The 115,343-nt window shown below is 65.2% G+C and carries 97 protein-coding genes and 1 other RNA gene (1 of these 98 running past the window's edge); 58 read left to right on the top strand and 40 right to left on the bottom strand.

Going from position 1 to position 115,343, the window contains the following annotated elements:
* A protein-coding gene (locus E2F48_RS16380) for a WhiB family transcriptional regulator (RefSeq protein ID WP_086994524.1) crosses the window boundary here: on the bottom strand, nt 1-64 show its start. 185 nt of this gene lie to the left of the window's left edge; 64 of the gene's 249 nt are visible here — the first part of the coding sequence; it begins with the start codon at nt 62-64; its stop codon lies off the left edge, out of view.
* A 237-nt stretch (nt 65-301) separates the two neighbouring features.
* Here E2F48_RS16380 and E2F48_RS16375 point away from each other — a divergent pair, with 237 nt between their 5' ends.
* On the top strand, nt 302-724 hold the full coding sequence (locus E2F48_RS16375; protein ID WP_133405025.1) for a hypothetical protein: 423 nt from the start codon (nt 302-304) through the stop codon (nt 722-724).
* Nucleotides 725-728: 4 nt separating this feature from the next.
* On the opposite strand, the gene E2F48_RS16370 is transcribed toward E2F48_RS16375, so the two are convergent.
* A complete protein-coding gene (locus E2F48_RS16370) occupies nt 729-4,703 on the bottom strand; it encodes an FtsK/SpoIIIE domain-containing protein (RefSeq protein ID WP_133405024.1) in 3,975 nt (1,324 codons plus the stop codon).
* Nucleotides 4,704-4,881: 178 nt separating this feature from the next.
* On the opposite strand from E2F48_RS16370, the gene E2F48_RS16365 reads away from it, so the two are divergent.
* The 5 genes from E2F48_RS16365 (at nt 4,882) to E2F48_RS16345 (ending at nt 10,074) form a co-directional block, all read left to right on the top strand.
* Nucleotides 4,882-6,171: a nucleotide sugar dehydrogenase gene (locus E2F48_RS16365; protein ID WP_133405023.1), complete on the top strand. Its 1,290-nt coding sequence runs from the start codon at nt 4,882-4,884 to the stop codon at nt 6,169-6,171.
* Between the two features lie 79 nt (nt 6,172-6,250).
* A complete protein-coding gene (locus E2F48_RS16360) occupies nt 6,251-6,847 on the top strand; it encodes an acyltransferase (RefSeq protein ID WP_133405022.1) in 597 nt (198 codons plus the stop codon).
* Nucleotides 6,844-7,935 (top strand): DegT/DnrJ/EryC1/StrS family aminotransferase, encoded by a 1,092-nt coding sequence (locus tag E2F48_RS16355; RefSeq protein WP_133405021.1) that lies wholly within the window; start codon nt 6,844-6,846, stop codon nt 7,933-7,935. The genes E2F48_RS16360 and E2F48_RS16355 overlap by 4 nt, the downstream gene beginning before the upstream one ends.
* A gap of 1 nt (nt 7,936) precedes the next feature.
* A complete protein-coding gene (locus tag E2F48_RS16350) occupies nt 7,937-8,923 on the top strand; it encodes a Gfo/Idh/MocA family protein (protein WP_133405020.1) in 987 nt (328 codons plus the stop codon).
* Nucleotides 8,924-8,925: 2 nt separating this feature from the next.
* On the top strand, nt 8,926-10,074 hold the full coding sequence (locus tag E2F48_RS16345) for a glycosyltransferase (protein WP_281274828.1): 1,149 nt from the start codon (nt 8,926-8,928) through the stop codon (nt 10,072-10,074).
* A gap of 195 nt (nt 10,075-10,269) precedes the next feature.
* On the opposite strand, the gene wecB is transcribed toward E2F48_RS16345, so the two are convergent.
* Both wecB and E2F48_RS16335 read right to left on the bottom strand, forming a co-directional pair.
* A complete protein-coding gene (wecB, locus tag E2F48_RS16340; RefSeq protein ID WP_133405018.1) occupies nt 10,270-11,328 on the bottom strand; it encodes a non-hydrolyzing UDP-N-acetylglucosamine 2-epimerase in 1,059 nt (352 codons plus the stop codon).
* A gap of 17 nt (nt 11,329-11,345) precedes the next feature.
* Nucleotides 11,346-12,512, bottom strand: coding sequence for a glycosyltransferase (locus E2F48_RS16335; protein WP_133405017.1), 1,167 nt, complete (start codon nt 12,510-12,512; stop codon nt 11,346-11,348).
* 192 nt (nt 12,513-12,704) lie between these two features.
* Between E2F48_RS16335 and glf the strand changes: the two genes are divergently transcribed.
* Genes glf through E2F48_RS16285 form a run of 10 tightly spaced genes read left to right on the top strand, consistent with a single transcriptional unit; the run spans nt 12,705 to nt 24,707 of the window.
* Nucleotides 12,705-13,892, top strand: a complete 1,188-nt coding sequence (gene glf / locus E2F48_RS16330; RefSeq protein WP_133405016.1) for a UDP-galactopyranose mutase — start codon at nt 12,705-12,707, stop codon at nt 13,890-13,892.
* The gene (locus E2F48_RS16325) at nt 13,889-15,898 is read left to right on the top strand and encodes a glycosyltransferase (protein ID WP_133405015.1); all 2,010 of its coding nucleotides are present in this window, start codon (nt 13,889-13,891) and stop codon (nt 15,896-15,898) included. The genes glf and E2F48_RS16325 overlap by 4 nt, the downstream gene beginning before the upstream one ends.
* Complete coding sequence (locus E2F48_RS16320) at nt 15,885-16,790, top strand: ABC transporter permease (protein ID WP_133405014.1); 906 nt, start codon at nt 15,885-15,887, stop codon at nt 16,788-16,790. The genes E2F48_RS16325 and E2F48_RS16320 overlap by 14 nt, the downstream gene beginning before the upstream one ends.
* Nucleotides 16,791-16,792: 2 nt before the next feature.
* On the top strand, nt 16,793-17,524 hold the full coding sequence (locus E2F48_RS16315; RefSeq protein WP_133405013.1) for an ABC transporter ATP-binding protein: 732 nt from the start codon (nt 16,793-16,795) through the stop codon (nt 17,522-17,524).
* Nucleotides 17,525-17,534: 10 nt separating this feature from the next.
* Nucleotides 17,535-19,502: a DUF6541 family protein gene (locus E2F48_RS16310; protein WP_133405012.1), complete on the top strand. Its 1,968-nt coding sequence runs from the start codon at nt 17,535-17,537 to the stop codon at nt 19,500-19,502.
* Nucleotides 19,503-19,555: 53 nt separating this feature from the next.
* Complete coding sequence (locus E2F48_RS16305; protein WP_246019203.1) at nt 19,556-20,221, top strand: glycosyltransferase family 2 protein; 666 nt, start codon at nt 19,556-19,558, stop codon at nt 20,219-20,221.
* A gap of 5 nt (nt 20,222-20,226) precedes the next feature.
* Nucleotides 20,227-20,646 carry a DUF2304 domain-containing protein gene (locus E2F48_RS16300; protein ID WP_133405011.1) on the top strand — a complete coding sequence of 140 codons (420 nt, stop codon included), beginning with the start codon at nt 20,227-20,229 and terminating at the stop codon, nt 20,644-20,646.
* Nucleotides 20,643-22,439: an ABC transporter ATP-binding protein gene (locus tag E2F48_RS16295; RefSeq protein WP_165968801.1), complete on the top strand. Its 1,797-nt coding sequence runs from the start codon at nt 20,643-20,645 to the stop codon at nt 22,437-22,439. The genes E2F48_RS16300 and E2F48_RS16295 overlap by 4 nt, the downstream gene beginning before the upstream one ends.
* Nucleotides 22,440-22,489: 50 nt before the next feature.
* Entirely contained in the window at nt 22,490-23,698 is a 1,209-nt protein-coding gene (locus tag E2F48_RS16290; protein ID WP_133405010.1) for a glycosyltransferase family protein, read from the top strand.
* Between the two features lie 10 nt (nt 23,699-23,708).
* Nucleotides 23,709-24,707: a glycosyltransferase family protein gene (locus E2F48_RS16285; protein WP_133405009.1), complete on the top strand. Its 999-nt coding sequence runs from the start codon at nt 23,709-23,711 to the stop codon at nt 24,705-24,707.
* Nucleotides 24,708-24,779: 72 nt separating this feature from the next.
* Here E2F48_RS16285 and E2F48_RS16280 read toward each other — a convergent pair whose 3' ends face one another.
* Nucleotides 24,780-27,689 carry a GH25 family lysozyme gene (locus tag E2F48_RS16280; protein ID WP_133405008.1) on the bottom strand — a complete coding sequence of 970 codons (2,910 nt, stop codon included), beginning with the start codon at nt 27,687-27,689 and terminating at the stop codon, nt 24,780-24,782.
* 92 nt (nt 27,690-27,781) lie between these two features.
* Complete coding sequence (locus tag E2F48_RS16275; RefSeq protein WP_133405007.1) at nt 27,782-30,589, bottom strand: FG-GAP-like repeat-containing protein; 2,808 nt, start codon at nt 30,587-30,589, stop codon at nt 27,782-27,784.
* A gap of 670 nt (nt 30,590-31,259) precedes the next feature.
* Here E2F48_RS16275 and E2F48_RS16270 point away from each other — a divergent pair.
* The 8 genes from E2F48_RS16270 to E2F48_RS16235 all read left to right on the top strand — a co-directional run bounded on the left by E2F48_RS16270 (nt 31,260) and on the right by E2F48_RS16235 (nt 37,664).
* On the top strand, nt 31,260-32,486 hold the full coding sequence (locus E2F48_RS16270; RefSeq protein ID WP_133405006.1) for a TadA family conjugal transfer-associated ATPase: 1,227 nt from the start codon (nt 31,260-31,262) through the stop codon (nt 32,484-32,486).
* Entirely contained in the window at nt 32,483-33,340 is an 858-nt protein-coding gene (locus tag E2F48_RS16265; protein ID WP_133405005.1) for a type II secretion system F family protein, read from the top strand. Before E2F48_RS16270 ends, E2F48_RS16265 begins: the two co-directional genes overlap by 4 nt.
* Nucleotides 33,337-34,281: a type II secretion system F family protein gene (locus E2F48_RS16260; protein WP_246019201.1), complete on the top strand. Its 945-nt coding sequence runs from the start codon at nt 33,337-33,339 to the stop codon at nt 34,279-34,281. Before E2F48_RS16265 ends, E2F48_RS16260 begins: the two co-directional genes overlap by 4 nt.
* Nucleotides 34,282-34,325: 44 nt before the next feature.
* Nucleotides 34,326-34,538 carry a hypothetical protein gene (locus tag E2F48_RS16255; RefSeq protein WP_246019198.1) on the top strand — a complete coding sequence of 71 codons (213 nt, stop codon included), beginning with the start codon at nt 34,326-34,328 and terminating at the stop codon, nt 34,536-34,538.
* Between the two features lie 3 nt (nt 34,539-34,541).
* Nucleotides 34,542-34,937, top strand: a complete 396-nt coding sequence (locus E2F48_RS16250; RefSeq protein ID WP_185149838.1) for a TadE/TadG family type IV pilus assembly protein — start codon at nt 34,542-34,544, stop codon at nt 34,935-34,937.
* A gap of 64 nt (nt 34,938-35,001) precedes the next feature.
* Entirely contained in the window at nt 35,002-35,391 is a 390-nt protein-coding gene (locus E2F48_RS16245; RefSeq protein WP_133405002.1) for a hypothetical protein, read from the top strand.
* A 7-nt stretch (nt 35,392-35,398) separates the two neighbouring features.
* A complete protein-coding gene (locus E2F48_RS16240; protein ID WP_133405001.1) occupies nt 35,399-35,881 on the top strand; it encodes a pilus assembly protein TadG-related protein in 483 nt (160 codons plus the stop codon).
* Between the two features lie 358 nt (nt 35,882-36,239).
* Nucleotides 36,240-37,664 (top strand): FG-GAP-like repeat-containing protein, encoded by a 1,425-nt coding sequence (locus E2F48_RS16235; protein WP_246019196.1) that lies wholly within the window; start codon nt 36,240-36,242, stop codon nt 37,662-37,664.
* Between the two features lie 159 nt (nt 37,665-37,823).
* Here the strand turns inward: E2F48_RS16235 and E2F48_RS16230 are convergent, their stop codons facing one another.
* Nucleotides 37,824-38,186: a cupin domain-containing protein gene (locus E2F48_RS16230; protein ID WP_133405000.1), complete on the bottom strand. Its 363-nt coding sequence runs from the start codon at nt 38,184-38,186 to the stop codon at nt 37,824-37,826.
* A 301-nt stretch (nt 38,187-38,487) separates the two neighbouring features.
* Here E2F48_RS16230 and E2F48_RS16225 point away from each other — a divergent pair, with 301 nt between their 5' ends.
* The 3 genes from E2F48_RS16225 (at nt 38,488) to E2F48_RS16215 (ending at nt 41,459) form a co-directional block, all read left to right on the top strand.
* Nucleotides 38,488-39,012: a winged helix-turn-helix transcriptional regulator gene (locus tag E2F48_RS16225; protein WP_133404999.1), complete on the top strand. Its 525-nt coding sequence runs from the start codon at nt 38,488-38,490 to the stop codon at nt 39,010-39,012.
* Nucleotides 39,009-40,409 (top strand): MFS transporter, encoded by a 1,401-nt coding sequence (locus E2F48_RS16220; RefSeq protein ID WP_133404998.1) that lies wholly within the window; start codon nt 39,009-39,011, stop codon nt 40,407-40,409. The genes E2F48_RS16225 and E2F48_RS16220 overlap by 4 nt, the downstream gene beginning before the upstream one ends.
* A 249-nt stretch (nt 40,410-40,658) precedes the next feature.
* A complete protein-coding gene (locus E2F48_RS16215) occupies nt 40,659-41,459 on the top strand; it encodes a DNA-formamidopyrimidine glycosylase family protein (RefSeq protein ID WP_133404997.1) in 801 nt (266 codons plus the stop codon).
* 23 nt (nt 41,460-41,482) lie between these two features.
* On the opposite strand, the gene E2F48_RS16210 is transcribed toward E2F48_RS16215, so the two are convergent.
* The 3 genes from E2F48_RS16210 to E2F48_RS16200 form a co-directional block, all read right to left on the bottom strand.
* Nucleotides 41,483-42,715: a saccharopine dehydrogenase family protein gene (locus E2F48_RS16210; RefSeq protein ID WP_133404996.1), complete on the bottom strand. Its 1,233-nt coding sequence runs from the start codon at nt 42,713-42,715 to the stop codon at nt 41,483-41,485.
* Nucleotides 42,715-44,274: an APC family permease gene (locus tag E2F48_RS16205; protein ID WP_133404995.1), complete on the bottom strand. Its 1,560-nt coding sequence runs from the start codon at nt 44,272-44,274 to the stop codon at nt 42,715-42,717. The genes E2F48_RS16210 and E2F48_RS16205 overlap by 1 nt, the downstream gene beginning before the upstream one ends.
* Before the next feature lie 185 nt (nt 44,275-44,459).
* Entirely contained in the window at nt 44,460-44,663 is a 204-nt protein-coding gene (locus E2F48_RS16200; RefSeq protein WP_133404994.1) for a hypothetical protein, read from the bottom strand.
* Between the two features lie 453 nt (nt 44,664-45,116).
* Between E2F48_RS16200 and ftsW the strand changes: the two genes are divergently transcribed.
* Nucleotides 45,117-46,361 carry a putative lipid II flippase FtsW gene (gene ftsW, locus E2F48_RS16195; protein WP_133404993.1) on the top strand — a complete coding sequence of 415 codons (1,245 nt, stop codon included), beginning with the start codon at nt 45,117-45,119 and terminating at the stop codon, nt 46,359-46,361.
* On the opposite strand, the gene E2F48_RS16190 is transcribed toward ftsW, so the two are convergent.
* Together E2F48_RS16190 and E2F48_RS16185 are read right to left on the bottom strand one after the other, a co-directional pair.
* Nucleotides 46,352-47,746 carry a CoA transferase gene (locus tag E2F48_RS16190; protein WP_133404992.1) on the bottom strand — a complete coding sequence of 465 codons (1,395 nt, stop codon included), beginning with the start codon at nt 47,744-47,746 and terminating at the stop codon, nt 46,352-46,354. The genes ftsW and E2F48_RS16190 overlap by 10 nt on opposite strands.
* Nucleotides 47,743-48,747: a GlxA family transcriptional regulator gene (locus E2F48_RS16185; RefSeq protein ID WP_133404991.1), complete on the bottom strand. Its 1,005-nt coding sequence runs from the start codon at nt 48,745-48,747 to the stop codon at nt 47,743-47,745. Before E2F48_RS16185 ends, E2F48_RS16190 begins: the two co-directional genes overlap by 4 nt.
* Nucleotides 48,748-48,828: 81 nt before the next feature.
* Here E2F48_RS16185 and E2F48_RS16180 point away from each other — a divergent pair, with 81 nt between their 5' ends.
* Both E2F48_RS16180 and E2F48_RS16175 read left to right on the top strand, forming a co-directional pair.
* Nucleotides 48,829-49,014 (top strand): hypothetical protein, encoded by a 186-nt coding sequence (locus tag E2F48_RS16180; RefSeq protein WP_133404990.1) that lies wholly within the window; start codon nt 48,829-48,831, stop codon nt 49,012-49,014.
* Nucleotides 49,015-49,050: 36 nt separating this feature from the next.
* Nucleotides 49,051-49,278 carry a hypothetical protein gene (locus E2F48_RS16175; RefSeq protein WP_133404989.1) on the top strand — a complete coding sequence of 76 codons (228 nt, stop codon included), beginning with the start codon at nt 49,051-49,053 and terminating at the stop codon, nt 49,276-49,278.
* 68 nt (nt 49,279-49,346) lie between these two features.
* Here E2F48_RS16175 and E2F48_RS16170 read toward each other — a convergent pair whose 3' ends face one another.
* Complete coding sequence (locus E2F48_RS16170; protein ID WP_133404988.1) at nt 49,347-49,961, bottom strand: hypothetical protein; 615 nt, start codon at nt 49,959-49,961, stop codon at nt 49,347-49,349.
* A 327-nt stretch (nt 49,962-50,288) separates the two neighbouring features.
* On the opposite strand from E2F48_RS16170, the gene prfB reads away from it, so the two are divergent.
* The 11 genes from prfB (at nt 50,289) to E2F48_RS16115 (ending at nt 62,033) form a co-directional block, all read left to right on the top strand.
* Nucleotides 50,289-51,407, top strand: coding sequence for a peptide chain release factor 2 (gene prfB / locus E2F48_RS16165; protein ID WP_133404987.1), 1,119 nt, complete (start codon nt 50,289-50,291; stop codon nt 51,405-51,407).
* A gap of 314 nt (nt 51,408-51,721) precedes the next feature.
* A complete protein-coding gene (ftsE, locus tag E2F48_RS16160; RefSeq protein ID WP_133404986.1) occupies nt 51,722-52,426 on the top strand; it encodes a cell division ATP-binding protein FtsE in 705 nt (234 codons plus the stop codon).
* Nucleotides 52,423-53,337, top strand: a complete 915-nt coding sequence (ftsX, locus tag E2F48_RS16155) for a permease-like cell division protein FtsX (protein WP_133404985.1) — start codon at nt 52,423-52,425, stop codon at nt 53,335-53,337. Before ftsE ends, ftsX begins: the two co-directional genes overlap by 4 nt.
* 36 nt (nt 53,338-53,373) lie before the next feature.
* Entirely contained in the window at nt 53,374-54,873 is a 1,500-nt protein-coding gene (locus E2F48_RS16150; RefSeq protein ID WP_133404984.1) for a peptidoglycan DD-metalloendopeptidase family protein, read from the top strand.
* 67 nt (nt 54,874-54,940) lie between these two features.
* On the top strand, nt 54,941-55,414 hold the full coding sequence (gene smpB, locus E2F48_RS16145; protein WP_120165137.1) for an SsrA-binding protein SmpB: 474 nt from the start codon (nt 54,941-54,943) through the stop codon (nt 55,412-55,414).
* A complete protein-coding gene (locus E2F48_RS16140) occupies nt 55,414-55,785 on the top strand; it encodes a hypothetical protein (protein ID WP_133404983.1) in 372 nt (123 codons plus the stop codon). The genes smpB and E2F48_RS16140 overlap by 1 nt, the downstream gene beginning before the upstream one ends.
* Before the next feature lie 110 nt (nt 55,786-55,895).
* Nucleotides 55,896-56,263: a transfer-messenger RNA gene (gene ssrA, locus E2F48_RS16135) on the top strand.
* Between the two features lie 110 nt (nt 56,264-56,373).
* Nucleotides 56,374-57,864 carry a tyrosine-type recombinase/integrase gene (locus E2F48_RS16130; protein ID WP_221411703.1) on the top strand — a complete coding sequence of 497 codons (1,491 nt, stop codon included), beginning with the start codon at nt 56,374-56,376 and terminating at the stop codon, nt 57,862-57,864.
* Nucleotides 57,861-59,564 carry a hypothetical protein gene (locus tag E2F48_RS16125; RefSeq protein WP_133404982.1) on the top strand — a complete coding sequence of 568 codons (1,704 nt, stop codon included), beginning with the start codon at nt 57,861-57,863 and terminating at the stop codon, nt 59,562-59,564. The genes E2F48_RS16130 and E2F48_RS16125 overlap by 4 nt, the downstream gene beginning before the upstream one ends.
* Nucleotides 59,565-59,661: 97 nt before the next feature.
* Nucleotides 59,662-61,605 (top strand): hypothetical protein, encoded by a 1,944-nt coding sequence (locus tag E2F48_RS16120; RefSeq protein WP_165968800.1) that lies wholly within the window; start codon nt 59,662-59,664, stop codon nt 61,603-61,605.
* A complete protein-coding gene (locus E2F48_RS16115; protein WP_133404980.1) occupies nt 61,605-62,033 on the top strand; it encodes a hypothetical protein in 429 nt (142 codons plus the stop codon). The genes E2F48_RS16120 and E2F48_RS16115 overlap by 1 nt, the downstream gene beginning before the upstream one ends.
* A 177-nt stretch (nt 62,034-62,210) precedes the next feature.
* On the opposite strand, the gene E2F48_RS16105 is transcribed toward E2F48_RS16115, so the two are convergent.
* A complete protein-coding gene (locus E2F48_RS16105; protein ID WP_133404979.1) occupies nt 62,211-63,581 on the bottom strand; it encodes a hypothetical protein in 1,371 nt (456 codons plus the stop codon).
* A 500-nt stretch (nt 63,582-64,081) separates the two neighbouring features.
* A complete protein-coding gene (locus tag E2F48_RS17815; RefSeq protein ID WP_133404978.1) occupies nt 64,082-64,345 on the bottom strand; it encodes a helix-turn-helix domain-containing protein in 264 nt (87 codons plus the stop codon).
* A gap of 172 nt (nt 64,346-64,517) precedes the next feature.
* Between E2F48_RS17815 and E2F48_RS16095 the strand changes: the two genes are divergently transcribed.
* The 6 genes from E2F48_RS16095 (at nt 64,518) to E2F48_RS16070 (ending at nt 71,916) form a co-directional block, all read left to right on the top strand.
* Nucleotides 64,518-65,132, top strand: coding sequence for a hypothetical protein (locus E2F48_RS16095; RefSeq protein WP_133404977.1), 615 nt, complete (start codon nt 64,518-64,520; stop codon nt 65,130-65,132).
* A gap of 7 nt (nt 65,133-65,139) precedes the next feature.
* On the top strand, nt 65,140-65,385 hold the full coding sequence (locus E2F48_RS16090) for a hypothetical protein (RefSeq protein WP_133404976.1): 246 nt from the start codon (nt 65,140-65,142) through the stop codon (nt 65,383-65,385).
* Nucleotides 65,386-65,463: 78 nt separating this feature from the next.
* Nucleotides 65,464-66,108, top strand: a complete 645-nt coding sequence (locus tag E2F48_RS16085) for a GIY-YIG nuclease family protein (RefSeq protein WP_133404975.1) — start codon at nt 65,464-65,466, stop codon at nt 66,106-66,108.
* Between the two features lie 544 nt (nt 66,109-66,652).
* Complete coding sequence (gene hsdR / locus E2F48_RS16080) at nt 66,653-68,992, top strand: EcoAI/FtnUII family type I restriction enzme subunit R (protein WP_133404974.1); 2,340 nt, start codon at nt 66,653-66,655, stop codon at nt 68,990-68,992.
* Nucleotides 68,993-69,007: 15 nt separating this feature from the next.
* Complete coding sequence (locus E2F48_RS16075) at nt 69,008-70,483, top strand: type I restriction-modification system subunit M (protein WP_133404973.1); 1,476 nt, start codon at nt 69,008-69,010, stop codon at nt 70,481-70,483.
* Nucleotides 70,480-71,916 carry a restriction endonuclease subunit S gene (locus E2F48_RS16070; protein ID WP_133404972.1) on the top strand — a complete coding sequence of 479 codons (1,437 nt, stop codon included), beginning with the start codon at nt 70,480-70,482 and terminating at the stop codon, nt 71,914-71,916. The genes E2F48_RS16075 and E2F48_RS16070 overlap by 4 nt, the downstream gene beginning before the upstream one ends.
* Before the next feature lie 1,085 nt (nt 71,917-73,001).
* Here E2F48_RS16070 and E2F48_RS16065 read toward each other — a convergent pair.
* Nucleotides 73,002-74,177, bottom strand: coding sequence for a hypothetical protein (locus tag E2F48_RS16065; protein ID WP_133404971.1), 1,176 nt, complete (start codon nt 74,175-74,177; stop codon nt 73,002-73,004).
* 261 nt (nt 74,178-74,438) lie between these two features.
* Between E2F48_RS16065 and E2F48_RS16060 the strand changes: the two genes are divergently transcribed.
* From E2F48_RS16060 to E2F48_RS16045, 4 genes are all read left to right on the top strand, one after another.
* Nucleotides 74,439-78,221 (top strand): DUF4365 domain-containing protein, encoded by a 3,783-nt coding sequence (locus tag E2F48_RS16060; protein WP_133404970.1) that lies wholly within the window; start codon nt 74,439-74,441, stop codon nt 78,219-78,221.
* A 642-nt stretch (nt 78,222-78,863) separates the two neighbouring features.
* On the top strand, nt 78,864-80,093 hold the full coding sequence (locus E2F48_RS16055) for a heparan-alpha-glucosaminide N-acetyltransferase domain-containing protein (protein WP_342772607.1): 1,230 nt from the start codon (nt 78,864-78,866) through the stop codon (nt 80,091-80,093).
* 288 nt (nt 80,094-80,381) lie between these two features.
* A complete protein-coding gene (locus E2F48_RS16050; protein ID WP_133404969.1) occupies nt 80,382-80,603 on the top strand; it encodes a hypothetical protein in 222 nt (73 codons plus the stop codon).
* Nucleotides 80,604-80,654: 51 nt separating this feature from the next.
* Nucleotides 80,655-82,409, top strand: coding sequence for an alpha-glucosidase (locus E2F48_RS16045; RefSeq protein WP_133404968.1), 1,755 nt, complete (start codon nt 80,655-80,657; stop codon nt 82,407-82,409).
* 9 nt (nt 82,410-82,418) lie between these two features.
* Here the strand turns inward: E2F48_RS16045 and E2F48_RS16040 are convergent, their stop codons facing one another.
* The 7 genes from E2F48_RS16040 to hisN all read right to left on the bottom strand — a co-directional run bounded on the left by E2F48_RS16040 (nt 82,419) and on the right by hisN (nt 88,589).
* The gene (locus E2F48_RS16040) at nt 82,419-83,519 is read right to left on the bottom strand and encodes a carboxylate-amine ligase (protein WP_133404967.1); all 1,101 of its coding nucleotides are present in this window, start codon (nt 83,517-83,519) and stop codon (nt 82,419-82,421) included.
* 104 nt (nt 83,520-83,623) lie between these two features.
* A complete protein-coding gene (locus E2F48_RS16035) occupies nt 83,624-84,361 on the bottom strand; it encodes a metal-dependent transcriptional regulator (protein ID WP_133404966.1) in 738 nt (245 codons plus the stop codon).
* The gene (locus tag E2F48_RS16030; protein WP_133404965.1) at nt 84,362-85,270 is read right to left on the bottom strand and encodes a metal ABC transporter permease; all 909 of its coding nucleotides are present in this window, start codon (nt 85,268-85,270) and stop codon (nt 84,362-84,364) included.
* Between the two features lies 1 nt (nt 85,271).
* Nucleotides 85,272-86,030, bottom strand: a complete 759-nt coding sequence (locus E2F48_RS16025) for a metal ABC transporter ATP-binding protein (protein ID WP_133404964.1) — start codon at nt 86,028-86,030, stop codon at nt 85,272-85,274.
* Nucleotides 86,027-86,932: a metal ABC transporter solute-binding protein, Zn/Mn family gene (locus E2F48_RS16020; RefSeq protein ID WP_133404963.1), complete on the bottom strand. Its 906-nt coding sequence runs from the start codon at nt 86,930-86,932 to the stop codon at nt 86,027-86,029. The genes E2F48_RS16025 and E2F48_RS16020 overlap by 4 nt, the downstream gene beginning before the upstream one ends.
* Nucleotides 86,933-86,964: 32 nt before the next feature.
* Complete coding sequence (locus E2F48_RS16015; RefSeq protein ID WP_133404962.1) at nt 86,965-87,714, bottom strand: class I SAM-dependent methyltransferase; 750 nt, start codon at nt 87,712-87,714, stop codon at nt 86,965-86,967.
* Between the two features lie 65 nt (nt 87,715-87,779).
* A complete protein-coding gene (gene hisN, locus E2F48_RS16010) occupies nt 87,780-88,589 on the bottom strand; it encodes a histidinol-phosphatase (RefSeq protein WP_120165147.1) in 810 nt (269 codons plus the stop codon).
* Between the two features lie 345 nt (nt 88,590-88,934).
* Between hisN and E2F48_RS16005 the strand changes: the two genes are divergently transcribed.
* Genes E2F48_RS16005 through fmdA form a run of 3 tightly spaced genes read left to right on the top strand, consistent with a single transcriptional unit; the run spans nt 88,935 to nt 91,190 of the window.
* Nucleotides 88,935-89,570: an AmiS/UreI family transporter gene (locus E2F48_RS16005; RefSeq protein ID WP_133404961.1), complete on the top strand. Its 636-nt coding sequence runs from the start codon at nt 88,935-88,937 to the stop codon at nt 89,568-89,570.
* A gap of 31 nt (nt 89,571-89,601) precedes the next feature.
* Nucleotides 89,602-89,892, top strand: a complete 291-nt coding sequence (locus tag E2F48_RS16000) for an FmdB family zinc ribbon protein (RefSeq protein ID WP_133404960.1) — start codon at nt 89,602-89,604, stop codon at nt 89,890-89,892.
* 41 nt (nt 89,893-89,933) lie between these two features.
* The gene (fmdA, locus tag E2F48_RS15995; RefSeq protein ID WP_133404959.1) at nt 89,934-91,190 is read left to right on the top strand and encodes a formamidase; all 1,257 of its coding nucleotides are present in this window, start codon (nt 89,934-89,936) and stop codon (nt 91,188-91,190) included.
* 126 nt (nt 91,191-91,316) lie between these two features.
* Here the strand turns inward: fmdA and E2F48_RS15990 are convergent, their stop codons facing one another.
* From E2F48_RS15990 to E2F48_RS15975, 4 genes are all read right to left on the bottom strand, one after another.
* Nucleotides 91,317-91,520 carry a cold-shock protein gene (locus tag E2F48_RS15990; protein ID WP_026532371.1) on the bottom strand — a complete coding sequence of 68 codons (204 nt, stop codon included), beginning with the start codon at nt 91,518-91,520 and terminating at the stop codon, nt 91,317-91,319.
* A 156-nt stretch (nt 91,521-91,676) separates the two neighbouring features.
* Nucleotides 91,677-92,810 carry a ribosome small subunit-dependent GTPase A gene (gene rsgA, locus E2F48_RS15985; protein ID WP_133404958.1) on the bottom strand — a complete coding sequence of 378 codons (1,134 nt, stop codon included), beginning with the start codon at nt 92,808-92,810 and terminating at the stop codon, nt 91,677-91,679.
* Nucleotides 92,803-94,152 (bottom strand): 3-phosphoshikimate 1-carboxyvinyltransferase, encoded by a 1,350-nt coding sequence (aroA, locus tag E2F48_RS15980; protein WP_133404957.1) that lies wholly within the window; start codon nt 94,150-94,152, stop codon nt 92,803-92,805. Before aroA ends, rsgA begins: the two co-directional genes overlap by 8 nt.
* A gap of 5 nt (nt 94,153-94,157) precedes the next feature.
* Nucleotides 94,158-94,706 (bottom strand): DoxX family membrane protein, encoded by a 549-nt coding sequence (locus E2F48_RS15975; protein WP_133404956.1) that lies wholly within the window; start codon nt 94,704-94,706, stop codon nt 94,158-94,160.
* 298 nt (nt 94,707-95,004) lie between these two features.
* On the opposite strand from E2F48_RS15975, the gene E2F48_RS15970 reads away from it, so the two are divergent.
* Entirely contained in the window at nt 95,005-95,748 is a 744-nt protein-coding gene (locus E2F48_RS15970; protein ID WP_269823068.1) for a sigma-70 family RNA polymerase sigma factor, read from the top strand.
* Entirely contained in the window at nt 95,745-96,005 is a 261-nt protein-coding gene (gene rsrA, locus E2F48_RS15965) for a mycothiol system anti-sigma-R factor (RefSeq protein ID WP_133404955.1), read from the top strand. Before E2F48_RS15970 ends, rsrA begins: the two co-directional genes overlap by 4 nt.
* A gap of 67 nt (nt 96,006-96,072) precedes the next feature.
* Here rsrA and E2F48_RS17810 read toward each other — a convergent pair whose 3' ends face one another.
* Nucleotides 96,073-96,147: a 50S ribosomal protein bL37 gene (locus E2F48_RS17810; protein ID WP_369299106.1), complete on the bottom strand. Its 75-nt coding sequence runs from the start codon at nt 96,145-96,147 to the stop codon at nt 96,073-96,075.
* A gap of 145 nt (nt 96,148-96,292) precedes the next feature.
* Here E2F48_RS17810 and E2F48_RS15960 point away from each other — a divergent pair, with 145 nt between their 5' ends.
* Nucleotides 96,293-97,258 (top strand): zinc-binding dehydrogenase, encoded by a 966-nt coding sequence (locus E2F48_RS15960; RefSeq protein WP_133404954.1) that lies wholly within the window; start codon nt 96,293-96,295, stop codon nt 97,256-97,258.
* Between the two features lie 58 nt (nt 97,259-97,316).
* Here the strand turns inward: E2F48_RS15960 and E2F48_RS15955 are convergent, their stop codons facing one another.
* From E2F48_RS15955 to E2F48_RS15900, 12 genes are all read right to left on the bottom strand, one after another.
* Nucleotides 97,317-98,426: a Gfo/Idh/MocA family protein gene (locus E2F48_RS15955; RefSeq protein WP_133404953.1), complete on the bottom strand. Its 1,110-nt coding sequence runs from the start codon at nt 98,424-98,426 to the stop codon at nt 97,317-97,319.
* Nucleotides 98,423-99,163, bottom strand: a complete 741-nt coding sequence (locus E2F48_RS15950) for a sugar phosphate isomerase/epimerase family protein (protein ID WP_133404952.1) — start codon at nt 99,161-99,163, stop codon at nt 98,423-98,425. The genes E2F48_RS15955 and E2F48_RS15950 overlap by 4 nt, the downstream gene beginning before the upstream one ends.
* A 61-nt stretch (nt 99,164-99,224) precedes the next feature.
* Entirely contained in the window at nt 99,225-100,112 is an 888-nt protein-coding gene (locus E2F48_RS15945) for a carbohydrate ABC transporter permease (RefSeq protein WP_185149835.1), read from the bottom strand.
* Nucleotides 100,113-100,124: 12 nt separating this feature from the next.
* Nucleotides 100,125-101,054 carry a carbohydrate ABC transporter permease gene (locus E2F48_RS15940; protein ID WP_246019190.1) on the bottom strand — a complete coding sequence of 310 codons (930 nt, stop codon included), beginning with the start codon at nt 101,052-101,054 and terminating at the stop codon, nt 100,125-100,127.
* A gap of 2 nt (nt 101,055-101,056) precedes the next feature.
* The gene (locus tag E2F48_RS15935; RefSeq protein WP_342772606.1) at nt 101,057-102,334 is read right to left on the bottom strand and encodes a sugar ABC transporter substrate-binding protein; all 1,278 of its coding nucleotides are present in this window, start codon (nt 102,332-102,334) and stop codon (nt 101,057-101,059) included.
* A 273-nt stretch (nt 102,335-102,607) separates the two neighbouring features.
* The gene (locus E2F48_RS15930; protein WP_246019188.1) at nt 102,608-103,717 is read right to left on the bottom strand and encodes a LacI family DNA-binding transcriptional regulator; all 1,110 of its coding nucleotides are present in this window, start codon (nt 103,715-103,717) and stop codon (nt 102,608-102,610) included.
* A gap of 101 nt (nt 103,718-103,818) precedes the next feature.
* Nucleotides 103,819-105,603 carry a dipeptide ABC transporter ATP-binding protein gene (locus tag E2F48_RS15925; protein ID WP_133404950.1) on the bottom strand — a complete coding sequence of 595 codons (1,785 nt, stop codon included), beginning with the start codon at nt 105,601-105,603 and terminating at the stop codon, nt 103,819-103,821.
* Nucleotides 105,600-106,634 carry an ABC transporter permease gene (locus E2F48_RS15920; RefSeq protein ID WP_246019186.1) on the bottom strand — a complete coding sequence of 345 codons (1,035 nt, stop codon included), beginning with the start codon at nt 106,632-106,634 and terminating at the stop codon, nt 105,600-105,602. The genes E2F48_RS15925 and E2F48_RS15920 overlap by 4 nt, the downstream gene beginning before the upstream one ends.
* 10 nt (nt 106,635-106,644) lie before the next feature.
* The gene (locus tag E2F48_RS15915) at nt 106,645-108,177 is read right to left on the bottom strand and encodes an ABC transporter permease (RefSeq protein ID WP_133404949.1); all 1,533 of its coding nucleotides are present in this window, start codon (nt 108,175-108,177) and stop codon (nt 106,645-106,647) included.
* 103 nt (nt 108,178-108,280) lie between these two features.
* Nucleotides 108,281-110,059, bottom strand: a complete 1,779-nt coding sequence (locus E2F48_RS15910) for an ABC transporter family substrate-binding protein (RefSeq protein WP_133404948.1) — start codon at nt 110,057-110,059, stop codon at nt 108,281-108,283.
* Nucleotides 110,060-110,348: 289 nt separating this feature from the next.
* Nucleotides 110,349-110,945: a GDSL-type esterase/lipase family protein gene (locus tag E2F48_RS15905; protein ID WP_133404947.1), complete on the bottom strand. Its 597-nt coding sequence runs from the start codon at nt 110,943-110,945 to the stop codon at nt 110,349-110,351.
* Between the two features lie 124 nt (nt 110,946-111,069).
* On the bottom strand, nt 111,070-114,894 hold the full coding sequence (locus E2F48_RS15900; RefSeq protein ID WP_133404946.1) for a multifunctional oxoglutarate decarboxylase/oxoglutarate dehydrogenase thiamine pyrophosphate-binding subunit/dihydrolipoyllysine-residue succinyltransferase subunit: 3,825 nt from the start codon (nt 114,892-114,894) through the stop codon (nt 111,070-111,072).
* Nucleotides 114,895-115,087: 193 nt separating this feature from the next.
* Here E2F48_RS15900 and E2F48_RS15895 point away from each other — a divergent pair.
* On the top strand, nt 115,088-115,343 hold a 256-nt coding region (locus E2F48_RS15895; protein ID WP_185149803.1), incomplete at its 3' end, for an IMP dehydrogenase.

Genomic DNA, 115,343 nt, shown 5'->3' with positions numbered 1-115,343 from the left:
TTCCGACCGGGAAAAACAACTCCGGGTCCTTGTCCAGACACGCAGCGCGGCTACGCCAATCCATGCTGACCACTTTCTCCTTTAGCCCTCATCCTTGTGAAAACATTCACGAGGGCCCTCATAGTAAAGGGGCCGTATGCGGCCCCCGCTTTTATCTCAAATCAAGGCTGTCACGTTACGTCACGGTAAACAAGAGCTAATACACCGAGAGTTGCACAGACGGATGAGGTTTAGGTCACAAGAGGGTGCGGGAGGGGTCCGGTCTTGGCCGTACTGGAACTATCTCCGGTAGGGTGCCAGTGTGTCAAGACCCACCGAGCCAGTCCCCCACCTCCGCCCGGCGGGCGTCGCCGTGATCGGCGGAATCCTCCTGCTCGAAGCCCTGGGCTTCCTGGGGGTCGGAGGCCTCTTCCTCAGCAGCCTGGCCATGGGCGACCTGGTCTCCGTCGGGGGAACGGTCTTCCTGGCGGTGTTCCTGATCCTTCTTGCCATCTGGCTGGTGGTGCTGGCCCGTGCGCTGTGGCGGGGTTTCCGCTGGCCGCGTTCGGCCGCCCTGGTGATTCAGCTCTTCCTCGTCATTCTTTCGGTGTCGTTCTTCTCCAGCGGGTCGGTGGCGATCGGCCTCGCCATGCTGGTGCCCGGAGCGGTTGTCCTGATCGCGCTCTTCACCCGCCCCGTCCTTGACTTCACGTCCCGGGCCACCGGGGAAACCCGCACCCTGTAGGACATCAGGGACTGCACCCGGGAACCTGAGCGAGCTGCACCGGCAGCTGCCGGCCCGGGTCCAGCACCACTGCGCGTCCGGGTGGGCCGATGCCGTCCGGAGGCTCAAGCCGGACCCCGAAGACCTCGGCGTCGGTTTCGGACCGCGGCGCCAGGATGACCGCGTGGCCCGCGGCCCGGGCGAGCCGGGCGAGTGGCCGCTGGCCGAGCACGAACCGTGGGCCCGCCGCCAGCACGGCCCGGGCCCCGGACGCGAGGAACGCTTCGAGGATCGGGTGGAGGCCCTCCGGCAGGGTCTCCGCGTCGTCGATCAGCAACAGGCACCGCGGCGGGTCCGTCGCCAGGGGAGGGCGGCTCCCGGCGGCCCGCCAGTAGGCCGCCGGATCGTCCTGGGGCCGGAGCCGCAGGGGGTGCAGCGAGGGCGGGGCCTGATTCTCGAGCAGGGCGAGGAAGGTCGACCTGCCCGAGGCCGGCGGTCCCACCACGGGCCAGAGGCTCCCTGCCGGAAGCTCAAGGAAGACCGTCTCCGGTTCGTCGCCGCCGATCCCGATCGGAATTCTGCAGGCACCGCCGGCCGCGGCGGCGGGCGCGAGGTCCGTTGGCCGCACCTGGAGCGGCAGCGGGTCGACCCGGAAAGGGCGCCGCTGCGGGCGCCGCGGGGCCGCGGCCCATGCCCGGGGCCGGATGGTCAGCTGCGCGGGAGTGGGGCCCCCGAGCAGGACGGAGCCGAACCGGCCAAAAGCTACGCCCCGTCCTGGCACCGGTTCAACCTGCGGCAGCCGGGGCCAGCCGGCGGTCACCTCCGGGGCCGTTCCCAGGGGCAGGTAAATCCGGTTCGATACGTGTCCGGCGAAGCGGGCCGCCGTCAGCTCCCTTTCACCGGTGATCACCAGCGACACCCCGGCGGCAGGACCGTCGCGGACGATCTCCGAAAGCAGGTCCTCGGCGGTGGAGAACCGGCGGGACCGGAAGGTGCCCGCCCACCGGCCCCAGCCCGAGACCGCGAGGAGAATCGGCGGAGTGCCGGGTGCGGCGGGGGCAGAGAGCCGTTCGAGGACCACGGCCGCGATGCGGAAGAGGATCCGTTCCGCCCGGACCGGTTCGTGGGCTGCGGCATAGGCTCCGGTCTGGAGCGCGTCGGAGGCGAAGGCGAGGGTGAAGTCGCCGTCGAGGATATAGAGGTGGGTGTCCGGCAGGACCAGCAGGCACTCCGTAAGGGTGTGCCGGAGCGCCCCGGCGGCTCCGGCGGAAGCCGAGCCGATGAAGGCAAGATGGGAGCCGCCGGGTGCCCAGCGCAGGAGAGGCTGGGACTGCCGGTCGGGAAGGTCGAGCAAGCCCAGGGTGAGCGCCTCCGGTACCGACGCCTCGGGGCCCGCGGGAGGGAGTTCCGACGGCAGCGGCGGGAGGACCGGGCGGTACTGATCGGGAGTGCGGATCAGCCGGGCCGCTTCCGCGATCCTTTCAACGAGGAACCGAACCGTGTGCGGGTCCTCCTCCTGCGCTGAATCCGGCGTGTCCGTGCGCGTCCCCTGAAGCCACTCGTCCAGCTCACGGACGGGGCCGGCCCCCGGGGGCGGCCCGGCCGCTGATGCCACCTGGAACTCCCGGGGACCCGCGGAACCGACCTTCAGGAAACCCCGGCCCGGCAGGTCCACCGCAATGGCGGCGGCCTGTGTCGAGCCGATGAGGTCCATGGACTCCATGTCGTTCTGCACCCGCAACGCAATCGACGTGGTGACATTCGCCCGGATATCGGCTGTGACGGCGCCGGTGGGCCGCTGGGTCGCCAGGACCAGGTGGACTCCCAGTGACCGGCCCAGCGCCGCACACTTCATCAGGTCGTCGGCCGCCCCGGGCACGTCATCACTCAGCCTGCGGAATTCATCGACCACCACCACGAGCCGCGGGAGGGAAGCCGTCATCGACCCCGACAGGTCGGCGATGTCCTGGACTGAGTGGGCGGCGAACAGTTCTTCCCGTCGGCGCAGCTCGGCCCGGAGCGACCGAAGCGCCCGTTCCACTGACTCCGTCGACAGGTCCGTCAGGAATCCGACGCAGTGGGGCAGCCCGCTCAACGGGCCGAGACCCGATCCTCCCTTGAAGTCGAGGAGGAGGAAGTTGACCCGCGGAGGTGGATAGCGGGCCGCGATGCCGAGGACCAGGGAGCGCAGCAGCTGTGATTTTCCGGAACCCGTTGTGCCGGCAACCAGGAGGTGGGGCCCCTGCCTGACCAGGTCGAAAACCTGAGGCCCGCCCGGCGCGTCACCAATCGGCGCTTCCAGGCTGTCCTGCCCGGCGCCGTCGGCCCACCGCTCGGCCAGTCCCTTGACGGAGGGCGGGTCCGGAAGCTGCGGACCGTCCCAAGAGGGGGAAGTGTTCGCCCGTCGCCGGCCCGGTGGGGTCCGGGACGACGCTGTGCCCAGGGCACGGGCACAGGCTTCGAAGGCCTGGGCACCCACCAGATCCGGAACGAACCCGACGCGGCCGGAGACACGGACCAGGGTGGCCCGGCCTGGACTTACCGCGATGTGAACGGTCTCGGCCCACTCCACTGCCGGAACGGGTCCGGGTGCCGCCGAGAATTCAATCAGGACCGCGCCGGGCATTTCACGGATCACTCCCTCAAGCGCGGCCGGGGTGGACACGAGGCGGACCCCAGGCAGGAACCGCCCCGCGGTGGGCAGTTCGGACGGCAGGCCGCGGCAGACCACTCCCGCGTTGTGTCCGAGAACCGCGGAGAACTGGAGCAGGATGAGCCGTCCCATCCCCAGCACGTCCTCCGGGGGGCCGTGCAGGCGGATCCGCGAGGGGAAGACCCGTTCGGACGCAGGCCGGAACGGGAGAACCAGGGGCATCCGCTTGAGGAGGGGCGGCGTCCACTCCGGTACCCGGCGGTTGAGTCGGAGGTTCGCCTGCTGGTCGGCCTCACCCAGACGGATATTCGCGGTCCGGGAGACATCATCGACCGCGGGCGGGGAGGCCATGCCCGGGTCCGCCCACTGGTCTTCCGGGCCGCGCCCGTATGCATGGAGGGCGACCGACCCGGCATCCATCACCGCCGCACGACGCCGCTGTGCATCGGCGTCGGCGGCGCTCCGGACGGCGGCCTCGAACCGCCGCCGGCGTCGACGCGCGGCCCAGATCGACAGCAACCCGGTCAAAGAGGCGACTGCGGCGAAAGCAAGCAGGAGCCACATCTGCAGGGCCAGGGCGAGAACCGCCCCGCCCACCACCGGCAGCAGGACCGTCGGGGCGAGGAAGCGCTCACGCTCCGACACGGGCTCGGTGGTGATGTCCAGGGGTTCCCCGAGGTCCCCTGGGCGAAATTGCGGACGGTGGGCTCCGGTGAGGGCGAGGGCACAGCGCGAGCCGCCCACCAGCAACGACGAGGAGGAAGTGACCGGGGCCTCGGTGATCCTGTGTCCATCCACCCACGTGCCGTTCGCCGAGCCCGCATCGCGCAGCAGGACGCGGTCTTCCCCGACGGCCAGCGTCGCGTGGCACCGGGACAGCGCCGGATCACGCAGCGAAATATCGCAGCCCCACCGGCCGATCGAGTACGACCCCCGCACCAGGGGGAAGACGCAGCCGGCATCCGGCCCGGAATGCACGACAAGCACGAGGATCGAACGCGCCGGCCATGGCCCAGGGCCGGCACTGCCGCTTCCGGCGACGAGGACGGCCCCGTTGCCCAGGGGAGGGACGCCCGGTTCGAGCGCGGCGAGGGGGATTCCCGCGACCGAGAGGCAGGCGCTGCCGAGGCGTGAGGTGAGGTGCTCCGCCAGGTCCCGTCCGGACATGGGCCGCCGCAGATCGACAACCAGCTCGGAGGGCAGGCGTGACGCGGTGGCGGCAGGGGCGCCGGGGCCCGCGACCACGGAGAGATGAAGGTGCATACCCGCTCCGAAGATGAAGGATTCTGCGGTGAGGATATGCACCATCCGGACGGGAGGAATGCGGTCGGCGGAGATTGTGGACAACGCGGCCGGACGGTCCCGGGTCCCTCGGGCCAACCGGGGTCAGGGGAATCCGGACGGAGATGGTGCAGTGGCGCGCCCGATGCCGCCAAGGCGGTTAATTCCGGGCACAACCTATAGGCTTGCCTTCGATGCCCTCGAAGGCTGAGCCCTCACGATCCCAGAAAAAGGTCATGCTGCTGTGAAGATTGCTGTAATCGCGCTCGGAAAGATCGGACTGCCCCTGGCGGTCCAATTCGCGTCCAAAGGCCACGACGTTGTTGGCGTCGACGTCAACGCCGCAGTTGTCGATCTGATCAACAGCGGCCGGGAGCCATTCCCCGGCGAAGCCCACCTGCAGGAAAAACTGGCCGAGCTCGTACCGGCCGGCCGCCTGAGGGCGACCACCGACTACGCCGACGCCGTCCCCGGGGCGGACGCCGTCGTGCTGGTGGTGCCGCTCTTCGTCGATGCGGACGCCAACCCCGACTTCGGCTGGATGGACGGGGCCACCGCCGAGCTCGCCAAGCACCTCACACCGGGAACCCTCGTTTCCTACGAGACGACGCTGCCGGTGGGAACCACCCGCAGCCGCTGGAAGCCTGCACTTGAGTCGGGTTCCGGCCTGGTCGAAGGGAAGGACTTCCACCTCGTCTTCTCCCCGGAGCGCGTGCTGACCGGCCGGGTCTTCGAAGACCTCCGGAAGTACCCCAAGCTTGTCGGCGGGCTCTCTCCCGAAGGGGCGAAGGCCGCCGTGGAGTTCTACGAGGCCGTCCTGGACTTCGATGAGCGGCCCGACCTGCAGCGTGGCAACGGCGTCTGGGACCTCGGTTCCGCCGAGGCATCCGAGCTGGCCAAGCTCGCGGAGACGACCTACCGCGACGTCAATATCGGGCTTGCCAACCAGTTCGCACGGTATGCCTCAACGGTGGGCATCGACATCTACCAGGTCATCGAGGCCTCAAACTCCCAGCCCTACAGCCACATCCATCAGCCCGGCATCGCGGTGGGCGGCCACTGCATCCCCGTGTACCCCCGGCTGTATCTGTGGAACGACCCCGCCGCCACCGTGGTGCGTGCGGCACGGGAAGCCAACGCCGGTATGCCCGATTACACCATCGGCCTGCTCGAGGGCGCCTATGGCTCCCTCGAGGGAGCGCAGGTGGTCGTCCTCGGCGCCGCGTACCGCGGCGGAGTCAAGGAAACGGCCTTCTCGGGGGTTTTCGCCGCCGTTGAGGCCCTGCAGGCCCGCGGTGCCACCGCCTTCGTCAACGACCCGATGTACACGGACGAGGAACTCGAGAAGCTTGGGTTCACGCCCTACCACTTCGGGCAGCCCATCGACGCCGCCGTCGTCCAGGCCAACCACGCCGAATACGCCTCGCTGAGCCCCTCCGACCTTCCCGGTGTGAAGGCGTTCATTGACGGCCGCCGGGTCAGCAGCGCCGAACAGTGGGACGGCGTCGTCTACCGGGTCATCGGCAAGGCCTGATTTACTGGGGCCCCGGTGTTCAAGGCGACGGCCAACGCCCGGGCGCTCCGCAGTTCCTATCGATAAGAGAAGGTATGTCTTGAGCTATATCGCCGAAACTGCTGATGTCTCGCCCGACGCCGTCATTGGGCAGGGGTCGAAGATCTGGCACCTTGCCCAGGTCCGCGAAAATGCCCGGCTGGGGGAGAACTGCATCGTGGGCCGGGGCGCCTATGTCGGAACGGGCGTCGAGATCGGCGCCAACACCAAAATCCAGAACTACGCGCTGGTGTACGAGCCCGCGGTTCTCGGGGAGGGCGTGTTCATCGGTCCGGCCGTCGTGCTCACGAACGACACCTATCCGCGGTCCATTTCTCCGGATGGAAGCCTCAAGAGCGCCCACGACTGGGTGCCCGTCGGAGTGACCATCGAGAAGGGTGCGGCCATCGGCGCACGCGCAGTCTGTGTAGCCCCCGTGACCATCGGTGCCTGGGCGACGGTTGCCGCGGGTGCCGTGGTCACGAAGGACGTCCCGCCCTACGCCCTGGTGGCCGGAGTTCCGGCCAAACGCCTCGGCTGGGTGGGCAGGGCGGGACACCCGCTGAAGGCTGAAGGTTCCCTCTGGGTCTGTCCGGAGACCGGGGAGCGGTACGAGGAAACGAACGACACACTGAAACCAGTAGGGGTAGAGGCATGAGCAAGGACTTCATTCCAGCAGCGAAACCGATCGTCGGAGACGAAGAGCGCGCGGCCGTCGACGCCGTCCTCCTTTCGGGGATGCTTGCACAGGGTTCCGAGGTTTCCGCGTTCGAGAAGGAATTCTCCGAGGTCCTCCTCGACGGCCGCGCGGCCGTTGCCGTGAACTCCGGGACGGCAGGGCTCCACCTGGGGCTTCTTGCCGCGGGCATCGGCCCCGGCGATGAGGTGATCGTCCCTTCCTTCACCTTCGCTGCAACGGCCAACTCCGTCGCGCTCACCGGCGCAACGCCCGTCTTCGCCGACATCGAGCTCGACCACTACTGCCTCGACATCGACCACGTGGCATCCCTGATCACCGGGAAGACCAAGGGGATCATGCCGGTCCACCTCTACGGGCACCCGGCCGACATTGCGGCGTACCGGACGCTCGCGGATGAACACGGTATCTCCCTCTTCGAGGACGCCGCCCAGGCGCACGGGGCCTCCCTCGGTGGGCGCCAGGTGGGCACCTTCGGTGACTTCGCCATGTTCTCGCTCTACCCGACGAAGAACATGACCTCCGGCGAGGGCGGAATGGTCTCGACGGGCAACCCTGAGATCGAACGCCGGCTCCGTCTGCTTCGGAACCAGGGCATGGAGCGCCAGTACGAGAACGAGCTGGTCGGTTTCAACGCGCGGATGACGAACCTGCACGCCGCGATCGGACGCGTTCAGCTCACCAAGGTCGGCGGCTGGACCGCTCAGCGCCAGGCGAATGCCGCCTTCCTCACTGACAACATCGAGGGCATCACGACGCCGGTGGTGGCCGACGGTGCCGTTCACGTCTACCACCAGTACACAGTGCGGGTCGAGGGGGACCGGGACGGCTTCGCCGCGGCCCTCAAGGACGAATACAACATCGGTTCGGGTGTGTACTATCCGATTCCGAACCACCGCCTGCCCTCGTTCCAGCGCACGGAGGACCTGCCCAACACGGAGACCGCCGCCCGTGAGGTGCTCTCGTTGCCGGTCCACCCCTCGCTCGACGCCGAGGACCTTGACCGCATTGTCACGGCGGTCAACGCGCTGGCGAAGGCGGGTGCCTAGTATGGCGGATCTGCGGGTTGGCCTGATCGGGCTGGGGATGATGGGGCGCCACCACGCCCGCGTCATTCGGGAGGTTGAGGGCCTCGAGCTCGTCGCCGTCGCCGACGCCTACGGGGATCCACACGGGGTGGCAGGGAAGCTGCCGGTCTGCGCCTCGGTGGACGAACTGATCGCCGAGGGAATCGACATGGCGGTGTGCGCCGTGCCGACCGGCCTGCACGAGAAGGTCGGGCTGGCCCTGGCCGGCGCCGGCGTCCACACCCTCGTCGAAAAGCCCATCGCCGACACAGTCGAAGCCGGCCAGCGCCTGGTCGATGCGTTCGAAAGCGCGGGCCTGATTGGAGCCGTCGGGCACATCGAGCGGTTCAACCCTGCCCTGCAGTCGCTCCGGGCACGGATCGAGGCGGGCGACCTGGGGGAGGTCTACCAGATCGCCACCCGGAGGCAGGGTCCCTTCCCTGCGCGCATTGCCGACGTCGGCGTTGTCAAAGACCTCGGGACCCACGACATCGACCTCACCTCGTGGCTGGCGCAGTCGCCCTTCACCTCCGTGTCGGCGAGGACCAGCACCCGCTCCGGACGGCCGCACGAGGACATGGTCACCGCTTCTGGCCAGCTGGCCAACGGTGTCATCACTAGCCACCTCGTGAACTGGCTTTCCCCGATGAAGGAACGTCTCACCGTGGTCACGGGGGAGAAGGGCGCCTTCGTCGCCGACACCCTCACCGCCGACCTCACCTTCTACGAAAACGGCACCTTCACCACCGAGTGGGAGGCCGTTTCGAACTTCCGCGGCGTGTCAGAAGGCAACATCACGCGTCTGGCGCTGACGAAGCGCGAGCCGCTGCGAGTCGAGCACGAGGCGTTCCGCGACGCGGTGCTGGGACTTTCGAACAACACGGTGACCATGCGCGAGGGGCTCAATACGCTCCGGGTGGCCGAGGCCATGCTTGACTCCGCACGACGCGGAGTGGTTCGGGACCTTTAAAATTGGTCCTTCGTATAGCAGTAGCAACACGGATATACGAGCCCGAGGCTGGTGCGGCGGCCTACAGGCTGGCTGCAATGGTAAGCGAGCTTGAGAAGCGTGGAAATAAGGTCACCGTCTACACAAGCCGTGCGCCCAACGCAACGCGCTCTACCATGGGGGTTCGGCGGTGGCCGGTCCTAAGGGACCGGGCAGGGGCGGTTCGTGGATATCTCCAGTACGCTAGCTTTGATATTCCGCTGTTTTTTCGCTTGCTCTTCGGAAAAGCATTTGACGTTGCGATTGTAGAGCCCCCTCCCACTACAGGGCTGATTGTGATGTTGGCGGCCGCAATACGTCGACGGCCATTCATCTACTTCGCGGCGGACGTCAGTTCGGTAGCCGCAGCTGGAATTGGTGTCGCTAAGCCGGTGGTTAGCGTTCTTCGCGCGATGGAACGAACGGTCCTTTCGGCCGCTCGTTTCGTCCTGACAGTCTCGTCCGGGGTGTCCCAGGCAGTAGTCGATCTCACCCACCGTCCGGAAAAGGTGGTGAATGTAGGGACCGGTGTCGACACAAAAAAATTCTCGCTCGATGGAGAACGGACCGAAGAGGGCGGCCGGTACTTCGTCTACGCCGGCACCATGTCGGAAATCCAAGGGGCAGGCATATTTGTTGATGCCTTCTTGAGGATCGCATCCGAATTTCCGGACGTGCGGCTGCTGATGTATGGCGACGGTGTCGAGAAGGAGGAACTTCGGGTCCGGGCAGCCTCCACAGAGCGAGTCGAGTTTCCCGGCACGGTCGGTAGTGAGATCCTGTCAAGAATTCTCCGGGGCGCTGTTGCAGGGCTGGCTTCTGTCAGGCCCTCCAAGGGATATGATTTCGCGTTCGCCACGAAAGCCTTGGTGAGCCTTAGCTGTGGAACCCCAGTCATTTATGCCGGTGTGGGCCCCTTGAGAGATGTCGTTTCGAGCGAGCGCCTCGGGCGCAGTGTTGACTGGGATATCGAGCAAGTAGCAAATGCAATGCGGGCTTCCCTGTCAGCCCAAACTTCGGACAGTGAACGACGGAGATTGGCGGGGTGGGTCCAGCGCAATCACTCACTCGCGAGGGTGGGGGCTAACGCAGCCGCTGTTGTTGCCAGGATTGGACACAACACCGGTTCGTAGACTCCACGCCCCACCGTCAGTCCTGCACATCCGTTCGCCCTGGATTTCTAGGGGTGAATGGTCGCCTGCCCCGCAAACGTGTTCACGCAGGATGCGCTGTCCTTAATGATCTCTGGCGGACGCAGTGGCTGGGTTGTAAATAAGACGACCGCCCTCCTGCATTGGCTCACCAGACCACAAGCCGCAGTGGAGGTCTCAGGGCTGGTCGAGAAGGGCGCTGACGACGGCCTTCGCCGCTTCCCCGGTGCCGTAAGGCGTCGCGGAAGTTGAGCGGGGCGCCGGACGCTGCACCACCGAGGCAAGGGAACCGAGATCGTCGGAGACGAGAATGTTCCAGCCCAGCTCCACCGTCTCAACCCATTCGGTCTCCGGCCGGATGGTGGTGCACGGCACCCGCAGCAGGAAAGCCTCCTTCTGCAGTCCACCGGAGTCGGTGATCACGCCTGCGCTGTTCATGACGGCATTGATCAGCTGCGGATAAGCCAGCGGCGAGGCGACCCGAATAGCTCCTGCTTCGAGGTCGAGCCCATACCGGGCCGCAAGACCCACCAAGCGGGGGTGCGCCAGCAGCACCACGGGCTTGTCGAGGGAAGCGAGGGAGTCGATGATCTGCTTCAGGCGGACCGGCTCGTCGGTGTTGTCGGGCCGATGAATTGTGCTGATGTAGTAGCTGCCGGCTTCCATGCCCAGCGGGAGCGGCTCGCTCCGGGACTCAAGCAGCGCTTTCGTGCCGAACAGGACGTCGGTCATCACGTCACCCACAAGAACGCTCCGCTCGGCCAGCCCCTCATTCGCCAGGTGCCCCATCGCAACCTCGGTGGGCGCGAGCAGGAGATCCGATGAATGGTCGGTAAGGACCCGGTTGTGTTCCTCAGGCATCCGCCGGTTGAATGAGCGCAGGCCCGCCTCAAGATGGGCCAGCGGGATGTGCATTTTGACGGCGGCCACGGCGGCGGCGAGCGTCGAGTTGGTGTCGCCGTAGACGAGGACCCAGTCAGGACGGACCTCTTCGAAAATCTCCTCAAGGCCCGCGAGCATCGCCCCGGTTTGCTTCCCGTGCTTACCTGAGCCGACTCCGAGGTTGAAGTCGGGGGCGGGAATACCCAAGTCCTTGAAAAACACATCGGACATCAGCTCGTCATAGTGCTGTCCGGTGTGAACAATCAGATGTTCGGCCCTGCCCTTCATCGCGTGCGCGATGGGCGCTAGCTTCACGAACTGGGGGCGGGCGCCGACGACGCTCAAGATACGCATTTATTCAACTTACCGTCTCAGGGTCCGACCGCTGAATCCGGAGACACCTCCTGCAGCAGGCGTCGGAGGACGCCGCGCTGCGCCTCTTCGTCGGCTTCGGAGCTTAGGGCCCGGGCAGCCGTATGGGTGTGGCTCTTATACCGGGCGACGTCCTGCATGCTCATGCGCCGCACCGCTTCAGCGAGGGCCTCGGTGGAAAAGTCCTTCGTGACGGCGCCCAGGTGGTGATGTTCGATCAGGCGGGAAGTCTCAGGGGAGGGGCTGAACACGATCGCCAAGCGTGCCTGAACGAAGTCGAAAAACTTGTTCGGCAGCATCAGGGCGTGATTGCGGGTTTGCGGTGGGAGGCTGAAGATACCCACGTCATAGTGATTGAGGACCCGGGGCAGCTCCTCAGGGGCGACGGGCGGGTGTACCGTGACGTTGTTCGCCCTAGCGGCGAGCGATTCAAGGACCCGCAGGTATTTGCCACCGTCACGGGCTGCCACGAGAAAGAGGTCAAGGCTGTAACGCGGACCGAGCAGCCCGGCCGCTTCGATCATGCCCTCAAGATTGCGCCCCGGTACTGCGGCGCCGCTGTGCACCAGGCGGATGACTCCCGGCACCTGCTCGCTGGGCCGCAGGTCGACAAAGGGCCGGGCGTTGCGCACAGTCACCGTCGCACTGCCAAACTGTTCCTCATAGAGGCGGGCGATCGAGTCGTTGACCACGGTGACGGCATGGGTGCGAGGCAGGTACTTGGCACAGACGGCGGTCATGAACGGTTTGATGAGCAACCTCCACGACAGCACATGGACCCGCTCCTCAGGTGCCCACTCGTGCATGTCACCCCACACTGGGGCGCCGTCCGCGATCGCATGCGCCAGTGGAAGGGCGCGTGCCTCGTTTGCAACCACTAGGTCAAAGGATCGCCCGGCCGCAAGCTTCAGCGCCGCCCGCACCGCGGGAGCCGCCAGCTCAACCCGCCGGTAGGCGCGCAGGGCAAGGAGGGCGACGCCGAAAGGCGTCTGCGGCAGGGACGGCAGCGCAGCGTCCAGTTCCAGGTGTTCGGCTGCGGCGGCCGGTTTTGCACCGTAACCGAGTGTTATCACTTCACCAAATTCGGCGAGAACGTCGAGTTGGCGCAGCACGCGGGCGTCCGCCTGAATGTCGGAAAAGGAGATGCAGAGGATTCTTGGGCGCATGCTCCAACTTTAGGGTGCTCCGTGCCGGCTCGGTTCCGGTTTGAGCGGTGGACGCCGCAGGAAGGCCTTAGGGAACGGCCAAATGGCCCGCGGGGTGGGACGGCGAGTGAGGGATCCCCTTCGATGGTCAGGTATTCTTGACCCCGCGGGCATGGGCCCACCCTGCCGCGCCACCTCAAACCAGGAGACTTTGTGAACGCTGACCTCGTCGTCGTAGGCTCGGGCTTTTTTGGCCTGACAATCGCGGAGCGGGCCGCCACGGACCTTGGCCTCAAGGTACTGGTCATCGACCGTCGCAGCCACATCGGCGGGAATGCCTACAGCGAGCGCGACGCCGAAACCGGTATCGAGGTCCACAAGTACGGAGCGCACCTCTTCCACACCTCCAATGAGCGCGTCTGGGAGTACGTCAACAGGTTCACTACCTTCACCAACTACGTGCACAAGGTTTACGGAGTCCACAACGGCGAGGTGTTTTCCCTTCCGATCAACCTGGCGACGATCAACCAGTTCTTCAGGGCTAACTTCACGCCCGACGAGGCGCGGGCGCTGATCCAGGAGCAGGCCGGGGAGCTGGCGGGGTCGGACCCCCAGAACCTCAATGACAAGGGAATCCAGCTGATTGGTAGGCCCCTTTACGAGGCGTTCATCAAGCACTACACCGGCAAGCAGTGGCAAACCGACCCGAAGGACCTGCCCGCCGGAATCATTTCCCGGCTGCCGGTGCGCTACAACTATGACAACCGGTACTTCAACGACAAGTACGAGGGTCTTCCTACCGACGGATACACGGCCTGGATAAAGCGAATGGCGGACCATCCGAACATCACGGTGAAGCTCAACACCGACTTCTTCGACGAGTCCCAGCCGCTGAATAAGAAGGCCGTCGTCGGCACAGTTCCCGTGATTTACACCGGGCCGGTGGACAGATACTTCGACTACGCCGAAGGCGAGCTGTCATGGCGCACGATCGACTTTGAGCAGGAGGTGCTAGATACGGGAGACTTCCAGGGAACCTCGGTCGTCAACTACAACGACGCCGACACCCCCTTCACCCGCATCATCGAACCGCGCCACTTCCACCCGGAGCGGGACTACCAGACCGAGAAGACTCTGATCATGCGCGAGTTCTCCCGGTTCGCCGAGTCCGGGGACGAGCCGTACTACCCGGTTAACACGGCGGACGACCGGCTGAAGATGCTTGCCTACCGGGATTTGGCCAAGGCCGAGGACTCGGTGCTGTTTGGCGGGCGCCTTGGCACCTACAAGTACCTCGACATGCACATGGCCATCGGTTCGGCCCTCACCATGTTCGATAACAGGATCAAGCCCCACTTCAGCGGCGGGGAAAAGCTTGAAAGCGGAGGAGTGGACGCATGAGTGCAACTGCGGCAACCGAACTGTCGGTGGACCGGGACGCCGATGCTTCGGCCTGGCACACCATTCAGCGGGTGATCCTGCCGGCTCAAAGCCAGATCGACACGGCGGCGCTCTATATTGACCAGGGCAGTGCCATGGGAATGCAGCTCAATACGGTGGGCGGCAGCACTCAGGACACGTCGAAGGCTTCCGAAGTGTCGGATCTGTCCCGGGAAGTACACGTGGAGGACTTCCTGTCCCGGCGTTCTACCTCGATCCGGACCGGGGAGCGCATCTCGTTCGGCACTTACTTCAATGCGTTCCCGGCCAGCTACTGGCGTCGTTGGACCAACGTCAGGGAGGTGCGCCTCAGCGTGCGCACCCGGGGCGTGGGTGGGGTAAGCGTCTATAAATCGAACGCACGGGGCTCGTTGCAGCACGTCAGCACCAAGCGGGTGGAAGGGAAAGCGACAAGCACCTTCGACTTGTCCCTGAACCCCTTCGGGGACGGTGGGTGGTACTGGTTCGACCTCGTGGCAGGTGCGGACTCCTTCGTCCTCGAGGAGGCGAATTGGCTCGCCCCCGGCAAAGCTCCGGAGTCCGGATCGATCACGCTGGAAATCACCACCCTGAACAAGCCAGACTTTTGCCTTAACAACCTTTCGATCCTCGCAGACCATCCTGAGGCGCTGACCAACATTCGGGAAGTGCTTATTGTCGACCAGGGCACGCAGAAGGTCGCCAGCGAACCCGGCTTCGATGCGGTGGCTGCCCGCCTTGACGGAAAGCTGCGCATCATCGATCAGGCGAACCTTGGCGGGTCGGGAGGTTTCGCCCGGGGGATGTACGAGGCCGTTGAGAACGGCAGCGACTATGCCCTGCTGCTTGACGACGACGTCGTGATGGAGCCTGAAAGTATTTCCCGTCTCCTGGGTTTCGCCGACCACTGCAAGGCGCCCACCATTGTGGGCGGGCACATGTTCGATCTGTATAACCGGACCGTCCTGCACACCTACGGCGAGATCGTGAACCCCTACCGCTTCCAGCCCGATCAGCCGGTCGCGGACCAGAAGCTTGGACACGACTTCGCCCGGTCCAACCTGCGCCACACCCCGTGGCTGCACCGCAGAATCGACGTCGACTACAACGGTTGGTGGATGTGCCTCATCCCGACCAGAATCATCCGGGAAATTGGGCTCTCGCTGCCGATCTTTATTAAGTGGGACGACGCGGAATACGGTCTGAGGGCCAAGACTGCCGGTTATCCAACGGTGTCCATGCCCGGGGCGGCGGTCTGGCACGTGTCCTGGGTCGACAAGGACGACATGGTGGGCTGGCAGGCGTACTTCCACACCCGCAACCGGATGATTGCGGCGCTGCTTCACAGCCCCTATGAGCGCGGGGGCAGGGTGGTCAAGGAATCTGGATACTCCGATATCAAACATCTGGTTTCCATGCAGTACTACACAGCGCGCGGCCGTGTGATGGCGATGCGTGACATTCTGAAGGGGCCGGACCAGCTTCACTCGATTCTTGCGACCAAGCTTCCCGAGATCAGGGCGATGGCCGCCGATCACCCGGATGCCCAGTTCAAGGAAGGTCCTGACGCGTTCCCTTCGCCTAAAATGGACAAGCCGCCGCGCCACGGCCGGGGATTCGCGGCTCCCTCCTACACGACCCTCGTGCCGTGGGCTTTGAAGACCATCGCGCGGCAGCTCAGCAAGCCGGTCGCGCCCCTCAGCTCGGAACGGCCCCAGGCCTTCATCCCCCATCAGGACAACAAGTGGTGGCGCATGTCGCAGTACGACAGTGCGATTGTTTCCAACGCGGAGGGGACCGGGGCGTCCTGGTACCGCCGTGACCCGAGGGAACTGCGCAGCCTCCTGACCGAGGCAGGCCGGCTCAACGCTGAGATCCTGCGTAAGTGGCCCCAGCTGAGGGACCAGTACCGCGCGGCAGCGGCGGAAATTACCTCGTTCGATGCATGGAAGAGGACGTTCGACTCGCATTCGGATGAAGGTAATTGATTTGACCTCGGAAGCGCTGGCCACCCCCGGCTTGGGAGGTGGTCTCAGAGATGTGCTCCGGTCGAGGTATCTTCTGAAGCTCCTCGTGTCGAAGGAGCTGAAGGTCCGGTACCGGGGTTCGGTTCTCGGTCTGTTGTGGTCGTACGTGAAGCCGGGAGTCCAGTTTTTTGTGTTCTGGTTCGCCCTGGGAATCTTTCTGGGGCTGAACAAGAACACCGAGAACTATCCCATCTATCTGTTCTCCGGGATCGTCTTGGTTAACTTTTTCACCGAGGCGCTGAGCAATGCGTCACGGTCGATCGTGATCAACGGCGGGCTCATCAAGAAGATCTATCTGCCTCGGGAACTGTTCCCTGTCGCCTCCGTCTGGGTGTCGGCGGTGCACTTCTTCCCGCAGCTCGTCGTGTTGGTTGCCGCCTGCCTCTTCACGGGGTGGCGGCCCGGTATTCCAGAGCTCATCGCCGCCGTCGTCGCGTTCTCCATCGTGGCGATGCTCGCCATCGGGCTCGGCCTTTTCTTTGGATCGGTCAACGTGTACTTCCGGGACTCGGAAAACTTCGTCGATATGCTCCTGATGATCGCAACCTGGGCGTCGCCGGTCCTGTACCCCTGGACATTGGTGCGCGACGGGCTGCGGGACGCTTTTGGCGCGTCAGCCGGCCAGGTTCTCCTGACGATTTACCAGTTCAACCCCCTCACCATCGCCGTCGAGTTGTTCCACTATGCGTTTTGGGCTCCCACTACCTCTTCCGCTACGGATCCGGCCTCTGTCGTTCCGCCGGATCTGATCTTCGTATGGACGCCGATCGCCCTGGTCACCGCTATTCTCGTGATCGTCGCCGGTCAATTCACCTTTCGGCGGCTTGAAGGCCGCTTCGCGCAGGAGCTCTAGCAGTGGCAACAGCAATTGAAGTCCGAGGCATTTCCAAGCAGTTCGTCCTGCGCCACACGCGCTCCATTAAAGAGGCGTTCGTCTGGGTCATGAAGGGCCGCAAGGGAGACCTGTCAAAGAAGTTCCACGCGTTGCATGATGTGAGTCTCGAAATAGAGCAGGGCGAAACCGTCGCGTTGCTCGGCCTCAACGGTTCCGGGAAATCGACACTCCTGAAGCACATCTCGGGCGTGATGCTGCCGGACACCGGAACGGTGCGGACACGGGGGAGGGTCGCAGGGCTGATCGAGGTCGGAGCCGGCTTCCACCCGGATCTGAGCGGGCGGGACAATGTCTATTTGAACGGGGCCATCCTGGGCATGTCGGAAGCCCAGATCAGTGAGCGCTTCGATGACATCCTCGAGTTCTCCGAGATCGGGGACTTCATCGATACCGAGGTCAAGTTTTATTCCTCCGGCATGTACCTTCGGCTGGCGTTCTCGGTTGCCGTTCACACGAACCCCGAAGTGTTCCTCGTCGACGAGATTCTTGCCGTTGGAGACGAACCGTTCCAACGAAAGTGCATCGCCAAGATCAAGGATCTCGCCGACGCCGGAAAGACCCTCGTTGTCGTGAGCCATGACCTGGATTTGGTTTCGACGATCTGCAAGCGGGGGGTCCTCTTGGAACACGGCCGCATCATTCTCGACGCGCCTGTCCATGAAGCGGTGCGCCGCCTCCGCGGCGAAGACTAGGACTGCATTCATGTCATGGTGGGACACTGCACCGGCGTTTGTGCTGGTCATTTCGATTCTCCTGCTGCCCGGGGCCCTGATAGCGCTGGCCGCGGGTGCCCGCGGGGCGTCTGTGATCGCGGCTGCCCCCGCGCTCGGCGTGGGACTCGTCGGGCTCTCCGGAATCGCTGGAGGACTCCTCGGAATCCGTTGGACGCTGTGGTGGGTCGGAGTCTGCGCCGTCGTGGTGATTCTCCTGTCCTGGGTGTTCGGGCGCTACGTCGGCCCCCGTGGACCGCGGCAGCGTTTCGTCTCGCAATGGCCGGGGCTGATAGGGCTCATTTCCGGAGCGGTCTTCGCCGCCGCCGTTATTGGGCAGCAGCTGAAGTTCGCAATCGACCGACCGGATCACATCGCGCAGCGGTATGACAACGTCTTCCACCTGAACGCGGTCCGCTACATCCTCGAGAGCGATAATGCCTCCACGCTTACTCTTGGCCGGATGCTCCTCCCAACCAACACCGTCGCCATTTATCCGTCAGCATGGCACTCGATTGTCGCCCTCATTACGGATGGTGCCGGGCTGGAGATACCGGTCGCGTCCAACGTGATGAACATCGCAGTAGCCGCCGTCGTCTGGCCGCTTTCATGTATGTTCCTCTCTTCCGTCGTCTTCGGAGCGCGGTGGTTCCCGCTCGCGGTGACGGGGGTCCTTTCGACCTGTTTTGCGGCTTTTCCGCTCGCACTTTTCGACTGGGGCCCGCTCTTCCCTAATCTGCTGTCCTACGCGGCCCTCCCTGTGGCGATAGGGTACGTTGCCGCTCTTTGCCGGCTGAGTCAACCGACCGGCATGAGCGTCGGGGGGCTGGCCATCGGACTGGTCGGTGGTTGTGCCGCGTTGGGCACGGCACAGCCCAATGGGTTGGTGGCACTCATGGCGTTCTTCATTCCGATGGGGCTGTGGGCATGGATCCGATGGTTCAAAGGACAGAGCGGGTCTCGCACGAAGAGATCGATACTGACCCAGGTCGCCGTGCTCATCGGATCAGCCGGTGCAATCGTTCTGGCCTGGTACGCGCTGCTCCTCGGCTATGACGACAGGGACCCCTTCACAACAGGGGGCGCCGCATTGGGGGAGGCGCTTACGGGAACAGCGAGCAGCACGGAGACCACTTGGATGCTCGCTGCCGCAATCCTGATTGGTGTGGTGGTCTTGATCCGCCAGCCGAGGTGGGCCTGGATCCTCGGGTGCTTCGCCGTCGCGGCGGCGCTCTACGTTGTGGTGGCTTCGGAACCGAGGGGTCCGGTCCGTATGACCCTGACTGGCGCCTGGTACCAGGACGCCCCGCGGCTCGCGGCTCTCCTTCCACTGGTGAGTGTGATGGTCGCCGTGGCGGGCCTGGTCTGGTTGGTTGATCGGTCGGCGGCGCTCGTAGGTGCGCTCCGGGGTACGCCGGCTTGGCTCGGAAAAGTCGCTTCAGTGGTCGTCGGCGCAGCGGTGGTGGGTGTTCTGATTCCAAGTGCCTTCTCAGATGGGATGGAGGCGTCCACCCAAAAAGTCTCTAAAGCGTTCAGCTTTGACCCGAAGTACACAGACATCCTGACGCTCGACGAAAGGACGCTTATCGCCCGGCTGCCCGACCTCGTGGGGAAGGGAAGCGTCATCGGCGTCAATCCCTGGAACGGTGGCGCTTTGGCCTACTCGTATACCGGGATCAAGGTCAGCCAGTACCATATGACGGATCCTGACAAGGTGCTTGCCCTCGTAGCTCAATCCGCCGACGAGGCGAATGCAGGCTCCGCGGTGTGCGTACGTGCCCGGGAGCTGGGTATCGATTATGTCTTGGACTTTGGCTCCGATTACCTCCTCGATTTCGATAACGCCTTCCTCTACCCGGCATTCGATGATGCGGGCGATTCGAAGTACACCCTTGTTGACCAGGTCGGCGCGGCCAAACTATTCAAGCTCGGGAACTGTTTCGAGGTGTCTGACCAGTGAGTGCGCAGAAGCTCGAATCGGGGAGGAACAGTCCCCTATGCGATACTGGCATAGTGAGTCGTACCTGGATTGTGATCCCCCTCTTCAACGAGGCTCCCATCATCGGCTCCGTCATCAAGGACCTTCTTCCGGTATTTCCCCACATCGTTTGCGTGGACGACGGAAGCACAGACACTTCAGCGGAAGCCGCACGCGCGGCTGGCGCGGTTGTCGTACAGCACCCGGTGAACCTGGGTCAGGGCGCCGCTCTCCAGACAGGGTTCGAGTATGTGCTGCAGGATCCCGAGGCCAGCTGTGTTGTCACCTTTGATGCCGACGGGCAGCACCGGGTGGCCGATGCAGAGGCCATGGTGCAGCGCATTCAGTCCGGCGAGGCGGAGGTGGTGCTCGGATCACGGTTCCTGGATGGCAGGACAAGGCTCGGCCCGATGAAGCGGATTGTGCTGCGCACGGCCGCCCTCCAGATCCGATGGAGCACCGGCATGCCCCTCACCGATGCGCACAACGGTCTTCGTGCCTTCAACCGGCAGGTCACGTCCAATCTCCATCTCACCCAAAACAGGATGGCCCACGCCTCTGAACTGATCCATGTGCTCTCCACCCTTAAGCCACGCTGGACGGAGCATCCCGTAGAGATCGTCTATACCGATTACTCGAAATCCAAGGGACAGTCCCTCCTCAATTCCGTCAATATTCTGGCGGACCTGCTCTTTAGGTAAACCATATGCTCATAGTCGTTCAGATCGTTCTCCTCGTCGTTGTAGTCATCTTCTCCCTCGTGCTCATCCGCGGCGGCTCGAATGCAAAACACATGGCGATTCGCCGGATCATGGTGTTGCTCTTCGCTATCGCGGCCGTTTTTTCAATTTTCTTCCCGACCATCTTGACGCAGCTCGCCAGCATGGTGGGTGTGGGTCGTGGAACGGACCTGATGCTCTATGCCTTCATCGTTTCCTTCCTTGTGTATATGTCCACTACACACCAGCGCTTCCGCCAAATGGAGACCACGCTGACAAAGCTCTCCCGCCGGATCGCCCTCGACGAGGCAGTAAAACCCTGGGAAGCCGTTCTTGCGCCAGACGAGCGAGTTGCCGGGCCTGACGATTTTCGCTTTCGCGCTAAGACAGTGTCGGAAAAGAAATGAAAGCGCTCATTGGCATCAACCGTCGACTTCTGGGAGTTCTGCCTGACTCCGCCCGCAGGTTCCTGATCCGGTATGCGGTGCTCTCCTCCTCGTTGGCACTCATCGATGTGGTCGCCCTAGGGCTGTTGGCAATCACCATGTCGAGCATCATCGCCGACAAGTCCATCCGCGTAGGGCCCATCGTCATCGAGGAGGTGGGTGACTATGCGATCGTCCTCGTGATCTTCTGTGCCCTGGTCATCATCAAGAGCGCGATGAACGTGCTCCTCCTGCGGCTCGCCACGTCACGATTTGCAGCCCACGAGGTGGCGATCGGTGATCGACTCCTCGCCGCCTACATGCGTGCCCCGTGGGTTGATCGGCTCAAGCGGAACTCCTCGGAACTGATTCGATCGGTAGATTCGGGAGTCTCAATCACAGTCTCAGGTGTGCTGATGCCGTCCATGGGGCTTGCCGGTGAAATCGTATCGGTGCTCGCGGTGGTAACGGTCTTGCTGGTCGCCAACTGGATCACCGCCGTCACAGCGATTTTCTATCTGGGCCTGGTAGCTCTTTTCCTTTCACGTGGCATCTCCAAGCGAGCCGTGGCAAACGGCCGACGCAACCGGCAGTTCTCGCTGCGGACAGTGCGTCTTATCACCGAGGCGATGGGCGCACTCAAGGAAGTGACACTGAAGGGAGCGACAGCTGATGTTGAGCGAGCAGTACACGCGAACCGTGTGCAGTCTTCCAAAGCCCGCTCAATGGCCCTTTTCCTTGGTCAGGTTCCGCGTTTTGTTCTCGAATCGGCCTTGATCGGCGGGTTTCTGCTGGTTGGTGCTATTGGATGGATCAGTACCCCCGAGGGAATTGACCCGGTGACGAATACGCTGGCAGCGATTGCGCTATTCGGTGTGGCCGGCTTCCGTATTGTTCCCTCCCTCACGCGCTTCCAGTCGATTCTTTCGACCGTTCATTCCGGGACTCCGTTCGCCGAGCAGGTTCTTGCCGACATCAAGGAAGCAGAGGCTAGGGCCAAGGATGAGGAATCGCCCGATCAGGCAGAGCTTCCTCCAGGGGTTCCGGATGTAGTGCTGAAGAACGTCACGTTCAATTATCCCGGCACCGCGGCGCCGGCACTCGTAGACGTCACGATGACCATCCCTGCAGGTTCGCGCGTGGCCGTCGTCGGGTCATCGGGCGCGGGCAAGTCAACGCTCATTGATCTGCTGCTTGGATTGCTGCTGCCAAGCTCAGGTGAGGTGCTCATCGGCGGTGTGCCCATGCGTGAGGTCTTGCACTCGTGGCGGTCGCGGGTGGGTTATGTGCCCCAGGAAGTGTCACTCTTCGACGCCTCTGTAGCCCAGAATGTTGCGCTCACCTGGGATCCGGACGAGGTGGACCCGGACCGCGTTCGACGCGCCCTAAAACGAGCGCAGATGCTCGACGCCGTAGAAGCCCGTCCGGACGGCATCTATGGTGATGTTGGGGAGCGCGGAATGGCGTTGTCCGGTGGTCAGCGTCAACGGCTCGGAATCGCCCGCGGCCTTTATGCGGATCCCGCTGTACTGGTCTTGGACGAGGCAACCAGTGCGCTGGATACCTCCACAGAGGCAGCAGTGACCGATGCGATCCGAAACCTGGCGGGAAGCGTCACAACCATCACAGTGGCGCACCGGTTGTCCACCATCAAGGACAGCGACGTCGTGTTCTTTTTCGCCGATGGCCGTCTGGCTGGCCAGGGGACCTTCGAAGAGGTAATTGCACAAATGCCCGATTTTGCTAAGCAGGCTGCTTTGGCCGGACTCGCCTGAAGCAATCCAGCTCGCCCACAAGAACCTAGCTAACCGAAAGCGAAGGAAATATGAGTGATGTAGTCGTTGAAGCGGAAAGCAACGAAGGTGTTCAGCCAAGTCGGCCGAGGATTCTTGTGCTTTCCTTCTCACCCATCATCAGGGATCCAAGGGTTCTGCGGCAGATCAGCTTGCTGAAGCCCTCTGCAGACATCATCTCCTGCGGTTACGGCGAGGCCCCGGATGGCGTTGTCGAACACATCCGCATCCCGGCCGCCCTGAAACCTTGGCGTTCCGATCACAAAAAAGTCGCAGCTCTGCTGGCAGCTCGTTTTCATGAGCGCCTCTACTTTGATTCAGACAGGGTGAAGTTCGTCAGGGATCGCATACCGGTAGGCAGCATAGATGTGGTCATGGCGAACGATGTCATTGCAGTTCCACTTGCACTTGCCTTGCGTCCCACACGGGGAGTGCACGCGGATCTGCATGAGTATGCGCCGCGGCAGGGGGAGGATCAGCTTCAGTGGCGATTGCTGGTCGGTCCACTCATGAAGTGGGCGTGCCGCAAATATGTGACGAGAGCGAATTCTGTTTCCACAGTTGCGAAGGGGATAGCCGAGGAGTATGCGCGTGTATACGGCATAGCGGAGCCGGCCGTGGTGCCCAACGCTTCGGCGTATGACCCACGTTTTGAACCTACTCAAGTGGCAAGTCCACTCCGAATCGTCCATGCCGGTGCGGCAGGCCGCGGGCGTCGCATCGAAATTATGATGGATGCCGTGGCCAAGGCAAACGAAGTTCGGCCCGGCGCCGCAACGTTCGATGTAGTGCTCGTGCCCGGCGATCAGAGCTACATTGATGAGCTGACCAGGAAAGCAAAGGGTATCCCTGGAAATGCTGTGAAGGTTATTCCCCCGGTCGCTTTTGATCAGATTGTCCCGTTGCTTCATGGGTATGACATCGGGTTTTACCTCTGCCCACCGAACAACTTCAACATGCGGCATGCCCTGCCGAACAAATTGTTCGAATTTGTTCAGGCACGGCTCGCGGTGGTGATCGGCCCCTCGCCGGAAATGCAGCGCATTGTAACAGAACATCAATTTGGTCTTGTCACCGACGGGTTCGACGCGGCATCAGCGGCTGACTTGCTTCTGAAGTTGACTCCCGAAGAAGTGGCGGAGATGAAGAACGCGTCACACACCGCCGCGAAGACACTTAGTGCGGAAGCGGTCACGCAGCCATGGCTCGACGCCGTGCAGCGCTTGACGCGGGTCGCCTGACGACACAAGCATGGATTCCGTCAAGGCCCTCCACGTCCACGACGCGGCTAATCTGGGGCGCAACCTCGTAACCACAGCCAACGAGATGGGCCAGCCGTGGTCAATGACCGGCATCCCCTGGTACTACCGGCGCGACTGGACAGGCATCCTCAAGCATCCGGCTCTGCGAACTCGGCCCGTGCTGTGGGACGGGACCCTTGCCCTGAAGAGCGCGCGGGCCGATGTCGTCCACTTCCACACGGGCGGTCTTTCCCCGCACGCCCGCTGGCTGCGGACTCCGTGGGTGCTTCACTTCCACGGCACTGATGTGAGGTCGCGCCAGTATGACGGTTGGGCTCCCAAGCTGCAGTATGGAGTTGCACACGCCGATGCAATCCTCTTTTCTACACCCGATCTTGCTCCCCACGTCCAAAACCTCACCGACAGGGGGCAGTACTTCCCTGTCACCATTCGGACCGATCGACTCCCTGCATGGCAGCCGCGTCCGGACCGCGTCGTGTTCGCCTCCCGGTGGGACGACGTCAAGGGTGCGTCTCAGCAGATCGAGGTTGCCCGGCGCGTGCGGGAGGCGCGGCCCGACGTCGAACTCGTGGGGCTGGACTGGGGGGAGCAGGCTGCTGAGGCAGCGGAAGCCGGAATTGCTCTGGTTCCCAAGATGGCGCCCGGGCATTTCCAAGAGTGGCTCGCCTCCGGATCCGTGGTTGTCGGTCAAATGACACGCATCCTTTCGGTGAGCGAGCTCGAAGCGCTGGCGATCGGAGTGCCGGTGGTGAGCACCGCCGATCCGTCCTTCTATCCGATGCTCACCCACCTCGGCGGTACGAGCATCCAGGCGGTTGCCGGGGACGTGATCCGCGCGCTCGAGGAGCCGAGGGCCACCTCACAGCGGCAGGACGGACCCGGATTTGTCGCGAAGGAACATGACGCTAGGGTCGGGGTTGAACGCCTGACCAGGTTGTACTCCTCCCTGATTTCCAGTGGGAAACGCCGTGCTGGCGCTGCCGGCTGAGCACTCCTAGGCGGGTCGAATAAACAATGAAGGCGGGGCCCCTTTCGGGAGGCCCCGCCTTTTCATTTGTGGTTAGAGTTTTCCGGCGGTGGTTGCGGTGGTGTAGCCGGGGTTGGTGGGCATTCCGGTTCCGGTGTACCGCCAGAGGGATCCGTCGGTGCGGGTGGCCAGGAGGTCGGGTTTGGTGTCGCGGGTGATGTCGCCGGGGCTGAGGATGTGGGTGTAGGTGTTCCAGCCGGAGGCGCCGATTTTGGTGGCGGGTTTGTAGCCGGGGTTGGTGGTGTTGATGGTGCCGGTGCCGGGGTAGAACCAGAGGGTGCCGTCGGGTTTGCGGGCGATGAGGTCGTTGCGTTTGTCGCCGTTGAAGTCCCCGGGGCTCAGGACGTGGTTGAAGTTCTGCCAGCCCCCGGTGCCGATTCTCACGGCTGTTCCGTAGCCTCGGCTGGTGGCCGAGACGGTGCCGGTGCCGGGCCAGAACCAGAGGGTTCCATCGGCCCGGCGGCCGAGCAGGTCGGGTTTGGCGTCGCCGTTGTAGTCTCCGGGGGTGATGACCTGGTCGAAGTTCTGCCACCCTGTTGCTGCGATTTTGCGGCCTGGTTTGTAGCCTTCGTTGGTGGTGTTCACGGTTCCGGTGCCGGCGTAGAACCAGAGGCTGCCGTCGGTGTGGCGGGCGAGGAGGTCGGCCCTGCCATCGGCGTTGAAGTCGCCCGGGGCCAGGATCTGGGCGAAGGAATTCCACCCGCGTGCACCGATTTTCAGTGCCGTCCCATAACCCCCGCTGCCGTTACCGTTGAGGAACCAAAGGGTTCCGTCTTTCTTGCGGCCGATGAGGTCCCGGGTGCCGTTGGCGTTGAAGTCTCCGGGGGAGACGAGGGCGGTGTAGTCCTGCCAGCCGCTGGTGGCGGTACGGACGGCCGGTTTGTAGCCGTTGTCCGTCATGGCGGTGCCGGCGAAGAACCACAGGCTCATATCGGCTTTAAAACCCACCAGGTCGGTTTTGCCGTCGCGGTTGAAGTCACTGGCCCCTACCACGTCGGCGTAGCCGGACCAGCCGGTGGCGATGGCCCGGCCGGGCAGGTAGCCGTTGCTGGTGGTGCTCACGTTTCCGGTGCCCTGGTAGAGCCAGAGCGTGCCGTCGGGTTTGCGGGCCAGTAGATCCGCCCGGCCGTCGCCGGTGTAGTCCCCGGCGCCGGTGATCATGTTGAACCCGGTCCAGCCGCCGGTGCCGATGCGCACCGCGCCGGTCACGATGCCCGGTCCGGTGCCGGTGCCGCGGTAGAGCCAGAGGGTGCCATCGGGTTTGCGGGCGATCAGGTCCGCCCGGCGGTCCCCGGTGAAGTCCCCGGGGGAGACCATGATGTCAAAGGCGTTCCAGCCCGCACCGCTCTTGACCGCGCCCCTGTAGCCCTCGGCGGTGGCCGAGACGGCGCCGGTGCCGGCGTAGAACCACAGCGTGCCGTCGGTCTTGCGCCCGACCAGGTCCGGTCGTCCGTCGCCGTTGAAGTCCTGGCCGCCGATGAGCTGGCTGTAGATGCCCCAGCCAGAACCGATCCTCACCGGGGCCCGGAACGAACCGGTGCCGGTGCCGTCATGGAACCACAGCGTGCCATCGGTGCGTCGGGAGACCAGGTCATCGGTGCCACTGCCGTTGAAATCCCCGGCATTGACCACCATCAACGACTTATCCAACACCGGAGCAGGAGCCGGGGCAGGGGTTGAACTGGTGGTGTTGCGTACGAAGCGATCCAGGCCGGCGGCGCTGCCGTTCCATTGGTTCCAGTCCCCAACGACGGGGCCCTCATGGGTGTACTGCCACAGGCTGTAGGTACGCCAACCTGCCGGGAGGGGGCCGGTGCAGCAGTTGTTGTAGGCGGCGATGTGTAGGGGGTGGTTCGCGAAGGCGGTGCTGTTGCCGGTGCACCCGTTCCACCAATCGGTGGTCGAGTAGATCATGGGGAGTCGGCCGGTGCGGCGCAGCATGGTGTTGGAGAAGTCGCGGATCCAGTTCACCATCTGGGTCGGACTCATGTTGTAGCACCTGTTGCCCAGTTCCGGATACGGGTTGTACTCGACATCCAGCAACGGCGGGAGAGTCTTGCCGTCGGCGGTCCATCCACCACCGTTTCTCAGAAAGAAATCGGCCTGCGCAGCACCGCTCGAGACGTTCGGGATGGCGAAGTGGTAGGCGCCGCGGTCCATGCCTACCGCCTCGGCGCCGCTGTATTGACCACGGAAGTAGGGGTTTGTGTAGTTGAGCGCCTGGGTTGCCTTTGTGTAGGCAAACCGCGAACCCTGCCGCCAGGCCGCCGCCCAGTCGACGTTGCCTTGCCAGCTGCTGACGTCCACTCCGAGAATCCCTGCAGGCCTCCAGTAGTTGATCGTCGCCTGGAAGGTCGGTTGGGCCATCGGGAAATCTCCCTGCTGGGGCGAATCCGTGATGCCCGTCTTGTCGGCTCCCTGAACGGAGGGTGCATGGGGCAGCGTCAGCTCGTTGCCGGGGGAGCCGGACCCGTCTTCGGCGATCCGGGCGAGTTCCTCGTCTGTGGGCACCTGTGGGTCGCCGGTCTCGGCAAGGCGCTCCACGCCCTGGCCAAGACTTGCTCCATGGGGGCCGATGAGTTTGGCCAGCGCCGCAGCATTGCGCGCGTATTCCGCGGGGGAAAGGACAGGGGATTCGGTGTTCTCTGGGTCGGCGGCGCCTTCGGCGGACGTGCCGGTCTCGGCGGGGACCGGGTGGGCAGGGGCATTCTCCGGCGGGGTGACCGCTGACGGAGGAGAGGTGGGGGCCGGCGCGGTATCCGGAGCAGCAGGGGCGGGAACACCGGGAGCAGCCGGTTCAGATGGTGCAGGTTCAGCGGTCGCGGTGGAGAGCGGTTTGTCCTCTGGTGAGGTGGCCAGGGCGGCGACTGGAGTGGTGGCTCCCACCAGTGCCGCGGTGAGAAGGGTTACGGCCAGGAGGGTGGCTGGACTGTAGGTTTTCACGGGTGGATCTCCAGATAGTGCGTTGCATGCCGATAAAGGCAGGGAGGCCCGCCGGTCCGGGTGGGCCGGCGGGCCTCTGCGGTGCGGGGTGGTTAGAGTTTTCCGGCGGTGGTTGCGGTGGTGTAGCCGGGGTTGGTGGGCATTCCGGTTCCGGTGTACCGCCAGAGGGATCCGTCGGTGCGGGTGGCCAGGAGGTCGGGTTTGGTGTCGCGGGTGATGTCGCCGGGGCTGAGGATGTGGGTGTAGGTGTTCCAGCCGGAGGCGCCGATTTTGGTGGCGGGTTTGTAGCCGGGGTTGGTGGTGTTGATGGTGCCGGTGCCGGGGTAGAACCAGAGGGTGCCGTCGGGTTTGCGGGCGATGAGGTCGTTGCGTTTGTCGCCGTTGAAGTCCCCGGGGCTCAGGACGTGGTTGAAGTTCTGCCAGCCCCCGGTGCCGATTCTCACGGCTGTTCCGTAGCCTCGGCTGGTGGCCGAGACGGTGCCGGTGCCGGGCCAGAACCAGAGGGTTCCATCGGCCCGGCGGCCGAGCAGGTCGGGTTTGGCGTCGCCGTTGTAGTCTCCGGGGGTGATGACCTGGTCGAAGTTCTGCCACCCTGTTGCTGCGATTTTGCGGCCTGGTTTGTAGCCTTCGTTGGTGGTGTTCACGGTTCCGGTGCCGGCGTAGAACCAGAGGCTGCCGTCGGTGTGGCGGGCGAGGAGGTCGGCCCTGCCATCGGCGTTGAAGTCGCCCGGGGCCAGGATCTGGGCGAAGGAATTCCACCCGCGTGCACCGATTTTCAGTGCCGTCCCATAACCCCCGCTGCCGTTACCGTTGAGGAACCAAAGGGTTCCGTCTTTCTTGCGGCCGATGAGGTCCCGGGTGCCGTTGGCGTTGAAGTCTCCGGGGGAGACGAGGGCGGTGTAGTCCTGCCAGCCGCTGGTGGCGGTACGGACGGCCGGTTTGTAGCCGTTGTCCGTCATGGCGGTGCCGGCGAAGAACCACAGGCTCATATCGGCTTTAAAACCCACCAGGTCGGTTTTGCCGTCGCGGTTGAAGTCACTGGCCCCTACCACGTCGGCGTAGCCGGACCAGCCGGTGGCGATGGCCCGGCCGGGCAGGTAGCCGTTGCTGGTGGTGCTCACGTTTCCGGTGCCCTGGTAGAGCCAGAGCGTGCCGTCGGGTTTGCGGGCCAGTAGATCCGCCCGGCCGTCGCCGGTGTAGTCCCCGGCGCCGGTGATCATGTTGAACCCGGTCCAGCCGCCGGTGCCGATGCGCACCGCGCCGGTCACGATGCCCGGTCCGGTGCCGGTGCCGCGGTAGAGCCAGAGGGTGCCATCGGGTTTGCGGGCGATCAGGTCCGCCCGGCGGTCCCCGGTGAAGTCCCCGGGGGAGACCATGATGTCAAAGGCGTTCCAGCCCGCACCGCTCTTGACCGCGCCCCTGTAGCCCTCGGCGGTGGCCGAGACGGCGCCGGTGCCGGCGTAGAACCACAGCGTGCCGTCGGTCTTGCGCCCGACCAGGTCCGGTCGTCCGTCGCCGTTGAAGTCCTGGCCGCCGATGAGCTGGCTGTAGATGCCCCAGCCAGAACCGATCCTCACCGGGGCCCGGAACGAACCGGTGCCGGTGCCGTCATGGAACCACAGCGTGCCATCGGTGCGTCGGGAGACCAGGTCATCGGTGCCACTGCCGTTGAAATCCCCGGCATTGACCACCATCAACGACTTATCCAACACCACCGGAACAACCGTTGACTTCGCCGCGACTGTGACTACTGCGCTGCTGGAAGTGATCGAGTTGATCGTCACCCGCGTGCCGGCATGAGTGGTGAATGTCTGGCCGGCCTGCCAGGTGAGGTTCGAGTTGCCCCAGCCCCAGCGAAGGCTGTTGGGGGTGAGCGCGATCGAAGCGTTGCCGCTCCACCCAAGGACATCCTTCTTGGTGATCTTGACGCCCCTGTTGCCATTCACCGCCGTCGCCGTGTCGTATCCGACGGGAAGCCGCAGTTCCAGGTAATAGGTTTCCTTGCTGACTGGATCAATGAACTTCACCGCACGGTTGACCGCCGTGCCGGCCCACGGGCGCAAGGTGTACTGCTTGGATCCGGTTGCGATTCCCGCATTGAGGATTTCATTACCGTTGCCGAATCGACCGTACTCCCACAGGAAGGCGTCGATTACAGGGGAGCTCGGCTGGGCGAAACCCATCAGGTCCGTGGTGTCCCCGTACTCGGAGGACCAGCAGGCCGGGTCGGCCCAGCCGGCTGAACCCCGGGCAACATCGGGGCGCCCGTTATTGCAGGCCAGCGAGTTGGCGTGGTGGAGACCGAGGACGTGCCCGAATTCGTGGGTGACGACGTTGTTGGTCAACAGGGACGGGTAGGGCATGATGACACGGCCGCTGGTGTCGCTGTCGGTGAACCCGCCGCCAAGAATGCCCCACGAACCGTTGTAGTTCAGATCCTTGTGGGGGACGAAAATGACGAGCGACTCGTATGGTCGATACCCCCAGCCGAGTTCCTTTGTCACCTTGTCCATGATGACGTTGTAGGAGTCCGTGATGCGCGCGGTCTTGGAGACATGGCGGTACTCATTCACCTTGCTGATCGCGAGCCTGCCACTCGATGCGCCCCTCCAGTAGGAGTGGGCGGAGATGATCGAGTTGCGCGCCGCCGTCATGTTGATGGCATCGGTGTCGGCTTTGGTCTTGCCCAGGAGTTGCACCGTGACAAGGGTGACCTTGAACGTTCCGCTCCGCGGGGCGGTGGCCGCTGCATGGAAACCGTCGCCGCCGGCCTCCGACTCTGCGCCCGCAGAGTGGTCCTCAAGGAATTCCTCCCCGAGCCGGGGCGGAGCCGTCGTGTTCTTTCGAGGATCCCAGTCAACGGGCGGCACGAAGGAGGTGACTTCGTCCTCGGATGTCACCGTGGCCGAAGAGTCGACTGAGGGTGACGGAGACGGCGCGGACGTCTCTTCCGCTGGCGCGGCGGGCTCTTCGGCGGGTGCGGCAGGTTCCTCAGCCGGAGCTGCAGGGGCCGCCGGGGATTCTGCGGGAGCGGGGGCGGGTTCCGGCTCAACGACGGCCGGGGCCGAGGTTGGCGCGGGCGCAGGAGCCGGCTGTTCGGCGGCGAATGCAGGGAGTGAAGTTGTCAGAAGCGCGCTTGAGACGGCAGCGGCACACAGCAACCTCAGGGGTGTGGCAAATGTCACGGGTTTCTCCAGCAGAATCCGGGCGTCAGCCAGGCGGGTGAATTTCCTGAAGACTACACGGATGTGACGGATGTGACGAGTGTTTCCCTTGTGGTCGGCGAAGAATAAGCGTCGCCAGTGCGTGTCATGTTCATTTCGAGTGCGTGTCGTGGCGTGACAAGAGGCACTACCAGAAAATTTTGTGGTACGCGCCACATGTCGGCAAACAGGTGGTTCTGGGACGAAACAGGGGTAGCCCGGGCGCCGTAGAAACGGCTTTTTCCACACCCGCGCTGCTTCCCTGTCCGGCACCGGGTGGGTCGCCTACGCTTGACCGTGAAACAGCGAGTCCCGGGCGGAAACACGCTCCGCCTGCACCGATACCCGCCAATCCTTCGGGGGTTTTATGGATGCTGTGCGCGTGGTCGAGGAGGAAGTGCGCGAACTGATCCGCCGCCGCGGCCTTGACCCTGCTGAGCAGGCTCCGGAGATCCTGAGGCTGGTGGAGGACGCGGTGAATGACTACGACGAGCGGTCGGTTCGAGGCTCGCTGCCCCCGCTGGGCCACCTGGAGAGCGCGCGCCGGCAGGTGTATGACGCCGTCGCGGGCTTTGGGGTGCTGCAGCCCTTCCTTGATGATCCGACGGTCGAGGAGCTGTGGATCAACGCCCCCTCGGAGATCTACGTCGCCCGCGGCGGGGAATCCGAGCTGACCTCCCTGACCCTGACCGCCCAGCAGGTCCGGGATCTCGTGGAGCGGATGCTGAAGTCCTCGGGGCGGCGCCTTGATCTCTCCTCGCCCTTCGTCGATGCCTCCCTGCCCGACGGTTCGCGGCTGCACGTGGTGATCCCGGATGTCACCCGCCGGCACTGGGCGGTGAATATCCGCCGTTTCATCGCCCGGGCCACCCGCCTGGAGCACCTCATCGAGCTGGGCACGGTGACGCCGCAGGCGGCCCGGTTCCTGGGGGCCGCCGTCGGGGCCGGGCTGAACATCCTCGTCTCCGGCGCCACCCAGGCCGGAAAGACCACGCTGCTCAACTGCCTGGGTGCCTCGATCCCGCCGCGGGAGCGGGTGATCACGGTCGAGGAAATCTTCGAACTGAAGCTGCCGCTGCGCGACGTCGTCGGGCTCCAGTGCCGGCAACCGAACCTCGAGGGCACCGGGGAGATCCCGCTCCGGCACCTGGTGAAGGAGGCCCTGCGAATGCGCCCGGACCGGCTCATTGTCGGGGAGGTCCGGGAGGCGGAAAGCCTGGACATGCTCATCGCACTCAACAGCGGCTTGCCCGGGATGTGCAGCGTCCATGCAAACAGCGCTCGTGACGCCCTGACCAAGATCTGCACCCTGCCGCTGCTGGCGGGCAAGAATATCTCGAGTGAGTTCGTGGTGCCCACCGTGGCTTCCTGCCTCGACCTCGTGGTGCACTGTGCGCGGGCCGGCAACGGCCAGCGGCAGGTCACGGAGATCATGGCGGTGGGCGCCCGGGTGGAAAACGGCGTCATTGAGTCCTCGCCCGTCTTTCGGCGGCTCGAGGGTGCCCTGCGGCTCTGTGCCACGGCGATGCCCGCGGAGGAGAAGTTTGCCGCGGCCGGCTTCAATATCGCGGCGCTCCTCGAGGAGGCCCGGTGAGCGCGCTCCTGGGCGTGATGCTCGGGACCGGCCTGTTTCTGACCTGGTGGGCGTGCTGGGGTCCGTCACCCCAGGTGTCCGCCCGCCCGCGGCGGACGCCCCGGCTGCGGGAGCTGCTCGTGCGGTCCGGGACCGGCTCGGTCTCGGTGCGGGGCCTGCTGGGCGCCTGCGGAGTCAGCGGGCTCCTCGTTCTCCTGGTTGCTGTTGTCCTGGTCCGCTCCGTGCCCATCGCTGTCTGTTTCGCCCTGTTTGGCGCCTGGACCCCGTATGCCCTGGTGCGGTGGCGGGCCGCGAAGCGGACGGCGTCGCTGCGGGAGCTCTGGCCGGACGTCGTCGATCACCTGCGCTCCGCGATCCGCGCCGGTCTCTCGCTTCCCGAGGCGCTCATGCAGCTCGCCGACAAAGGGCCGGCCGAACTGCGCGGTGCGTTTCGGGAGTTCGGGGCGGATTACCGGGCGGGTGGGCAGTTCGATGATTCGCTGAGCAGGCTCAAGGACCGGCTCGCCGACCCGGTGGCCGACCGCATCGTCGAGGCCCTGCGGATGACCCGCGAGGTGGGCGGGTCCGACCTCGGCCGGCTGCTGGGCACCCTGTCGGAGTTCCTCCGCGACAGCGCACGCACCCGCAATGAACTCGAGGCGCGCCAGTCCTGGACGGTCAACGCTGCCCGGCTCGCCGTGGCCGCACCGTGGTTCGTGCTGCTGCTGTTGGCAACCCGGCCCGAAGCCGTCCGCGCCTACAACACCGGTGCCGGCGCACTGGTCCTGGCCGGAGGCCTAGTGGTGTCGGTCGTCTGCTACCGCATGATGCTGCGCATTGGCGCCCTGCCCGAGGACGAGAGGGTGCTCCGGTGACCGGGCCGGTGGTGGCTATGTCCCTCCTCGCCGGTGGCGCGCTCGGGCTGGGCGTGTGGATGGTGCTCGCGGGGCTGCCGTCGGCGCGGAGCGTCCGTTTCGTGGACCGGATCAGCCCGCAGTTGAAGGTGGTCGACGTCCGGTCCCGCCTGCTCGGTACGGATGCCGGCCGCCCGGCGCCATTTGGGCCCCTGGGCCACATCCTGCAGCCAGTCCTGCGCGATGTGGTGCGTAGGCTCGACCGGTTCAATCCCGCCTCGTCCCTGCTTGACCGCCGCCTGGTGCAGGCCGGCGGCGGACTGAGCACCACCGATTTCCGTGCCCGGCAGATCCTCTGGGCGGCGCTCGGACTCGGCACGTCCACCGCACTCGTGGTCCTGGCCGCAGGCACCGGACGGTCCAACATCGTCTTCGCAGCGGTCCTGGTTCCCGCCTGCACCGCCGGAGGGTACCTGTTCCGCGACTATCTCCTGAGCCGGCAGATCGCGCACCGGGAGGCCCGGATGCTCGCCGAATTTCCCAGCCTTGCCGAACTCATGGCGCTGGCCGTCAGCGCCGGAGAGAGTGCGACCGGCGCCCTGGAACGGGTATGCAGGACGGCCCGCGGCGAGCTGGCCGGGGAGTTCGGGCGGGTGCTCGCCGAAACCCGGGCCGGAACCCCCGTCGTCGAGGCGTTCCAGGAGTTCTCCCGCCGCACCCAGCTGGCGCCGCTTGCCCGGTTCGTCGATGGGCTGACCGTCGCAGTCCAGCGCGGCACCCCGTTGGCCGAGGTGCTGCGGGCCCAGGCGCAGGACGTGCGCGACATGTCCAAACGCGAACTGATGGAATCGGCCGGAAAGAAGGAGATCGCCATGATGATTCCGCTGGTCTTCGGTGTGCTTCCCCTGACCGTCCTCTTCGCCGTGTACCCGGGCATTGCGCTGATCAACCTCGGATTCTGAACCGCACGACCGGAAAGCCGACCGCTTAGAGAATGGAGACGAGAATGGCAAGAGATCAAAATGGCGCCCGCACCTGGCTGGCCCTCGCCGCCGTCTATCGGCGGGTGGTCTCCGGCCCCGACGCCGAGCGCGGGGACGTGCCCGGCTGGGTGATGATCACGCTGATGTCGGCGGTCCTTGTTGCAGGGCTGCTGGCCCTGGCGGGGCCTGCGCTGCAGGGCCTGTTCGAGGCGGCGATGAATCAGGTGTCCCCGTAGGTGATCCGGCCCAGGGCGCGCCGGAGCCTGCGCAGTGAGGCGGGGTCGGCGGTCGTCGATTTCGCCTTGATCGGCGGGCTGCTCACCGTGATTTTTTTGGCGGTGGTCCAGCTGATGCTGGTGCTGCACGTGCGCAACACCCTGATCGACGCGGCGGCCTCGGGTGCCCGGTACGGCACCCTCGCCGACCGGGCACCCGGGGATGCCGGGCAGCGCACCGCCGAGCTGATCACCGCGGGGGTGGGGGAGGACTTCGCTTCGGATGTCACGGTCCAACGCTCACGGGCCGCGGGCGCGCAGTTCGTGGAGGTGGTGGTTCGGGCTCCGCTTCCGGTGGTGGGCCTGCTCGGTCCGGCCGGGGTGTTGGAGGTTTCGGGTCGTGCGGTCCTTCCGTCATAGGCCCACCCGGTCCGGGCTGGTCCGCAGTGCACGCTTCCGGGCTCGGGAGGAGGCCGGCAGCGCGGTGCTGGAGTTCACGTTCCTGGGCCTGATCCTGCTGGTCCCGGTGGTGTATCTGATCCTGTCAGCGGGGCAGCTGCAGGGCGGCTCGTTCGCCGCGGTGGGGGCGGCCGACCACGCGGCCAAGGTCTTCGTGGAGGCCGACACTCCGGAGCAGGGCCAGGCCCGGGCGCGGCTGGCGGCCCTGGTGGCGGTGGAAAACTTCGGTTTCTCCCCGGAGCAGGCCCAGATCGAGATGTCCTGCGACGGGGTCTGTCTGTCCCCGGGATCGACCGTCACGGTCGAGGTCCGTCTGGCGGTGCCGCTGCCGCTGATCCCCATCATGCCCGGGGTGAACGACTCGGCGGTCATGGTGGATTCGAGTGCCACCCAGTCGGTGGAGCGGTTCGGATGAGGCCGGCATGAAGGACGGCATCAGGGCCGGGGGAGGGTCCGGCCGCGGCCGGGGAATCAACTGGGAGGGCGAGGACGGTCAGGTGGGGGTGCTGATCATCGGCTACCTCCTGCTGCTTCTGCTGGTCCTGGCGGTGGTGCTTGCCGCATCGGCGGTCTACCTCGGCCACTCCCGCCTATTGTCGGCGGCCGACGGCGCCGCCCTGGCCGCTGCGGACACCTTCACCATCGACTCCGCAGCGGGCGCCGGTCCGCAGCCGGTGCTTGACCCCGGCACCGTGCGGTCCACGGCGGAGGGGTATCTGCAGCGCACGGCCGCCGGGCAGCGGTTTCCCTCCCTGGCCGTGGACCCGGCCACCGGCACACCGGATGGCCGGACGGCGCAGGTGGTGCTCACTGCCGTGGTCCACCCGCCTCTGGTCACCGTCCTGGTGCCCGACGGGATCCCCATCACGGCCACCGCCGACGCCCGCTCCGAACTCACCCGCTGAGGGGTAGGGGGACACCCCTAGGTGCCCTCCGCAGCTCGGCCCTGCGTCTCGAGATCTCTCCAGCCATATCGCTCGATGTCTCCCGGGCTTGAGCGGCTTCCGGCCCCAATTACACCCTCAATCGTGATGAGCTTCCAACCGATCAAGACCCGCGGTCGGCGATAAAATATTCACCTTGGATGAGGTGGTTGGCATGGTGGTTGGCTCGCTCCGTCGAACGGTTCTAGCTCTTGGAACATCGCTTGCCCTCCTGTTTGGGTTCGTAACCGTCGCACCGCCGGTTCACGCCGCGCCCCTCTATGGCCACGATGTATCCTGGCCTCAGTGTCCGTCCTCCGTCGGCGGATTTGGTTTGCCTATGCCTCCGGTCTCCACCCAGTTCGTCATTATCGGGCTGACGAAGGGTTTGCCCTTTACCGAGAATCCTTGTCTGGCAAGCCAGGTCAACTGGGCCAAAACCAACAACAAGAAGACCCATGGCTACGCAATGGCTGCGTTTCCCACTGCAACGCAGTTGAATACGTACGGTGCCCGTGGACCGTGGTCCGCCACCACCAGGGCCGGAAAATTGTCCAACGTGGGCTACGCCGAGGCAAAGTTCGCCGTCGCCAGCATGAGCAGAGTCGGTTTCCGTCCGCCGGTCGTATGGATCGACGTCGAGCCGCGTCCGGCTCAACCCTGGCCGACGAGCACCGCCGCTCAGAAGCGAGACAATCGGCTCATCATCGAGGGGTTGATGCGCGGCCTCCGTGACGCGGGATTCTCCTACGGGCTGTACTCCTATGCGGCGGGTTGGGCTGACATCACGGGGTCGTGGCGGTTGCCCGGGGTGCCGGTGTGGGCCACCGCCGGGAGGCTCGACTATCCGGGCGAAGCGCTGGATCGGTGCAAGCAGCCCAGCTTCTCCGGCGGCCGCGTGTACCTCTCCCAGTGGTACGACGACACACGGGATTACGATCTGACGTGCGAACCCTACGCCTTCACGCCCATAGCCGTCCCGGCATCGACCCTCTCGCGGTCCACCGCCGACTTCGACGGTGACTGGAACAACGACCTGCTGGCCCGGGTGACGGCGACCGCAGATCTCCGGCTGTATCGGGGGAAGGGGAACGGCACGGTATGGGCTGGTGCACGCATCGGAGCAGGCTGGGCTCCGCTGAACGCGCTCGAGACACCAGGAGACTTCAACGGTGACGGAAAAGCCGACGTGCTGGCTCGTGAAGCGGCCACCGGGTATTTGTGGCTTTACCGAGGGAACGGCGTTGGCGGTTGGCTGCCACGGATCCGCGTTGGCCAGGGCTGGAACGGGTTCAATTCCATTGTGGGGCCGGGCGATTTCAATGGTGACCAGTTTGTCGATGTTCTGGCGCGGGAGCGGTCGACCGGGTACCTGTGGCTGTACCGGGGAAACGGCACCGGCGGATGGTTTCCGAGGGTACGGGTGGGAACGGGCTGGAACGGGTTCAACTCCATTGTGGGGCCGGGCGATTTCAACGGTGACGGGCAGGTGGACCTCTTGGCGCGCGAAGCAGCGACGGGATACCTGTGGCTGTATCCGGGAAACGGTACCGGTGGATGGTTGCCGAGGGTACGGGTGGGCACTGGCTGGAATTCGCTCAGCGCGGTGATGAGCCCAGGGGATTTCAATGGCGACCGCACCGCCGACGTGGTGGGACGGGATCGTCAGGGCAACCTGTGGCTGTACCGGGGCAATGGGTCAGCCGGCTGGTTGCCCCGAGTGCAGGTAGGCAGCGGGTGGAGCGGGCTCAACTCGATCTTCTGAGCTTCAACACAGGTCGAACGGACTAACCGGTGGTCACCCCGGCAGCCTTGACTGCGTTCCGGCTATTCTTCACGGCCGCGACTGCTGCCTGCGGTCGGTGAGAAGCCCGAGCCTGAGCAGACCCGGACTTCTCATTAACGGCGGGCTGTGCCCGTGACTTCAGGGTTTGGCGTAGTCCGCGAAACCCTGCCAGTCAATGATTACGCAGGGTTCGTCTCCCAGCACCCAGGCGTCGTGCCCGGGCGCCATGGTGGCGAAGTCGCCCGGCCCGTACTCCATCTCTTCGCCGTCGTTCATTACGACCTTCATCCGGCCGGACACGAAATAGCCCATGTGGGCGGCCTGACAGCTGTCCGTTTTGGCGATCGGCTTGACGTGCTCGGACCAGCGCCATCCCGGATTGAACGTGGCGCGGCCCACGGCGCCCTGCTCCAGGTTGACGAGTTGAAGCTGGCCCGTACCGCCCTCGAAGGGGCGCGTCTCCTCGGGGGAATCGAGGCTTTTTCGAACTAGCCCTGGCATCTTGACCTCCTGTGGATGAAACTGCTCATTGTTTAGGTTCCGGTGACTGCTCTTTGGTGATTTTCACCTCCTCGGATGGGGATGAAATGCAGCTGATGGTGCCCGCTGCGGAAGGGCCGCCCATGCACTGGGCTACTGCCAAAAGGTATAAACCCGGCCGCCCCTTTGTGCCTAGGGCACATGGTCCCCGAATCAGCTGCGCCCAGGGCGGGACCGGGCGGCTGAGCCGGAGACCGGGCGTTGCCGCTTATTAATCGGCACTGGCCTGCCTATCTTCAAGAAAGTCAGCTAGGGTACCGGTATGGCACTCCGATCAGACTGGTCCGAACGCAACTGCAGTATGGCCCGCGGCATTGATGTCCTTGGCGATCCCTGGATCCTCCTGGTGCTTCGGGAGGTCTTCTTTGGGAATGGGCGCTTCGATGCCATGAAGGTCCAGCTGGAAGTGTCCGATTCCGTGCTCACCAGGCGTCTTGCAGACCTCATGCAGTCCGGGCTGCTTACCAAGAGGGCGTACAACGACGGCGGCCGCACCAGAAGCGAGTACATTCTCACCCCAAAGGGAGAGGACGCCCTTCCGGTCCTGAACGCGGTCACGATCTGGTCCGAGAAACACCTCCCTGCACCTTCGGAGCAGGCACATATGTACGTCATCCACGCCGTCTGCGGGCAGCGCACCGGCTCCGCCGACACCTGCTCCGGGTGCGGCGAACGGTTGACTGCCGCCACCACGAAGTGGCACAGCCAGACGAGGACCGATGCGCCGGTAGAACTGGCCACCGCCACGGCGCCCTCCTCTGCGACGAAGAAGGAGGAAGTCGCATGAGGCCGAATCGCGCCGTAGAGGTCAAGGGAACGGCCGCGGAAGCCGGCCGTGGCTCGGCCGGCGGAACCGACGGCGCGGCGTCCGGCGCCCCCGCACCATCCCGTCCCCGCCGCTTCCACCCCGCCTGGATTGTCGCCGGGGTGGCCTTCCTCGCGCTGGTGGGCGCAGCCGGCTTCCGAGCGGCACCGGGGGTCCTGATGGTGCCGCTTCAGGAGGAATTCGGCTGGTCCACCACCGTATTGTCGGCGGCCGTCAGCATCAACCTCGTCCTCTTTGGACTCACGGCACCGTTCGCAGCTGCCCTGATGGAGCGGTTCGGTATCCGGGCGGTGACGGCGACCGCGCTGGTGCTGATCGGTGCGGGAAGCGCCCTCACCGTGCTGGTGGACCAGGCATGGCAGATCCTGCTGACCTGGGGCCTGCTGATCGGGCTTGGCACCGGGTCCATGGCGCTGGTCTTCGCCGCCACCATCGCCAACACGTGGTTCGTCAAGAACCGGGGGCTGGTGATTGGCATCCTGACAGCGGGAAGTGCTGCCGGTCAACTGGTCTTCCTGCCGTTCATCGCTTTGCTCGCCCAGGATCCGGGCTGGCGGCAGGCGTCCCTGCTGATCGCCGCCGGCGCCTTGGCTGTGGTCCCGCTGGTGTTGAAGTTCCTCAAGAACTCCCCGGCCGACGCCGGCGTGCTGCCATACGGCGAGACCGCCCCCGCCGACGGAATGCTGCCGGAGGCCCCAGCGCCGAAGACCGGTCCCCGGAGGAACGCCGCGGTTCGCGCCCTGCAGGTGCTCAGGAGGGCCAGCCGTGTTCGGACTTTCTGGGCCTTGGTGGCAGGATTCGCGATCTGCGGCGCCACCACGAATGGCCTGATCGGCACCCATTTCATTCCCTCCGCGCATGATCATGGCATGCCGGAAACCACGGCCGCCGGCCTGCTCGCCGTGGTCGGCATCTTCGACATCGTGGGCACTATTGCTTCCGGCTGGCTGACGGACCGGTTCAACCCGAGGATCCTGCTCGCCGTCTACTACCAATTCCGCGGGATCGGCCTGTTGGCGCTTCCCCTACTCCTGGGCGCCGAGGTCCAGCCCAGCATGATCGTCTTCGTGGTGATTTATGGTCTCGACTGGGTGGCCACGGTGCCCCCTACGGCGGCCATCTGCCGGGAAACCTTCGGTGCGGACGGCAGTGTGGTGTTCGGCTGGGTGTTCGCGGCCCACCAGCTTGGAGCGGCCGCGGCAGCACTGGGCGCTGGTGCCATCAGGGACGCCACGGGCCAGTACACCTACGCCTGGTTCGGGGCGGCAGCCATGTGCACCATCGCAGCAGTCATCAGCGCCACCATCCGCAAGCAGCGCATCACCGGGCAGCAAGCAAGCGAGGGAGCAAACTCCTAGCCGGCGGCAATTCAGCGGGCCAGAAGACCCTCATCGCCACCGCTGAAGACCATTCCAGACTCACCTGCGGAATCGGTAAGCCGGTGAAGGCGTGCCGCGGCGTGTGCCGAGCCGCCATCAGAACAGCACCCTCCGGAGCCGGTGGGAATTGAGCGGACCCACCTCCGGCCCAAACCTCTACCATCAGGGAGGAAGGTGCCGCGTGCGGTCTGTCGGGACCGGGGGGCGACGGGAGAGTAGGGAGGCCGTATGCCCGAAGGAGACAGTGTCTTCCGGCTCGCGGCGCGGTTAAGGAAGTCGCTCGACGGCCGCACGCTGAAGCGCGGGGAACTCCGTGTCCCCGCACACGCCACGGATACCTTGGACGGCGCCCAGGTGAAAGAGCATGTGACGCACGGCAAGCACCTGCTGACCCGGTTCGAAGGCGGCCTCACGCTGCACACCCACCTGCGGATGCAGGGGTCGTGGACCGTCACCGCGCCGGGACGAAAGCTTCCCCGCACACTGCTTCCGGACGCGCGCGTGATCCTCGAGGTCGACGGCGGTCCGACGGCGTACGGTATGCACCTGCCGGTCGTCCATCTCCTCCCCACGGGTGCAGAGGGCGACGTTGTCGGGCACCTTGGCCCTGACCCTTTGAGAAATGACTGGTCCGCGCAGGAAGCGGTCCGGCGGGTTCGCCAGGATCCGGAGCGACGCGTCGCCGCTGCCCTCCTCGACCAGCGAAACATCGCCGGGTTCGGCAACCTCTGGGCGAACGAGCTCTGCTTCCTGCGCGGCGTCCACCCGGACACCCCGGTGGGCGACGCCGACGTCCCGGCCATGGTCGACCTCGGAGCTCGCTGCCTGCGCTTCTCCGCCACGCAGGCCCACCAGGTCACCACCGGCAGTCTGCGACGGGGTGAGAAGCACTGGGTGGCGGGACGGGCCGGCAGGCCGTGCCTGCGCTGCGGGACGACGATCCTCGTTCGGGCCGAAGTGGCGGGCGATCCGGGCCGCCGTCGCACCTGGTGGTGCCCGCGCTGCCAACCGCCCAGGTCCGTCAGCTGAAGACCCCTTCGGGCCAGCGGGTCTCAGCGCTCCTCGAGCCCCCACGGCGACCCGTAGCCGGCCGGCGCATCGGCTGCCAGCAGCTCAAGGAACGGCCGGGCGTCAAAGGCCTCGGGCCCGAGCACACCGGTTCCCTGCCACGTGCCGTTCGCCAGCAGTTCCAGCGCAATTACCGGGTTCACGGCGGTCTGCCACACCACTGCCTGTGATGCGTACTCCGCCATCGACCACTCGTTGTCCACCACGTGGTAGAGGTAAACGGCCCGCGGCGCGCCGTCCCGTCCGATCCCCGTCACGTAGACGCCGGCGCAGGTCTTGCCCGTCATGCGCTCGCCGAGGGTCGCCGGATCGGGCAGCGCCGCGGCGACGACGTCGCGCGGTGCCACCGTGACGCCCTTGACCATCAGCGGCTCGGTGGAGTCGAGGCCCAGTTTGTGCAGGGTCTTGAGTACGCCGATGAATTCGTCACCCAGGCCGTACTTGAAGGTCACCCTGCGGGCCTTGGTCCAGCGCGGCATGAGGATGACCTCCTCGTGCTCAACGTTGACGCACTCCACCTCCCCGATGCCCTCGGGAAACCTGAAGACCTCCGGCTCGCTGAACGGCTCGGTGGTGTACCAGCCGAGGCCGCGCTCGAAGATCACCGGCGGGTTCAGGCACTCCTCGATGGTGGTCCAGATGGAGAAGGACGGAGCGAACACCGGCTCCCCATCGGGCCCGGCGACGATAAGGTTGGCGCCGTCGCGCACCGCCAGTTCATCGATCGAGGAGAAGAGTTCGTCCTCCGCGTAGCGGGCGAAGACGTCCGACAGCCCCGGCTCCACCCCCATTCCGACCAGGGCCAGCCGGCCGGCGACCTCCCACTGCTGGGCCAGCGCGAACTGCTCGTCGCCAAGCATCACCCCGGTCTTCGCGTACGGCTCCTCCGGGTGTCGGACCGACAGGCTCATCGCCATGTCCAGATACGTGGCACCCGCAGCGAAGCAGCCGTTGAAAATGGGCATCACGAACCGGGGATCCACGGCATTGAGCACGTGGGTGATGCCGTGGTCCCGCACCAGAGCGGCGACCGCCTCCGCCGACGACGCGTCCACCTGCGCGGCCACCAAACGGCCGTCGTCGAACAATTCCACCAGGGCCTGCGGCCGGGCGGGATCGTAGTCGGCCACCACCAGCAGGTCGAAGAACGTGCGCCGGACGGCGATCCGCACCGCAGCTGATCCCACGCCGCCGGCGCCGACGATGAGGATGCGCATCAGGCCAGGCCGCCGTCGACCGAGCGCCGGTAGGTATCGGGGGAGTCGGGCACCAGGACGGGCGTATCGGCGTTCAGGCTCTCCCCGCGGAAGAACGGCTCGGACCCCTTCCGGGTCCGCCAGGCGAGCATGAGCACCAGCCCCAGGGCGAGGGACCCGATGCCGACGACGAAGGTGCCGCCGATCCCGAAGAGCACGCTGTACCCGTAGTCGATATCGGCCATGTCGACCGCCGACCGAATGAACGCCGCGGTCAGCATCAGCGCACCCAGCAGGGGGAGCAGGAACCGGAAGACGAAGTTGTGCCGGGAGGTGAAGAGGTCGCGGCGGAAGTACCAGACACAGGCATACCCGGTGATGGCGTAGTAGAAGGCGATGGCCAGGCCCAGGGACAGGATCGAGTCGGCCAGGATGTTCTCGCTGACGAGAGTCATCACCACGTAAAAGGCGACGGCGGAGATCCCCATCACCAGGGTGGAGAAGGAGGGTGTCCGGAAGCGGTCGTGCACCGTGCTGAACCGGCGGGGGAGCGCCCGATAGACGGCCATCGAGAGGGTGCCCCGGGCGGTCGGCAGGATGGTGGTCTGGGTGGAGGAGACCGCCGAGACGAGCACCGCCACCACCAGCAGCCAGGCGGCCGGGCCCAGCACGGCGTCCTTCAGGGCGAAGAACACATCCTCGGCATTGACCTCGTTGCCCAGCCCGGTCCCTTCCTCGCCTACCCCGGCGTACATCATCGCCGCAACGGTGACCCCGACGTAGGTGATGAGCAGCAGCACCGTGGTGATCAGCGCGGCCAGGCCCGGGATGCGGCGGGAGTCTCGGGTCTCCTCGTTCAGCGCAAGGCATGTGTCCCAGCCCCAGTAGATGAACAGGGCCAGCAGGATGGCCTCGGTGAACCCTGCGGCGCTGTCGAAGGCGAAGGGGTTGAACCACTCCAGCGACGGCGCCGTGGCGTTTTCGGCGGTGCCGTTGGCCACTCCGACGAGGGCGAACACCACGAAGAGCGCCAATGCCAGGTACTGGACGGCCAGGAGGACGTTCTGCAGCTTGGCACCGATTTCGACGCCGCGGTAGCTGACCAGGGTCATCAGTGCGATGAAGAAGACCCCGGTGGCGGTGACCAGAAAGGAGTTTTCGGCGAGCGTCCCGTCGCCCACGAGCAGCCACAGGTAGAGCCCGGCGATCTGGGCGAGGTTGGCGAGCACGATGATGCCGGCGACCGCCACCCCCCAGCCGGCCATCCAGCCCACCCACGGGCCGAACGCCTTGGTGGCCCAGGTGAAGGAAGTGCCGCAGTCGGGGACGTCTCGGTTGAGCTCCCGATAGGCGAAGGCGATGAAGAGCATGGGGATGAACGCCAGAATGAACGCAATCGGGGCCTGCGCTCCGACCGCGAGGACCACGAAGCCGAGTGACGCCGCCAGCGAGTAGGCCGGAGCCGTCGACGCAAGCCCGATAACCACCGACCCCCACACGCCCAAGGTCCCGGCTGCGAGTCCCTTCCCCTCACCCGACGGCGTGCCTTGAGCATCTTTTCCAGTCGCTGTGGAACTCATCGTGCGCCTCCGCTGTCCGGCCGGCCGGCGTCATTGTCGGCCGCAAACGATGTGACGCCCCTCACTATACTGACTAGCCGGTTTCCACAACGGCCCTTTTCTGGCGGGGACGGACGCCCGGCGCGCCGGACCTCCGCAGCCCAGCCCGGCAGCACCGATGAGTACCGGGAAGGGTTGTGCGCGCCTCAGTCCACGAATTCCGACTGGGTCTCGATGAAGTCCCAATCGCCGGAGGACAGAGTTGTTCCGCTAAGGTCGGGGCCGCCCACCGCACTCACGGCACGGGCGGCGTCCGGGTCGATCACCGACGCCCGAAGGTTCTCTCGGAACCATTCCTTCGGCATGACGTCCAGAAGGACCCACCATTGTTCGATGCGTAGTTCTGCCATGACTGTGCCCCTGACGACGTGGACTGTCCCTCAACGGTAGGCGCGTTGAATCCGCCCTACAAGGGCGCGCACAATCCCGCCGCCTGGATGACCTGCCGGCACACGGAGGGCCCAGAAAGCAATCTGGGCCTGCGCTTATATCCGGACGGCCACCGTTAGACGCATCCGACACCGTTGGACGCATCCGAAACGCCGCTGCTCGAACTGGAATCCACCGTCCGGAGATTGAACGTCACGCTTTCCCGGCGTCGAGCGGCGGGGTAACTACTGGGAAGGACTCCTGAAAACCGAGTAGTGGCGCGAGGGATTCAAGTAGGAACGACACCGAATTTGAGCCGGGCGCTGCAAAAGGCGTGAAGTACCGTCGCCGGAACGGCGCGGTTCAATGGGGGTTCTCGGAACAGAAAAGGCGCCGCCGCACCCGGATCTGTCGACCCGAAATGGCAGGACGCTATGACAGCAGTTCGACCAGCACCAACGCCCACCACCCCTCCCACCTCAGCCCGCGCGCCGCGCCGCAGCCGCCTCGCGCCGCTCGTCTCCCGGCTGGTCCGGATCCTCAACCCGCAGGGGCCCGGCTCCGCTCGAAGCGCTGCAACCCTGCTGCTGGGCACGACCCTTTCCCTGATGGCAATCGGACTGGTCATGGTCCTGTCTGCCTCGTCCTTCGCCCTGGCCTCCCAAGGGCAGTCACCCTACAGTACGTTCCTGCGGCAGGGCCTCTGGTGCGCCCTCGGGCTCATCGCCCTCGTGGTCTGCGCGCGGACCCCCCTGCACCTGTACCGCAGGCTTTCCCGGGTGGCCCTGGTGGGATCATTCGTGCTGGCCGTACTCGTTTTCACGCCGTTGGGCGTGGAGGTGAACGGCAACCGGAACTGGCTTTCCCTTGGGTCAATGACCATCCAGCCCTCGGAGTTCCTCAAACTCAGCCTGATCCTCTGGGGCGCGGGGATGCTGACCGACCGTCCGAACCTCTCGCGCGAGCCCCGCCACCGCGTGATTCCTGTCCTCCTCGCGTCGCTGGCCGCACTGGGACTGGTCCTCGCTGGTCGGGACCTCGGCACTGCGCTGATCCTCGCCCCGGTGGTTGGCGCCCTCTTCTACTTCACCGGTGCCCGGCTCCGCTCGCTGATGCTCGGTGCAGGCGTCGTCTTTTTCGCGGTCATCATTGCGGTCCTCTCGAGCCCGAACCGCCTGAAGCGGATCCTCGTCTGGCTCGACCCCTCCGGTGCCGGGGCCGCCGAGGGACTGGGCTACCAGGGCACCCACGCCGTCTACGCGCTCGCCGGCGGCGGGGTCTTCGGGGTGGGCCTCGGGCAGAGCCGACAGAAGGTCCACTGGATTCCCGAGGCCCATAATGACTTCATCTTTGCCGTCCTCGGGGAGGAACTCGGCCTGGCCGGCGCCGCCCTGGTCCTGATCCTCTTCGCCACGCTGGCCGTCGCGATCGTCCGGATCGCGCGGCTGGCGGGCAGCGCGTACGCCATCTGCGTCTGCGGCTCGGCGCTGATCTGGGTGCTGGGCCAGGCGGTGGCGAACATCGCCGTCGTCACGGGCCTGGTTCCGGTCGTGGGGATTCCTCTTCCCTTCATTTCCTACGGCGGCTCGTCGATCATTGCGCTGCTGGCCCTGGTGGGCGTCCTGCTTTCCTGCCTGCGCACCTCCGGGACGTCCCGGGCCGCGGTCGGCTACGGCTGAGCGGCAGGTTCTAGGACCCAGTCGGGCGGGTCGGCGCCCCACGGCCGCGCCGGAAACGGCCAGTCCTCCGGTCCCTCGTCGTAGGCCAGCGCGGGCAGGGCGGTGGTGATACCGTCCGGGCTTACCACAACCGTCGGCGGGCCGGGCTTCAAAGGGGGCAGCAGCGGCCGCGGGTCCTGCAGCAGCCCGGCCGCGATTCCGGCCAGGGAGGACTCCAGGAGCCAGGTGCTGCCCTCGTCCTGCTGGCGCCGCAGGGCGGAGAGCACACCGGCGGCCAGGAGGTATCCGGCTGCGTGGTCAAGTGCCTGCGCCGGCAGGACGCCGGGGCGGACGCCGTCGGGGGATTCGCGCATCGCGATGCCGCTGACCGCCTGCACAATGCTGTCGAAACCGCGCCGCTGCGCCCACGGGCCGGTGTTCCCCCAGGCGCTTAGCCGGGCGAGGATGATGCCCGGGCGCCCGCCGGCCAGGGCCGCAGGCTCGAGCCCGAACCGGTCGAGGGCGCCCGGCCGGTAGCCGGTGACGACGACATGCGCGCCGTCGAGCAGGCGCCGGAAGGTGCGTTCATCGGCCGGCAGGGAGAGATCGAGCAGGGCGGTGCGCTTCCCCGCTCCGGTGTCGAGGTGCTGAACGGGCATCTCGGGAAGGGCCGGGCTGTCGATCCGAAGGACATCGGCCCCCAGCAGGGCGAGGGTCCGGGTGGCGACGGGCCCGGCGATCACCCTGGTGAGGTCCAGAACCCGCAGTCCTCTGAGTGGAGCCGCTGCGGTGGCGTCAGGGGAGCCGGGGAAGCGGGCCGGCGCCGGGCCCAGCCGGGTCAGCGCCAGCGGCGGCGCATCGGGGGGGCCGCCCCAGTCGGCCAGGCCCTGCCCGGCGGGCCGGACAGCGGCGGCGATCCCGCCCGCGGCATACACCCGGTGCTCAATGTCCCGGGCCGCGGCGGAGCGGATGCGGGCCGCGAGCTCGTCCGGCCCGGCGCCGGTCGCCAGCTCAAGTGCGGCGAGGAGGCGGCCGCGGTGATGCGGGTAATTCGCGTGGGTCCGCACCCACCCGTCGGCGGCCTCCCAGAACCCCGACAGCGGCGCCCAGAGATCGGGGCTAACACCCCGGAGCCGCAGGTGGCGCTCGCTGGTGAACGCCGTAGCGATCCTGCCGGCGTCGAGGTGGACGGCCCGGGGGCGGCCGCGGGGGAGGAGGGAGTCGGTCCAGAGGGCGGCGGCGAGGGAGGCGGCGGCGACGGCGTCCCGGGCCAGCCGCGGCACGTTCAGGGCCGAGGTGAGGGCCGGCTCGCCGCCGGGCGGGACGCGCTTCAGTGCCGCGGGATCCTCCCCGAGCGCGGACCAGGCGCAGGTCAGCAGGGAGGCGCCCTCCCCACCGGCGCTCATGCCGGCTGCCCGGCCGCGTCGGAGGCCACGAGGCTGCAGCAGGTCTCGGGCGGTCCGTGGAAGGTGCGGCGGTAGGCGGCGGGGCTGACGCCGAGCACCTTGTGGAAGTGCTGGCGCAGCAGCACGGCCTGGCCGAAGCCGCTCCTGCGGGCGATGGAGTCGATGCCCAGGTGGGTTTCCTCGAGCAGCAGCTGGGCCCGCTGCACCCGCTGCGCGGTGATCCATGCCGCCGGGGTGGCCCCGGTGACTGCCCGGAACCGCCGTGCGAAGGTCCGCTCCGACATGTGCACCCGCCGCGCGAGAACCGGCACGGAGAGCTCCTCCTCGAGGTTGGCGCTGAGCCACACCAGGAGCTCCTCGATCGGGTCCCCGCCCGAAGCGGGGATGGGCCGCTCGATGTACTGGGCCTGCCCGCCGTCCCGGTGCGGAGGCACCACCATGCCGCGGGCGACGGCGGCGGCGGCCCGAGCCCCAAACTCCTGGCGGATGAGGTGGAGGCTCGCGTCGATCCCGGAGGCGGTGCCGGCGCTGGTCAGAATGTTGCCGTCCTGGACGTACAGCACGTTCTCGTCGACCGTCACCGCCGGGTACTGCTCCGCGAGCTGCCGGGCATGGGACCAGTGGGTCGTGGCGCGCCTGCCGTCGAGCAGCCCGGCCTCGGCCAGGGCGAAGGCTCCGGAACACACCGAGAAAAGGTGCGCGCCGCGGCGGTCGGCGGCCCGCAGCGCATCGGCGACGGCGTCGGGAAGGGGATCCCCGGAGTGGGAGGGGATCATGACGACGAGGTCCGCATCGTCGGTGGCGGACAGGTCGCGCTCGACGACGATGGAGAAGCCGGTTTCGGTCTCCACGGTTCCCGGCACCGGGGTGCAGATGCGGAAATCGAAGACCGGGAGGCCTACGTCGAGGTTCGAACGGTCGACGCCGAAGACCTCGCAGATCACCCCGAACTCGAAGGGCGTGACGCCGGGAAGGACGATCAGGGCCACTGAAGTGAGCATGGTCACAGTATGGCAGAAAATCGATGGAAAGTGGCGTTTCTGCCACTATTTTTTGGGGTCCCCGACTTGCAGACTCAAGGCATGGACTTTCTTCTCACTTTTCCAGCCATTGCCGCCGCCGTCGTCGGTCTTTCCGGGCTCGGCCTGCTGCGGCTGATCCGGTCCGACGGCTTCCACTCCGTTGCACCGCCTGCCGGCCACGCCGCCTGGCGGGCCGGCACGCTGCCCAGCGTTCCCTACGCCGGCGCCCGCGACCTGGGCGCCTGATACCCCTACCCGTCGGAACGACCCGAAGGATCGAACATGCTGAACCAACCAGCCGAATACTTCCTTCGGCTCCACGCGGAGGACCAATCCCGGCTCCTCGCCAAGGCCGAACATCGCCGGAACGCCGCCCGCAGGAGGGCAGGCACCGCAGATCCCCTGCCCGGGCGCCCGGCACCTGCCGGAATCCTCCGGCGGGTCCGCCTGATCTCCGCGCTGTGGCTGCCCGCCCGGCCCGGGGCGGTACCGCAGACAACCTGCCCCTGAGTCCCGCAGGGCGCTGGGCCTGAAGGTGGCAGGGCCGGCGGACAGACCGGCCCCGCCGAGGAATACCGCTACTTTCCGGCCGCCTCGTCGAGCATGTCGCACACATCGCGCACGAGCGTGGTGGTGTTCGTCGAGACCCTCACCGAAAGGGGTTCGACGGCGGCCGGGTCCTCGGACAACTGGGCTTCGATGGTCAGCGTCCCGCGCTCGTAGTAGAAGAATTCGGGGAAGCCTGCCGCTCCCAGCGCCTGGGCGTCCCGGTCACCCAGGGGGAAGATGAGCGAGGCCCCTTTCAGCGAGTCCTCAATGGTCAACCCATCGGCGGAAACCCGCTGGGTGACCGGTCCGGAGATGTCGAGTTCGTCAATGAACGCGCCGTCCGAGGCCCGGGTCAGGTCCACTGTGGCATCTCCGCGGTATTTCAGCTTGATTCTTCCGTCATCCTTCACCCGGGACTTGTAGTGGACCTCCCGGACGTCGCCGGCTGCCACCCTTACTGTGCTGCCGCACGCCTTGACGCTGGAAGGCTCGTAGTAGTCCTTGGGTACGGGAAGATACTCACCGCCGGTGTCTGCAGGCGGCCAGGGGGCGGGTTCTTCCTCCTGGGCGGTGGCGGACGCCGATCCGGCGAGGAGGCAGAGCGTGGTGAGAAGCGGAAGGCACACCTTTGTCGAGGTTTTCATTTTCGGGCTCCTGGGCGTTGCAGGAGAGCAGTGAGAGCGCGTCCTGCCTGGATATGCATTGGATGCCGAAGCGGCGACAGGTCCGCTGAGGGAAAAGGTGTCCAAGTCCGTCAGTCCGGGCGCACAATGCGGCAAACCTATGCCCGCGAATTTCGCGCTGTCAATGGGAGCCGGGGCCACGCCCCTACCCAATTAAAGGGAGGGTATCCGGCTTTCCGGCCCTGGGAGGCGGGCCCGCCCGCGGGAGCGCCACCGGCCCGTTCCGGATCCGGGCCAGCCTCACCCAGACGGGATCCTCCGGTGCGGATGACGTAGGCTGGACTCACCATGGCAGCCACCGATTTTTCCGCAGAGATCCGCGCACTGCGCGCCAAGTACACCTCGATCGAACAGGTTTCCGACGTCGAAGGGATCCGCAAGGACATTGCGGAGCTCAGCGAGGAAGCCGGCGCCCCGGACCTGTGGGACGACCCGGCCGCGGCGCAGAAGATCACCTCCAAGCTCTCCCACCGGCAGTCGGCCCTCGAGCGCCTCGAAACGCTCCAGACCCGGATCGACGATCTTGAGATCATGGTCGAACTCGGGCAGGCCGAGGACGACGAGGACACGCTGGCCGAGGCCGAGAAGGAACTCGTTTCGCTGGGGAAGGCCCTGGATCAGCTCGAGATCGTCACGCTGCTCGCCGGTGAGTGGGACGAGCGTGAAGCCGTGGTCACCATCCGCTCGGGCGCCGGGGGAGTCGATGCCGCCGACTTCGCCGAGATGCTGCTGCGCATGTACCTGCGCTGGGCCGAACGCCACGGTTACCCCACCCAGGTCCTCGACACCTCCTACGCCGAGGAGGCCGGGCTGAAGTCCGCGACCTTCGAGGTCAAGGCCCCCTACGCCTTCGGCACGCTTTCGGTGGAGGCCGGCACGCACCGCCTGGTGAGGATCAGCCCCTTCGACAACCAGGGCCGCCGCCAGACCTCCTTCGCCGCCGTCGAGGTCATCCCGCTCATCGAGCAGACCGACGTCATCGAGGTGCCCGACAACGACATCCGCGTCGACGTTTTCCGCTCCTCCGGGCCCGGCGGCCAGTCCGTCAACACCACCGACTCCGCGGTGCGCTTGACCCACCTTCCCACCGGGCTCGTCGTGTCCATGCAGAACGAGAAGTCCCAGATCCAGAACCGCGCCGCCGCCATGCGCGTGCTCCAGTCGCGGCTGCTGCTGCTCAAGAAGGAGCAGGAGGACGCCGAGAAGAAAGCCTTCGCCGGCGACGTCAAGGCCTCATGGGGCGACCAGATGCGCTCCTATGTGCTGAACCCGTACCAGATGGTCAAGGACCTCCGGACCGAGCACGAGGTGGGCAACACCTCGGCGGTGTTCGACGGCGAAATCGACGATTTCATTGACGCCGGCATCCGCTGGCGCACGAACAACCGCAACGCCGACGCCCAGTAGGCGCCGGCACGCGGCATGCCGGGTCCACAGGATGCTGCGGCGCCTCTGGCCGGTTTCCTGCGCTTCTTTCCCGCCCGGGGCGCCACTTTCCTCAACGGGCGGGCATGCGGTGCCCTATATTAGGCAGCATGAACGCTGCTTTGCGGGGTGCGGCAGTCCCGTTCCGGGTGGTGTTCAAGCAACAACTTTCACTTCCGACACACGGTGCGGTAGTCCCGGAAGGCAAAGAGGCGTGGCTATAGTCGAGGAGCCGGTGCTTCCTTCCTCCAGCAAATGCCCGTGAACCGGCTGGACACTATGGGCGCAGAGTAGTCATGATCCGATTCGAAAACGTCACCAAGGTGTACGACGCCACGTCGCGCCCCGCGCTCGATTCAGTCTCCCTCGAGGTAGACCGGTCCGAGTTTGTGTTCCTTGTCGGAGCCTCGGGCTCGGGCAAGTCGACCTTCATCCGCCTCGTGCTCAAGGAGGACAGCGCCTCCCGCGGCGCCGTCTACGTCGCAGGCCAGAACGTGGCCAATATTCCGAGCTGGCGCGTGCCCCGGCTCCGGCGCGGCATCGGGGTCGTCTTCCAGGACTTCCGCCTGCTGCCCAACAAGACGGTCTTCGCCAACGTCGCCTTCGCCATGCAGGTCATCGGCAAGAGCCGGGCGGTCATTCGCGAGACCGTCCCCGAGGTGCTCAAGACCGTGGGCCTCGAAGGTAAAAACAACCGCATGCCGCACGAACTCTCCGGCGGTGAGCAGCAGCGCGTGGCGATCGCCCGCGCCATCGTGAACCGCCCCGGTATCCTCCTCGCGGACGAGCCGACTGGAAACCTCGACCCCACCACCTCGATGGGCATCATGAAGGTGCTCGACCGCATCAACTCCAACGGCACCACCGTGGTCATGGCCACCCACGACGACGACATCGTAAACACCATGCGCAAGCGGGTCGTCGAGCTGCGCAACGGCGCGGTGGTGCGCGATGACGCCCAGGGCATCTACATCGGCGAGACGGAGGCGGTGGCCGAATGAGGCTCGCGTTCATCCTTTCCGAAATCGGCTCAGGGCTCCGTCGAAACCTCTCGATGGTCATCTCCGTCATCCTGGTCACTTTCATCTCCCTGACCTTCGTCGGTGCGGCCGGCCTGCTGCAGCTGCAGATCAACCAGATGAAGGGCTACTGGTACGACCGCGTGCAGGTGGCCGTGTTCCTGTGCGTCGAAAACTCGACCTCGCCGAGCTGCGCCGCCGGCCCGGTCACCGAGGAGCAGCGGGACACCATCCGCGGCATGCTCGAATCGGAGGCCTTCACCCCCTACGTCGCGTCGGTCGAATACGAATCCCAGGACGAGGCGCTGGGACACTTCAAGGACCAGTTCGCCAATTCCCCGATCGTCGATTCGGTCACCGCGGATCAGCTCCCCGAGTCCTTCCGGGTGAACCTCGTTGACCCGGAGAAGTATGAGGTCATCAACGAGGCGTTCTCCTCCCTGCCCGGCGTCGACGTCGTCAGCGACCAGCGCGAACTCCTCGAAAAGGTCTTTTCCGTCATGAACCGGGCCTCACTAGGGGCTTTATTGGTTGCGGGGGTGATGACAGTGTGTGCAATACTCCTCATAGCGACTACCATCCGGCTGTCGGCATTCAGCCGACGGCGGGAAACCGGGATTATGAGGCTGGTCGGAGCCTCGAAGGCAGTGATTCAGCTGCCCTTCATCCTGGAAGGGGTAATCGCCGCTGTTGTCGGAGCTCTCTTGGCCTCCGGTGCGTTGTGGGGAATGTCCCGCTTCGTCATCGGCGGCTGGCTCGCCCGTGAGTATCCGGAGACGGCGTTCATTTCGGATCAGCAGGTTGTCCTGCTGGTTCCGGCGCTCATCCTTCTGGGCGCGCTGCTGGCTGGGGTCTCATCACTCCTGACCCTGCGGCGCTACGTGAAGGTCTAGGGCCGGGTCGGCAGTACTAGGGGACAGGTACAGTTCATGGATTTACGCTCGGTGCATCGGGGCCCACGGCCCTTTTTCATCCGTACGACGGCTGGGGTCTCGATCGCGCTTGCGGCCGCCCTTGCCCTGGGCTTCGGCACGCCCGTCTTCGCCGACGACCTCGAGGACCGCAAGTCGGCGCTCGAATCGGAAATCAGCGAAGTGCAGCAGTCCATCGAGTACCTCGATGAGGACATCACCGAAACCATCGCACAGCTGAAGGTGTACCAGGGGCAGCTCCCGGCGGCCCAGCAGGCCCTCGCCGATGCGCAGGGACGCGTAGAATCCGCGGCTAACGAGGTCAGCGCGCTGGCCATGCGTGTCCAACTCGCCGAGGAAACGAAGACGAAGATTTCCGACCAGCTCGCCAAGGACAAGGCGGCCATCGAAGACACGCGCAAGGTGATCGGACAGATCGCCACGCAGGCCTACAAGAACGGCGGCGTCCCCTCGGACGTCTCCCTCATGCTCGGCGCCGACGGCGCCGAGAGCCTCACCAACTCCATGGACATGGTCGACCAGGCGCTGCGCGGACAGAACGCGGCGATGGACCGGCTCTCCCAGCAGAGCGCGACGAACGCCAACAGCCAGGCCCGCCTCACCGCCGTCGAGGCGGAGATCAAGGACCTGAAGTCCCAGGCCGAGGCCGCCCTTCAGGCCGAACAGGCGGCGCGCGACGCCGCCGCCACCGAAAAGGCGAAGGTCGACACGCTCATTGCCGACACCTCGGCCCTCTCGGCGAAGCTCCAGAAGCAGAAGCCCATCATCGAAGCGCAGCTTGCCAGCGTTGAAAAGGCCCATGAGAAGGTGACGGCCGACATCGCCGAACGCCAGCGCCGCCTTCTCGAGGAAGCGCGCAAGGCCGAGGAGGCCCGGCTGAAGGCCGAGGCCGAGGAACGTGCGCGGGTCGAAAACGAGCGCCGTGCCGCTGCCGCTGCCGAAGCCGCCCGCATCGAGAACGAGCGCCGCGCCGCCGAGGCCGCCGCCCAGAACCGTCCGGCCCCCGTCCCGGTGGCGCCGGTGGCACCCGCCCCGGTCGCGCCGGTCATTCAGCCGCCGGCCCAGGGGAACCCGTCCGCCTTCAAGCTCCTTGCGCCGGTCAACGGCCCGGTCAGCTCCGGTTTCGGCTGGCGCCCCACCCCGATCGGCAGCATCGACTTCAACGGCACCGGCGGCTACACCCACACCGGGCTCGACTACGGGGTCGGCTGCGGCACGCCGCTGTACGCCCCGGCGTCGGGCGAGGTCTGGTACGCCGACTCCGATGCCCTGCAGGGCGCCGGAAACCGGATTGTGCTCAACCACGGGGTGCGGGCCGGCAACGCCCTGGCGACCAACTACTACCACCTGGCCAGCTTCAACGTGTATCCGGGACAGCGGGTCAGCGCCGGCCAGCTCATCGGCTACACCGGGACCACCGGCAACTCCACCGGCTGCCATCTTCACTTCGAGACGGTGCTCAACGGCAGCCTCGTGGATCCCTCCGGTCTCCTGTAGCCGTAGAATAGGACCCACTGTTTCCACGCGGGCTCCGGCCCGCCCCCCGCTGTCGAAGGAGTTTGCCGTGCCCAAGGAAAGTGGCCGGAAGGTAGTGGCCACCAATCGAAAGGCCCGGCACGACTACGAAATCCTCGACACCTACGAGGCCGGCATCGCCTTGATGGGCACCGAGGTAAAATCACTGCGCGCCGGGAGGGCCTCCCTCGTTGACGGTTTCGCCGTGTTCTACAACGACGAGCTGTGGCTCGAGGCGATCCACATTCCGGAGTACACGCAGGGGAGCTGGACCAACCACGCTGCCCGCCGCCGCCGGAAGCTGCTGCTGCACCGCGAGGAACTGACGAAGATCTCCCAGAAGATCCGCGAGTCCGGCTTCACCCTGGTGCCGCTGCAGCTGTACTTCCTCAACGGCCGGGCCAAGGTCGAACTCGCCGTTGCCCGCGGCAAGCGGGACTACGACAAGCGCCAGACGCTGCGCGAAAAGCAGGACAACCGCGAGGCGCTGCGCGCGATGCGCGAGAAGAACCTCGGCGCCTGATGAGCAATGTCTTCTGGGAGGCGCAGGAGGAGTCCGAGCATCCCGACGAGTCGGAGCTGCGCTACAAGCGCCCGTGGTGGGTCACCCTGGGCGCCGCCGTCGACCTGCTCCTCCTGTTCGCCATCGTTCCGGTGGGGATCCTTTCCCTGATCCCCTTCTTCTTCCTGATCTACATCTACCTCGCCCAGGTGCTGGTGTGGATCTCTCCGGTGCTCCTGCTGCTCAATGCCGCGGTGTTCTGGTGGAGCTTCCGGCGCAAGCAGGCAGCCACGACGGCCCTGGCTGCCCTGGGGGTCGCCTTCGTCACGGTGTCCTTCGTCGTCGTCGCCCTGTGGCAGGCCCAGGTGGTTATCCTCGGCATCCGCTTCTGACGGCGGCCCGTCAAGGCCCGGGGGCAGGGAATCACCGCGGCGGCCCATGCGTTACACTGGACGTCTGGGACACGCCTCACGGCAGGTTCCGGACATTGGTAACTCAATACGGGGATGACAGGTTTCGACGATGTTAGTCGCGACAGGGGAAGCGGGCCGAGGATACAGGGTTATCTCGTTAACGCTCTCTGTAAAACAATAAGTGCCGAATCTAAGCGCACTGACTTCGCTCTCGCTGCCTAAGCAGCCTAGCTAGTCCGTCAGACCGGGTTTGCTCTCGCCCCGGATCCTGGCGTCATTTAGAGGGCCACTGCTCCTGGTTTTTGTTGTAGGAACCAGGGGGACTCTTATACAACTGAGCTCGGCAGCCACTTGTTTGCACGATGGCTGGAGCTGAGAAAAACCGACGCAAACTGCGCCCGGAGAAGCCCTGACAACACTGCATCGGACGCGGGTTCAATTCCCGCCATCTCCACCGGACAGATTCATGAAGTGTCTTCTTACTTCGAGAATCGCAAGCGGTCTGCTACCGTCTTCTAAACGCGAACCACCATGGTTGTCCACCATGGTTTTCGGGGGGAGACGGCAGTGAGAACCGTACTTATCAACCGGCATCAGCTGGCTACTGAAGGCCTGCCCCTCCCCGAGGGGCAGGCCTTCGACGTTTCAGGGGTTCGCACGATCTTCGATGACAGGGGATTGCCTGACGGGTTCCCGTTCGTCGTGGATGACGACGGCGGCGTCAGTGGCTGTCGATACCTGAACCAGTACTTGCTCGACGCTAACGAGCAGCGAGCCTTCGACTTGGTCAATATTCGCCGTTTTCACGTTTATCACCTTGCGAGGCTCCTCCGCTTCGTCCGACGCCAGCGGGCCCAATGCTTGGCCGAGTTGGCAGGTCAGTCGCTCGAGGACTGGATGTCAGTCAATGGAGAGCCAAGGATCGATCTAACCCAGACGACCCGCCAGGATCTCATCGGCTATCGCGACGGCCGGCAGGGTGCCGTCGAGTTCACCACCCTCGATACCGAGATGAGTTGTCTGTCCTCATTTTTCCGCTATGCCGTGACCATGGGGTGGATTTCGACCAATCCATTTCCCCGCTGGGGAAACCGGAATACGCTCATGTCCGGTAAACGGAAGGTCCGGCAGGCCCGGTTCCTGACTGCCGATCAGACCGCCCACTTCTTAGCTGCCGGTCTTCGGGGTGATGGATCCGATACAGCGTCCCGTCCCGCCGCCTCGGAAAGGGATTACGCGTACGGGCTGCTGTTGGCGGCAACCGGCCTCCGGAGAGAAGAGGGTGCGCTCCTTCTCGATAACGAAATCCCGCCATTGGCTGGAATTCCTCACGACGGAGTGCACGTCTTCGACCGTACTGGCAAGATGGGTTTCACCCGATCCATCTACGTGACCGCCGAGGTTGCTAAGGCCATCGATCTCTATCGACAAACCGAACGAATCGCTCTCGTCCGGCGCCACCAGTCCTCCCTGCGCAATCATCGCCGCCAAGGCCGACTCCTCGTTGTCGATGGACTCACGCGGCTGCGGGGTCAGCCGGCCGTCATCATGAACGGGCACGCCCGTCCCACGCTCGCTATGACCGACGAAGATCGCGCTCGAGCAGTCCGGATTTTGGAGGATGGCTGCATTGAACCGCTCGGCTTGTTCGTGGCGAGGGGCCTGCCGCCGGTGCTGGCTTACTGGAACGAATTGTTCTCCGATGCCCGGGACCGGGTATTCGAACTTGGCGGTCCGAACCGGCCCCCCGCACACATCTCCGTCACCCCGCACACTCTTCGGCACACCTTTGCCGTGACGATGCTGGCCGGGCTGATGCAAGAAGGTCAGCATCGCGCCGGTGATCCCTACCTCCTGCTCGCCAACCCGGTGCTAACTGTCAAGGAACTACTGGGGCACCACAGCATCGCCGCCACATACCACTACCTTTATGCCGCTGAAACCTGGCAAGGTGAAGTGCCGCGCGCTTTGCGATCCCTCGCTGCCGGACTTGTTGGACACACGACACAGGACCCCCACCCAAGCGTGCAGCACCGCTATGTTGAGGAAGAGGCATGACGCGAGGCTCATACAGCACCCCGGAAAGCCCCTCCGGTGTGCCTTCGGCACCCGCCCTCTCGGTCGAGGACTCCCGCATCTATACGCGGCGTGACTATGGGCGCACCGTCAGGTTGTCCCTCATCCCGGCGGACTTCCTCCTGCCCGTGCTCGCTGCGGAACTCGGTGACAAGTGGCTAGAGGTGGCGCAGGAGAACGGATGCGAGATGGGGCAATTGCTGGTATCAGTACGCAGATTCCTCACCCATGTCGGCGAGCAGCTTCATGCGGCAGGCTCTGAGTCCTTTGCACTCGGCGATCTGCGCCGCCGGCACCTCGACGGATGGGAAATGTCCCTCCTCGCCGCGCACCAGGAGTCAAAGACCGACACCTACTACCGGCACGCACTCTACTTCTTCGCCCTCTTGAGACGCATCCGCGACGACACCCCTCACGTGCTGCACCCGGAAGTCGTGCGCCGGCTCGAGCGCGGGACGAGGCTCCGCCAGCGTCGCGGCGAGGGACTGCCCGCCTTCTCCCCGGGTGAGGCCCGCGGGATGCGGTCACACGCCCACCGTCTTGTTTATTCCCACCTCCGCCTCTGGGCAGATGGGAAACCGGGGCCTGCCCCGCCTCCGCCGGTCCTAGTCGCTGCCCACGTTCTGCTGAGTCTGGCCACCGGAGAGCCACCGGAGGTCATCCGTGCCCTTCAGGTGGACGACATCAAGGCTACAGCCTCGGCTGAGCATGACCCGGCAGTGGAGGGCATGACGCCCGCTGCCAGGCTCGCCTGGCTCGCCGAACGGAATCTGGTGGAACAGTACGGGATCACGTGGACCAAGAACCGAGCGAGGGAAACCTACCAAGACGTCTACACACGGCACGACCACGCAGTTCACCGGGCGCTGACAGCAATCATCCGGCTTACCACGGGGACGCGTGAGCGCAGTGGCCTGCCCGCTCTTTGGCAGCGAGAGCAGGTGAACGGTCGGATCACCGAGCCTACGTGGAACACCAAACCTTTGGGCCTTCGCCGTTGGATTGATGGGACGGGCGTGAAGGTCAGCGAACCCCAGGTTTGGGCACGGTTCCGGAAAACCGTCGTGGCCGACGAGGTGCTGGCCAACCCCCGCCGCTACCTCGACAGTGGGCGGAGGCACGGGGCTGAAGTATTCTTCCGGCACTACACCAACAGTGGAACTCTTCGAGCTGAAGCGGGACGCCATCTGATCGAGAGTACCGACGCCATGTTCGAGGCCGCTTTGACCGGACCCACCGTGGTGACCCCCCAGACAGAGCAGATTCTCGCCAATGGCCAAGAAACCTCCGGACTCGACGCGGCCACCGCGAGGGCCCTGCTGCAGGGGGACCTTGACGGGCCCCAGACCGCGTGCCGCGATCCCAAGAACAGTCCATTCGACGCCCCCGACACCATTTGCACCAGATCAATGACCGGAACCTGTTTTGGTTGCGGCAACGCCCTTATCACCCAGCGCCACCTGCCGGCCGCGCTGGCTATTGCCGAAGTCGCCGACCCGGCCCGTGCCGCCGATCCGCAGGTGTGGGCTTCCCACTGGAAGCCGATCTACGAGATCATCACCCGGATAATTCTGCCCGCGTTCCCTCCCGATACCGTCAGCGCAGCCCGCCAGCAGATCGCATCGGTGCCGCTCGATCTCGGCATACGCAACGACATGCGGGGTATTCATGACGATGCCTAACCCCGCACGTTCCCCAAATCTCGGCATCTTCGCCCCCGACGAACCGGTCTGGGCGTCTGAGCCGGACGGACCGCGTTACGGCCAAACCGTTTGGGACATGGGCCCACTCATTACACGGAAGTCTCAAGCCGAGCGCAGGATCGACTTAGCCGAAATTCCCGACGGCTACCGCTCTGACGCCGCGGGCCTGATGATGGTACTCGCACAACCCGACCATCCGGCCGTCATCAACGCCGGAGTCATCCGTCGAGACGGGCCCGCGCCAACGTCAGCTGTGTACGGCACCTACCTAAAATTGCGTACTCTCGCACGATGGGCCACCGCCCGGTCCCTGCCGTCATTCGGGATTTGGGAGCAGCGGGACTGCGACGGTTTCTTGGTCGACCTCCAAGCTGGACAACACCGCGAAAACGGCCGGGGCTTAGCCCCTGGCACGGTCCGCGGTTACATGGAGGTACTCAAGCTGCTCCGCGACTTTCAAGCCGTCTTGTCCGAGGGGTTATCTTTTCAGCCTTGGGGTGCCCGTTCCGCTGCGGAGATTGCCGGTCAGGATGGGTGGCGCACCGAGGTCGAGGCCGCTCCGCTGATATGGAGTCTATGGGCGCCGCTTCTCGCAGCCTCGTGGGCCATCGTCGATCAGTGGTCGCCGGACATCATTACGGCCTTCCGCGCCCGACGTGATTTGCCGCCTGACCCGGTCGGGCCAGGGGGCGCGAATGCCCTGAAAATCATCAGGGAATGGGATGCGGCTAGCGGTAAAATACCGCTGCATACCGGCTTCGGCCGCAGCCCCGGTACGCGGGGTGAACCTAACACGAGGCTGTTGTGCCGGCTGTTGCCAATCAGCGACACCATTCTGAGGCGGTCCAACCACAACTATTGTCAGGAGGCAGTGGACCTTTTGGCTGCCGCGGCAGCGGACCCGGCCCGCAGGCTCTTTGGTGGGCTGATTGAGCCTTCAGTTCTCGTTACCCAAAGAGACGGTACCCGGACCCCGTGGGTTGGCGAAATCGGCCTTGGTGAGACCGAGCGTTTCGTTGGTGTGCTGCGTGCCGCCTGCTACGTCGTCATCGCCTGTCTGAGTGGTATGCGGGACGGGGAGATCCAAGAGCTGCGGCGGGACTCAGTCACCACGCGCGACGGTTTACCCGCTCTGGCGAGCATTCAGCACAAAGGCAATGACAGACTGGAGGGAGAAGCACGATCGTGGTGGGCCCCGCAACCGGTGATTCGCGCATGCGAGGTACTCGCTGAAGTTAGTCAACACTCCGACTACCTCTTTGCGCGTATGGCGACCAACGCTGGCCCCTACAGTGGCGACCGGGACCTCCCTCGCCTCATATCGTTCGTTAACGGTGATCCGATCACACGGCCCGGGCGCGGCTCCGGTCTTGGCCTCCGACCGATCGACACAACAGATTCTGACAGCATCAACGCCGTCACCCTGCGCCGCTCGTTCGCGGTTTACTCCACGACCAAACCCGGAGCAGAACTTGGTCTGGGAATTCAATTGGGCCATTCGGCATGGCGCATGACCAGCGGTTATTTCAGTGACGGCCAACAGCAGGCTGTTCAACACCTTGACTCTGTCCGGAAAGGGATCCTGCGCGAGCAGGCCGCCGCACTCATTGCGGACCCAACCCCCGTCGCCGGACCGGCAGCACGGCATATCACTTCTTTCCGCGCCCAGGTTGTCGCCGATTCGTCTCGTGCAGACCGCATCGCTGACACCATCGCCGATCGCCTCCACTTCGGTCTCACCAATGACTGCATGTGGAATGCGGCCACCAGTGGCTGCGGAACGGATCGACCTCACCTGAGCGATCACATCTGCATCGGATTGGACTGCTCTAACGCACTGCTCACGCAAGCCCATGCTCCTGTCCTACGGGATGGTATCGCCCGTATTGACGCCTACCTTGACCGGGAAAAGGGAAACCCGGACATGCGGGAGCAGATGCAGCGCAACCGAACCAACCTCTCTCGAGCGCTCCGTGACCTAGGTCAAGGCCCGTCCTCGTCCAACCCGATGGAGGAGTAATGCCCGCAAGTCGAAAGCGCGTTTCCGACGACGTGATGACCCGTGTTTCGAAAGCCATTGATGCCCTTGCTGCCGACCAAAGCGCGCCGCGGACAAAGCGGCAGATTGAAATCCTCAGCGGGCTTGGCCATGACGCTGTGGCTCGGGCGTTCAGGCAAGACGCCGCCGAATCGGACAATCCGCACCGGCTAAACGAGAAACTCAACCGACTGATCGCGCCACTTGGCACCAGCCGGCGGAGCCCCGCCGCCGAAGAAAAGTATCAAGACAAGCAAAAAATTGTCGAGCTCAAGCAACAGGTCAGCGAACTTAACCGTCAGCTCGACCGATACGCAATGACACTTTTTGCGGTCTATCTGGCAGACAACCCGAGCGCCGAAGCGAGCAGAGCCGTCTCCATTCGTCGACACCGACAGCAAAGGCACTGAAATGTATTACAGAACTGAAGCAGCACTCCGTCTGCATATCTCGTCCGCAGACTAGCCACCATCCTGATGTGCGCGCGATAAGGAGGTTTCGCAATGTCGCTTTTGCCGTTGCATCAGTGCGTAACAATGGACCTCAGCTCATTGAACCTGCTTCCTGACAGGTTCCAACACCTCGCGCTAGGGGTTCCTCACGTCCTGCCTCACGACTACGCGTTCGTTCCTGATGAGCCCGTCACCGAGTACGAGTCCCGTTGCGACTGAAATGGTCAGAGATCCCTCGTATCGCCGATCAAGTCCTTCGGCGGTGAGAGTCCAAGTGCCTTTAACCTGATCCCCCTCCTTTCCACCAGGCACGTACAGCACAGAGTCCTCGCGGTCAGTGTCGAATGATCCTCGCGGCCGAAGGGCAGGCTCCTCGAAAACAGCGTCGGCTGAACCGTCGCTTCGAAAAGCGGACTGCCATGTGCCAGGGATCATGCTCGCCAGGCTCGGGTGACTGGGGATTCCAGTGAAGGGATCGTCATAGGGCCCGTAGGGCCGTGGCTGAGGAAGGATGTCAGACAGGTCGAGTTCGTCGGTGTCTTGGTGCTCAATGTGTTTCACTTGTTCGAGGTGGACAGCCAACTGAACGTTTTTGAGGTATATGTCCGAGTTGTTCACGACCCGGAAAACTGCCCCTGGCAGAGCGCGTGCGAGGTACTGCTCAGCTATCTCGTCGGCCAGCTCGAGGCCGATTGCAGCCCATTCCTCCACCTCGTGTTCGAATCGGACTCGGGTGCGCGTCTCGGGCTTTTGGAAGGGGTTGCCAAGAATACCGAAAGGAGACGATCCTCCTGACCCTGACCCTGACCCTGAGCTTGTGGCCGGACGTGCAGGAGACAGCAGAGACTCTTTGGTTGTAGTTGTATACCGCTCCAAAAACGTCCGCTCCCATCGGGCCCCGTAGAGAGGGCTCACAAGTTCTACGGTCAAGTCGAGATCCGGCGGTCCACCACCAGCCTGTAGGCGCTGTACGAGCGCCCGGTGCTCGTTGCCGCGGGCGCTTCTGGTCTCAGTCCGGTTTCGCACATATACGCCCCCATCCTGAATGCCCTCACTCGCCCTATAGGACACATGAATCGGATCGCCCGCAACAGGAGCATCAACGATAAGGATGAGAACTTCGCGGTCATTCTGGTCAGCTGGAAGGCGACGTGCAGACCAGACAGGGCCTTCATCACCCAGAAACAGGCGTAACGCGTTTTCGAGCTGGTGATCCTCAGTCCGAGCAACACCAATGCGGTGTCCATCTTCCAATCCGCACACCATCAATCCGTGCCCTCCCATGGCACGATCGGCTACCTCAGGCAGTCTGTTGGCCATCCCGATCAAGCACTTAGCAATTTTTCCAATGCCAGGGCTCCGTAACGGTTCGATCTGGGACTTTTGTTCCAGCCAGAAGTCCTCGAAAGGCGGCTCGGACTGCTGCTGATCCGCAAGGGCGACCACAAATCTCTCCCAATCACCCTGCCGGCGGGGAAACTTCTCCACATCCCAGTTCAAAGCCATATACGTACTCTGCCTTGTTCTGAGGCTGACCACCACGTCATACAGCGCGTGCGTCAGTCCATCCTCGAAAGTGTTGCGTCGAGTACCACGGGAACACCACGGACCGCCCTTTGTGGTGGCCGGCGACTGGCACGGCGATCTGGGCTGGGCGATCACCGCGAGCCGGTCGGCAGCCCGCGAAGGAGCTACTACGATCCTGCATGTGGGTGACTTCGGGCTGGACTGGCCGGGGCCCAAACGAGGACGCCACGAAGGACTCCGGAACCGTTAGTGCCACGTCCTCTATACAGTTGAGGTGATGTGGGTACGGCCTCAGGGACAGAGACTGACCGGACCCTAGCGAATGTTTCCCGCCTCAATCCGCGGCCCGGGCTGATCTGTTTCTACCTCGCCCGCCGCCGACCCAACGTCCCGTGAGCCATGCCGTACAACAGCTTCCGCTACGAGACCTGACTATCGCCCAGGAGAGAGAAGCTGCGACCATCCGAAAGTGCTGTGACTTACGCAGGTGGTGTTACCGCTTCATTGAGAAGATCTCCCGGCTTGACGCTAAGCACTTCGGCAATCCCGACGAGAGTTGATGCCTTCGGGTTGGAGCCGGGCAGGGGATCCCCAGGTGATCCCCGGCCTGCCTCGATAAGTTGGATCTGATTCTTGGTGATCCCTGCACGGTAGGCCAAGGTTTCCTGCGTCAGACCGTTTAGCAGCCGCAGCTCTCGGATCCGCAGTCCAAGTTGGAGCGCGTGTTGTTTCGTCCAAGGCATGCATTGAACATGTCAATATGGCCTAATACAATCGACCCTATAGATAAGGTTTTTTCTGCAGTGGACGTGACGTTCGTCCCACAGCGTGTCGCGACCAATGGAACGTATAACCCGACCGGCTGCCGGACAACTAGCCCCTCAGGCCATGGCATCACCAGGAAGAGGACCGGCGGTGGTTCAACTCAGCGTTAAACAGCTGGTGGAAATCCTGCAGGTGGGTCGGGAGATCGCCTTCGATCGGGTGTGGATGGCCGCAGACACTGCCATGGGGCGCTTTGCTGGTCGGGTGGAGCTGTACCTGATCGTGCGGGTGGGCCTCGGCCGCACGGTGTCCCTGAAGACGGTGCCCTGGTTCAGTGAGGCCGTGGAGCGGATCGTACCAGGAGCCACTGTCGGGGTGGATGGGATTGGGGACCTCGACGGCTTGCGCGATCCGGCAGCCCGTGAGGTCCTGCTTCATATGGTCGAGCTGACAGACCGCCTCACCGACCGCGACGAGGGGCTCTGGCAGGTCATCACCGCCTCGGGCACGGTGTATCTCCTGGACCTGGGCCCGGGCCAGCGCACCCTGACCCGCCTGCCTGGCCGGGAGAAGCCGAAGGGAGACTACGCCCGGATCGAGGTAGCCGGCCTCCGGCGGGACGGGGAAACCCTGCCCCTGCTGGCTGTAGGGCAGCTGCAGCTCGGCCAACCCGCAGCCCTGCTCCTCGATGTGCGCCGGGATGGTATTCCCACGGTCCGCAGCACCACCCCGGTCGTTTCGATCGAACGGCTTGACGGGGCATGAGACAGCTATGGAACTGATCGCTCGGGTGTGGAGAGCTGGTGACTCGTGGGCCGTCGAGGTGACGGAGGTCCCAGGTCTGGTCACCCGGGCACGCCATGTCCACGAAGTGGTCGATGTGGTCGCCACAGCGTACGAACAACTGACTGGTGCCCTGCCCGAGCCATTTCTCGTCGCGCTGGAAGTCGACTACGGCGATGCATGGCTGCATCGGTCGCCGTGGCCGGTGCGGAGCAAGTGGAAGGATATGTGGTGAGTCAGGGAGCAGGCTGCAATCGTGGGTGACGGGCCGCTGAGATACAGACACGAGGGCAGGCGATTAACACCATCAATAATGGCAGACCTTGCGAGGAACCTTGTGCAGGAGCCGGTGTTCCGGCGTTCCGTGCTTGGAAAGATACAGGAGTACCACCTGGCAATGGGCGGGGCGCCGACCGAGACGGACATTCGGACCCTAATCAAGAAAGCTGTGCTCATACTGGCGCGTACGGGGTTGCTTGAGCCTGCGGGCAAACCCGGTTGGTGGCGCTGGCGGGCAGGCGCAAACATCCCGGCCGAGCAGCAGTTCGGCGCAGGTGTTCTGGCAGCAGGGGAATTTGAAGTGGCCCCGCAGGGAGCCAGTGAGGGCCGGGGGTCTGGGTGCATTTATGTCTACTATTTCCCGACCTACAAGGAGCTGGCCGTCCGAAAGCAGGAGGCACGCTGGCCGGTGAAAGTAGGAATGACCGCCACCGGCAATTCCTGCATCCGGGTGTTCAATCAGCAGGGCACGGCCATGCCTGAGGCTCCGGTGGTCGCCTATGTGCGCCGGACGGACACGCCCCGCCGGCTCGAACAGGGCCTGCATGCCATCCTTCACTGCAGAGGCCAGCAGCTAGTTGATGCCCCTGGCGCCGAATGGTTTTTGTCCAGCCCCGATGAAATCAAAAAGATCGTGGATTGGGTACTCGTCCCGTATTCCGGCGCTGACACGACTTAGCCTTCCGCCGATGAATGACCTGACCGACGTCAAGGAGGGGAAATGATGAACCATCCATTTGCATGCATTTCGAAGCGGAAATTGGGGCGTGCCGTGTGGGTCCGATCCTGCTCAACGACTGACGGAGGCCGCCCGGGCTGGACCAGCGCATCACGGCGAGACTCCTTACCTCCAAGGAATCGCCCGACAGGAAGCCGAGGTGACGTAGGAGCCGGGCACAGCCATGAGGGTGCTTAAAGACGGCTGAGCAGGTAAACATAGAACAGGTGAAAATGTCTTGTGCAACCACTGGCCCGTGCTTCGACATGCCCCGGCCTGATTGATGGATGAGCACCCTGCGCCAGACTACCCGGCAAGTTTTCTCCATGGTGTCCAGTCCCTCCTGGCTAACGCTGAAGGGCCGGCCTCAGGCGCTCCCCAATACGTGGGGCTTTGACTATTTCACCTGAGCCCAGGTGTCCGGCTCGCTCCATCGCGAACAGCCGAGTCGCGAGGCAGGCAGCCGGCTTGCTCCCATAAACTGTTGCAATAGAAACCGTTGCCAATGGGGAAGCAGGCGGTAGTGGCACTTAACGAGGAAACGACCAAGCTGCGTCTGATCACGCCTGCGATTATGGAGCAGGCAGGTTGGGGTCAGGGCCAAATCTTTATGGAACATACCTTCACCGACGGCCGGGTCATCGTGCGCGGTGAGACGGTGAAGCGCGGGGCGCGAAAAATGGCCGATTACTTGCTGGTGCACCACGAGGCCCAACAGCCGCTCGCGGTCGTGGAGGCGAAGGATGAGCGTCATAGCGTCGGCGACGGCATGCAGCAAGCGATCGAGTATGCGGTCGCGCTCGATGTGCCTTTTGCATACTCGTCGAATGGCCATGGTTTTCTTGAACACGACTTCTTCACTGGCACTGAGCGAATGCTTGCAATGCACGAATTTCCAACAAATGATGAACTTTGGCAACGCTACATTGCCGGCAAGGGTCTAAGTCCGGAACAACAGGAGACAATTACAGAACCTTACTATTTCGACCCTTTCTCAGGGAAGGCGCCACGGTACTATCAGCGCGTAGCCATTGACCGCACCGTCGAATCGATCTCGAAGGGAGAAAGTCGAGCACTGCTCGTTATGGCGACAGGCACCGGGAAGACCTACACAGCGTTCCAGATAATCTGGCGACTAATGAAGGGCGCCGGCCAATTCAAAAGGGTGCTGTATCTGGCAGACCGGAATATCCTCATCGATCAGACTATGCAGCAAGACTTTAAACCGTTCGAGAAGGTGATGACTAAGGTTCGCAGTCAGGAACTGGATAGTTCCTACGAGATCTATATGAGCCTCTACCACCAGCTTGTCGGCGACGAGGGCACAGAGCCGTTCCGCGACTTCAAGCCGGAGTTCTTCGACCTGATCATCGTCGACGAGTGCCACCGGGGGAGTGCAAAGGCTAACTCGCGGTGGCGCCGTGTGCTCGATTACTTCACAGGGGCGGTGCACATCGGTATGACGGCCACACCCAAGGAGAACCAAGACATAAGCAACTCAAGCTATTTTGGAGATCCTATCTACACCTACAGCCTGAAACAGGGTATCGACGACGGATTCCTTGCGCCATACAAAGTATTCCGCGTTGGTCTTGATAAGGACCTCGAAGGCTGGCGCCCTGAGCGAGGCCAGACCGACATCGATGGGAATGAGATTGAGGACCGCGAATACAACTCACTCGATTTCGACAAGACCCTCGTTATCGACGAACGGACTCAGCGAGTGGCCGAGCGAGTGACGGCCTGGCTCAACCATCACGGGCGGCTGAGCAAGACCATCATCTTCTGTGTGGACATCGAGCACGCTGAGCGAATGCGACAGGCCATGGTGAACGCAAACAGAGATCTAACGGCCCAAAACCCTCGCTACGTGATGCGCATCACCGGTGACAACCAAGAAGGCAAGAATCAGCTCGACAACTTCATTGATGTTAATGAGTCGTATCCAACCGTCGTGACTACCTCGAAGCTAATGACGACAGGTGTAGACACGAAGACGGTGCAGCTCATCGTGCTAGATGCGAACATCAACTCGATGACCGAGTTTAAGCAAATCATCGGCCGAGGGACCCGTCTGTATCCAGATGCCGGGAAGATGTACTTCACAGTCATGGACTTCCGCGGAGTCTCGCGGTTATTTGCCGATCCTGCGTTTGACGGGGATCCAATCGTCGTATACGAGGAAGATGACGAGACCCCGCCGGAAGCAAATCGGCGCGGGTCGAGTTCGAATGAGGCGCAGGACAGCCTCGATGACTCGCGCGACAAGCGAACGAAGGTGTTCGTCAATGGAGTGGAGGTCACTATCCTCAACGAGCGGGTCCAGTACTATGACCAGGACGGCAGGCTCACGGTTGAGAGCATCGTCGATTACAGCCGCCGAAACATCCTCGGAGAGTTCGCAACGCTTGAGCACTTCATTTCCGCCTGGCGCGACGCCGAGAAAAAGCAGGCAATCATCAGTGCGCTTGAGGAGCAAGGTGTACTCCTTGATGCGCTTCGAGACGACGCGGGGAAAGCAAGTGCTGAGCTCGATCCCTTCGACCTGATACTTCACATTGCGTATGACCAAAAACCTGTCACGAAGCGGGAGCGAATCGACCGCGTGAAAAAGCAGGGGTACCTCTACAAGTACTCAGATGTATGTCGTGCCGTGCTTGAGGGACTCCTCGACAAGTACATGAACGAGGGGATCACGGACCTCAAGGATACTCGCATCCTCGGCAACGCGCCGTTCGATAGACTAGGTAGCCCTGCCCGGATCGCCCGGATGTTCGGCGGCAAGCAGGAGTATCTTGAGGCGGTGCGCGAGCTCGAACGTGCGATTTATGGCCTCGCCGCATAGTCGACAGGAGTACGAGTGGTAATCGGCGGATTCGTCAAAAAGATCCAAAACATCATGCGCGGCGATAGCGGCATCAACGGTGATGCCCAGCGTATTGAGCAGATGGTGTGGATCCTCTTCCTCAAGGTCTATGACGTCAAGGAGGAGGACTGGGAGTTCCACGACGAAACGTTCCACTCGATCATCCCTGAGCCGCTCCGCTGGCGGAACTGGGCTGTGGACACGAAGGATGGTGCTGCGCTCACGGGCCAGGGGCTACTCGACTTCGTCAACGTCACTCTGTTTCCGAAGTTGAAGAACCTTCAGCTCGACTCGCGTACGCCTTTGCGGCAGAGCATTGTCCGGGCAGTATTCGAGGACAGCAACCAGTACATGAAAGACGGCGTGCTTCTGCGTCAAATTATCAATGAGATCGACGCGATCCAGTTCGACGACTATAAGGAGCGGCACGCGTTCGGAGAGATATACGAAACGATCCTGCGGAGCCTGCAGGGGGCGGGCAACGCCGGCGAGTTCTACACGCCACGTGCGGTGACCGACTTCATGGCTCAGATGCTCGCGCCGCAGCTCGGTGAGCGTATCGCAGACTTCGCAGCAGGCACAGGCGGGTTCCTTACATCTTCACTCAACTACCTCGAGCCTCAGGTGAGCTCTGTTGGAGACCGCGAGCTTTACGCAAAGAGCGTGTTCGGCATCGAGAAGAAGCAGTTCCCGTACCTGCTTGCTGTGACGAATCTCTTGATCCACGACGTTGATAGCCCGCAGCTGTTTCATGGCAACTCACTCGAGCGGAACGTCCGCCAGTTCAAGGACCAGGACCGATTCGAAGTCGTGCTTATGAATCCGCCCTATGGCGGCACTGAGCAGGAAAATCTGAAAATGAACTTCCCAGCTGAGCTGCGCAGCGGCGAGACTGCGGATCTGTTCGTCGTGCTGGCGATGTACCGCCTTAAACGCGACGGGCGGGCAGCGCTTATCCTACCTGACGGATTCCTATTCGGCGCTGATGGGCCGAAGCGTGCGATCAAACGCAAGCTCGTCGAGGAGTTCAACCTGCACACTATTGTCCGGATGCCAATGAGTGTGTTTGCACCTTACACATCGATCGCAACGAACATTTTGTTCTTCGACAATACGGGCCCAACCGAGCGCACTTGGTTCTATCGCGTCGACAAGCCTGACGGGTACAAACACTTCTCGAAGACGAAGCCGATGCTGCTTGAACACTTTGAAGGTTGCATGAGTTGGTGGGACGACCGAGTTGAGCTCACAAACCCCAAGACCGGTTCGTTCACGGCGCAGTCGTTCACCGCGGCCGAGCTCGCCGAGCGCAGTTACAACCTGGACCTGTGTGGGTATCCGCGCGATGAGGAGGAGGTGCTCTCGCCCGAAGAGACCATCGACCAGTACAAGCGCCGCCGGGACGAGCTCAACGTGCGAATTGACGAGCGACTGATGCTCATCGAGCAAATGCTTGGGGCGGGCAAGTGATCGCCGACAAGCTGCGCAAGTCAATACTGCAGGATGCAATGTCAGGCCTGTTGACGAATCAACTGCCTTCGGATGGGGATGCCCGGGAACTACTCGCGCGCATTCGTGCGGAGAGAGCAGCGCTGGTTGCGTCGGGAGAGCGCAAGAAAGACAAGCTGCTGCCTCCAATCTCTGAGGAGGAGATTCCGTTCGACATCCCGGCCAACTGGGTATGGGTGCGGTTTGGTGACGTCCTACGGTTCATCAATGGTCGCGCATATAAGCAGGACGAGTTGCTGTCGGACGGAAAGTACAAAGTGCTCCGCGTCGGGAACCTCTTCACAAACGCGCACTGGTATTACTCGGACCTGGAGCTTGAGGACGAGAAATACTGCGACTCTGGTGACTTACTCTACTGCTGGTCCGCGTCGTTCGGCCCGCACTTGTGGGATGCTGGACGGGCTATTTTTCACTATCATATTTGGAACGTTAAGTACGGCCCGCTGGTGAAAAAGTTTGTTTACTACATGCTGATGCGCGACGTAGATTCCATCCGTAATTCGACGACTGGAAGCACGATGGTGCACGTGTCAATGACGAATATGATGCCCAGAATGATGCCGTTGCCGCCCCTTGCGGAGCAGGAGCGTATTGTTGAACGGCTCGAGCAGCTTCTGCCGCAAGTAAATGAGCTCGCCTCCAACGAAATTGAGCTTGATGCCCTTAGGAAGCGTTTTCCGGATGATATGCGGAACGCAATACTGCAAGACGCAGTTTCGGGCCGTTTGACCCAGCAACTGCCTCCTGATGGCGATGCGGGCGAGCTGTTGGCGCAAATCGATGTAAAGAAAGCGCAGATGGTTGCTGCAGGGCAGCTCAAGCAAGAGAAGCCGTTGCCACCAATCCTCGAGAGCGAGATCCCGTTTCAGGTTCCGAAGAGTTGGGCGTGGGCCCGAGTTGGCCAGATCTGTATCCTGAGTCCCCGCAACACTGCTTCGGACGACGTCAAGGTCGGTTTTTTGCCCATGGCCCGCCTGCAGGACGGTTATGGCAGTGAATACGAGTTCGAGATCCGACGATGGGGTGAGGTTCGCTCGGGATATACGCACTTCCAAGACGGAGACCTAGTCCTCGCGAAGATCACGCCCTGTTTCCAGAACCGTAAGTCTGCTGTCCTCAACGGCCTTGAATCGGGCCTCGGCGCGGGGACAACGGAATTTCACGTCCTTCGTGGGATTGACCAAACAATCGACATGAGGTACCTGCTGTTCTTCTTCAAAACGGCGGACTTCATCCGCGATGGCGTCAGGGCAATGACAGGGACAGCGGGACAACAACGGGTGGGAGCGTCGTTCTTGAAGGACTACCTTATTCCGGTCCCGCCCCTGGCGGAGCAGAAACGGATAGTGGAGCGGCTCCAAGATCTGCTCCCCCTATGTGAGGCGCTGGGATAGCGGCAGAGGTCAGATACGGTTTTCACACGACAAGCGCCACCGGTTGTTCACCGGCTGGCGAACGACCTCCGGTCCTGTCTGGGTGAGCCGTCTCTATCAAGCCCACCCGAGGTGAAGTTCCGCATGGGTAGCGAAACGGGGGGAGTGTGCGTCATTTGGGGCGGCGCATATCTTGCCGATTAGCAGATCAACGGCGTTCTGGACGTCATGGGTTTCGCGTCATTACCGCGACACACCTTGCGTCCAGGGCTCACAAAGACGTAACCCCACCTGAACAAGGCGTCGCAGCCCAAGCTGTAGACAAGCATGGCCACTGAGCGGAAGCCTTTGCGTTCCTCCTCCGTGCACAGGCTGCGTAGCTTAATATGCCCGGCGACCACGAGTCTGGCCGGACGCTCCTCGCTGCGTATGTCGCAGGGGCCGTTGCCCGGCCTTTCAGCAGATGGCGGCGCAGGTCCGTCTGCTCTCGTCGGACTGATCCAGGTGAAACTTCGTCTGTGTCTCCGCCGTCCCCGTCGTCCGGGCGACCATAAAGCCCTTCCTCGGATGCCTTCGACAACGGCAGGTCGAACGCTGCAAGAAGGGCAAGCCCCTCTTCTTCAGAGAGGGTGGACAGAAACCGGGCACGGTTTAGGCACTCTGCCGCTATTAATTGGCTTGTCCGGTCCAGTTCTCAGCAGCTTTGCTACGTCTTTACAGTGCAAATCCACTCCGGTCCGAACGGGTTCGATTGTGACCAACCACCCCTCATCAGGTTCCTCCGGGTGCCATTTTCGGGTTATCGGGCGGACGACGCGAGGGCGTTCAAGAAGCGGTCACCCTGCTGACGGCCAGCAGATGGGCCTCATGGTGGCGCAACACGATGTCGTCCCGTTGCAGATCCATGATCATCCTCCGGGATTCTGCCGTGGCCCTGTCCAAAGTGTCCCAGCTTGGTTTGCTGCTTTATTGTTTTTGCTCTGGCTGGCCCACCAGTGCTTTCTCGCCATCTGCTCACGGTCCCCATGCCGTTGCTACGCAAGCAATGATCTAGCTAATCCTGCAACATAGCCGGTAACAGAACCGCACAATGAGTGGGGCTTGCGTCAATTCTGAGGCTCCTTCTGGCTGTTATCCTCAGTGCTCATGAGTTGGACGATGTAGTCGATGAGATGTTCAAGGTCCTGCCAGTCGTCCGACTTTTCATGTCTACTTGCAGCGCTGAACGTCTTTACCTTTTCGTAAAAGCGCTCTTGGATGAGGCCCTTCTGCGAAATCTCGCCTTGGTAGGAATTCATGGGCTTGACGTACTGAGTCCACTGTACGGGCGAAAGTTCACCGTCAATAGTCAGAACATCTCGTCCGAGGAAGAGTTCCACCGATACTGCTCGCCCATTGATGTCAGTACAGCTCAGGCCGTCAGGTCCATAAGTGGGGTAGCTACGGGCGAGCTCGAGTTCAGGAAGAACAGTACCCCGCATATGCGGTCGTAACGGCGACTTCCGAAGCGATAGGAGCCCCTGACGGCCGGCTGTGTCGTTGTCGTAGAGCCCTATTATTCTGTTGCCGACTCCAGCGGCAGAGAACGCCTTTAGCCCATTCGTGACGGCTCCCACGCCGCCGTCAGGTTTGTGCGAGTAATCCATGAACGTCAAGAATCCAACCAGATCAGGTCGTAGTATCTCGAGGGCCTTTTCCAATATGCTGGCATCCGAAGACCCCTCCGTCAGCGTGATGGTCGGCATGGTGCCGGAGGCCTCGGTGATTTCCTCAGCCCGCGCATCCGCACACAGCGTTTCAGAGGCGGCAGCGTGTCCTCTCCCGATAACTTCTCTAAGGTCGAAGGCGACCGGGTGCTCGTCCGGCAATCTGTCAACCAAGTAACGAAGTTGACTGCGTTCCTCGCCCCATATGTAGCCCCAAGAGCTGCGAAGGCGTTGTTTCGATGGATTTTCGTAAACTGAAGGAGCCCCTCCTTCCGATTCAAGATCAATGACGAAGTCGGCTATGAGCTTCTCCGGATCATCAGCCAGGTTCTTATTCTCGACGTGGTGCCGTGTTGCCCATCCTTGGAGAACCACTGCGTCCGCGCGGGCTCGACCGAATCCAAGCAGTTGCAGGCGGTCGCGGATTGTCTTGGCACTCGACAAGTAGAGGCCCTCACTAACCCGTTCGTTGTCCAAAAACAACGCAGCGTGCTGGAGGCTGTAACCTTCTCGGACGAATCCCGAAACTGGGACAGTCTGATCCTCGCCGATGCAAACCCACGAATATGCTGCCACTCTGCCTCCCGTTCACTCTTTGCGTCCCATCCCACGAAACCACAGGGACATGCTTGCCAACAGTAACAACAGCAAGTCAATGAATCGGCAGGCTTGCTGGCATCAACTGCCATGACTCAGGAGCTTCCCAAAGGCGATCGGGAACCACCCTCAGCTAGACGGAGCCCGACAAGACGCAGGGCTGGCATTCGCATGATCCGCTATAAGCTTCTAGATGTTTGCAGTCAGATTGGATGCTGGCTTCCTTGATTTGGGGGATGGATGAGCGAGTTCACGAATCGCAAAGCGGTCAATGCCGTTGAAAAGTTGGCTCTGCAGATCGGATGGTTCTTCCGACCCCAGGACATAAGCGACCAAGGTATTGATGCTCACGTCGAGGAGGTCCGACTCAGCGAAGAGGAGGGCAAACCGACAGTCGAGGTTGGAACAGGTCGGTTGATTGCCATCCAGATCAAGGGTGGGCCCTCCTACTTCAGGAAACCGTCAGCAAATGGTTGGTGGTTCCCGTTCAGTGCGAAAAAGGCGAAGCTATGGCTGGGGCACGCACTGCCGGTGGTTGTTGTCCTCGTCGATCTCAAGAACAACGCTGTGTATTGGCAGCGAATTTCCAGCACGACCGTGCTATCGACTGGCAAGGGTTACAAGGTCGAGGTGCCTTCATCGCAACCGATGTCAGCGGCAGGTAAAGAATGGAGACACATCGCCAGTGGTCTTGAGACTCTGGCCGAGGCGCGTTTCGAGCACGCCTTAACGCAGCTGCCGCCGCCCGTTTGCAGCGCGCTGCAGGCTCGCCCGCCTGCTGAACGACAAGACGCAGCGCTATTGGCTTCCCATCTGGCCGAGGGTCGTGCAAACCCGCGTGGCACCGCTCAGTCACTTCTGGCGGCGTCGCCTCTCTGGATCGAACGCAATGGCTCATGGGCATGGGCAGTGGTGGCTACTTATGCTGCACAACACGAAGAATACGATGTGAGTGCTGAAGCATTTGAACGGGCCGGCCGAGCTTCCGTACAAGACTGTGGGAGCAACTTAGCGGCAGCGGCCTTGAACATAATGGCATTTGACCGTAAGCGATCCGGCGATCTCCTCGACGAGGCTGCGGCAACCGGTGATGCACCCCTGCTAGTGGCCGTTGGACGAGCACTACTCGCTAATCCCGACGAAAACGCTGGCCCACTGCCGATAGATCCCATCCTGTTGGCAGACTCCGACGAAGTCCGAAAAGCTTCTCCTGTTCAGGCATTCCTCGCGGAACAGGCCATGCGAAGAGGCGACATGGAAGGTGCTGTTCGCCACTGGCGTCTGCAGTTGCAGTCCGACTCTGGGAACACGCATTCACTGCGATTGGGTTCTGAAATTCTCCGCCGACGTGGAAGCTCCAGCCCTGCTACGGATGACCTGTCCGAGGCAGCGACACACTTGGAATCAGCTATTTCCCAGCGCCGCAGATGGGCGGGTCCGACCACCGATCTTCTAGAAGCATTATCCCAGTGTTATATGTTGCAGGGACGGTTCGAGACGGTATTGCAGATTTGTTTGCCTGGGCCGATAGGGTCTGCCACTCATGAGGAGTCCGAAGATCCCAGAATGCTACGTTTCGCTCTGAACGCGGCTTATTTTCTTGGACGACAAAACTTGGTGGTTGAACTAGCCCAACGCCTAGGTGAAACGGTCAGTGACCGAATCCTCAAGATGAGGGTGGGGCTCTTAGACCCATCGCCAGAGGAGGCAAGGGAGTTGTGGTCAGCGGAGTTCGACAGAGCAGTGGATACTGCGGACTATCGACAGATCGTGATTGCTGGTATTGCTCTAGCTGACCTCGGCGTGGATAAGAGCAGCAGCTTGGACTCCTATGTAGCCCAATCCATCATGCCCTCGTGGTTGGTGGACTTTGTTAAGGCGGCGCACATCGCTTATGCCGACTTGGATAGAGCATTGCCAGCTCTGCGGATGCTGGCTTTGGAGGACCCCATGGTTGGGGAACACCTGATCATGAAGCTGCGCGAAGCGCGTCGCTTCCTTGAGGCGGCGGAAACTTGCCAGGCGCTCTACTCGGCTGCTGGCAATCCCTGGTTCCTAATCCGGAGAGCTTCGTGCCTGGTTGACGCCGGGGACGAGAACGCCGAAGCCGCTGCTAGTCTTGCGGCCAATACGGGCGAGGCCCACCCTGTGGAACGCGCGCGCCTCCTGACATTCTTGGCTGAGAGAGAAGGTGGCCGCGGTAACTGGGATGTGGCGGAGACACATCTGGTCGAAGCTCTAAAGCTATTCGGTTCCCCTGGCCCCGCGGAAGTATGGCGTGTCGTCGTTTCGCAACTTAACCAAGGCAAAGCAGCGCAGGCGGCCGAGTTGATTGCCAAATACCGGCCCGTTGCCCGCACAAAGGAAGAGGCAACACTATGGGCACGCGCGAACGCGACAGTAATGTGGGATGAGTCGAAGGCTTCAGAAGCGCTGGCGCTAGCCCGTCGCTTCCCAGACCCTAAGCTTTCCATCGCTCTCTTGGGACAACTTATCAGCAACACTTACGCAGTCGACCAGAATCTGGACCCGGCAGCATCCGAGGCCCATGCGTTGGATACTCGCCGCCGTCTAGGGCAAGGTGCCGTCCCCGGGGAACTGCACCGACAAGCTTTCGCGGCTATGCAGGAACTCGTTTCTGAATTCGGGGACGAGACTGGGGTAACGGTGCTCCAAGGTATGCCAGAAGAAGCTATCGGTCAGCTTACAGAAATCCTCAAGGAGCGCGCGGCAGAAGAAGGTCACCTTCGAGATCTAATCAGGGCCGTCCGAAATGCCACGGTGCCTATTGGCCTCTTCGCCGGTTTACGCAATCACAGCTACGCCGCAATCCTAGTAGAGCGAGCTTTTGGAGTGCTGGTTGCAGGATCAGCGGACGACGACGAGCACGCCCATGAGGTCGCCGCCGCACGCGCAGCATTAGGCCAATCGATCGTTGTGGATGCAGCAGCCCTCCTGACACTGTCAGGCCACGCTTCTGTACGCGGGCTCAGCGGTCACTTCGCTTCCCTTCAGGTTACGGCTGCAACAATGGGCGACGTTCATCGAGGGGTTTCCGAAATTCGAGGCCGAGCCGGAAGCCCCGGAACCTTGACTTGGGACCCGGACCAATCTGCCCTTGTTTTCAGAGATTTGCCTGAAGCAGAGTTTGTTCGTCAGTTGCGCCGGGCTGAAGCCTTGGAAGGTTTCGCTCAAAAGCTGCATGTCCGAGTTGTGACCGAGGTAAGCGTTTTTGAGGAGGTCGGAAATGAGGCCGAGGTAACTCTTCTCAATGAGGTTGGAAATGAAGCGGAACATTCCCCGTGGTCGCACTCGATCCAACTCGCACATGATGAGGCTCTCGCCCTGTGGTCCGATGACCTAGGTCTCCGACGGCTGGCACGTGCACTTGACCTCCCAAGCTTCGGAACCCCAGCCCTGGTTGACGCCGTCCGCGATCGCTCGCTTGAGCTGTCGTCTGCAAAAGACACAGATGACGATGCCATCCTTACTGCGACATCCGCAAACCTCCTGCTAGCCCAAGACTTCCTTGTGGACCTGGTCTTGGCTGATGAGGACCTCCTGAATTTGGCCGAGAGAGACGCTTGGCTTCCTCGCGCTGCTTCAGCGGTTCTAACACGGGCAGCTTGGTGGGTGTGGCAGATGAATCCTCTTGAGATACTGCTGAAGCTCTACAGTCGGGTCCGTGAAGCTAGGCCAGGAAGCCTCTCGGACTGGCAGCTATCGGCTATGACTGGTATCGGTAGGCTCTCAACACATCCCGAAACAAGCGCGAAACTCTTAGCTTTGGTGGCGTTGATTGGTTTCGGACTGTCCTCCAGTGATTCGGAAATCCTCGATGGTATCAGACGTGCAAAGGCAGTCGCTGCTGAAAGCAATTTCCCCGACCCAACTTTACAAATCCCAGCTGCAGCGGTGGAGTTGGCCCGGATGGGGCTTTGCGACGAGCCGATCGAGCTCGCTGCCCGCATTCTGGACCGGTTAGATGCACCAGAGGCACCTGGGACCGACGGCGAGGCTTAAGGATCATTCACCCTGCGCCACCTCCGGCCGACAGCATGATGTGAACCAAAGTGTTATCGCTGCTCTTGTCAGGACGTAAGTGTTGGAAGACACCAAGTAGCCACCTGGCGAACGAAGAGGGAAGATGCGAAGCGGGAAGACAGTGGCCTTTCTGACAGTTAGTGCCACATGTGCAATCTGCTTCGTGCCTCATGACTTCCAGTCAATCATGGAGCCCAAGATTGTGTCTCATCCGCGAGCCACTTATGGTTTCGTGTAATGCATGCCTGACCCGTACCGTAGTAGGAGGCCTCTCAGATCTGAGAGGCCTCTTCGGTTAACGCAGCTCTTGGAAAGTGGTGTCATCGATCGTGCCTCGGGGCACGACCATCCCGCTACCAGATGGCGCCCGGCATGAGTGGCACGATCTAACACGGGGGGGGTGGAGCCCTCATCCGCCCGACACGGAACCCGGAGCTGCACCGCGGGCTGCAGGTGACGGCCGCGCACTTTTCATGGAATCCTGAGGAACCCTCACATGGGCGTTGTATGCGGTCCAGAACTTGGAGGCAGCAGGGTCCGGCTTCCGGGACCTCGGGCGCGGCCGTCAGCCGCACGCTGTGAGGAGATCCCCGGACGGTGCCGGCACGATCAGGAGAAGCTATGGGTGGAATGCCATGGACGGGGAAATCCGCCCGAACCGAACCGGGTGAGGCATCGGCGCGGTCGGCTCGTCGGCTGGTCGGCGTTGACGCGGCCCGGGGGCTGGCAATTATCGGGCTGATGGCCATTCACCTGCTGCCGGACGGCAGCGAGGAGGCGGGGGAGCCCAGTTGGGCGTGGATCCTGTTTTCAGGAAAATCGGCGGCGCTGTTCGCCCTGCTGGCAGGTGTGGGGCTGGCGCTGGCCTCCGGCGGCCGTCGCCGGCACGAGGGCAGGGCGATGACCGCTGATCGAGTGGGCCTGGTGGTGCGGGCCGTGCTGATCGCCGCTGTGGGATTGTGTATCGGGACCGTGATGCCCGAGGACGCGCCAACGGACAACATCCTGATCTACTACGGGGCGTTCTTCCTTCTGGCCGTCCCGTTTCTGCACCTGGGGCCCAAGGCGTTGTTCGCCTCCGCGGCGGGCTTCGGGATCCTGGCCCCGATCCTGGCCTTACGGTTAGGGGAAGTGCTGCCCGACTTCGTGTCCCAAAACCCCACGTTCAGCGATCTGGTAACCGAGCCGGGGGCGGTAACTGCCCAGCTGATGCTGACCGGCACCTACCCGGCCCTGGCCTACCTGACCTACGTGTTCGTCGGACTGGGGATCGGGCGGCTGGATCTGGGCAGGACCGGGGTGCAGATCCGGATCCTCGTCGTTGGTGCCGGCCTGGCGATTTGCGCCCAGACCGCCTCATATCTCTTGCTCTACGCCTTCGGTGGCTTCGAGCGGTTGCTTAATGCCTCCTCGCTGAGCGAGCGCGACCTGCGGGAAGCGCTGATCTGGGGACCGGATGAGATGTCGGATCCAACGGGGTGGTGGCTGGTGATTACCACTCCGCACACCAACACCCCGCTGGCGATCGCGACCAGCCTGGGTGTTGGTCTGATCATTGTGGGTGTCTTCCTGCTGGTGGGCTCGAAGGCCGGGCCGTGGCTGCTGCCGTTGTCGGCAATGGGTACGATGACCCTGACCTTGTACACGGCGCACCTGGTGGGGCTGTCCCGTGAGCTCCACTATGACCAGCCCTACCTGTGGTTCACGATCAATGTTGTCGCAGCTGTCCTATTCGCGGTGGCCTGGCAAAGAGCCCTAAGACAGGGGCCCTTGGAGCGGGTGGTCGCCGCCGCTGTGAAAGGCACCCGCCGGCTGGTGGTCGGTGGCTCCGGAGGAACCATGCGCAAGTAACCGTCATGGGCACCCCGCAAAAGGTGTACTCCTGCAGCCCGAAGCGGACCGACCGGGCACGTCCGGACCAACGTCGAGATCCTTATCCGGGTCCGGCACACCGGGTCAACCGGCGGGCTGCGGCCGTGTGCGCGGTGATCGCCCCTCCAGGTGGGGTGTGGTTCAATGCGTGTTGCAGCAGGCTGCCCAGGATCCAGCAGTTTAACCCCTTACGCCGCTTGCGGTGCGCGGTGCCGGCCGCACGCGGAGAAGCACCGGCGGCAGTCGCCGCAACACTAGACTGGCGCCATGAGTTCGACCGATCGGCCGTCATGGCTTCCACCGCTGCCCCCGCCGAACCGCGGGCGCGTGCTGATCATCCTGGGCTGGCTGCTCGTTGGAGGAAGCTTCATCTACATTTTCGTGATGAGCTACCTGGGCGGAACCCACACCCTCTACACCCTGGTTCCACTGGCCCTGGGCCTGCTCTGCCTCATCGTCGGACTGCTACGGCGCAATGAGGGCCGGTAGCGGCCCGGTGCCCGCCGGCACCGCCATGCCCCTACCGAAAGCGAGCCGCCCATGACCGAAACCTCCGGGCCCTGGTGGACCCGCGCCGTCGTGTACCAGGTCTACCCCCGCAGTTTCGCCGACGCCGACGGGGACGGCATCGGCGACCTCGCCGGAATCCTCGGCAAGCTCGACTATCTGGCGGAGCTCGGCGTCGACATTCTCTGGCTCTCACCGATCTACGCCTCGCCCCAAAAGGACAACGGCTACGACATCAGTGACTATCAACGCATCGACCCGGTCTTCGGGACCTTCGCCGACTTCGACGCGCTCGTGGAGGGGCTCCATGCCCGCGGCATGAAGCTGGTGATGGACCTGGTGGTGAACCACACCTCCAACGAGCACCCTTGGTTCCTTGAGTCGGCGTCCTCCCCGCAGAGCCCCAAGCGGGACTGGTACTGGTGGAGGGACCCCAGGAAGGGCTTCGCGCCGGGGGAGCCCGGCGCCGAGCCCACCAACTGGGGGTCCTTCTTCAGCGGCCCCACCTGGACGCTCGATCCGGCCAGCGGGCAGTACTACCTCCACCTTTTCGCCCGGGAGCAGCCCGACCTCAACTGGGAAAATCCCGAGGTCCGCGCCGCCGTGTACGACATGATGACCTGGTGGCTCGACCGCGGGGTCGACGGTTTCCGGATGGACGTCGTCAACTTCCTATCCAAGACCCTCCCGCTGGCCGACGGCGCCGTCCCGCCCGGGCACCTGTGGGGCGACGGCGGACCCCAGTTCATGTCCGGTCCGCGGATCCACGAATTCCTCGCTGAGATGCACCGGGAGGTCTTCGCCGGCCGGCAGGCCGAGCTGATCACGGTGGCGGAGATGCCGGGGGTCACCGTGGAGGAGGCGAGGCTGTTCACTAACCCGGCCCGCGCCGAGGTGGACATGGTCTTCCAGTTTGAGCATGTCAGCCTCGACCAGGGCCCCGGCGGCAAGTGGGACTACCGGGGGCTGGATCTGCGCGACCTAAAGACCTCGTGGAACCGGTGGCAGAAGGGCCTGGCGGAGACGGGCTGGAACAGCCTCTACCTCGACAACCACGATCAGCCCCGCCTGGTCTCGCGCTTCGGCGACGACGGCGCCTACCGCTACGAATCAGCGACCCTGTGGGCGGCCCTGCTGCACCTTCACCGCGGCACCCCGTACATCTACCAGGGCGAGGAACTGGGCATGACGAACGTGCCCTTCACCTCGATCGAGGACTTCCGGGACATCGAATCCCTCAACTGGTACGACGAGGCGACGATGAAGCTCGGCCGTGACCCGCAGGAGGTCCTGGCCGCCCTGCGCAGGATGAGCCGGGACAACGCGCGCACGCCCGTCCAATGGACGGGCGGGGCCAACGCCGGGTTCACCACCGGCACCCCCTGGATTGCCGTGAACCCGAACTATCCGACGGTCAACGCCGAACTCGACCGCTCCTCCCCGCGCTCGGTCTACCGGTTCTACCAGCGCCTGATCGCCCTGCGGCACGGGAGCGCGGTGGTGCAGCTCGGACGCTTCGGCCTCGAGCAGGCCGACCACCCGGTGCTCTATGCTTTCACCCGCACGCTGGACGGCGCCGTGCTCCGGGTGCTCGGGAACGTCTCGGGGGAGCCCCTCGGGCTTCCGCCCGGCCTCGGCGGCGGCACGCTGCTGCTGGGCAACTACGGTGCCCCGGGCGACGCCGGCACCGCCCGGGGCACCGCGGGTCAGGGGGCGACCGGGCGGGCCTCGGTGATGGAGCAGGACACCCTGCGACCCTGGGAGGTGCGCATCCTCGAGGTGTCCTGACGGACGCCCCTACCGCTCGTTGATGAGGGTGGAGGAGTAAAGCTCAAGCAGGGCCGGCATGCCGCCTTCCTTCATGGCCCGGCGCTGGCGCTCGGCGCCGGTACCCTGCTCCCAGACCGTCGCCAGGCCCGCCTGCACCCAGGCGGTGTCCCCGGCGGCGTCGAGGGCGGGGCCCACGTAATCGAGCAGGCGTTCCATCTGGGCCCGGGCCGGGGTGAGCGTGCCGGTGCGCAGGTCCACCGAGTCGCCGGTGAGTCCGTCCCGGGCGGCCTGCCACAGGGCCGCGTCAAGCAGTTCGGGATGGGGGTCGAGGAAGCGGGTGTCGGCGTCGACGTCGGCGACGGCGGTGGTCACCAGGGCGCGGATGAGCGCACCGAGAAGCACCGAGTCCTGCGCCTCAAGCTGGACGTCCCCGGCGCGGACCTCGAGGGTCGGGTAGCGGTCGGAGAGGCGCGCCACCCAGGTCAGCACCCCGCGGTCGATGATCGCCCCGGTGGCCACGAGCCGCTTGATGCGCCGCTCGTAGTCGGCGGCATCCTCGAACACCGGCGGCACGCCTTGGACCGGCCACCGGCGGTAGTGGACGAGCCGCCAGCTGCCGAAGCCGCTGTCCCGGTCGAGCCAGAACGGGGAGTTCGTGCTCAGGGCGGTGACAATGGGGAGCCACGGGCGGATCCGGTTCAGGGCCTGGACCCCGGTCTCCTTGTCGGGGATGCCGACGTGGACGTGCAGTCCGTTGACGAACTGGTCGCCGACGATCCCGGGCGCGCTGGCCTTCAGTTCGTGGTAGCGCTGCTTGTCGGTCAGCTGGGGGTACTCCTGCTCGATGCGCGGGGCGGTGGCCGTCGCCGCGGCGAGCACCCCGAACCTGCGTGCCGCCGCGTCGAGCTGGCGCCGGAAGTTCAGCAGGGACTCCTCGGCCTCGGTCAGGGTGCTGCACACCGGCGTCGCGGTTTCAATCTGGCAGCTGAGCAGCTCCCGCTGGATGTCGTCCGGGTCGATCTCCGGGGTCAGCTCGAGCCGCTCCTGGATCTCCGTGGCGCGGTGGACGGGCAGGCCCGAGGCCGGGTCCACCAGCAGGTACTCCTCTTCAAGGCCAAGAGTGGTCATGGGGCGGCTCCGGGGTCGTGGGGTGCGGACGTGACGCGGCATTTCCTGACCAGTCTAAGGACACCGGACACACCATCCGGAAACGCAGGCCGAAACCGGACCGGTCAGCCCGCCGTGGCTGGCATGACACAGCCCGGGTGGGGTTCAAGGGTCTCGACCCACAGAGCCTGCGCCAGCGCGTCGCTGACCTCCACCGCGGCCGGGCCCGCCGCGGTGTCGAACACCACGGCCAGGGCCCCGCCGAACGGCCGGCGGCCGGTGACCGTCAGCGGCACGTCAAGGCCCACGGACCTGCCGCTGAGGTAGCGCAGCACCTCCGGGTCGTCGTCGCTCACCCGGGCCAAACGGGCGCGGTGCCCGTCGTCGAGCGTGGCGATGGGAAAGGCCGCTGGAAGGCGGATACGCCCATCGGCCGTCGGGATCGGATCGCCGTGCGGGTCCCGGTGCGGGTGCCCGAGCTTGGCATCGAGGCGTTGGATGAAGGCGTCCGACACCGTGTGCTCGAGCACCTCCGCCTCGTCGTGCACCTCGTCCCAGCGGTAGCCGAGCTCCTGCACAAGGAACGCTTCAAGAAGCCGGTGGCGGCGCACCATGGCCAGGGCCAGTCGGCGTCCCTCCGGGGTGAGCCGGATGGGCCCGTATTTTTCCCGCTCCGCCAGGCCCAGGTCGACGAGCTTGCCGACCATCTCGGTCACCGAGGACGCCGCGATGGACAGCCGCCCGGCCAGCTGCGACGCCGTGATCGGCTTGTCCTGCCACTCGGTGAAGGCGTAGACGGTCTTGACGTAATCCTGGACGCTGGCCGAACCGACGCTCAGGGCCGGAGTGTTCCTCGGCCCCATTCAGGACACCGCCCCGGCAGGTTCGTCCCCCACGTGCGCCCGAGCGGACGGGCCCCTGCGGCTGCGGCGCACGCGGAGGCGCTGCCAGAGCACGCCGTTGGGCCGGGCCACCAGATAGACGACGGTGAAGACGAGGGACTGGGCGAGGACGACGGCGGCGCCGGTGGAGATGTCGAGGTAGTAGCTGGCGTAGATTCCGGCCAGGGAGGCGGCGACCGTAATGCCGACGGCCAGGACCAGCATGCGGTCGAAGCTGCGGGTCAGGAGGAACGCCGTGGCGCCCGGGGTGATGAGCATGGCGACCACGAGGATGATGCCCACCGCCTGCAGCCCGACCACCACGCTGAGCGCGAGCAGGCCCAGCAGCAGCGCCGAGAGGAATTTCGTGTTCAGCCCGATCACGTGGGCATGGGTGCGGTCGAAGGCCAGCAGGGTCAGGTCGCGGCGCTTGAACAGCACCACCGCGAGGGTCACGGCGCCGAGGATGAGCACCTGCCACAGTTCACCGTCCGTCACCCCGAGCACGTTGCCGAACAGGATGTGAAGGAGGTCGATCTGCGAGGGGGTGCTGGAGACGATGGCCAGCCCCGCGGCGAACAAGGCAGTGAACACCACGCCGATCACCGTGTCGGGTTTGAGCTTCGTCGTTGAGCGCACCACCCCGATCAGGGCGACGGCGCCGGCCCCGAAGACGAACGCGCCGATGGAGAACGGCAGCCCGACGATGTAGGCCAGGGCCACCCCGGGCAGGACGGCGTGCGAGACGGCATCGCCCATCAGCGACCAGCCCATCAGGATCAGCCAGCAGGACAGGACGGCGGACACCACGGCCGCCGCGATGGTCACGACCAGGGCGCGGGTCAGGAACCCGTACTGCAGGGGCTCGGTGAGCCAGGTCAGAAGGTCCATCTCAGGGCTCCCGGATTTCGAGGGCGCCGCCGAAGGCAAGCGCGAGGTTGCTGGGGGTGAGCACGTCCTCCGGGCGGCCCCGGGCGAGGACCCGGTTGTGCAGCAGGACGGCCGAGTCGCACAGCTGGGACACCCCGGCGAGGTCGTGGGTCGACATCAGCACCGACCGGCCCTCGTCGCGCAGTTCCTGCAGGAGCGCGGTCAGGGTCGTCTCGCTGGAGCGGTCAACCCCGGCGAAGGGTTCATCGAGCAGCAGCAGCTTCGCGTCCTGTGCGATGCTGCGGGCGACGAACGCCCGCTTGCGCTGCCCGCCGGAGAGTTCGCCGATCTGCCGGCGGCGGAGACCGGACAGACCCACCCGCTCCAGGGCGGCGTCGACGGCGGCCCGGTCGGCGGCCGAGGCGCGCCGGGAGGGACCCATCAGCCCGTACCGTCCCATGGCGACGACGTCGGCGACGGAGACCGGGAAGTCCCAGTCGACATCCTCGGCCTGGGGCACGTACGCGACGAGGCCGCGCTGGCGGGCCTCCCGGCTCGAACGCCCGTACAGCTCAACGGTGCCCGCTGCCGGCACGAGCAGGCCCATGAGGGCCTTGAAGAGCGTCGACTTGCCCGACCCGTTGACCCCGATCAGGCCGCAGATGCTGCCGGTGCCCACGCTCACGCCAACCGCGTCGAGGGCCCGCACGTCGTTGTAGCTCACGGTGAGGTTCCGGGCCAGCAGCGCGGGCGGGGCGGGGCTGGCAATAGGGGTGCTCATCGGGAAAGTCCTTCGGTGATCAGGGAGATGTCGTAACGCAGCAGGTCCAGGAAGGTCGGAACCGGGCCGTCCGGGCCGGAGAGGGAATCGACATACAGGGGTCCCTCGAGCCTCACGCCGGTGGCGGCGGCGACCTGCTCCTGGGCGGAGGGGTTGACCGTCGACTCGCAGAAGACGGCGGGGACCTCGTGGCGGGAGACGAAGTCGATGACCGCGCGGATCTGCCGGGGCGTGCCCTCGGCGTCGGCGTTCACCGGCCAGATGAACGCCTCCTGAAGTCCGGCGTCGCGGGCGAGGTAGGAGAAGGCGCCCTCGCAGGTCACCAGGGCGGCACCCTCGGTGCTGCGGGCACCGGCCCGCAGGGTCTCCAGCAGGGCCTGCAGCTCGGCCTTGAGGGCCGCACCGTTGGCCTCGAAGGCCGCTGCGTGCTGCGGGCTGAGGTCCGAGAGAGCCCGGACGGTGTTGTCGACGTAGGCCTGGGCTGCGAGCGGTGACATCCACGCGTGCGGGTTCGCGAGGCCGCGATAGTCCCCGGAGCGGATATCCACGGGGTCGACGCCGTCGGAGAGCACCACGTGGGGGGCGTCGACCGAGAGCAGGAAACGCTCGAACCAGCGCTCGAGACCGAGCCCGTTGTCGAGGATGAGGTCGGCGTCCTGGGCGCGGATGAGGTCCGACGGGGTCGGCTCGTAGCCGTGGATCTCGGCGCCGACCTTGGTGACCGACTCCACCCGGACATGCCCGCCGCCGACCTCGTCGACGAGGTCGGCGAGCACGGTGAAGGTGGTCAGGACGACGGGCCGGTCGTCCGAGGCGGCGGCGGGCTCCGGCACCGGCGCACCCGCGCAGCCGGCGAGGGTGAGCCCTCCGCACAGCAGCAGGCCAGCGAGGAATTTCGGCATACCTAAATATAGGGCTTCGGCGACCCGTAACGCTATGGGGAGGTCGCGTGAGCCCTGGCCCGCCAGGCGTAGGTGAAGTAGGGCAGCGAGATGACCGCGTCGGGTTCAAACGCGAGATAGTCGTGGAGGTACCACCGGAGGTTGGCCTCGAGCCGGGCCCGGGTGGCTTCGGAGGCGCGCTGGTAATAGCTGCGGGACTTCGCCAGGTCGACCACGCCGGCGGGGTCCAGCTCCTGGGTCCAGCGCACCCTCATGGGTTCGGGCCGGGTGAAGAGCGGCCCGAAGCCGGGCCGGTACCCGGGGGAGTAGACGTCACCGGCGTGCATGATGCGCGAGAGGCGGTGGACCCAGGGCAGGCCGACGTCGAGCTGGTTCCACAGGACCCCGAGCGTGCCTCCCGGCGCGAGGATGCGGGCGGCCTCTGCCGCGGCCGCCGCGGGGTCGACCCAGTGCCAGGCCTGGGCGAGGGTGACCAGGTCCACCGAGGCGCCGGGCAGCCCCGTGGTCTCGGCGGTCCCGGTGAGCACGGCCGCACCGGGCAGGCGGGAAGCGAGCACGGAGAGCATGTCGGCCGAGGGGTCGACGGCGGTCACGGTGAGCCCGTGGTCGAGCAGCATCCGGGTGAAGATCCCGGTGCCGGCACCGAGGTCGGCGGCGGAGGCGGCGCCCGGCGGGATCAGCCACTCCAGGATCTGCTCGGGGTAGGACGGGCGGACGCGGTCGTAGCGGCCGGCGCCGGTGAGGTACCCGGCAGCTAGCGAGCGCCGGCGGCCCGGGTCCATTCGGGGTCCGCTGCGCGCCGGGGCGGGCCTGCGCGGACCGGCCGGTGGCCCCTGGGGTGCGCCCGTCAGAGAAGATCGTCCATCTGCGGGTTGAGCATCCGGAGCACCTCGCTGTGGAGCGTGCCGTTGGTGGCCAGTGCGTTGCCGCCGTAGGGGCCGTCGGTGCCGTCGAGGGAGGTGAACCGTCCGCCGGCCTCGGTGACGATCGGCACCAGGGCCGCCATGTCGTGAAGGTTTAGTTCGGGTTCGCAGGCGATGTCGACGGCGCCCTCGGCCACCAGGCAGTACGACCAGAAGTCCCCGTAGGCGCGGGTGCGCCAGACCCGCTCGGTGAGGTTGACGAACTCCGGCAGGGCCGAACGCGCCTTCCACCCAGAGAGGCTCGAATAGGAAAGCGAGGCGTCCTCGAGGCGGGACACGTTCGAGACCCGCAGGCGGGTTGCGGCCGCCAGGGACTTGCCCATGAACGCACCGGTGCCTTCGGCTGCCCACCACCGCTTGCCCAGCGCCGGGGCGCTCACCAGGCCCACAACCGGCCGTCCTTCGTCCACGAGGGCGATCAGCGTGCCCCAGACGGGCACGCCGCGCACGAAGTTTTTGGTTCCGTCGATCGGATCGATGATCCAGCGCCGCGACCCCGACCCGGTGCTCCCGAACTCCTCGCCCAGCACGGCGTCGCGCGGGCGCACGCGCGAGAGCTGACTGCGGATGGATTCCTCCGCCGCCCGGTCGGCGTCGGTGACCGGGGTGAGGTCGGGCTTGGTCTCTACGCGGAGGTCCTGCGCCCGGAACCGGGACATGGTCTGGTCATCGACCGAGTCCGCCATCACGTGGGCAAGGCGCAGGTCATCGTTGTAGCTCTGGACGAGGTTCATGCCTTCAACTTATCGCTTCCGGGGCCATTACCCGGAAAGGCGCCGGGGCCCGGCTCTGCCCGGATGGCCGGGAATGATTTCAGCCTGCCTGTCCGGGAGGCGCCCCGCGTTCTCCATTCCCCAAATCGGCGCACAGGCGGGCTGCATATTATATCCGCCGCCTATCCGGCGGTCCACGCCGGGCGCGGCCGCCGGGCCGGTGTCGACACTCCTGGGGGGCAGGACTAGGCTCGCCGTCACAACGTAATTCTTCTGATGTCGTCCGCTGTTTCCGGATCCCCGCCGAGGCGGCCGGGAATAGTCGCCTTGTATCTCTGTCCACTCCTGGTATCGCGACGGAGCGCCATGAGCAGCGTTGGTTTGCTATACGTGGGCGCGGTTCTCTTCATCAACGGGCTAATGCTTATCGGGGTAGTCCCCGGTAAATCCGCGGCCATTCTCAATTTCTTTGTCGGGACGATGCAGGTTGTCTTTCCAACCATCATCCTCATTCAGGCCAATAATGACCTGCCCACCATTTTCGGGGCTGCCGGTCTGTATCTCTTCGGCTTTACCTACCTCTACGTTGGGATACTCCAGGTCACGGGGGTCAGCGGTGAGGGCCTTGGCTGGTTCTCGCTTTTCGTTGCCGCCTGTGCCGTTGTGATCGGCGCACTCCAGTTCACCCTCGTTGGGGACCCCGTCTTCGGTGTCATCTGGCTGACGTGGGCCGTTCTCTGGTTCCTGTTCTTCCTCCTGTTGGCCCTCGGGCGGGAATCCCTGACCTATGCCACCGGCTGGTTCACGATCTTCGTCGCCCACATCACCGGGACGGTTCCGGCGTTCTTCCTGCTGGTGGGCAGGTACGAGACGAACGCGGGGCTTGCCCTGCTGGTGACGGTTGCGGCGGTTGCCGCCCTGGCGGCAGGCCTCTTCCTCGGGCGGAAAGGCATCCCGCGCGGAAAGAGGTCGGAGGAGGGGGCGGCTGTGTCGCCGGCCTGAGTGTCGATCACCCAAAAGAAAGGTGTGCCCTATGCCCATCTATGAGTATTCCTGTCCGCAGTGCGCAGCATTCGAAGTGATCCGTCCTATGGAAGCAGCAGCGGACGCCCAGGCCTGCCCCACCTGCGGTTCGGAGGCGCGGCGGAAGATCAGCGCGCCCCACCTTTCAAGGACCGGCACGGCGGCCTTTTCACTGATCGATTCAACCCACCGCAGTGCGTCGGAACCGCAGGTGGTGACCGGGACGCTGCCGTCGGCGAATTCACGCAGGACCCCGTCCTATTCGTCCCATCCGCTTCACCAGAAACTGCCGCGGCCCTAGTTTCCGGGGTGCGGCCAGATCCAGATATCGGAGGAGTTCAAATGCCTGACGTTATATTCCCGCTCGATTCGACGCGAAAATTCGAAGACCAGGAGAAGGTCGGACACAACCGGTGGCATCCGGAAATTCCGCCGGTCGCCACGGTGAGGCGCGGTGATTCGTTCAGGGTCCACTGCCGTGAGTGGTTCGACGGCGCCATTGTCAACGACGACTCCGCCGACGACATCCTCAACGCCCCGCTCCTTACCGTCCACAAGCTCAGCGGGCCCTTCGCCGTCGAAGGAGCGAGGCCGGGAGACCTCCTCGTCGTCGACATTCTCGATGTCGGACCGATTCCGCAGGAGGACTCCGGGCCGCTGGCCGGGCAGGGGTGGGGCTACACCGGCATTTTCGCCCGGAACAACGGCGGCGGGTTCCTGACCGACCAGTTCCCTGACGCCTACAAGGCGATCTGGGACTTCACGGGCCAGGTGGCAACCTCGCGGCATGTGCCGGAGGTGTCCTATGTAGGGCTCATCCACCCCGGCCTGATGGGCACAGCGCCCTCGGCGCAGCTGCTGGCGAAGTGGAACCAGCGCGAAGGCGACCTGATCGCCACGGACCCCAACCGCGTGCCGCCGCTCGCGCTGCCGCCGGAACCGCGGGAGGCGGTGCTCGGCAGCCTGCCGGCGTCGGAGTTCGAGAGGGTGGCGGGGGAGGCCGCGCGCACGGCACCGCCCCGGGAGAACGGCGGCAACCAGGACATCAAGAACCTCTCGAAGGGCACCCGGATCTTCTATCCGGTGTTCGTCGACGGCGCGAACCTCTCGCTGGGCGATCTCCACTTCTCCCAGGGCGACGGCGAGATCACCTTCTGCGGTGCGATCGAGATGGGCGGCTTCGTTGACCTTCGGGTCGATGTCATCAAGGGAGGCATGGAAACCTACGGCGTGAGCGAGAACGCAATTTTTATGCCGGGCATCGTGGACCCCCGGTACAGCGAGTGGATCGCGTTTTCGGGCACGTCGGTGACCCTGGACGGCAAGCAGCACTATCTCGACTCGCACCTGTCCTACCAGCGTGCGTGCCTTCACGCCATCGACTACCTGACGAAGTTCGGCTACAGCCCCGAGCAGGCCTACCTGCTGCTGGGATCGGCGCCGATCGAGGGCAGGCTGTCAGGCGTGGTGGACATTCCCAACTCGTGTTCGACGGTCTACATTCCGACGGCGATCTTCGACTTCGATGTGCGTCCCTCGGCGGCCGGCCCGCACCGGGTGAACGCCGGCATGGGCGCGCCGCGGTCGAACAACACGTAGGAGAGCCCCCGGCCTCCACCGGGAGCCATTAACGGCCAAGGGCCACCGGCGGCGGATGCCGCAGCGGTGACCCTTGGTTCGGCCGCTTAGCGCGGCCGGAGGTTGCAATCCCGGAGGAAGGGAACCTTAGAGAACGGTGATGTTCTCAGCCTGGGGGCCCTTGGGTCCCTGGGTGGTCTCGAAGTTGACCTTCTGGTTTTCTTCGAGTGAACGGAAGCCGTTCGAATTGATTGCGGAGAAGTGTGCGAACACGTCGGCGCCGCCGTCTTCGGGAGCGATGAAACCAAAGCCCTTTTCAGCGTTGAACCATTTCACTGTACCTGTAGCCATTTTTGGATCCTTACCTTGTGAGAGACGCCCCGTAATCCGGTGCGCTCGTCGTGGTGTTCGTTTTCGCTTATCAAAACAGCTTTCGAACTCCGAAAGGAGGATTCAAGGCCAGAAATTCAATGCGCAACACAACAACTTCGTCAAGTCTAACAGGCTTCACTGGCTTCCCAGTTCCTTCGCCTCCTGGGCCGCCTGGCGGGAGTCCGTGGACCCGGCGCCGAGCAGGCGCCGCAGGGAGGCAAGGCGCACCGGCCCTGATTCGCCGGCGGCGCCGCTGGCCACCCACCCGTCGAGGCCGCAGTTCACGGCGTTGGAGTCGTGCAGGCAGCCGCGTTCGCAGTCGACGGTGCCCGGTTCAAGGTCGGGGAAGGCCTGGAGGATCCGGTCGGGGTCGACGTGGGCCAGTCCGAAGGACCGGATGCCGGGAGTGTCGATGATCCAGGTGCCGGGGGCGGACCCGGCGGCCTTGAGCGCAACGGCCGAGGACGAGGTGTGGCGGCCGCGGCCCGTGACGGCGTTGACCCCTCCGGTGGCGCGCGTGGAGCCCGTGAGGGCGTTGACCAGGGTGGACTTGCCGACCCCCGAGTGGCCCAGCAGCACGCTGACCTGCCCGTCGAGTTCCTCCCGTAGGGTGCTGATGGCACCGCCGGAGAGCCGGGCCGAGGCGCCGTCGTCGGAGGTGGCCTCGATGCCGCCGGTGTCGGCGGCGGTCCTGCTGATCACCACCCGCAGGTCGAGGTGCTCGTAGTTCGCAAGCAGGGGCGCAGGGTCTACCAGGTCAGCCTTTGTGACGCACAGCAGGGGGCGGATGCCGGCGTCGTAGGCGGCGACCAGCGCGCGGTCGATGAATCCGGTGCGCGGTTCCGGGTTGGCGGCGGCGACGACGATGACCAGCTGGTCGGCGTTGGCGACCACGACACGCTCCACCGGGTCGGTGTCGTCCGCGCTGCGGCGCAGCACGGTGCGCCGCTCCTCGACGCGCACCAGACGCGCCAGGGAGTCAGGGCCGCCGGAGAGATCTCCGACGAGCGCCACCAGGTCGCCGGCGACGACGGCACTGCGGCGCAGTTCGCGGGCCCGCGCGGCGACGATGAGCCGCTCGTCGGGGGTGTCCTCGTCGACGACGGCGGTGTAGCGGCCGCGGTCGACGGTGACGATCCTGCCGGTGACGGCGTCCTCGTAGGCCGGGCGGTTCTTGGTGCGGGGGCGGGACCCCTTCTTGTTGGGGCGGATCCGCACGTCGGACTCGTCCCAGGCCCGGGAGCCCCTCCGGTTGCCGGCCTCAGTCACCCGGGGAGTCCCCGGTGCGCGCCGTGGCCACGAGCTGCGCCCACAGGTCGGGGAACTGCGGCAGCGTCTTGGCCGTGGTGGCGATGTTCTCGACGAGGACCCCGTCGACGGCGAGGCCGATCACCGCGCCGGCCGTGGCCATGCGGTGGTCGTCGTAGGTGGAAAACACACCGCCGTGAAGGGAAGCGGGCCGGATGAGGAGGCCGTCCGCGGTTTCCTCGGCGTCCCCGCCCAGGGCGTTGATCTCCCGCACCAGGGCCGCCAGCCGGTCCGTCTCGTGACCCCGCAGGTGGGCGATGCCGCTCAGGGTCGAAGGGGTCTCGGCGAGGGCGCACAGCGCGGCCACCGTCGGCGCCAGTTCGCTGGTGTCGGCGAAATCCCCGCCGGTGATGCGCGGGCCGCCGGTGACCGTCAGGGCGCCGCCGGCCAGCTCCACCGAGGCGCCCAGGCGGGGAAGGATCTGCCGCCACGCGTCGCCCACCTGGGTGGTCTCCGCCGGCCAGTTCGGGATGGTCACCCTGCCGCCGGTGACCACCGCGGCGGCGAGGAACGGCCCGGCATTGGAAAGGTCCGGTTCGATGGCGATGTCGAAGGCGCGGATCGGGCCGGGGCTGATCCGCCAGGACATCGGGACGCTGTCATCGACGTCGACGCCGACACTCCGGAGCACCTTCACCGTCATCGCGATGTGCTCGAGGCTGGGCAGCCTGCCGCCGGCGTGCTCGAGGTGGAGCCCCCGGGTAAACGCCGCCCCGGCCAGCAGCAGTGCGGAGACAAACTGCGAGGACGCACCGGCGTCGATCGCCAGGTGCCCGCCCTCGACGGCGCCGCGGCCGTCGACGGTGAAGGGAAGGGCGCCGGCGCCGCCGTCCTCGACGGAGACCCCCAGGCCGCGCAGGGCACCGATGGTGGCACCCATGGGGCGCCGGCGGGCGTGCGGATCGCCGTCGAACGCGGTGGCGCCCTCCTGCAGCGCCGCCAGCACCGGCACGAAGCGCATCACCGTTCCGGCCAGTCCGCAGTCGATCCGCCGCTCCCGGCGCTCCCGCGGAAAGGGGACCACGTGCAGGTCCGGCCCGAACCGCCCGGTCCCCCCGATCTCGGTGACCGTTGCGCCGAGCGCACGCAGGGCGTCGATCATGAGCGCCGAATCGCGGGAGTGGAGGGGGTTGCGCAGGGTCGACGGCCCGTCGGCCAGGGCCGCCAGTACGAGGTAGCGGTTGGTCAGGGACTTGGAGCCCGGAACCTCAATGACGGCGTCGACGGGCGCGGCGGGCCGGGGGGCCGGCCAGGCGTCGTGAGATAGCTGAGGCTCGGCGGTCCCGGCAGAAGGATGGGTCATGGAGGTTAGGAACCCACAACGTCGGCGGCGGTGCGGCGGACGGCGAGGTCGGCCTTCTTCAGCTGCTTGCGGGCGTCCTTGCTGATCCCCACCGCGTTCTTCTTGGCACCCGAGGCGAAGTGCTCCGCGCGCCAGGCCAGGCCGGGGCGGCCGTTGGTGTCAACGGAGGCCAGCAGCGCCGCCCCCACGAGGGAGAGGTTGCGCAGCAGTTGGCCGCGGCGTTCCTTGCGGGCTGCCGGAGTCGAGGAGTCGGCCGACTTGAAATCGACAAGCGTGTTGGCCGCGGCGGAGACCGCGAGCAGCGTGCCGGCGACCCGGGAGAACCGTCCGAGACCGAGCAGGATGCCCGCGCCGAGCTGCACGCCGCCCAGGACCTGGGCGACCCGCTTGGCGTCAGCGGTCACCGGGGCCAGGGAGGGGACGGCCTTGCCCAGCCGGGTCAGGACGGGTTGGAGCTGCTCGGCGCTTTTTCCTGCGCTCCGCAGCCGGTCCACCCCCGAGAAGGCGAAGCTGCTGGCGGTCAGTGGTCGGGCGATAACGCGGACAAGGGTCACAAGAGCCTCCTGGTTGCCGGCGCACCGGCGCCGGTGTTCATGATGATTCGGAACTTACGAAGCACGCTGCGTCTAGTTTTGCACTTTTGGACGTGCGAGGCGATCCGCCCGCCGCCGTACCGGCAGGGGGTGATCCCGCCGGAAAAATGTGCTCCGCGGTGTTCCCTCACAGTGCCGGGGGAGCCGGTGGAATAAGGCGGCGCCTGCCGGGGTTCCATCTGAGTAAGCGAAATCGACGGACGGGGGCACATTGGGTACACCTGCAAGTGTTTCGGAACAGCTCGCGCCGGGATTCCAGCTGAACGTTACGCTGGAGCAGCGGCGCCGCTCGGCGGCGCCCAGCAACGGGCGCGTAGACTTTCCCCCAATGAATACAACAGCTCCGGCGGGCAGCAGCTCGACCGAAAATGACCAGTTGGACGTATCCACGGAATCGGACGCAGACCGCAAGGCCCGCTTCGAGCGGGACGCCATGCAGTACGTCGACCAGTTGTACTCGGCGGCCATGCGCATGGCCCGCAACCCCAGCGACGCCGAGGACCTGGTGCAGGAGGCCTATACCAAGGCGTTCTCGGCGTTCCACCAGTACAAGCCGGGAACGAACCTCAAGGCCTGGCTGTACCGGATCCTGACGAACACCTATATCAATCTCTACCGGAAGCGCCAGCGGGAGCCGCTGCAGTCGCATTCGGACACGATCGAGGACTGGCAGCTGGCCAAGGCGGCAGAACACACCTCCTCGGGTCTGCGGTCGGCCGAGGCCGAGGCGCTGGACCACCTGCCGGACTCGGACATTAAGAACGCGCTCCAGTCGATCCCGGAGGAGTTCCGCCTCGCGGTGTACTTCTCGGACGTCGAAGGCTTTGCGTACAAGGAAATCTCAGAAATCATGAATACGCCCATCGGGACGGTGATGTCCCGGTTGCACCGCGGGCGAAAGCTGCTGCGCGACCTCCTGTCGGAGTACGCGCTGGAGCGGGGGCTCGGCACCCCGGCCGCGGTGGAGGGTGTCAAGGGCACGAAACAGGAGAGTGCGAAATGAAGGATTGCGAAGAGTTGGGGGACTGCCCCGATGCGCGGATCGAGAAGCTGTACGACTACCTTGACGGCGAGCTCTCGCACAAGGACCTCGTAGAGATCAAGGCGCACCTCGACAGCTGCGCCGAGTGCGCCAAGGAGTACGACCTCGAGTGCGTCATCCGGGAGGTCGTGAAGCGCTCCTGCAGGGAGACGGCACCGACCTCGCTGAAGGACAATATCCTCGAGCGGATCGGCCAGCTGAAGACCGCCGGGCACTAGGCCCGGCCGCAGACAGAAAAAGACCCCCGTGCCGGAAGGCCGGGGGTCTTTTGCTGTGTTCCAACGATCAGGTGTTGGGACGCTTACCGTGGTTAGCGCCTCCGCGCTTACGGTCGCGGCGCTTGCGTGCTCGCTTGCTCATGGCTGGCCTCCTTAGATATGCCTACAGAACTGCATTCAAGTCTCCCACATCCGGCGGGTGCCTCCTAAACGCCCTGCGCCTCGGGCGCCCGGCGCGCAGGCCCGCCCTAGGATGGGGGCACAGCACCTACCGGAGGAGATTTCCAATGCGCGCCGCCTACGTCGAAGCGACATCGAAGGACAACCCGCTCGGGGCCCTGCGGGTGGGGGAGTTCGAGCCGCCCGCGCCGCCGGACGGGTTCCGCCGGGTGAGGGTGGTGGCCTCCGCGCTGAACCGCCATGACCTGTTCTCCCTCCAGGGGGTGGGCCTGCCGGATGAGCGCCTCCCCATGGTCCTCGGGTGCGATGCGGCGGGGGTCGACGACGACGGGCGCAGCGTGATTGTGCACTCGGTGCTGGCCTCGCCGGGATGGGAGGGCGATGAGACCTTGGACCCGCGACGCTCCCTGCTCTCCGAACGCCACCCGGGCACCATGGCGGACTATGTGTGGGTGCCCGAACGCAACCTGGTGCCCAAGCCCGAGGATCTTTCCTTCGAGGAGGCCGCCTGCCTTCCTACCGCGTGGCTGACCGCCTACCGGATGCTGTTCACCGTCTCGCCCGCGGCCCCCGGTTCGACGATCCTGGTCCAGGGGTCGGGCGGCGGCGTTTCCACGGCCCTGATCAGCCTCGCGGCGGCCGCCGGCTTCCGCGTCTGGGTCACGGGCAGGAACGCCGAGAAGCTCGACCGTGCCCGCGCCCTGGGGGCCGCGGACGCCTTCGAGGCCGGTGCCCGCCTGCCGGAGCGGGTCGACGTCGTGTTCGACTCCGTCGGCGAGGCGACCTGGTCCCACTCGCTCAAGGCGCTGCGGCCCGGGGGAGCGGTGGTGACCTGCGGCGCCACCAGCGGGTCCGCGCCCTCGGCGGAGCTGAACCGGGTGTTCTTCCTCCAGTTGCGGGTCCTCGGCTCCACCATGGGCACCCGGGACGAGCTGCTCCGGCTGACCCGTCTTCTGGCGGCCACGGGCGTCCGCCCGCCGATCGATTCGGTACTCGGCCTCGAGGAGGCGGCGGACGGCTTCGCCCGGATGGCCGCCGGTGACGTGTTCGGCAAGATCGTCTTCCGGCACTAGTGCTGTACCCGCCGGCGGTGCCGGCGGGTACAGCACGGCCCGCGCGGGCGGGCTGCGGTCAGCCCAGGGTCGCCTCGGCGGGGTCCCAGTCCTCGGGCAGGGCCGGAGCCGGCGCGGCGGAGCTGTCGACGCCGACGAAGGCCCCGGTGTCAATCGACTCGCTGATGGAGACCATGGTGTCGAGCACGTGGTACGCGAGTTCGCCCTGCGCCCGGTGCGGGACGCCGGAGCGCAGGGCCCGCGCCATCTCCAGCACCCCGACGCCCCGGCCGGCCGCGGAGCCGGTCACCGGCAGTGTCTTCCAGTCCTCGGAGCCCCGGGGCAGGATGCGCAGTTGACCGTCAAAGACGTTCGGGTCGGGAATCGCCAGGGTCGCCTCGGTGCCCGTAATCTCGAAGAAGCCAGTCCGGGTCAGCGGTGAATCGAAGCTGAACACGCTGTGTGAGGAGGTGCCGTTGCGGAACTGGGCCAGGGCGCTGACGTGGGTGGGCACCGTGACGGGGAACTGCTCGCCGGCCCTGGTGCCCGAGCCGACCGTGCGGACCTCCCGGGCCCGTGATCCCACCGCCGCCACCTTGGCCACCGGGCCGAAGGTCTGGATCAGGGCGGTGAGGTAGTACGGGCCCATGTCGAACAGGGGGCCGGCGCCCTCTCCGAAGAGGAAGCCGGGGTTCGGGTGCCAGGCGTCGGGCCCCGCGTACTGCATCACGGTCTGGCCGGTCAGGGGAACGCCGATGTCGCCGTGGTCAATGGCCCGCCGGGCCGACTGCAGCCCGGCGCCGAGGAAGGTGTCGGGGGCGCAGCCAAGCCGCAGGCCCGCCGCTTCGGCCGTGCGCAGCAGCGCCAGCCCGCTCTCCCGGTCCAGTGAGAACGGCTTCTCGCTCCAGACGTGCTTGCCCGCGCGCACCGCTGCCGTCGCCACCTCGACGTGGGCGGCCGGCGTCGTGAGGTTGACGATGATCTCGACGTCCGGATGGTTCAGCGCGGCATCGACGCCGCCCCAGGCATCGATGCGGTACTCGGCGGCGCGCGATGCGGCCGCCGCCTCCGAGAGGTCGGCGACAACGTGCACCTCGATGTCGGGAAACGCGGTGAGGCTGTCCAGGTACTGGGTGCTGATGTTCCCCGCGCCGATGATGCCGACGCCGACCGGGCCCGTGCGGCTCATGCGTGCACCGCTCCCCGGCGGAGGAACGCAAGGCTCTGGGCGATGCCCTCGAAGATGTCGCCGGCGTAGTCGTCGAACTCCACGACACCCACTTCGAGGGAACCCGCCGCGGACAGGACCGCGCGCACCGGAATGCTGCCCTGCCCGGCCGGGACCTGCGCCATCGTGTCCGTCGTGGCCGGTCCGTCCTTGATGTGGAGGAAACGGACCCTGTCGCCGAGGCGGCGCACCAGCTGCGCCGGGTCCTGCCCGCCGACCGCCGCCCAGTAGGCGTCGACCTCGAGGAGGACCCCGGGGTCCAGCCGGGCCGCGAGGTATTCAAGGGCCGTGGTTCCATCGATCAACGACTCCAGCTCCCAGGCGTGGTTGTGGTAACCCACCCGGATCCCGGAAGCGGCACCCCTGGCCGCGGCGGCATTGAGCTTCTCCGCGGTGGCTTCGATGTCCGCGGCCTCCTGCCAGCGCTCGGCCGGGACGAGGGGCTCGATGACCGTTCCAATGCCGAGGCGCGCGGCGGCGGCGAAGATCTCGTCCTGGTCCGCGCTCAGCAGCGGCGCATGCCCCGACGGGGCGGTGAGGGAATGCTCCTCCAGCGCCCGCCCGAGCTCCCCGGCACGGGCAACAAAGTCATAGGGTTCGACGTGGCCGAACCCGGCGTGGGCCACCCTGGCGATCGTGCCCGGAAGATCCGCCTCGAGGGCGTCCCGGACGGTGTAGAGCTGGACTGAGGTACGCATTGCGTGTCCTTTCACGAAGGGATTGGAGGAGGGCGCTTCGGCCGGCACGGGGCGGGTGCGCCTACTTGATGCCGGTTCCCGCTACGCCCTGGATGAAGTAGCGCTGGAGTGCGACGAACAGGGCGATGATGGGCGTGATGATCAGCACCGCTCCGGCCAGCAGCAGGCCGTAGTCGGTGGCGTGCTGGCCCGTGGAGAACAGTGCCAGGGCGACCGGCAGTGTGTATTTCTCCTCGCTCTGGGCGGCGACGAGCGGCCAGAGGAAGTTGTTCCAGGAGCTGAGGAAGGTCAGGATGCCCAGGGTGGCGAGGGGTGGCCCGCACAGCGGCATCACGATCCGGGTGAACGTACGGAACTCCCCGGCGCCGTCGATGCGTGCCGCCTCAAGCAGCGACTGCGGGATCCCCAGCATGAACTGGCGCATGAGGAAGACCCCCAGCGGGGAGACGAGGAACGGCAGGATCAGTCCGGGATAGGTGTTCACCAGGTCGAGCTTGCTGACCATGACGAACAGGGGAACGAAGGTCACGACCCCGGGCACCATCAGGGTCAGCATCACTACGAGGAACAGCAGCCGCTTGCCCGGAAACTCCATCTTGGCCAGCGCGTAACCGACCATGGAGCAGAAGAGCAGATTGCCCAGCACCGTGACGACGGCGACGACGAGGCTGTTCACGAAGAACTGCCCGATGCCGTGGTCGGTGAACCAGGTGGTGTAGTTGCTGAGGATCGGATCCTTCGGCCACCAGGTGAGGGGCCGGCGGAGCAGCTCCCCCTGGGTTTTGAAGGAGCCAAGCAGCATCCAGATGAAGGGGAGCAGCGTCGCCGCGGCCGCTGCGACGAGTCCGGCGTAGGTCAGGGCCCGCAGGCCGCGGCCGCGGGCGCGGCGGCGGATCGGCGGGCCGGTGTGCGGCACCGCCTCCGCGGGGGCGTTCTTGAGCATTGTCATGCGGGAAACCTGTCAGTCCTTGGATCGCAGGGCACGGAACTGCACAATGCTCAGGAGCACTATCGCAAGAAAGAGCACGTAGCTCGCCGCGGAGGCAAGCCCGTACTGCCCGAAGCCGAATTGGTTGTAGGTGTAATAGCTGACGGAGTACGTCGAATCGAGGGGGCCTCCATTGGTCATGACGAAGGGCTCTTCGAAGAACTGCAGATAGCCGACGGAGAGCAGCACCGCGCCCAACAGCAGGGTCGGCCGCAGCATCGGCACCGTGATGGAGAAAAAGCGCTGGACGGCGTTGGCGCCGTCGACCTCGGCGGCCTCGAGCATCTCCCGCGGGATGGTCTGCAGACCGGCGAGGAAGATAATCATCAGCGTGCCCATGTTGCGCCACACGGCCATGAGGATCATCGAGGGCATCGCCCAGGTGGTGCTGTTCAGCCAGTCGGGCGCGGCCGCACCGAACGATTCCAGCATCGTGTTCAGCAGCCCGTCCGGCTGGAGGATGAACCTCCACAGCACGGCGACGGCCACGATGCTCGTCACGACCGGGGTGAAGAAGGCGGTGCGGAACAGGGTGCGCAGGCGCCCGATCCCGCTGTTGAGGGCGACGGCCAGGGCGAGGGCCACGACCATGGTCAGCGGGATGCCCACCACCACGAAGTAGCCGGTGTTGATCATTGAGCGCCGGAACCGGGGATCCTCGAAAAGGGCGGCGTACTGCTCGAGGCCGACGAACTCCACGGTCAGCGGGTCCTGGACGTCGCGGCTGGTGAAGTCGGTGAAGGACAGAACAAAGGAGGACACGAGCGGCATCAGCATGAACGCCGCGAAGACGAGCACGAACGGCAGGGCGAAGGCCCACGCGACCACACCGTTCCGGCGCTCGCGGGCCCGCTGGCCGGAACCCCGTGGGGTGCCGGCCAGCAGGAGCGGGGCAGCGGCCACTGTCAGTCGCCTGTTCCGAGTGAGTCGGCGGTGGCCTGGAGGGCCTTCATGGCCTCCGCCGGGTCCTTTCCTGCCTTGACGATCTGCTCGAGCTCGGTGTCGGCGGCGGCCGAGACCTTGGTCCAGCTCGCCACGGCGGGCGGGGAGTTGGTGTCCTTGAGCTGCGTGCCGAACTCGGCGAGCTTCGGGTCATCGGCAAGCTCGGGGGCGTCCCACGCCTCGGCCGCCGAGGGCAGGTCTCCGGTCGCGCGGTTCCACTTCACCTGGGTCTCCTGCTCGGTGAGCCACTGGACGAGCTTCCACGCCGCGTCGCGGTTGTCGGTGTCCTTGAACACCACCAGGTTGCCGCCGCCGGAGAACGAGGTTGAGCTCTTCTTCGCCGGAACCGTTGCGACGGCGTACTTCTCGGCGAATTCCTTGCCGCCCACCGCCTCAAGCTGGCCGATCATCGAGGGGCCCGCGAAGAGCATCGGGGTGCTGCCGTTGACGAAGGCCGCCTCGGCTGCGCCGGCATCGGTGGCCGCGTTCTCGTCGGCGAGGCCCTCGTCGAAGAAACTCTGGTAGTACTCCAGTGCCTCAACCATCTCCGGGGTGTCGAAGGTCCATTCGGTGTTGTCCTCGTTCATCAGTTCGGCGCCGTTGGACCAGGGGAAGAGCAGCATTGACTGGAACGCGTCGGCTCCGCCGGCCGGCAGGCCGACTCCGTACTCCGCTCCGGCCTTGTCCTGCAGAGCCTTGGCCAGGGCCTTGAAGTCCTCCCAGGTCTCGGGGAACTCTTTGTAGCCTGCCTTTTCGGCCAGGTCCGTGCGGTAGTAGACCATCCGGGTGTCCACGTACCACGGGACGCCGTACTTCTCTCCGTCGACCTCCGTGGACTGGACCGAACCGGGGAAGAAGGCGTCAGTGTCAATTTCTTTGGGGGCGGCGTCGAAGGCGTACGCGAAGTCGCCCATCCAGGTGGTGCCCATGTGTGCGATGTCGGGGGCACTGCCGCCGGCAATGGCCGTCTGGTACTTGTTGTGTGCCGCATCCCAGGGCAGCGCCGTGACCTCGACCTCGACGTCGGGGTTGGCGGCTTCAAACTCCTTCAGCAGCTCCGGCAGCGCCTCGGCCTCGGCGGCCTGGGCCCAGACCGTGAGAGTCCCCTTGGCGGGACCGTCGGAGAGTCCGGCCGCCTGGCCGGATTCGGAGGCGTCGCCGTCCCGGCCGCAGCCGGTCAGCAGCAAGGCGGCCGCAACCCCGACGGCCGCCGCTTTTCGAACATTCACTTGGATCATCATTGTTCCTTTCATGAATTGTTTCGTCCGCCCAATATCGGCCGGCGGCAGGAAAAGAACATGCCCCCATAGCTTGAACTCGCGAAATGTCCGGAGATTTCTATGCGCTTAGAAAACATCCGCAGCCCTCAGCTAAGCGCATAGAAAGTGGAATGGCAAGAGGTCCCGTCGGCGCTCTTTACCCCGGGAAGGCCGGGAGGGGGAGGCCCGGCGAGATACTCCGGCGGGACGAGCCCCACAGACGCCGGTGCGCCCTGGGGACTGGTCGGCGGCGGCCTACGCCGGGGGGCACCCGCAGCTCTCGCGCAGGACCACCTCGACCGGCAGCTGCCGGCTCTGCGGTGGCAGCGTCCGATCTTCGAACCCGTCGATGAGGATCGCGGCCGCGGTGCGCCCCATCTGTTCCATCGGCTGGCGCACGGTGGTCAGCTGCGGGCGTTGAAGGCGTCCTGCAACAATGCCGTCGAATCCGGTGACCGCCACCCGGCCGGGGACATCGACGCCCCTCCGGAGAAGGGCGTCGATGAGCGGCAGGGCGTACTCGTCGTGGGCGCAGACGATCCCGTCGGGGAGCCGCCCGCCCGCCAGAAGGGCCGCGGCGAGGGCCTCTGCCGACTGCGGCGCGCCGTCGCCCTCCGTGACCGGTCGTTCCGGAACCGGCAGGCCGGCCTCCGCCAGGGCGGCCTGGAAACCGCGGAAGCGGAGCTGGAAGTCCGACCACGGATCACGCGGGGCAGCGAACTGCAGGTCGCGCAGTCCGTGCGCGGTGATCAGGTGCGTCGTGAGGGCGTGCATGCCAGCTGCGTTATCGACTGTCACATGGTGAAGGCTGTCGTCGTGGGACGGCTCGGAGAGCTCGACCACCGGGATGCGCCGGGAGATCAGCGAGAGCACCTCGACGGGGACCGTCCGCGGGAAGACCGCAAGGCCGTCGACCTGCCCCGCAATGTCCGCGATCGCCGTCCGGCCGGTCGTCCGGTTGCCGCCGCCGACCATCAGCGTGTAACCGCGCCGCCAGCATTCAAGGGCCACCCCGCGCTGCACCTCGTCAACGTACAGGGGGAAGACGCGGTAGTCAGCGTTCGGATCCGAGCCCGCCGGCGCGGCGGCGCGGGTCCCTGCGCCACCGGCGCTCGCCGGGTCGTCAAGGAAGTAGAAGTCGAACGAGTAGATGCCCAGGGCCCCGGTGCGGCCCCGGGCCAGCCCGCGCGCGTTGCCGCTGGGTAGATAATTCAGGGCCTGCGCCGCGGCCAGGACGGCCTCCCGGGTCGACTGGCGCACCCGGTGCGGCTGGCGGAAGGTGAAGGACACCGTGGCGATCGACACTCCGGCCAGCTCCGCAACGTCATAGACGGTAGGCCCCTTGACCACGTGTACTCCGCTCACGAATAGGATGGTGCGCTCAGCATACGTGGCACCGCGCCGCGGGCCACACCGCCGTCCGGGTCCGCGGGGATGCGGCGGACCCGGACGGCCGAGGGGCGGAGCTATCCGGGGGCACCTGCGGCGAGGATCGCGTTGCGCTGTTCGCGCCGCACGGCCTGCTCCGTGGGATCGGGCACCGGCGCCGCCGCCAGGAGCCGGCGGGTGTACGGATCCCGCGGATACTTCAGCACCTGCTCGGTGGTGCCCTGCTCCACCAGACGGCCCTTGCTGAGCACCGCGATGTGGCTGGCGAGCAGCTCGACGACGGCAAGGTCGTGGCTGACGAACAGGCAGGCGAAGCCCCGCTCGCGCTGCAGGTCCTGCAGCAGCTTCAGCACCGCGGCCTGCACCGACACGTCGAGGGCCGACGTCGGCTCGTCGGCGACGAGGAGGGACGGCCGGAGCGACAGGGCCCGGGCGATGCCGACCCGCTGGCGCTGGCCCCCGGAGAGCTCGTGCGGGTACCGGTTGCGGAAGGAGACCGGCAGCTGCACGTCCTCAAGCAGTCCCTGCACCCGCCGGTCGAGGTCGGCCCGGGAGAGCTTCTCGTGGAGGTACAGCGGTTCGCCGATGCTGTCCCCGATTGAGAGACGCGGATTCAGCGAGGCGGCCGGGTCCTGGAAGACGATGGCGAACTTCTTGCGCAGCGGCAGGATCTGCCGGGCCGAGAGCGAGGTGATGTCCGTCCCCGCGATCCGCACGCTGCCCGCGGTGGTCCGGATCAGCCCGGTGACCGCCCTGGCGATCGTCGACTTGCCCGAGCCCGACTCGCCGACCAGCCCCATGACCTCCCCGGGCAGGATGGTGAAGGACACGTCGTGGACCGCCTTGAAGGGCGGCTGCCGGAAACGGCCCGGATACTCGATGTCCACGCCCGCCAGCTCCAACGCGGGCACAGTGCCGGCTGCGGTGTGCTCCTCCCGGTGCGCCAGGGCGCGTGCGGCGTAGTCCTCGTGGATCCGGATGCTGCCGTCGATGACCTCGACGTCGGTGAGGACCCCTCCGACCTTCGAGCCCAAATACGGTACCGCGTCGAGCAGTTGGCGGGTGTAGGGCTCCTTCGGGGCGAGGAAGAGCTGCTTCGAGGGGGCGGACTCAACGATCCGGCCGCGCTCCATCACCACGATGTGGTCCGCGAGGTCGGCCACCACCCCCATGTCGTGGGTGATCAGGAGGATGGCGCTGCGCAGGCGCTTGTTGAGCCGGCGCAGCAGTTCGAGGACCTCCGCCTGCACGGTGACGTCGAGCGCCGTCGTCGGCTCGTCGGCAATGAGCAGCATCGGGTCGTTGGCCAGGGCGATGGCGATCATCGCCCGTTGGCGCTGCCCGCCGGAGAACTGGTGCGGATAGGAGTCGTAACGCCGTTCCGGCTCGGGGATCTCCACCATCCGCAGCAGTTCGATCGCCCGCTCCTTGGCGGCGGCGGGGGAGGCCTCGGTATGCTGCTCGACCGCCTCGCGGATCTGCTCACCCACGGTCAGCACCGGGTTGAGCGCAGTCATCGGTTCCTGGAAGATCATGGCGACGTCGTTGCCGCGGATCCGGCGCAGGGTCTTCTGCGGAGCGCCGATCAGCTCTTTGCCCATCAGCCGGGCGCTGCCCTTGGACCGGCCGTTGCGGGGCAGCAGCCCCAGCAGCGCCATCGAGGACATGCTCTTGCCGGAGCCGGACTCGCCCACGATGGCCAGGATCTCGCCCGGGTGGATGTCGTAGGAGACGTCCTCGGCGGCCATCACCCATTCATTGTCAACGTTGAAGTCGACGCCGAGTCCGCGCACCGAGAGGATGGGGCCGTCGGCCGGGGACACGGCGTCGTCGGAGAGAGTCCCGGTGTGCTCAGCTGTCATTGCTTGATCCTTGTCTGCTTGGGATCGAAGGCGTCGCGCAGGCCGTCTCCGATGAAGTTCACGGCGAGGGCGATGCCGACGATGAAGGCGCCGGGCCAGAGGAACAGCCAGGGCCGTACCGTCAGCGCCGAGCGGTTGTCGTTGATCGCCTTGCCCAGCGAGGTGTCGGGCGCGACGACGCCGAGCCCGAGGTAGCTCAGGGCGGTCTCGAGCAGGATCGCCCCGGAGATCGCGAGGGTCGCGAAGACGATGATCACCCCGACCGTATTGGGAAGGATGTGCCGGAAGATGATCCGCGCCGAGCTCGCGCCCACCGACTTCGCCGACTCGACGAATTCCTTCTCCCGCAGCGAGAGGAACTCGCCGCGCACGATCCGGGCCAGGCCGGTCCAGGTGACCAGGCCGAGGAAGACGCCGAAGGGAAGGATGCCGAAGCGTGCGACGACGCCGGCCATGACCGCGGCGATGACCACCGTGGGGATGGTGATCACGACGTCCGTGATGCGCATCAGGACGGCCTCGGTCCAGCCCCGGAAGTATCCGGCGATGGCCCCGACGGCGGTGCCGACGAGCGTGGCGACCAGGCCGACGGTCAGGGCGATGATCAGCGAGGTCTGGATTCCGCGCATGGTGAGCGCGAAGTAGTCACGGCCCAGCACGTCCTGCCCGAAGGGGTGCTCGCCGAGGCGGAACGGCCAGAGGGTCAGTGTCGGCCTGCCCTCGTTGAAGCGGGCGGCCAGGACGTCGTAGTCCTTGTTCCACCAGCCGGGGATGCCCGCCACCCCGATGGAGCTGAAGGACAGCAGGACGATAAGGGCCAGCAGGCCCATGCCGGCGAGGGCGCCCTTGTGGCGGAAGAAGCGCTCGCGCACCAGGCGGCCCTGGCTCTTGGCTTCGGTGGTGCGGATGCGCTCGGTCTGCTGGCGGGTGGGAGCGCCGCGGGCGATGTCGGTGTCCTGGCTCGCGAGCGTCATTTCGGATAGTTCGACCTGCGGCCGGGAATCTGCCGGCTCGATGTCGGATCTGCTCATGATTCGGCTCCTAGCTCAGGGTGATGCGCGGGTCGAGGAAGGCGTAGGCGATGTCGGCGAGCATGTTGAAGAGCACCGCCGCCGTTCCCACGACGAGGAAGAAGGCCATAACGGGTCCGGGATCGACGGTATGGACGCCGTCGACGAACATCTTGCCCATGCCGTTCCAGCCGAAGACCGTCTCGGTGATCACGGCCCCGCCCAGCACGCCGGCGAAGTCGAACGCCATCAGCGTGGTGATCGGGATCATCGCGTTGCGGAAGGCATGCTTCACCAGCACCGTCCGCTCGCTGAGCCCCTTGGCCCGCGCCGTCCGGATGTAGTCCTGGTTCATGACATCGAGCTGGCTCGCCCGCGTGTACCGGGTGTAGGTGGCGAAGGAGATCAGGGTGATGGCGATGGTGGGCAGGATCAGGTGAAGTGCGTAATCGAGGTTGGTCTCCCAAAAGCCCCCGGAGAGGTTCGGGGACGCCGAGCCGGTGGTGGGGATGGGGCGGCCGCCGGCCCGCGCCGAGAGTTCGGGGTAGGCCTGCAGGAGCCGGTCGAGGAAGATCAGCAGTCCGATGCTGAAGGCGATCACCGCGGAGATCCGTGCCGTGCGTGCCCGGTAGGGGCCGCCGACGAACCCGCCGGCGGCGTAGGCCGCGGCCACGGTCAGCCCGAGGAGCGCAAGGACGGTGAGCCAGGTCGGATCAGCCAGCAGCGGAATGGACAGGAGGTACCCGGCATAGCCCACCCCGGCCGCCGTCAGGGCGGCGTAGAGGATGCGCCGGCGACGGAAGCCGGCAAGCAGGGCGGTCCAGAGCAGGGCGACGGCTCCGGCCGAGATCAACATGCCGACCGGGCCGAGACCCGGGGTCATGAACCAGCCGGTCACCAGCAGCAGCCACAGGGCGACTGCGGTTGCGGCGGCGGCGATGCCGAAAACGGCGAGCCTGCGCTTCCTGTCGCCGCCGACGACGACGGCCCAGATGATGCCGGCGACCACCCCCACGAGCAGGATGGACACGTAGGGGAACTGCGGATTGGCAAGCCATGTATTGAGGTCGATCGCCAGGTACTGCTTGAGCAGGGTCGAAAGCCAGAACAGCGGCAGCGAGAACAGGACGAAGGAGATGAAAGTGATCGAGTAGTCGAACGTCGTGTACTGGCGGATCGCCGTGACGATTCCTACGATCACCCCGAGGACCAGGGCGATCACCGTGGCCACCAGGACGAGGCGGAAGGTCGAGCCGATGGCACTTTCGAGCTGGGGGAGGACGGGGTTCCCCGAGCGGTCGGTGCCCAGGGTGCAGTCGACCCCACCCGGGACCAGGCAGTGGCCCAGGTCCTGGAGCCACAGGAAGTAGCGCATGAGCGGGGGCTGGTCGAGGTTCATTGCCTCGGTGCGTGCGGCGATCGTTGCCTTCTTGGCCGAGCCGGAGGCTTCACCGAGGTCGCTGAGGGGATCACCCGACGAGATGACGAGGAAGAACATGAGCGTGGTGGCCGCCGCCATGATGAAAAAGGAGATGACTAGACGTTTGGCAATGAAAAACAACAAAGGGGGGCTCCTAGGGACGGTCTGCAGATGAGCCGGGTGCCGTCAGAAGGGCGGGCAGACCCAAGGATCTGCCCGCCCTTCTGCACAGCCCCGCGTCAGCGGGTTATTTCTTCTTCGTCCACTCGTAGGCGTTCCAGGTCAGGCCCGTCTGCGTCGGGTTGGGCTGGACGCCCTCGACCTTGGAGTTCCAGGCGTTGATGCCCGGGTTGGCGTAGAGCACCACGTTGTACTGCGTTTCGGCGAGCCGCTGCTCGAGTTCGGTCTTCATCTCGACGACCTTTTCGGGGTCGGTGTTCGTGACGATTTCCTTCCAGATGCTGTCGACCTTCTCGTCCTTGTAGCCGCCGAAGTTCTGCTCGCCGTCGGAGACGTAGATCGACTCGGCGGAGGCCACGAGGCCGGATCCGGCCCAGCCGAAGAGCACCGCGTCCCAGGACCCGGGCTGGGCGAGCATTGCGGCCCACTCCTCCTCGGGCTGGGGGATGATCTCGAAGCCGGCCTCGTCGCAGGAGGCCTTCATCAGGGCCACCATGTCGGCGCGCAGCTGGCTGGTGGATGCATACATCAGGCTCACCTTGACCGGCTCGGTCTTGCCGGCCTCGGCGAGCAGGGCCTTGGCGCCCTCGATGTCGAGCTCGGCGTTCTCGGTGGCCGCGGGGGCACCGTCAAGCACGGTCTTGTAGTCGGGCTGGGCCGGCTGGTATTCGCGCAGGTCCATCACCTGGCCCTCGGGCTCGATGGGCTTGACGAACTTCTCGACCATGTCCTCGCGCGGCATGCACTTGGCGAAGGCCTGACGCACCTTCAGGTCCTCGAAGACGTCACCGGGCCGCTGGGCGAGGTCGACGTGGGAGAAGGTGAGGGTTTCACCGGTTTCGACGGTGACGGTTTCGCCGATCTGCTCGAGAGCCGACTTGGTGTCCACCGTGGGGCTCGAGGGATCGATGACGTCGACGTCGCCGTTCTGCAGGGCCTGGACGGCCTCTTCGTCGACGACCGTCTTGTAGACGAGGGTTTCGGTCTTTGCTCCGCGCTCCTTGCCCCAGTACTTGTCGTTCTTGACCAGGGTCAGCGTGCCGTCGACCGCGTTGTCCAGCTTGTAGGGGCCGGAGGAGGGAATCAGGGCGGCGTCGGGCAGCTTGGGCAGGTCGGCCTCGTAGTTCCAGCCGGTGTTCCAGAACTCGGCGACGGGCTTGAGCGCCTCGATGTCGGTGCCCTTGATCGCTTCAATGAGTTCGGCTCCGTCGCCTTCGGGGGACATTCCGCCCTGCTCCGCCGCGATGTGGGCGGGCATCATGGGTTCGGAGAGGAGCGACTCCCAGTCGGCGTAGGGCTCGGCGTAGACGAACTCGAACTCCTTGTCGCCGGCCTCGCCATCGGGTAGCTCGATCTGGCCGAAGCCGTTGGTCGAGGCGGCCTGGAACAGATCGGTCTCGGCGCCGGTATCGGGATCCTTTTCGCCGCTCGGGTGCTTGCCGGAGGCGGCGGCCCACTGCAGGAGGACGTCGTCGAAGTCGATCGGCGTCCCGTCGGACCACACGGCATCCTCATTGATGGTGTACTTGACGGTCAGCGGGTCGTCGCTGGTCTTTTCGAAGGTGCCGAAATCCTCGTTGCGCTCCAGCTCGCCGTCGGCGTTGAAGGCGACGAACGTACTGTGAACGACGTTGTTCACGTAGGTGTTGTAGACGCTGTTGGCGTTGGCGGTGTAGCTGTTGTACGCGTCCGGGGTCTGGCTGATGGCCACATTGATGGTCGTGGCGAGGTCTTCCTCTGCAGCCTCGGAGGGCTGCTGCGCCGTCCCGCCGGCCGATCCACAGGCGCTGAGCAGAAGCACCCCGATGGAAAGAGCCGCGAGCGTGGCTGTGCGCTTATTACGCATTCGTCATCCTTACTGTGCTAGAGGCGCACGGGACCGGTTGGTCAGTCCCGTTCAAGTGGATAGCTCCAGTGACAGCGATCACACTTCCGTCAGCATAGCCAAGGTTTGTTGCCTCGGACACCCAGTAAATAAGTAATAACCCATTCGTTATCTTGCGGACATGTGAAGAAATCCGGTTTCACAGATTCAACAGCGCCGGGTCACAGCCTTCACACGCCGAAACAGCAGAAAACCACCCTTCCACGGCGTGAAAGGGTGGTTTTGTGCTGTTTCGGCGGGCTGGGGGCCGCTAGGAGGCAGGAATCTCAAGCCACTGGAACCAGCCGCGGTGAAGCACCAGCCAGGCCATCAGCCCGTAGCCCGCCTGGCCGGGGGTTCCGCCGTTCGCCGCGAGGTCATTGCGCCACTGCTCGTGGGCCACCAGCGGGGTGAAGGTGTCGATGTAGACGTGCTTGCGGCGGGTGGTGACGTCGGCGAAGGCCGCCGAGAGCTCCCCCAGCCGGCGGTTGCGCTCGGGGTCGAGCCCCGGGGGAGGCCCGACGACGAGGACCTTGACGCTCATCTGGGCGGCGCCGTCGAGGATGTTCGCGAGGTTCAGCCGGCTGCGGGCCGTGGAGAGCTCGAGGTCGAGGTCCCGGTCCGAGAGGCCGATAACGAGGCGGTTCTCGAAACCGTCGTCGAACCGGCGCCCGGTCTCCTGCAGCCACCGGTTGGCCAGAGACTCGGTGCCTTCGCGGGGAGCGGCCAGGGGATAGGCCTCGACCTGCACGCCGTCGGGGGCGGTGCGGGCCATGACGCGTCCAAGCCAGCCCAGCGCGCGCGGATCTCCGAGTCCTGCGAGAAGTTCGTCGCCCACTGCGGCTAGCCGGATTCTGCGTTGTTCCACTGGATCCCTCGGTTACTGATTGGTGTCGGTGCACGCACGGATTGCGCCGTGCGGAACTGGAGTCATGCCTTAAATGCGTTGGGTGGGGCACAGGTCCCCACCCAACATCATACTGATCGGCCCGTTACTTTCTTCCGAAGGCCTTGCGCACGAGGATTTCCTGCTCCACTGCGTGGTGCTTGGCGGAGCCCGTGGCGGTCGCAGCCGAGGCCGGCCGCGAGGCGAGCTCGATGCCGCCCTCGATGTGCTGGGGCAGGTGCAGCCCGATGAACGGCCACGGACCCTGGTTGGCCGGTTCGTCCTGCGCCCAGACGACGTCGGCGTTGGGGTACGCCGACAGCGCCTCCTTGATCTCGTCGAGCGGCAGCGGGTAGAGCTGCTCGACACGCACGATGGCGGTCTTCTTGTCGTCGGCCTTCTGCCGGGCAGACAGCAGGTCGTAGTAGAGCCGGCCGGAGACCAGGATGACCCGCTCGACCTCGGCACCCGGAGTCTCGAGGGTGTCGGGGATGACCGGCTGGAAGCTGCCGGAGGTGAAGTCCTCGACCGAGCTCGCCGCGGCCTTCAGGCGCAGCAGCTGCTTCGGCGTGAAGATGATCAGCGGCTTGCGCGGACGGCGGTAGGCGTGCTGGCGCAGCAGGTGGAAGTGCGAGGCCGCGCTGCTCGGGTTGGCCACGAACATGTTCTCCTCGGCGCACATCTGGAGGAACCGTTCGATCCGCGCGGAGGAGTGGTCGGGGCCCTGTCCCTCGTAGCCATGCGGCAGCATGAGCACGAGCGAGGAGCGCTGGCCCCACTTCTGCTCGGCCGAGCTGATGAACTCGTCGATGATCGTCTGCGCGCCGTTGACGAAGTCACCGAACTGCGCCTCCCAGATCACCAGCGCGTCCGGCCGTTCCACGGAGTAGCCGTATTCGAAGCCCATGGCGGCGTATTCCGAGAGCAGTGAATCGTAGATCCACAGCTTCGCCTGGTCCTCGCTGAGGCGCTCCAGCGGCAGCCACTCGGTGCCGTTGGCCCGGTCGTGGAACACCGCGTGGCGCTGCACGAAGGTGCCGCGGCGGGTGTCCTGCCCGGCGAGGCGGACGGGGACGCCCTCCATCAGCAGCGAGCCGAGGGCGGCCATCTCGCCGAAGCCCCAGTCGATGCCGCCTTCGCGGGACATCTGCTCGCGGCGCTCCAGGAGCGCCTTGAGCTTGGGGTGGACGGTGAAGCCCTCCGGCACGTTGGTGTGGGCCTTGCCGATGGCGGCGAGGACCTCGGCCGAGATGGCGGTCGCCTTGGGCCCGGCCTCTTCACCGTCGGACTGCTGGGCGGAGGGGCGCTCGAGGTTCGAGACCGCGGCGGGATCCTCGGAGACCAGCGGCATGGGGGAGGTCTGGGCGGCGTGGGTCTCAGCGAACACCCGCTCGAGGCGTTCCTGGTAGTCGCGCAGCGCCTGCTCGGCCTCTTCCTCGGTGATGTCGCCGCGGCCGATGAGCGCTTCCGTGTACAGCTTGCGGACCGAACGCTTGGCCTCGATCAGGTTGTACATCATCGGCTGGGTCATCGACGGGTCGTCGCCCTCGTTGTGTCCGCGGCGGCGGTAGCAGACCATGTCGATCACGACGTCCTTGTTGAACCGCTGGCGGAACTGGTAGGCGAGCTGCGCCACCCGCACCACGGCCTCGGGGTCGTCGCCGTTGACGTGGAAGATCGGCGCCTGGACCATCTTGGCGACGTCGGTGGAGTACACCGAGGACCGAGACGACGTCGGGGAGGTGGTGAAGCCGACCTGGTTGTTCACGATGACGTGGATGGTGCCGCCGGTGCGGTAGCCGCGCAGCTGCGAGAGGTTCAGCGTCTCCGCCACGACGCCCTGGCCGGCGAAGGCCGCGTCGCCGTGGATCAGGATCGGCAGCACGGGGAACGCCCCGCCCTGGTCCAGCCGGTCCTGCTTGGCCCTGACGATGCCCTCGAGCACCGGGTCGACCGCCTCGAGGTGGGAGGGGTTCGCCGCAAGGTACACGCGGGTGGTGTTGCCGGCGTCGGAGGTGAAGGTCCCTTCGGTGCCGAGGTGGTACTTCACGTCGCCGGAGCCCTGAACCGAACGCGGGTCCTGGGTTCCTTCGAACTCGCGGAACACCTGGGCGTAGGTCTTGCCGGCGATGTTCGTCAGCACGTTCAGCCGGCCGCGGTGCGCCATGCCGACGGCGACCTCGTCGAGTCCGTCGTCGGCGGCCCCGGAGATGATCGCGTCGAGCAGCGGGATGAGGGATTCACCGCCCTCGAGGGAGAAGCGCTTCTGGCCGACGAACTTCGTCTGCAGGAAGGTCTCAAAGGCCTCGGCGGAGTTCAGCTTGTGCAGGATGCGCAGCTGTTCCTCGCGGCTCGGCTTGGAGTAGGGGTGCTCAAGCTCGTCCTGGAACCACTGGCGCTCTTCCGGGTCCTGGATGTGCATGTATTCGATGCCGGTGGTGCGGCAGTACGCGTCGCGGAGCACACCGAGCATGTCCCGGAACTTCAGCATCGGCTTGCCGCCGAAGCCGCCCGTGGGCCATTCGCGGTCGAGGTCCCACAGGGTCAGGCCGTGGGTGCGCACATCGAGGTCGGCGTGCTTGCGCTGGACGTATTCCAGCGGGTTGGTATCGGCCATGAGGTGGCCGCGCACGCGGTAGGCGTGGATGAGCTGCTGGATGCGGGCGACCTTGTTGATCTCGTCCATCGGGTCGACCTGGATGTCGGCGCTCCAGCGCACCGGCTCGTACGGGATGCGCAGGGACTCGAAGATCTCGTCGTAGAAGCCCTGCTCGCCCAGCAGGAGCTGGTGGATGATGCGCAGGAACTCGCCGCTGCCGGCACCCTGGATGACCCGGTGGTCGTAGGTGGAGGTCAGCGTGATGGTCTTGGAAATCGCATGCTGGGCCAGGGTCTTCTCGCTGGCGCCCTGGAACGCGGCCGGGTACTCGAGCGCGCCGGCACCGATGATGCACGCCTGGCCCTTGGAGAGGCGCGGCACGGAGTGGACGGTGCCGATGCCTCCGGGGTTCGTGAGCGACACGGTGGTTCCGGCGTAGTCGTCGGCGCCGAGCTTGCCGCCGCGGGCCTTCTTGACGAGGTCCTCGTAGGCGCGCCAGAACTCCGAGAAGTTCATGTTCTCGGCCTTCTTGATGTTCGGCACTACAAGCAGCCGCGTGCCGTCGGGCTTGGGCATGTCGATCGCGAGGCCGAAGTTCACGTGTGCCGGCTGCACCGCCGAGGGCTTGCCGTCGATGATGTCGTAGTAGACGTTCTGGGAGGGGAACTGCGCCAGGGCGCGCACGATGGCGTAGCCGATGATGTGGGTGAACGACACCTTCCCGCCACGGGCGCGGGCGAGGTGGTTGTTGATCACGACGCGGTTATCAATCAGAAGCTTCGCTGGGATGGTGCGCACGCTCGTGGCGGTGGGAACCGAGAGGCTCGCGTCCATGTTCGTCGCGATGGCCTTCGCCGGTCCGCGCAGGACACTGACCGTGTCCTCGTCCATCTGGGTGTTCCGCGCCGTCTCGGGCAGCTGGGCAGGGATAGGCGGGCCGGCTGGCTTGGCGGGTTCGGGCTTCTTCTCCGCTGCGGGCTTGGGGGCCGGCTCCTTCGCCGGCTCCTTGGCCACGGGAGGCTTTCCCGACTGCTGTGTCGAGGCGGGCGATTCGCCCGAGGCCTTGGGCGCGGCGGCTTCGGTCTTCACGACCGGCGCTTCGCTGGTGGCGGGCGCCGCGGTTGCGGCGGGTGCCTTGGTTTCTGCGGCAGCGGCACCATTGCCCTGGCCGTTCTCTTTTGGCTGATTTTCCGCATCGAATGAGTCGAAGAGATCCCACCACTTCGGGTCGACCGAGTTCCGGTCTTTCTGAAACTGTTCGTAAAGTTCATCAACAAGCCACTCGTTTCCGCCGAACTCTTCAGGTAGACGGTGGCTGGTTTGTTCTGGCACTTGGTATACGCCTCTTCCGTAAGTAGCCCTGAGCGCGGGACAGTCCATCTGTGCGGACATCCTGGACGGTGGTTAGACCTTCTTCCAGTCTAGTAACACGAACAAGGAACAGGCGAATCACTGACCGGCGCCCGAACCGGTGGTGTCCCGGCGGGCGACTAAACTCGGTAGGTACTCGATTGCGGGAGAAATAATGCGATTTATCAATGATCCGTCCACCGACCTGACCTATGCCGATGTGTTCCTGGTGCCCTCGGCCTCGGAGGTGGTCTCGCGTTTTGACGTGGATCTCTCCAGCGCCGACGGGACCGGTTCCACGATCCCGTTGGTGGTGGCGAACATGACCGCGGTGACCGGGCGGCGGATGGTCGAGACCATGGCCCGGCGCGGCGGGCTGGGGGTGCTGCCCCAGGACGTGCCGGTGGAGGTCATCGCCGAGGTCACCGGCT

Origin of the sequence: Arthrobacter crusticola (assembly GCF_004357995.1) — a bacterium.
Lineage (GTDB): Bacteria > Actinomycetota > Actinomycetes > Actinomycetales > Micrococcaceae > Arthrobacter_D > Arthrobacter_D crusticola.
This window is presented reverse-complemented; position numbering and strand designations above follow the sequence as displayed.

What these genes read in the sequence shown, in the direction of transcription:
- E2F48_RS16355 (WP_133405021.1), top strand. Translation starts at nt 6,844, where the DNA reads ATGAGCAAGGACTTCATTCCAGCAGCGAAACCGATCGTCGGAGACGAA.
- E2F48_RS16350 (WP_133405020.1), top strand. Translation starts at nt 7,937, where the DNA reads ATGGCGGATCTGCGGGTTGGCCTGATCGGGCTGGGGATGATGGGGCGC.
- wecB (WP_133405018.1), bottom strand. Translation starts at nt 11,328, where the DNA reads ATGCGTATCTTGAGCGTCGTCGGCGCCCGCCCCCAGTTCGTGAAGCTA.
- E2F48_RS16335 (WP_133405017.1), bottom strand. Translation starts at nt 12,512, where the DNA reads ATGCGCCCAAGAATCCTCTGCATCTCCTTTTCCGACATTCAGGCGGAC.
- E2F48_RS16325 (WP_133405015.1), top strand. Translation starts at nt 13,889, where the DNA reads ATGAGTGCAACTGCGGCAACCGAACTGTCGGTGGACCGGGACGCCGAT.
- E2F48_RS16320 (WP_133405014.1), top strand. Translation starts at nt 15,885, where the DNA reads ATGAAGGTAATTGATTTGACCTCGGAAGCGCTGGCCACCCCCGGCTTG.
- E2F48_RS16310 (WP_133405012.1), top strand. Translation starts at nt 17,535, where the DNA reads ATGTCATGGTGGGACACTGCACCGGCGTTTGTGCTGGTCATTTCGATT.
- E2F48_RS16300 (WP_133405011.1), top strand. Translation starts at nt 20,227, where the DNA reads ATGCTCATAGTCGTTCAGATCGTTCTCCTCGTCGTTGTAGTCATCTTC.
- E2F48_RS16295 (WP_165968801.1), top strand. Translation starts at nt 20,643, where the DNA reads ATGAAAGCGCTCATTGGCATCAACCGTCGACTTCTGGGAGTTCTGCCT.
- E2F48_RS16290 (WP_133405010.1), top strand. Translation starts at nt 22,490, where the DNA reads ATGAGTGATGTAGTCGTTGAAGCGGAAAGCAACGAAGGTGTTCAGCCA.
- E2F48_RS16285 (WP_133405009.1), top strand. Translation starts at nt 23,709, where the DNA reads ATGGATTCCGTCAAGGCCCTCCACGTCCACGACGCGGCTAATCTGGGG.
- E2F48_RS16270 (WP_133405006.1), top strand. Translation starts at nt 31,260, where the DNA reads ATGGATGCTGTGCGCGTGGTCGAGGAGGAAGTGCGCGAACTGATCCGC.
- E2F48_RS16255 (WP_246019198.1), top strand. Translation starts at nt 34,326, where the DNA reads ATGGCAAGAGATCAAAATGGCGCCCGCACCTGGCTGGCCCTCGCCGCC.
- E2F48_RS16240 (WP_133405001.1), top strand. Translation starts at nt 35,399, where the DNA reads ATGAAGGACGGCATCAGGGCCGGGGGAGGGTCCGGCCGCGGCCGGGGA.
- E2F48_RS16235 (WP_246019196.1), top strand. Translation starts at nt 36,240, where the DNA reads ATGCCTCCGGTCTCCACCCAGTTCGTCATTATCGGGCTGACGAAGGGT.
- E2F48_RS16230 (WP_133405000.1), bottom strand. Translation starts at nt 38,186, where the DNA reads ATGCCAGGGCTAGTTCGAAAAAGCCTCGATTCCCCCGAGGAGACGCGC.
- E2F48_RS16225 (WP_133404999.1), top strand. Translation starts at nt 38,488, where the DNA reads ATGGCACTCCGATCAGACTGGTCCGAACGCAACTGCAGTATGGCCCGC.
- E2F48_RS16220 (WP_133404998.1), top strand. Translation starts at nt 39,009, where the DNA reads ATGAGGCCGAATCGCGCCGTAGAGGTCAAGGGAACGGCCGCGGAAGCC.
- E2F48_RS16215 (WP_133404997.1), top strand. Translation starts at nt 40,659, where the DNA reads ATGCCCGAAGGAGACAGTGTCTTCCGGCTCGCGGCGCGGTTAAGGAAG.
- E2F48_RS16210 (WP_133404996.1), bottom strand. Translation starts at nt 42,715, where the DNA reads ATGCGCATCCTCATCGTCGGCGCCGGCGGCGTGGGATCAGCTGCGGTG.
- E2F48_RS16205 (WP_133404995.1), bottom strand. Translation starts at nt 44,274, where the DNA reads ATGAGTTCCACAGCGACTGGAAAAGATGCTCAAGGCACGCCGTCGGGT.
- E2F48_RS16200 (WP_133404994.1), bottom strand. Translation starts at nt 44,663, where the DNA reads ATGGCAGAACTACGCATCGAACAATGGTGGGTCCTTCTGGACGTCATG.
- ftsW (WP_133404993.1), top strand. Translation starts at nt 45,117, where the DNA reads ATGACAGCAGTTCGACCAGCACCAACGCCCACCACCCCTCCCACCTCA.
- E2F48_RS16190 (WP_133404992.1), bottom strand. Translation starts at nt 47,746, where the DNA reads ATGAGCGCCGGTGGGGAGGGCGCCTCCCTGCTGACCTGCGCCTGGTCC.
- E2F48_RS16185 (WP_133404991.1), bottom strand. Translation starts at nt 48,747, where the DNA reads ATGCTCACTTCAGTGGCCCTGATCGTCCTTCCCGGCGTCACGCCCTTC.
- E2F48_RS16180 (WP_133404990.1), top strand. Translation starts at nt 48,829, where the DNA reads ATGGACTTTCTTCTCACTTTTCCAGCCATTGCCGCCGCCGTCGTCGGT.
- E2F48_RS16175 (WP_133404989.1), top strand. Translation starts at nt 49,051, where the DNA reads ATGCTGAACCAACCAGCCGAATACTTCCTTCGGCTCCACGCGGAGGAC.
- E2F48_RS16170 (WP_133404988.1), bottom strand. Translation starts at nt 49,961, where the DNA reads ATGAAAACCTCGACAAAGGTGTGCCTTCCGCTTCTCACCACGCTCTGC.
- prfB (WP_133404987.1), top strand. Translation starts at nt 50,289, where the DNA reads ATGGCAGCCACCGATTTTTCCGCAGAGATCCGCGCACTGCGCGCCAAG.
- ftsE (WP_133404986.1), top strand. Translation starts at nt 51,722, where the DNA reads ATGATCCGATTCGAAAACGTCACCAAGGTGTACGACGCCACGTCGCGC.
- ftsX (WP_133404985.1), top strand. Translation starts at nt 52,423, where the DNA reads ATGAGGCTCGCGTTCATCCTTTCCGAAATCGGCTCAGGGCTCCGTCGA.
- E2F48_RS16150 (WP_133404984.1), top strand. Translation starts at nt 53,374, where the DNA reads ATGGATTTACGCTCGGTGCATCGGGGCCCACGGCCCTTTTTCATCCGT.
- E2F48_RS16140 (WP_133404983.1), top strand. Translation starts at nt 55,414, where the DNA reads ATGAGCAATGTCTTCTGGGAGGCGCAGGAGGAGTCCGAGCATCCCGAC.
- E2F48_RS16125 (WP_133404982.1), top strand. Translation starts at nt 57,861, where the DNA reads ATGACGCGAGGCTCATACAGCACCCCGGAAAGCCCCTCCGGTGTGCCT.
- E2F48_RS16120 (WP_165968800.1), top strand. Translation starts at nt 59,662, where the DNA reads ATGGGCCCACTCATTACACGGAAGTCTCAAGCCGAGCGCAGGATCGAC.
- E2F48_RS16115 (WP_133404980.1), top strand. Translation starts at nt 61,605, where the DNA reads ATGCCCGCAAGTCGAAAGCGCGTTTCCGACGACGTGATGACCCGTGTT.
- E2F48_RS16105 (WP_133404979.1), bottom strand. Translation starts at nt 63,581, where the DNA reads ATGGCTTTGAACTGGGATGTGGAGAAGTTTCCCCGCCGGCAGGGTGAT.
- E2F48_RS17815 (WP_133404978.1), bottom strand. Translation starts at nt 64,345, where the DNA reads ATGCCTTGGACGAAACAACACGCGCTCCAACTTGGACTGCGGATCCGA.
- E2F48_RS16090 (WP_133404976.1), top strand. Translation starts at nt 65,140, where the DNA reads ATGGAACTGATCGCTCGGGTGTGGAGAGCTGGTGACTCGTGGGCCGTC.
- E2F48_RS16085 (WP_133404975.1), top strand. Translation starts at nt 65,464, where the DNA reads ATGGCAGACCTTGCGAGGAACCTTGTGCAGGAGCCGGTGTTCCGGCGT.
- hsdR (WP_133404974.1), top strand. Translation starts at nt 66,653, where the DNA reads ATGGGGAAGCAGGCGGTAGTGGCACTTAACGAGGAAACGACCAAGCTG.
- E2F48_RS16060 (WP_133404970.1), top strand. Translation starts at nt 74,439, where the DNA reads ATGAGCGAGTTCACGAATCGCAAAGCGGTCAATGCCGTTGAAAAGTTG.
- E2F48_RS16055 (WP_342772607.1), top strand. Translation starts at nt 78,864, where the DNA reads ATGGGTGGAATGCCATGGACGGGGAAATCCGCCCGAACCGAACCGGGT.
- E2F48_RS16050 (WP_133404969.1), top strand. Translation starts at nt 80,382, where the DNA reads ATGAGTTCGACCGATCGGCCGTCATGGCTTCCACCGCTGCCCCCGCCG.
- E2F48_RS16045 (WP_133404968.1), top strand. Translation starts at nt 80,655, where the DNA reads ATGACCGAAACCTCCGGGCCCTGGTGGACCCGCGCCGTCGTGTACCAG.
- E2F48_RS16040 (WP_133404967.1), bottom strand. Translation starts at nt 83,519, where the DNA reads ATGACCACTCTTGGCCTTGAAGAGGAGTACCTGCTGGTGGACCCGGCC.
- E2F48_RS16035 (WP_133404966.1), bottom strand. Translation starts at nt 84,361, where the DNA reads ATGGGGCCGAGGAACACTCCGGCCCTGAGCGTCGGTTCGGCCAGCGTC.
- E2F48_RS16030 (WP_133404965.1), bottom strand. Translation starts at nt 85,270, where the DNA reads ATGGACCTTCTGACCTGGCTCACCGAGCCCCTGCAGTACGGGTTCCTG.
- E2F48_RS16025 (WP_133404964.1), bottom strand. Translation starts at nt 86,030, where the DNA reads ATGAGCACCCCTATTGCCAGCCCCGCCCCGCCCGCGCTGCTGGCCCGG.
- E2F48_RS16020 (WP_133404963.1), bottom strand. Translation starts at nt 86,932, where the DNA reads ATGCCGAAATTCCTCGCTGGCCTGCTGCTGTGCGGAGGGCTCACCCTC.
- E2F48_RS16015 (WP_133404962.1), bottom strand. Translation starts at nt 87,714, where the DNA reads ATGGACCCGGGCCGCCGGCGCTCGCTAGCTGCCGGGTACCTCACCGGC.
- hisN (WP_120165147.1), bottom strand. Translation starts at nt 88,589, where the DNA reads ATGAACCTCGTCCAGAGCTACAACGATGACCTGCGCCTTGCCCACGTG.
- E2F48_RS16005 (WP_133404961.1), top strand. Translation starts at nt 88,935, where the DNA reads ATGAGCAGCGTTGGTTTGCTATACGTGGGCGCGGTTCTCTTCATCAAC.
- E2F48_RS16000 (WP_133404960.1), top strand. Translation starts at nt 89,602, where the DNA reads ATGCCCATCTATGAGTATTCCTGTCCGCAGTGCGCAGCATTCGAAGTG.
- fmdA (WP_133404959.1), top strand. Translation starts at nt 89,934, where the DNA reads ATGCCTGACGTTATATTCCCGCTCGATTCGACGCGAAAATTCGAAGAC.
- E2F48_RS15990 (WP_026532371.1), bottom strand. Translation starts at nt 91,520, where the DNA reads ATGGCTACAGGTACAGTGAAATGGTTCAACGCTGAAAAGGGCTTTGGT.
- aroA (WP_133404957.1), bottom strand. Translation starts at nt 94,152, where the DNA reads ATGACCCATCCTTCTGCCGGGACCGCCGAGCCTCAGCTATCTCACGAC.
- rsrA (WP_133404955.1), top strand. Translation starts at nt 95,745, where the DNA reads ATGAAGGATTGCGAAGAGTTGGGGGACTGCCCCGATGCGCGGATCGAG.
- E2F48_RS15960 (WP_133404954.1), top strand. Translation starts at nt 96,293, where the DNA reads ATGCGCGCCGCCTACGTCGAAGCGACATCGAAGGACAACCCGCTCGGG.
- E2F48_RS15955 (WP_133404953.1), bottom strand. Translation starts at nt 98,426, where the DNA reads ATGAGCCGCACGGGCCCGGTCGGCGTCGGCATCATCGGCGCGGGGAAC.
- E2F48_RS15950 (WP_133404952.1), bottom strand. Translation starts at nt 99,163, where the DNA reads ATGCGTACCTCAGTCCAGCTCTACACCGTCCGGGACGCCCTCGAGGCG.
- E2F48_RS15945 (WP_185149835.1), bottom strand. Translation starts at nt 100,112, where the DNA reads ATGACAATGCTCAAGAACGCCCCCGCGGAGGCGGTGCCGCACACCGGC.
- E2F48_RS15935 (WP_342772606.1), bottom strand. Translation starts at nt 102,334, where the DNA reads ATGATGATCCAAGTGAATGTTCGAAAAGCGGCGGCCGTCGGGGTTGCG.
- E2F48_RS15925 (WP_133404950.1), bottom strand. Translation starts at nt 105,603, where the DNA reads ATGACAGCTGAGCACACCGGGACTCTCTCCGACGACGCCGTGTCCCCG.
- E2F48_RS15920 (WP_246019186.1), bottom strand. Translation starts at nt 106,634, where the DNA reads ATGAGCAGATCCGACATCGAGCCGGCAGATTCCCGGCCGCAGGTCGAA.
- E2F48_RS15910 (WP_133404948.1), bottom strand. Translation starts at nt 110,059, where the DNA reads ATGCGTAATAAGCGCACAGCCACGCTCGCGGCTCTTTCCATCGGGGTG.